Source organism: Streptomyces sp. NPDC006372 (genome assembly GCF_040612515.1).
GTDB lineage: Bacteria > Actinomycetota > Actinomycetes > Streptomycetales > Streptomycetaceae > Streptomyces.
In genome coordinates, this window is record NZ_JBEXQJ010000005.1 from 56385 (window position 1) to 169915 (window position 113531).

At 70.6% G+C, this 113531-nt stretch carries 96 protein-coding genes, 2 tRNA genes, 1 pseudogene and 1 riboswitch (2 of these 100 cut by a window edge); of the genes and pseudogenes, 42 read left to right on the plus strand and 57 right to left on the minus strand.

From position 1 onward, the window contains the following. The 6 genes from ABZ016_RS11700 to hutU form a co-directional block, all read right to left on the minus strand. On the minus strand, positions 1-292 hold the 5' portion of the coding sequence (locus tag ABZ016_RS11700) for a hypothetical protein (RefSeq protein WP_356916386.1). It extends 62 nt beyond the left edge of the window; 292 of the gene's 354 nt are visible here — the first part of the coding sequence; the start codon lies at positions 290-292; its stop codon lies off the left edge, out of view. Positions 293-301: 9 nt separating this feature from the next. After that, positions 302-2500: a glycoside hydrolase domain-containing protein gene (locus ABZ016_RS11705; RefSeq protein WP_356916387.1), complete on the minus strand. Its 2199-nt coding sequence runs from the start codon at positions 2498-2500 to the stop codon at positions 302-304. A 333-nt stretch (positions 2501-2833) separates the two neighbouring features. Beyond that, a complete protein-coding gene (gene hutI / locus ABZ016_RS11710) occupies positions 2834-4129 on the minus strand; it encodes an imidazolonepropionase (protein WP_356916388.1) in 1296 nt (431 codons plus the stop codon). After that, positions 4126-5487 (minus strand): formimidoylglutamate deiminase, encoded by a 1362-nt coding sequence (locus ABZ016_RS11715; RefSeq protein ID WP_356916389.1) that lies wholly within the window; start codon positions 5485-5487, stop codon positions 4126-4128. The genes hutI and ABZ016_RS11715 overlap by 4 nt, the downstream gene beginning before the upstream one ends. Continuing rightward, positions 5484-6701, minus strand: coding sequence for an allantoate amidohydrolase (locus ABZ016_RS11720; RefSeq protein WP_356916390.1), 1218 nt, complete (start codon positions 6699-6701; stop codon positions 5484-5486). The genes ABZ016_RS11715 and ABZ016_RS11720 overlap by 4 nt, the downstream gene beginning before the upstream one ends. Then, positions 6698-8362, minus strand: coding sequence for a urocanate hydratase (hutU, locus tag ABZ016_RS11725; RefSeq protein ID WP_356916391.1), 1665 nt, complete (start codon positions 8360-8362; stop codon positions 6698-6700). Before hutU ends, ABZ016_RS11720 begins: the two co-directional genes overlap by 4 nt. Positions 8363-8489: 127 nt before the next feature. Between hutU and ABZ016_RS11730 the strand changes: the two genes are divergently transcribed. Continuing rightward, the gene (locus tag ABZ016_RS11730; RefSeq protein WP_356916392.1) at positions 8490-9842 is read left to right on the plus strand and encodes a diaminopimelate decarboxylase; all 1353 of its coding nucleotides are present in this window, start codon (positions 8490-8492) and stop codon (positions 9840-9842) included. A gap of 191 nt (positions 9843-10033) precedes the next feature. Here ABZ016_RS11730 and ABZ016_RS11735 read toward each other — a convergent pair whose 3' ends face one another. Continuing rightward, on the minus strand, positions 10034-10876 hold the full coding sequence (locus ABZ016_RS11735; protein ID WP_356916393.1) for a MurR/RpiR family transcriptional regulator: 843 nt from the start codon (positions 10874-10876) through the stop codon (positions 10034-10036). 144 nt (positions 10877-11020) lie between these two features. Here ABZ016_RS11735 and ABZ016_RS11740 point away from each other — a divergent pair, with 144 nt between their 5' ends. Further along, positions 11021-11449: a hypothetical protein gene (locus ABZ016_RS11740; RefSeq protein WP_356916394.1), complete on the plus strand. Its 429-nt coding sequence runs from the start codon at positions 11021-11023 to the stop codon at positions 11447-11449. An 11-nt stretch (positions 11450-11460) separates the two neighbouring features. Here ABZ016_RS11740 and ABZ016_RS11745 read toward each other — a convergent pair whose 3' ends face one another. Further along, entirely contained in the window at positions 11461-12222 is a 762-nt protein-coding gene (locus ABZ016_RS11745; protein ID WP_356916395.1) for an SDR family oxidoreductase, read from the minus strand. A gap of 144 nt (positions 12223-12366) precedes the next feature. On the opposite strand from ABZ016_RS11745, the gene ABZ016_RS11750 reads away from it, so the two are divergent. Then, complete coding sequence (locus tag ABZ016_RS11750; protein ID WP_356916396.1) at positions 12367-13197, plus strand: helix-turn-helix transcriptional regulator; 831 nt, start codon at positions 12367-12369, stop codon at positions 13195-13197. A gap of 345 nt (positions 13198-13542) precedes the next feature. Here ABZ016_RS11750 and ABZ016_RS11755 read toward each other — a convergent pair whose 3' ends face one another. Next, positions 13543-14931: a cystathionine beta-synthase gene (locus ABZ016_RS11755; protein ID WP_356916397.1), complete on the minus strand. Its 1389-nt coding sequence runs from the start codon at positions 14929-14931 to the stop codon at positions 13543-13545. Positions 14932-15094: 163 nt separating this feature from the next. Between ABZ016_RS11755 and ABZ016_RS11760 the strand changes: the two genes are divergently transcribed. The 3 genes from ABZ016_RS11760 to ABZ016_RS11770 all read left to right on the plus strand — a co-directional run bounded on the left by ABZ016_RS11760 (position 15095) and on the right by ABZ016_RS11770 (position 18534). Further along, complete coding sequence (locus ABZ016_RS11760; RefSeq protein WP_356916398.1) at positions 15095-16120, plus strand: SGNH/GDSL hydrolase family protein; 1026 nt, start codon at positions 15095-15097, stop codon at positions 16118-16120. A 143-nt stretch (positions 16121-16263) separates the two neighbouring features. Continuing rightward, positions 16264-17481 carry an acetyl-CoA C-acetyltransferase gene (locus tag ABZ016_RS11765; protein WP_356916399.1) on the plus strand — a complete coding sequence of 406 codons (1218 nt, stop codon included), beginning with the start codon at positions 16264-16266 and terminating at the stop codon, positions 17479-17481. Positions 17482-17754: 273 nt separating this feature from the next. Next, positions 17755-18534: a hypothetical protein gene (locus ABZ016_RS11770; RefSeq protein WP_356916400.1), complete on the plus strand. Its 780-nt coding sequence runs from the start codon at positions 17755-17757 to the stop codon at positions 18532-18534. A gap of 78 nt (positions 18535-18612) precedes the next feature. Here ABZ016_RS11770 and ABZ016_RS11775 read toward each other — a convergent pair whose 3' ends face one another. Beyond that, positions 18613-18924 carry a hypothetical protein gene (locus ABZ016_RS11775; protein WP_356916401.1) on the minus strand — a complete coding sequence of 104 codons (312 nt, stop codon included), beginning with the start codon at positions 18922-18924 and terminating at the stop codon, positions 18613-18615. Positions 18925-19025: 101 nt separating this feature from the next. Here ABZ016_RS11775 and ABZ016_RS11780 point away from each other — a divergent pair, with 101 nt between their 5' ends. Further along, on the plus strand, positions 19026-19256 hold the full coding sequence (locus ABZ016_RS11780) for a DUF4287 domain-containing protein (protein WP_104780228.1): 231 nt from the start codon (positions 19026-19028) through the stop codon (positions 19254-19256). Positions 19257-19316: 60 nt separating this feature from the next. Here the strand turns inward: ABZ016_RS11780 and ABZ016_RS11785 are convergent, their stop codons facing one another. The 3 genes from ABZ016_RS11785 to ABZ016_RS11795 form a co-directional block, all read right to left on the minus strand. Next, on the minus strand, positions 19317-20225 hold the full coding sequence (locus ABZ016_RS11785; protein ID WP_356916402.1) for a Bax inhibitor-1/YccA family protein: 909 nt from the start codon (positions 20223-20225) through the stop codon (positions 19317-19319). A gap of 154 nt (positions 20226-20379) precedes the next feature. Then, positions 20380-21558 (minus strand): 4-hydroxybenzoate 3-monooxygenase, encoded by a 1179-nt coding sequence (locus tag ABZ016_RS11790; RefSeq protein ID WP_356916403.1) that lies wholly within the window; start codon positions 21556-21558, stop codon positions 20380-20382. A 142-nt stretch (positions 21559-21700) separates the two neighbouring features. Then, positions 21701-21784 (minus strand) — tRNA-Leu (locus ABZ016_RS11795). 429 nt (positions 21785-22213) lie between these two features. On the opposite strand from ABZ016_RS11795, the gene ABZ016_RS11800 reads away from it, so the two are divergent. Beyond that, positions 22214-22984 (plus strand): ABC transporter ATP-binding protein, encoded by a 771-nt coding sequence (locus ABZ016_RS11800; protein ID WP_356916404.1) that lies wholly within the window; start codon positions 22214-22216, stop codon positions 22982-22984. Between the two features lie 39 nt (positions 22985-23023). Then, a complete protein-coding gene (locus ABZ016_RS11805) occupies positions 23024-25555 on the plus strand; it encodes an FtsX-like permease family protein (RefSeq protein WP_356916405.1) in 2532 nt (843 codons plus the stop codon). A gap of 53 nt (positions 25556-25608) precedes the next feature. Here the strand turns inward: ABZ016_RS11805 and ABZ016_RS11810 are convergent, their stop codons facing one another. Together ABZ016_RS11810 and ABZ016_RS11815 are read right to left on the minus strand one after the other, a co-directional pair. After that, the gene (locus ABZ016_RS11810; RefSeq protein ID WP_356916406.1) at positions 25609-26901 is read right to left on the minus strand and encodes a cyclopropane-fatty-acyl-phospholipid synthase family protein; all 1293 of its coding nucleotides are present in this window, start codon (positions 26899-26901) and stop codon (positions 25609-25611) included. Positions 26902-27110: 209 nt separating this feature from the next. Next, complete coding sequence (locus ABZ016_RS11815) at positions 27111-28523, minus strand: NAD(P)/FAD-dependent oxidoreductase (protein WP_356916407.1); 1413 nt, start codon at positions 28521-28523, stop codon at positions 27111-27113. A 517-nt stretch (positions 28524-29040) separates the two neighbouring features. Here ABZ016_RS11815 and ABZ016_RS11820 point away from each other — a divergent pair. Then, a complete protein-coding gene (locus tag ABZ016_RS11820) occupies positions 29041-29313 on the plus strand; it encodes a type II toxin-antitoxin system Phd/YefM family antitoxin (protein WP_356916408.1) in 273 nt (90 codons plus the stop codon). Next, positions 29310-29441, plus strand: a pseudogene (locus tag ABZ016_RS11825) (type II toxin-antitoxin system RelE/ParE family toxin); the annotation flags it as partial. The gene ABZ016_RS11820 and the pseudogene ABZ016_RS11825, both read left to right, overlap by 4 nt. 33 nt (positions 29442-29474) lie before the next feature. Here ABZ016_RS11825 and ABZ016_RS11830 read toward each other — a convergent pair. From ABZ016_RS11830 to ABZ016_RS11890, 13 genes are all read right to left on the minus strand, one after another. Beyond that, positions 29475-30416: a Ppx/GppA phosphatase family protein gene (locus ABZ016_RS11830; protein ID WP_356916409.1), complete on the minus strand. Its 942-nt coding sequence runs from the start codon at positions 30414-30416 to the stop codon at positions 29475-29477. Next, on the minus strand, positions 30413-30952 hold the full coding sequence (locus ABZ016_RS11835) for a DUF501 domain-containing protein (RefSeq protein ID WP_356916410.1): 540 nt from the start codon (positions 30950-30952) through the stop codon (positions 30413-30415). Before ABZ016_RS11835 ends, ABZ016_RS11830 begins: the two co-directional genes overlap by 4 nt. Before the next feature lie 45 nt (positions 30953-30997). Beyond that, positions 30998-31474, minus strand: a complete 477-nt coding sequence (locus ABZ016_RS11840) for a septum formation initiator family protein (protein WP_356916411.1) — start codon at positions 31472-31474, stop codon at positions 30998-31000. A 125-nt stretch (positions 31475-31599) separates the two neighbouring features. Continuing rightward, positions 31600-32889 carry a phosphopyruvate hydratase gene (eno, locus tag ABZ016_RS11845; RefSeq protein ID WP_356916580.1) on the minus strand — a complete coding sequence of 430 codons (1290 nt, stop codon included), beginning with the start codon at positions 32887-32889 and terminating at the stop codon, positions 31600-31602. A gap of 293 nt (positions 32890-33182) precedes the next feature. Next, entirely contained in the window at positions 33183-33887 is a 705-nt protein-coding gene (locus tag ABZ016_RS11850) for a transglycosylase family protein (RefSeq protein ID WP_356916412.1), read from the minus strand. A 4-nt stretch (positions 33888-33891) separates the two neighbouring features. Beyond that, positions 33892-34058, minus strand: a riboswitch (cyclic di-AMP (ydaO/yuaA leader). 228 nt (positions 34059-34286) lie between these two features. Beyond that, positions 34287-35234: a transglycosylase family protein gene (locus tag ABZ016_RS11855; RefSeq protein WP_356916413.1), complete on the minus strand. Its 948-nt coding sequence runs from the start codon at positions 35232-35234 to the stop codon at positions 34287-34289. 122 nt (positions 35235-35356) lie between these two features. Further along, positions 35357-36652 carry a cytochrome P450 gene (locus ABZ016_RS11860; RefSeq protein WP_356916414.1) on the minus strand — a complete coding sequence of 432 codons (1296 nt, stop codon included), beginning with the start codon at positions 36650-36652 and terminating at the stop codon, positions 35357-35359. A gap of 52 nt (positions 36653-36704) precedes the next feature. After that, positions 36705-37733: a nucleoside triphosphate pyrophosphohydrolase gene (locus ABZ016_RS11865; RefSeq protein ID WP_356916415.1), complete on the minus strand. Its 1029-nt coding sequence runs from the start codon at positions 37731-37733 to the stop codon at positions 36705-36707. Positions 37734-37803: 70 nt separating this feature from the next. Then, complete coding sequence (locus ABZ016_RS11870; RefSeq protein WP_356916416.1) at positions 37804-38454, minus strand: SurA N-terminal domain-containing protein; 651 nt, start codon at positions 38452-38454, stop codon at positions 37804-37806. A gap of 142 nt (positions 38455-38596) precedes the next feature. Beyond that, a complete protein-coding gene (locus ABZ016_RS11875; RefSeq protein ID WP_356916581.1) occupies positions 38597-40093 on the minus strand; it encodes a protein kinase in 1497 nt (498 codons plus the stop codon). A 38-nt stretch (positions 40094-40131) separates the two neighbouring features. Continuing rightward, entirely contained in the window at positions 40132-40761 is a 630-nt protein-coding gene (locus tag ABZ016_RS11880) for a hypothetical protein (RefSeq protein WP_356916417.1), read from the minus strand. A 186-nt stretch (positions 40762-40947) separates the two neighbouring features. After that, a complete protein-coding gene (locus tag ABZ016_RS11885; protein ID WP_356916418.1) occupies positions 40948-41691 on the minus strand; it encodes an N-acetyltransferase in 744 nt (247 codons plus the stop codon). A gap of 73 nt (positions 41692-41764) precedes the next feature. Then, positions 41765-42541 (minus strand): HNH endonuclease family protein, encoded by a 777-nt coding sequence (locus ABZ016_RS11890; RefSeq protein WP_356916419.1) that lies wholly within the window; start codon positions 42539-42541, stop codon positions 41765-41767. A 162-nt stretch (positions 42542-42703) separates the two neighbouring features. On the opposite strand from ABZ016_RS11890, the gene ABZ016_RS11895 reads away from it, so the two are divergent. From ABZ016_RS11895 to ABZ016_RS11905, 3 genes are all read left to right on the plus strand, one after another. Then, a complete protein-coding gene (locus ABZ016_RS11895; protein ID WP_356916420.1) occupies positions 42704-42889 on the plus strand; it encodes an antitoxin in 186 nt (61 codons plus the stop codon). Positions 42890-43032: 143 nt separating this feature from the next. Next, the gene (locus tag ABZ016_RS11900) at positions 43033-43794 is read left to right on the plus strand and encodes an SDR family oxidoreductase (protein ID WP_356916421.1); all 762 of its coding nucleotides are present in this window, start codon (positions 43033-43035) and stop codon (positions 43792-43794) included. Positions 43795-43865: 71 nt separating this feature from the next. Continuing rightward, the gene (locus tag ABZ016_RS11905) at positions 43866-44237 is read left to right on the plus strand and encodes a MerR family transcriptional regulator (RefSeq protein ID WP_356916582.1); all 372 of its coding nucleotides are present in this window, start codon (positions 43866-43868) and stop codon (positions 44235-44237) included. A gap of 83 nt (positions 44238-44320) precedes the next feature. On the opposite strand, the gene mfd is transcribed toward ABZ016_RS11905, so the two are convergent. Further along, a complete protein-coding gene (gene mfd, locus ABZ016_RS11910; RefSeq protein ID WP_356916422.1) occupies positions 44321-47854 on the minus strand; it encodes a transcription-repair coupling factor in 3534 nt (1177 codons plus the stop codon). 257 nt (positions 47855-48111) lie between these two features. Between mfd and ABZ016_RS11915 the strand changes: the two genes are divergently transcribed. Then, positions 48112-49545 (plus strand): DUF2079 domain-containing protein, encoded by a 1434-nt coding sequence (locus tag ABZ016_RS11915; protein WP_356916423.1) that lies wholly within the window; start codon positions 48112-48114, stop codon positions 49543-49545. A gap of 117 nt (positions 49546-49662) precedes the next feature. Here ABZ016_RS11915 and ABZ016_RS11920 read toward each other — a convergent pair whose 3' ends face one another. Beyond that, a complete protein-coding gene (locus ABZ016_RS11920) occupies positions 49663-52242 on the minus strand; it encodes an FtsX-like permease family protein (protein ID WP_356916424.1) in 2580 nt (859 codons plus the stop codon). Next, the gene (locus tag ABZ016_RS11925) at positions 52239-53027 is read right to left on the minus strand and encodes an ABC transporter ATP-binding protein (protein WP_356916425.1); all 789 of its coding nucleotides are present in this window, start codon (positions 53025-53027) and stop codon (positions 52239-52241) included. Before ABZ016_RS11925 ends, ABZ016_RS11920 begins: the two co-directional genes overlap by 4 nt. Positions 53028-53411: 384 nt before the next feature. On the opposite strand from ABZ016_RS11925, the gene ABZ016_RS11930 reads away from it, so the two are divergent. Together ABZ016_RS11930 and ABZ016_RS11935 are read left to right on the plus strand one after the other, a co-directional pair. After that, complete coding sequence (locus ABZ016_RS11930) at positions 53412-54905, plus strand: MFS transporter (RefSeq protein WP_356916426.1); 1494 nt, start codon at positions 53412-53414, stop codon at positions 54903-54905. Positions 54906-54925: 20 nt separating this feature from the next. Then, entirely contained in the window at positions 54926-55417 is a 492-nt protein-coding gene (locus tag ABZ016_RS11935) for a GNAT family N-acetyltransferase (RefSeq protein WP_356916427.1), read from the plus strand. Positions 55418-55436: 19 nt separating this feature from the next. Here the strand turns inward: ABZ016_RS11935 and ABZ016_RS11940 are convergent, their stop codons facing one another. From ABZ016_RS11940 to ABZ016_RS11955, 4 genes are read right to left on the minus strand one after another with little or no spacing between them, the layout of a single operon-like run. Continuing rightward, a complete protein-coding gene (locus ABZ016_RS11940; protein WP_356916428.1) occupies positions 55437-59105 on the minus strand; it encodes a toll/interleukin-1 receptor domain-containing protein in 3669 nt (1222 codons plus the stop codon). Positions 59106-59111: 6 nt separating this feature from the next. Further along, positions 59112-60170, minus strand: a complete 1059-nt coding sequence (locus ABZ016_RS11945) for a MoxR family ATPase (protein WP_356916429.1) — start codon at positions 60168-60170, stop codon at positions 59112-59114. Continuing rightward, a complete protein-coding gene (locus ABZ016_RS11950) occupies positions 60167-61777 on the minus strand; it encodes a hypothetical protein (RefSeq protein ID WP_356916430.1) in 1611 nt (536 codons plus the stop codon). Before ABZ016_RS11950 ends, ABZ016_RS11945 begins: the two co-directional genes overlap by 4 nt. Further along, on the minus strand, positions 61778-62674 hold the full coding sequence (locus ABZ016_RS11955; RefSeq protein ID WP_356916431.1) for an SEFIR domain-containing protein: 897 nt from the start codon (positions 62672-62674) through the stop codon (positions 61778-61780). Between the two features lie 336 nt (positions 62675-63010). On the opposite strand from ABZ016_RS11955, the gene ABZ016_RS11960 reads away from it, so the two are divergent. Together ABZ016_RS11960 and ABZ016_RS11965 are read left to right on the plus strand one after the other, a co-directional pair. Further along, on the plus strand, positions 63011-63451 hold the full coding sequence (locus ABZ016_RS11960; RefSeq protein ID WP_356916432.1) for a DUF485 domain-containing protein: 441 nt from the start codon (positions 63011-63013) through the stop codon (positions 63449-63451). After that, positions 63448-65061 (plus strand): cation acetate symporter, encoded by a 1614-nt coding sequence (locus ABZ016_RS11965; RefSeq protein ID WP_356916433.1) that lies wholly within the window; start codon positions 63448-63450, stop codon positions 65059-65061. Before ABZ016_RS11960 ends, ABZ016_RS11965 begins: the two co-directional genes overlap by 4 nt. 110 nt (positions 65062-65171) lie before the next feature. Here the strand turns inward: ABZ016_RS11965 and ABZ016_RS11970 are convergent, their stop codons facing one another. From ABZ016_RS11970 to ABZ016_RS11985, 4 genes are all read right to left on the minus strand, one after another. Then, positions 65172-66056: a cellulose-binding protein gene (locus ABZ016_RS11970; protein WP_356916434.1), complete on the minus strand. Its 885-nt coding sequence runs from the start codon at positions 66054-66056 to the stop codon at positions 65172-65174. A 142-nt stretch (positions 66057-66198) separates the two neighbouring features. Beyond that, on the minus strand, positions 66199-66660 hold the full coding sequence (locus ABZ016_RS11975) for a carboxymuconolactone decarboxylase family protein (RefSeq protein WP_356916435.1): 462 nt from the start codon (positions 66658-66660) through the stop codon (positions 66199-66201). Positions 66661-66809: 149 nt separating this feature from the next. Beyond that, positions 66810-69599 carry an SUKH-4 family immunity protein gene (locus ABZ016_RS11980; RefSeq protein WP_356916436.1) on the minus strand — a complete coding sequence of 930 codons (2790 nt, stop codon included), beginning with the start codon at positions 69597-69599 and terminating at the stop codon, positions 66810-66812. An 8-nt stretch (positions 69600-69607) separates the two neighbouring features. Then, a complete protein-coding gene (locus ABZ016_RS11985) occupies positions 69608-70612 on the minus strand; it encodes an SMI1/KNR4 family protein (RefSeq protein ID WP_356916437.1) in 1005 nt (334 codons plus the stop codon). Positions 70613-70958: 346 nt separating this feature from the next. On the opposite strand from ABZ016_RS11985, the gene ABZ016_RS11990 reads away from it, so the two are divergent. Next, positions 70959-71564 (plus strand): YwqJ-related putative deaminase, encoded by a 606-nt coding sequence (locus ABZ016_RS11990; RefSeq protein ID WP_356916438.1) that lies wholly within the window; start codon positions 70959-70961, stop codon positions 71562-71564. Positions 71565-71630: 66 nt separating this feature from the next. Continuing rightward, positions 71631-72125: an SUKH-3 domain-containing protein gene (locus ABZ016_RS11995; RefSeq protein ID WP_356916439.1), complete on the plus strand. Its 495-nt coding sequence runs from the start codon at positions 71631-71633 to the stop codon at positions 72123-72125. A gap of 38 nt (positions 72126-72163) precedes the next feature. Here ABZ016_RS11995 and ABZ016_RS12000 read toward each other — a convergent pair whose 3' ends face one another. Next, positions 72164-73462, minus strand: a complete 1299-nt coding sequence (locus ABZ016_RS12000; RefSeq protein ID WP_356916440.1) for a histidine kinase — start codon at positions 73460-73462, stop codon at positions 72164-72166. 167 nt (positions 73463-73629) lie between these two features. On the opposite strand from ABZ016_RS12000, the gene ABZ016_RS12005 reads away from it, so the two are divergent. The 8 genes from ABZ016_RS12005 (at position 73630) to ABZ016_RS12040 (ending at position 80118) form a co-directional block, all read left to right on the plus strand. After that, positions 73630-74496 (plus strand): hypothetical protein, encoded by an 867-nt coding sequence (locus ABZ016_RS12005; RefSeq protein ID WP_356916441.1) that lies wholly within the window; start codon positions 73630-73632, stop codon positions 74494-74496. A gap of 23 nt (positions 74497-74519) precedes the next feature. Next, positions 74520-74592: transfer RNA gene (locus ABZ016_RS12010), tRNA-Gln, on the plus strand. Positions 74593-74712: 120 nt separating this feature from the next. Beyond that, positions 74713-76161 (plus strand): bifunctional UDP-N-acetylglucosamine diphosphorylase/glucosamine-1-phosphate N-acetyltransferase GlmU, encoded by a 1449-nt coding sequence (gene glmU / locus ABZ016_RS12015; protein WP_356916442.1) that lies wholly within the window; start codon positions 74713-74715, stop codon positions 76159-76161. A gap of 129 nt (positions 76162-76290) precedes the next feature. Beyond that, a complete protein-coding gene (locus ABZ016_RS12020) occupies positions 76291-77271 on the plus strand; it encodes a ribose-phosphate diphosphokinase (protein WP_356916443.1) in 981 nt (326 codons plus the stop codon). Between the two features lie 191 nt (positions 77272-77462). Next, entirely contained in the window at positions 77463-78059 is a 597-nt protein-coding gene (locus tag ABZ016_RS12025) for a 50S ribosomal protein L25/general stress protein Ctc (protein ID WP_356916444.1), read from the plus strand. A gap of 69 nt (positions 78060-78128) precedes the next feature. Further along, positions 78129-78731 (plus strand): aminoacyl-tRNA hydrolase, encoded by a 603-nt coding sequence (gene pth, locus ABZ016_RS12030; RefSeq protein ID WP_356916445.1) that lies wholly within the window; start codon positions 78129-78131, stop codon positions 78729-78731. A gap of 54 nt (positions 78732-78785) precedes the next feature. Continuing rightward, positions 78786-79277: a hypothetical protein gene (locus tag ABZ016_RS12035; protein WP_356916446.1), complete on the plus strand. Its 492-nt coding sequence runs from the start codon at positions 78786-78788 to the stop codon at positions 79275-79277. Between the two features lie 139 nt (positions 79278-79416). Further along, a complete protein-coding gene (locus ABZ016_RS12040; RefSeq protein WP_356916447.1) occupies positions 79417-80118 on the plus strand; it encodes a hypothetical protein in 702 nt (233 codons plus the stop codon). Positions 80119-80184: 66 nt separating this feature from the next. On the opposite strand, the gene ppc is transcribed toward ABZ016_RS12040, so the two are convergent. Continuing rightward, positions 80185-82917, minus strand: coding sequence for a phosphoenolpyruvate carboxylase (ppc, locus tag ABZ016_RS12045; RefSeq protein ID WP_356916448.1), 2733 nt, complete (start codon positions 82915-82917; stop codon positions 80185-80187). A 297-nt stretch (positions 82918-83214) separates the two neighbouring features. Here ppc and ABZ016_RS12050 point away from each other — a divergent pair, with 297 nt between their 5' ends. From ABZ016_RS12050 to ABZ016_RS12065, 4 genes are read left to right on the plus strand one after another with little or no spacing between them, the layout of a single operon-like run. Then, entirely contained in the window at positions 83215-84234 is a 1020-nt protein-coding gene (locus tag ABZ016_RS12050) for a fatty acid desaturase (RefSeq protein WP_356916449.1), read from the plus strand. Then, a complete protein-coding gene (locus ABZ016_RS12055; protein ID WP_356916450.1) occupies positions 84231-84908 on the plus strand; it encodes a TetR/AcrR family transcriptional regulator in 678 nt (225 codons plus the stop codon). The genes ABZ016_RS12050 and ABZ016_RS12055 overlap by 4 nt, the downstream gene beginning before the upstream one ends. Positions 84909-84949: 41 nt before the next feature. Beyond that, positions 84950-85204, plus strand: a complete 255-nt coding sequence (locus ABZ016_RS12060) for a type II toxin-antitoxin system Phd/YefM family antitoxin (RefSeq protein ID WP_356916451.1) — start codon at positions 84950-84952, stop codon at positions 85202-85204. Continuing rightward, positions 85201-85449 (plus strand): type II toxin-antitoxin system RelE/ParE family toxin, encoded by a 249-nt coding sequence (locus tag ABZ016_RS12065; protein ID WP_356916452.1) that lies wholly within the window; start codon positions 85201-85203, stop codon positions 85447-85449. Before ABZ016_RS12060 ends, ABZ016_RS12065 begins: the two co-directional genes overlap by 4 nt. Positions 85450-85456: 7 nt before the next feature. Here ABZ016_RS12065 and ABZ016_RS12070 read toward each other — a convergent pair whose 3' ends face one another. Next, positions 85457-86275 (minus strand): trans-aconitate 2-methyltransferase, encoded by an 819-nt coding sequence (locus tag ABZ016_RS12070; RefSeq protein WP_356916453.1) that lies wholly within the window; start codon positions 86273-86275, stop codon positions 85457-85459. 124 nt (positions 86276-86399) lie between these two features. Here ABZ016_RS12070 and tamR point away from each other — a divergent pair, with 124 nt between their 5' ends. Then, the gene (gene tamR, locus ABZ016_RS12075; RefSeq protein ID WP_356916454.1) at positions 86400-86897 is read left to right on the plus strand and encodes a MarR family transcriptional regulator TamR; all 498 of its coding nucleotides are present in this window, start codon (positions 86400-86402) and stop codon (positions 86895-86897) included. Here the strand turns inward: tamR and ABZ016_RS12080 are convergent. Continuing rightward, positions 86856-87623 (minus strand): response regulator transcription factor, encoded by a 768-nt coding sequence (locus ABZ016_RS12080; protein WP_031117914.1) that lies wholly within the window; start codon positions 87621-87623, stop codon positions 86856-86858. The two genes, tamR and ABZ016_RS12080, sit on opposite strands and share 42 nt — an antisense overlap. A gap of 304 nt (positions 87624-87927) precedes the next feature. Here ABZ016_RS12080 and ABZ016_RS12085 point away from each other — a divergent pair, with 304 nt between their 5' ends. The 4 genes from ABZ016_RS12085 to ABZ016_RS12100 all read left to right on the plus strand — a co-directional run bounded on the left by ABZ016_RS12085 (position 87928) and on the right by ABZ016_RS12100 (position 90941). Further along, positions 87928-88383: a GNAT family N-acetyltransferase gene (locus tag ABZ016_RS12085; RefSeq protein ID WP_356916455.1), complete on the plus strand. Its 456-nt coding sequence runs from the start codon at positions 87928-87930 to the stop codon at positions 88381-88383. Positions 88384-88465: 82 nt separating this feature from the next. Further along, positions 88466-89122, plus strand: coding sequence for a hypothetical protein (locus ABZ016_RS12090; RefSeq protein WP_356916456.1), 657 nt, complete (start codon positions 88466-88468; stop codon positions 89120-89122). Positions 89123-89214: 92 nt separating this feature from the next. After that, positions 89215-89868: a hypothetical protein gene (locus tag ABZ016_RS12095; RefSeq protein WP_356916457.1), complete on the plus strand. Its 654-nt coding sequence runs from the start codon at positions 89215-89217 to the stop codon at positions 89866-89868. Continuing rightward, positions 89865-90941: a hypothetical protein gene (locus tag ABZ016_RS12100; RefSeq protein ID WP_356916458.1), complete on the plus strand. Its 1077-nt coding sequence runs from the start codon at positions 89865-89867 to the stop codon at positions 90939-90941. Before ABZ016_RS12095 ends, ABZ016_RS12100 begins: the two co-directional genes overlap by 4 nt. Positions 90942-90998: 57 nt before the next feature. Here the strand turns inward: ABZ016_RS12100 and galK are convergent, their stop codons facing one another. Genes galK through galT form a run of 3 tightly spaced genes read right to left on the minus strand, consistent with a single transcriptional unit; the run spans position 90999 to position 94234 of the window. After that, positions 90999-92186 (minus strand): galactokinase, encoded by a 1188-nt coding sequence (gene galK, locus ABZ016_RS12105; RefSeq protein WP_356916459.1) that lies wholly within the window; start codon positions 92184-92186, stop codon positions 90999-91001. 27 nt (positions 92187-92213) lie between these two features. Then, entirely contained in the window at positions 92214-93176 is a 963-nt protein-coding gene (galE, locus tag ABZ016_RS12110) for a UDP-glucose 4-epimerase GalE (protein ID WP_356916460.1), read from the minus strand. After that, positions 93173-94234, minus strand: coding sequence for a galactose-1-phosphate uridylyltransferase (galT, locus tag ABZ016_RS12115; protein ID WP_356916461.1), 1062 nt, complete (start codon positions 94232-94234; stop codon positions 93173-93175). The genes galE and galT overlap by 4 nt, the downstream gene beginning before the upstream one ends. 164 nt (positions 94235-94398) lie before the next feature. On the opposite strand from galT, the gene ABZ016_RS12120 reads away from it, so the two are divergent. Together ABZ016_RS12120 and ABZ016_RS12125 are read left to right on the plus strand one after the other, a co-directional pair. After that, complete coding sequence (locus ABZ016_RS12120; protein ID WP_356916462.1) at positions 94399-96078, plus strand: sodium:solute symporter family protein; 1680 nt, start codon at positions 94399-94401, stop codon at positions 96076-96078. Positions 96079-96098: 20 nt separating this feature from the next. Next, positions 96099-96413, plus strand: coding sequence for a hypothetical protein (locus ABZ016_RS12125; RefSeq protein ID WP_356916463.1), 315 nt, complete (start codon positions 96099-96101; stop codon positions 96411-96413). A gap of 66 nt (positions 96414-96479) precedes the next feature. Here ABZ016_RS12125 and ABZ016_RS12130 read toward each other — a convergent pair whose 3' ends face one another. Then, positions 96480-97253: an ATP-binding protein gene (locus ABZ016_RS12130; protein ID WP_356916464.1), complete on the minus strand. Its 774-nt coding sequence runs from the start codon at positions 97251-97253 to the stop codon at positions 96480-96482. Further along, positions 97250-97438 carry a hypothetical protein gene (locus ABZ016_RS12135; protein ID WP_356916465.1) on the minus strand — a complete coding sequence of 63 codons (189 nt, stop codon included), beginning with the start codon at positions 97436-97438 and terminating at the stop codon, positions 97250-97252. The genes ABZ016_RS12130 and ABZ016_RS12135 overlap by 4 nt, the downstream gene beginning before the upstream one ends. A 289-nt stretch (positions 97439-97727) precedes the next feature. Here ABZ016_RS12135 and ABZ016_RS12140 point away from each other — a divergent pair, with 289 nt between their 5' ends. Further along, positions 97728-98600 carry a helix-turn-helix transcriptional regulator gene (locus tag ABZ016_RS12140; protein WP_356916466.1) on the plus strand — a complete coding sequence of 291 codons (873 nt, stop codon included), beginning with the start codon at positions 97728-97730 and terminating at the stop codon, positions 98598-98600. Further along, the gene (locus ABZ016_RS12145) at positions 98597-98827 is read left to right on the plus strand and encodes a DUF397 domain-containing protein (protein ID WP_356916467.1); all 231 of its coding nucleotides are present in this window, start codon (positions 98597-98599) and stop codon (positions 98825-98827) included. Before ABZ016_RS12140 ends, ABZ016_RS12145 begins: the two co-directional genes overlap by 4 nt. Before the next feature lie 118 nt (positions 98828-98945). Here the strand turns inward: ABZ016_RS12145 and ABZ016_RS12150 are convergent, their stop codons facing one another. From ABZ016_RS12150 to rsmA, 9 genes are all read right to left on the minus strand, one after another. Further along, positions 98946-99665 (minus strand): hypothetical protein, encoded by a 720-nt coding sequence (locus ABZ016_RS12150; RefSeq protein ID WP_356916468.1) that lies wholly within the window; start codon positions 99663-99665, stop codon positions 98946-98948. Then, positions 99662-104098, minus strand: coding sequence for an RICIN domain-containing protein (locus tag ABZ016_RS12155; protein WP_356916469.1), 4437 nt, complete (start codon positions 104096-104098; stop codon positions 99662-99664). Before ABZ016_RS12155 ends, ABZ016_RS12150 begins: the two co-directional genes overlap by 4 nt. A 510-nt stretch (positions 104099-104608) precedes the next feature. Further along, complete coding sequence (locus ABZ016_RS12160) at positions 104609-105304, minus strand: response regulator transcription factor (protein WP_356916470.1); 696 nt, start codon at positions 105302-105304, stop codon at positions 104609-104611. Positions 105305-105541: 237 nt separating this feature from the next. After that, positions 105542-107422, minus strand: a complete 1881-nt coding sequence (locus ABZ016_RS12165; protein WP_356916471.1) for a PQQ-binding-like beta-propeller repeat protein — start codon at positions 107420-107422, stop codon at positions 105542-105544. 61 nt (positions 107423-107483) lie between these two features. Continuing rightward, positions 107484-109244, minus strand: coding sequence for a PQQ-binding-like beta-propeller repeat protein (locus ABZ016_RS12170; RefSeq protein ID WP_356916472.1), 1761 nt, complete (start codon positions 109242-109244; stop codon positions 107484-107486). A 192-nt stretch (positions 109245-109436) separates the two neighbouring features. Further along, positions 109437-111248 (minus strand): ABC-F family ATP-binding cassette domain-containing protein, encoded by a 1812-nt coding sequence (locus tag ABZ016_RS12175; protein WP_356916473.1) that lies wholly within the window; start codon positions 111246-111248, stop codon positions 109437-109439. A gap of 70 nt (positions 111249-111318) precedes the next feature. After that, on the minus strand, positions 111319-112578 hold the full coding sequence (locus ABZ016_RS12180) for a hypothetical protein (protein WP_356916474.1): 1260 nt from the start codon (positions 112576-112578) through the stop codon (positions 111319-111321). Positions 112579-112627: 49 nt separating this feature from the next. Then, positions 112628-113530, minus strand: coding sequence for a 4-(cytidine 5'-diphospho)-2-C-methyl-D-erythritol kinase (locus tag ABZ016_RS12185; RefSeq protein ID WP_356916475.1), 903 nt, complete (start codon positions 113528-113530; stop codon positions 112628-112630). Next, positions 113527-113531 carry the final stretch of a 16S rRNA (adenine(1518)-N(6)/adenine(1519)-N(6))-dimethyltransferase RsmA gene (rsmA, locus tag ABZ016_RS12190; RefSeq protein ID WP_356916476.1) on the minus strand. 883 nt of this gene lie beyond the right edge of the window, so only the last 5 of its 888 coding nucleotides appear in the window; the start codon falls outside the window, past its right edge; it ends in the stop codon at positions 113527-113529. The genes ABZ016_RS12185 and rsmA overlap by 4 nt, the downstream gene beginning before the upstream one ends.

Genomic DNA, 113531 nt, shown 5'->3' on the forward strand with positions numbered 1-113531 from the left:
TCAGCAGCCAGTACCTGCCGGGTGACAGCGCCGTCCTGCGGCGGAACGGGCGGTTGGCCAGCCACCAGATGAGGCCGAACAGGACGAAGATCGGTGTGGCGACCATCACCCAGGGGAGCACCCCGTCGTTCTCGGTGGGCTCGCGGTCGGTCCAGCCCAGCGAGGCAAGGGGCCAGTTCGCCGCGAAGTACCACAGCACGAACGCGGGCACCACAGCCGGAATCCCCAGCAGGACGTTGACGACCAGGGGGAAGCCCAGCCGGAGCCACCGGTGTGTGGTGTTCGTCTGCATCGGGTCTCACTAACCGCGCGACAGCTTGTTGTAGTTCTCCAGTTGGTCGTACAGACCGATCAGCTCACGGCCGTACTTCTCGGCGTCGCCGCCGGTGCCGTTGTACCGCGCCAGCAGGGCCTGGGTCTGGGCCGGGGTGGTGGTCAGGCTCGGCCGGGGCGCGCCGATCTGGTGGGCGTTGTAGATCGTCAGATACGCCACCGACCGGATGTTGTACGTCGGGTCCTCGTTGAGCTGCTTCCACACGATGGGGATGTCGTCGTTCGTGAGCGGCGAGCCGTTGATGATGCCCTGCTCACGGCAGTAGTTGCGGGCATCGATCGTCACCCAGGCGAAGATCTGGCCCCAGCCGGTGCTGCAGTCGTCGTCCAGCCCCTTCTTCACGGCCTCGTCGGCGGCGACGTCGAAGGGGTTCAGCTTGCGCAGCTCCCACAGCACCGGCGCCTGGATGAGCGCCTTGCGGAGCCTGAGCTGCCGTGCGAGCGAGGTGAACAGCCAGTCCGCGCTCAGCACCAGGTCGACGGCCTTGGTGGTGGAGATGCCGCCGAGCGTGGCCCAGTCGTCATCGGGCTCCCAGTTCTCGCCACCGGTCTCCGGCACACCGATCGAGACCAGGTACGCCTGGACGTCCTTGAGCAGGGCGTCCCGGTAGGCGTCCTTGTCCAGGTCCGTGTCCAGCCCCCCGAAGTCGGCGCCCGGGTTGAAGCTGCTCTGGCCGAAGTCCCGGCCGGAGACGATGTTGTTGTCGATCTCGATCTGGCCCGCACCCGAACCGACCTTGATGGTGGAGATCTGGTCGAACGCCCAGTTCGTGGGCAGCGGGTAGCCGAGGTTTCCGGAGAAGCCGCTGGACATGTCGGAGACGAAGCTCGCCGCCGCGTAGCCGGCATCGGCGACGCGCTGGCAGACGTTGCGCGGGCCGTAGACGCCCACGCCGTAGCCGGAGTTCTCTCCGATCGTGCGCATCACACTGCGGAAGTGCGGGATGACGAATTCGGTCACCTCGCCGTCCATCGCGTCGTAGTCGACGGCGAAGTAGATGATGGTGCCGGGCTTGAAGCCGTGGTACTGGGCCCACTCGATCGCGCGGAACGCGTCGGCGGTGCCCTGGTTGGGGCTGAAGTAGTCCGCGGACCGGCTCCACGTCTGGAAGATCGGGAAGCAGCTCAGCCCGTATTCCTTGATGGTGGCCAGCTCGCCCGGCTGGATCTGCTTCTCCGGCAGGCTCGTGGTGGACGGGTTGAAGAGGTACCGGCCGATGTACTTGTAGCCGGCGTCCTTCAGCGCCTGCGCCCGTGCGGGCGTGATCATCGTGACGCCGTCGCAGGCCGTGCCCTTGCGGGACTGGTCGCCGTAGGAGACGAGCAGCGAGGCCCAGGTCTGGAAGTCGCCCTTGCCGGTGACCGGGAGCTTGCTGAAGGACTGGAAGGTCTCCACGCCGGACTGCACCGCGGAGGTGAAGTTACCGAAGGGGACGTTCCGCTTGTTCAGGATCATGGCCGCGGTGAACAGCTGTGCCCACACGCCGGTGGTGCCGTTGGACACCGTGTGGCTCTTCAGACCGGACTGCGTGCCGGGCCCGAACACGCCGTTGGCCACGCCGTCCGCCATGCCCAGCTCGTACTGGATCGCGAACAGCATCGACTTGGCGACGTCGCGGGAGTGGTAGCCGTCGCAGGGGATGACGTAGAAGTCCTTGCGCAGGATGTAACGGCCGTTCAGCCACTGCTGGATGGTCCGGATGGTGTCCGAGCCGTTGCCGACGGTGACGTAGGCGTCCATGTTGAACAGGCCCTTGACCACCTTCGGCCACAGGGAGCTGCCGGGGTAGGTGCCCGAGACGCCCATGTTCTGGTTGAGCTTCACGACCGCGTCCTTGACCCGGTCGTTGTACTTGCCGTCGATCTCGCCGCCGTCGTAGCCCTTGCAGTACAGGGCGGACTGGATGATGCGGCAGAAGTTGGCCGAGGGAATGGTCGTCTCGTCCAGCTTGCCGTACTTCTCGCCGATCTTCGCCAGGGTGGTCGGGCCGAAGGAGTCGGACAGGGCGGTGATGCCCATCTCGTACTGGAGCGCCCGGGTCAGGGCGTACATCACGGGCCAGCCGGTCTGGCCGTTCTCCGCGAGCTTGGATATGCCCAGTGTCGCGCCGTTGTTGTACGTGGTGTTGATGAATCTCTGGGCGCGCTGCACCATCTCGTCTGCCATGGGCTTCCTCCTGTCGTCCGAATGGTGAGGCGGGGAGGAAAAGCGCTGTCACCTCGGCGCGGCCACGGTGTCGAACCCACGTGTGCGCGCTGGAACTGAACTGCACCCCCCGTCGGGGGGCATGGCGATGAGACCCCCCTCGTCGCGTACGGCCGGCGCGTGGGTCATGGTGCGCGGTGCGACTGGCGGGATCTTCCGTCGCGCCATGAGGGGGGGGTCAAGTCCGTTATGTGCGGGAGGTGTTGATCTGGCGGATCGTCAACTCCGATTTGTCATGCACTTGTTATGCATATGGTAGGGAAATCGTGCACAACCTTCTGGCGGGTTCGGCAGTCAGAGCACCCGCTCGCCGCGCCGCCACACTCCGGTGACCAGCGGGACGCCGGGACGGTAGGCCAGGTGCACATGGCTCGGGGCGTCGAGGAGCGTCAGGTCGGCGTAGGCGCCCGGGGTGAGGCGGCCGACGTCGTCGCGCCGGAGGGCGGCGGCCCCGCCCGCCGTGGCCGACCACACCGCCTCGTCTGGGGTCATGCCCATGTCCCGTACGGCGAGCGCGATGCAGAAGGGGACGGAGGAGGTGAAGGACGACCCGGGGTTGCAGTCGGTGGAGAGGGCCACGGTGACGCCCGCGTCCAGGAGGCGGCGGGCGTCCGGCCACTCGGCGCGGGTGGAGAACTCGGCGCCAGGGAGCAGCGTGGCGACCGTACGGCTGTTGGCCAGGGCGTCCAGGTCCGCTTCGGTCAGATGGGTGCAGTGGTCGGCGCTCGCCGCGTCGAGTTCGACGGCGAGCTGTACGCCCGGGCCGTAGGAGAGCTGGTTGGCGTGGACCCGGGGGTGCAGTCCCGCGGCCTTGCCGGCGGTGAGGATCGCGCGGGCCTGGTCGCCGTCGAAGGCGCCCTGCTCGCAGAAGACGTCGATCCAGCGGGCGTGGGGCGCGCAGGCGTCGAGCATCTCGCCGGTGACGAGGGCGACGTAGGCGGCCGGGTCGTCGGCGTGGTCGGGCGGGACGATGTGGGCGCCGAGGAAGGTGACCTCGTCGGTGTGGGCGGCGGCGACGCGCAGGGCCCGGGCCTCGTCCTCGACGGTCAGGCCGTAGCCGGACTTGGTCTCGAAGGTCGTGGTGCCCTGGAGCAGCGCCTCGCGGAGGTAACGGGTCAGGTTGGCCTCGAGTTCCGCGTCGCTCGCGGCGCGGGTGGCGGCGACGGTCGTGCGGATGCCGCCCGCGCTGTACGGCCGGCCCGACATCCGGGCGTTGAACTCCTGTGTCCGGTCGCCGGCGAAGACGAGGTGGGAGTGGGAGTCGACGAAGCCCGGGAGGACCGCCCGGCCGCCGGCGTCGACCCGATTGTCAGTGGCGGGTGCTTTGCTTTGATCACCGGTCCACGCGATGCGGTCGCCTTCGATGACGACGGCGGCGTCCTGGATCAGTCCGAGGGGGGAACCGTCACCGGAGGAGGGGTCGTTGGTGACCAGGGCGGCGATGTTGGTGATGAGCGTGCTTGCGGTGCTCGCGGAGTGGGCGGGGCTGACGGTCGTCGCGTTGCTCATGGCGTCCTTGGTGGCCTGGTCGGCGGTGGGGTCGGGTTCGGGGGCGGAGGCGGGCCGCGCGGGTGGGCGGCCCGAGGTCATCCGCGCAGGGCTGCGACGGCGTCCGCGAGGGCCCGCGGCACATCAGGTACGAGGCAGTGCACCCCGTCCCGTACGACGTGCCGGCCTCCCACGACCGTGTGCGACACGTCTGCTGCCGACGCGGCGAATACGGCCGTCTCGGCACCGAGCCGTGGAAGCGGCCCAGCCGTTCTGACCGAGTCGAGCGCGATCGTCGTGAAGTCGGCGAGCGCGCCGGGCTCCAGGGAGCCGGCCTCCGCCCAGCCGAGGGCGGCGTGCCCGTCGGCCGAGGCCGCCCGCAGCAGGGCCGCCGCCGTCCAGTGACCCCGGGCGCGGGTGCGCAGCCGCTCGTTCAGCTCCATGGCCCGCGCCTCCTCCAGCAGGTCGATCACGGCGTGGCTGTCGGAGCCGAGGGAGAGCGGTGAGCCCTCGTTCTGGAGGGCGGCGGCCGGGCCGATGCCGTCCGCGAGGTCCCGCTCGGTGGTCGGGCACATGCAGGTGCCGGTGCCGCTGCCGCCGATCAGGGAGATGTCCTCGGCGGTGAGGTGGGTGTTGTGGACTCCGGTGGTGCGCGGCCCGAGGACCCCGTGCAGGGCCAGGAGCTGGGTCGGGGTGCAGCCGTGGACCTCCAGGCAGGCGTCGTTCTCGGCGGTCTGCTCGGACAGGTGCACATGGAGCGGGGCCCGCCGCTCCTCGGCCCACCGCGCGACGGTCGCCAGCTGGTCGGCGGGCACGGCCCGTACGGAGTGGATCGCAGCCCCGATCCGTGCGTGATCCCGTTCCTTGAGAAGTGAAGAGCGTTCGGCCCAGGCCTCGGCGTTCCCGTCGGAGAAGCGGAGCTGGTGGGTGGTGGGCGGCCGGCCGAAGCCGGAGGAGAGGTAGGCGGTGTCGAGGAGGGTGATGCGGATCCCGGCTTCGGCGGCGGCCGCGATCAGGGCTTCGCCCATCGCGTTGGGGTCGGCGTAGGGGGTGCCGCCGGGGGCGTGGTGGACGTAGTGGAACTCGCCGACCGAGGTGACGCCCGCCAGCGCCATCTCGGCGTACACAGCCCGGGCGAGGGCGTGGTAGGTCTCCGGGGTCAGCCGGTCGGCGACGGAGTACATGACCTCGCGCCAGGTCCAGAAGGTCCCGGAGCCGACCTGGGCGGTGCCGCGCAGGGCGCGGTGGAAGGCGTGGCTGTGGGCGTTGGCCAGGCCGGGGAGGGTCAGCCCGCGGAGGATCTCGGCGCCGGGGGGCGGGGTGTCGGTGCCCCGGGTGACGGCGGCGATGCGGCCGTCCCGGCCCGTGGCGGAGCCGCTTGTGGACACAGTGAGGGCCACACCGGGCTCGACGTGCGGGTCGAGCCAGGCGTGCTCCAGCCAGTAGGTCTTCGATGTCACCTGCGGGCCAGCCCTTCCAGTACGTCGGCGAGTGCGAGGACTCCGGCCGCGCAGTCGTCCTCGGCGGCGAACTCGGCCGGGGAGTGCGAGACGCCGGTGGGGTTGCGTACGAACAGCATGGCGGTCGGGACGCGCCCGGAGAGGATCCCGGCGTCGTGTCCGGCACCCGTACCCAGGACGGGCGCGGTGATGTCGGTGTCCTTGCCGAGGATGCGGGCGAGTTCGTCGCGCAGGGCGTGGTCGAACTCCACGACGGGGGTGAACGACTCGCGGACGACGTCGAGGGCGATGCCGTGGGCGGCGGCGTACTCCCCGGCCGCCTTCTCGACTCCGGCGACCACGGCGTCCAGCCGGTCCTGGTCCTCGGCACGGGAGTCGAGCCAGCCGTGCACCAGTGAGGGGATGGCGTTGACGCCGTTGGGCTCGACGGCGATCTTGCCGAAGGTGGCGACGGCACCGGCGAGTTCGGCCTCGCGGCGGGCGGCGAGCACGGTTTCGGCGTAGGGGAGCATGGGGTCGCGCCGGTCGGCGAGCCGGGTGGTGCCGGCGTGGTTGGCCTCGCCCCGGAAGTCGAACCGCCATCGGCCGTGCGGCCAGATCGCGCTGGCGATGCCGATCCGGTCGCCGGACAGGTCCAGGGCCCGGCCCTGCTCGACGTGCAGCTCCACGAAGGCGCCGATGCGGGCGAGCCGCTCCGGGTCGGGTCCGACGGCGTCGGGGTCGTATCCGGCGGCCTCCATGGCGCGGGGCAGTGTGACGCCGTCGCCGTCGGTGAGCCGGTGCGCCTGCTCGCGGGTGAGCTGCCCGGCGGTGAGCCGGGAGCCGACACAGGCGAGTCCGAACCGGGCGCCCTCCTCGTCGCCGAAGTTGACGACGGCGAGGGGCTTGGTGAGGGTCGTGCCCCTTGCGCGCAGTTCGTCGAGCGCGGCGAAGGAGGACACGACCCCGAGGGGCCCGTCGAAGGCGCCCCCGTCGGGCACGGAGTCGAGGTGGGACCCGGTGACGACGGCGTCCCCGGCGTCGGGATCGCCGAGCCAGGCCCACTGGTTGCCGTTGCGGTCGACCTCGTAGGCCAGTCCGCGGGACTCCGCCTGCTCCTTGAACCAGGCCCGGCAGTCGAGGTCGGCCGGGGTCCAGGCGAAGCGGCGGTAGCCGCCGGAGGCGGAGCTGCGGCCGATCGGCAGCAGCTCCGCCCACATGCTGTGGAAGGTCACGCGTCGTCACCTTCACGCATCGGGACCCGGACACCGCGCTCGTCGGCGACCGACTCCGCGATGTCGTAGCCCGCGTCCACGTGCCGGATGACGCCCATGCCGGGGTCGTTGGTGAGGACCCGGCGGATCTTCTCCCCGCCGAGCTTCGTGCCGTCGGCCACCGTCACCTGGCCGGCGTGGAGGGACCGGCCCATCCCCACGCCGCCGCCGTGGTGGACCGACACCCAGGAGGCGCCCGACGCCACGTTCACCATGGCGTTCAGCAGCGGCCAGTCGGCGATCGCGTCGGACCCGTCGAGCATGGCCTCGGTCTCGCGGTAGGGCGAGGCCACGGAACCGCAGTCGAGGTGGTCGCGCCCGATGGCCAGTGGCGCGGCCAGCTCACCGCTCGCCACCATGTCGTTGAACCGCTCACCGGCCTTGTCCCGCTCGCCGTAGCCGAGCCAGCAGATGCGGGCGGGCAGCCCCTGGAAGCGCACGCACTCGCCGGCCATCTTGATCCACCGGGCGAGGGACTCGTTCTGCGGGAAGAGGTCGAGGATCGCCTTGTCGGTCTTGGCGATGTCGGCCGGGTCGCCCGAGAGGGCCGCCCAGCGGAAGGGGCCCTTGCCCTCGCAGAAGAGCGGGCGGATGTAGGCGGGGACGAAGCCGGGGAAGGCGAAGGCCCGGTCGTATCCGGCGAGTCGGGCCTCGCCGCGGATGGAGTTGCCGTAGTCGAAGACCTCCGCGCCGGCGTCCATGAAGCCGACCATGGCCTCGACGTGCCGGGCCATGGACTCGCGGGCCCGGGTGGTGAAGCCGGCCGGGTCCTTGGCGGCGGCGTCGGCCATGTCCTCGAAGGCGGTGCCGAGGGGCAGGTAGGCCAGCGGGTCGTGGGCGGAGGTCTGGTCGGTGACGATGTCGATCGGGGCGCCCATGGCGAGCAGCTGCGGCAGCAGTTCGGCGGCGTTGCCGAGGACACCGATGGACAGCGGGCGGCGGGCGTCCCGGGCCTCCACGGCCAGGCGCAGGGCGTGGTCGAGGGAGTCGGCCTTCACATCCAGGTACCGGTGCTCGATGCGCCGCTCGATGGCCCGCGGGTCGCAGTCGACGCAGATCGCCACTCCGTCGTTCATCGTCACGGCGAGCGGCTGGGCGCCGCCCATGCCGCCGAGGCCCGCGGTCAGCGTGATGGTGCCCGCCAGCGAGCCGCCGAACTTCTTCGCGGCGACGGCGGCGAAGGTCTCGTAGGTGCCCTGGAGGATGCCCTGGGTGCCGATGTAGATCCAGGAGCCCGCGGTCATCTGCCCGTACATGGTCAGGCCGAGGGCCTCCAGGCGGCGGAACTCCTCCCAGGTCGCCCAGTCGCCGACGAGGTTGGAGTTGGCGATGAGGACGCGCGGGGCCCACTCGTGGGTCTGCATGACACCGACGGGCCGGCCGGACTGGACGAGCATCGTCTCGTCCTGCTTGAGGGTCCTCAGCGTGCGGACCATGGCGTCGAAGGAACGCCAGTCGCGGGCCGCCTTGCCGGTGCCGCCGTAGACGACGAGCTTGTCGGGGTGCTCGGCGACCTCCGGGTCGAGGTTGTTCTGCAGCATCCGCAGGGCGGCTTCCTGCTGCCATCCCAGGGCGCTCAGTTCCGTGCCGCGCGGTGCTCGGACGGGGCGGGGTCCTGACATGGTCTGCCTCCTGGTGGGTGCTCCCGACGGATGTTGCTGGGGTTATTCACATCCTTACCCTCTGAATAGAGCTAGTCAATACGTCGGGGGGTCGGCGCGGCGGTGGCGTGGATGTTTGGCTGGATGCATGGGCGCACACAACGAGGGATTCGAGGCGGACGACGACGGCGCCGGGCGGGCGGCCCGGCGGGACGAGGCGGTGCGGGCCGCCGTGGAACAGGGCCTGCTCGGGCCCGAGAGCCCCATCGCCGGGCTGCTGGACGTCACCGGCATCCGGGAGTCGGCGGCCGAGCTGCGGGCGGCGTTCGACGCGGTGGTGGCACCGGGCACCCCCGTGCTGCACGCCTTCGCGGTGAAGGCGACCCCGCTGGTGCCGGTGCTGCGGCTGCTGCGCGAGGAGGGCGTGGGCGCGGAGGTGGCGAGCCCGGGTGAGCTGGCGCTGGCGCGGGCCGCGGGGGTGGAGCCGGCCATGACGGTGCTCGACTCGCCCGCGAAGACCCCGGCCGAGCTGCGCGAGGCGCTGGCGCTGGGCATCGCCGTCAACGCGGACAACCCGCAGGAGCTGGAGCGCATCGACGGGCTGATGGCATCCGCCGACAGCCGCTCGCCGCTCGGCATTCGGGTGAACCCGCAGGTCGGCGGGGGTTCCATCGAGGCGACGTCCACCGCCACGGCCACATCGAAGTTCGGGGTGGCGCTGCGGGACGAGGGGGCGCGCGAGTGGGTCGTACAGGCATGCCTGGACCGGCCATGGCTGACCCGGTTGCACGCGCACACCGGGTCCCAGGGGATCCCGCTGTCCCTGATGGCCCGGGGCGTGGCGGAGACGTACACGCTGGCGGAGGAGATCAACCGGCGGGCCGGGCGGCGGCAGATCGACACGCTCGACATCGGCGGCGGGCTGCCCGTGAACTTCGCGTCGGACGCCACCACACCGACGTACGCGCAGTACGCGCGCGTGCTGGCCGAGGAGGTGCCGGGACTGTTCGACGGACGGTACGGCCTGGTCACGGAGTTCGGGCGGTCACTTCTCGCCAAGCACGGGACGGTCGTGGCGCGGGTCGAGTACGCGAAGTCCTCCGGCGGACGGGCGGTGGCGGTGACCCATGCCGGTGTGCAGGTGGCCGCGCGGACGGTGTACGCGCCGGGGAGCTGGCCGTTGCGGATCGCGGCGTACGACGCGAAGGGGCGGGTGAAGGACGGGCCCGTCGTCGTGCAGGACGTCGCCGGGCCGGCCTGTTTCTCGGGGGACCTGCTGGCGGAGGGGCGGTCCATGCCGTTGCTCGAGCAGGGGGACTACGCGGCGGCGCTGGACACGGGGGCGTACTACTTCGCGCATCACTACGCGTACAACTCGCTGGTGCGGCCGGGGGTTTACGGGTTCTGGCCGGACGGGCGGTTCGCGGTGGTGCGGGAGGCGCAGACGGTGGGGGAGGTTGTCGCCGAGTCCGGTGGGGCGTGGGTGGATGGGTTGACGTGAGCGCCGTCGAGGTTCCGTGGCGCGCGGGCTGCCGGGTCCGTCGTGGCCGGTCGCGCAGTTCCCCGCGCCCCTGGCGGGGCGCTCACACGTCCACCCGCACCCACGTCACGTCCGGCCTCCGTCCGACTCGGCAGGAGACGCACCTCAGCGACGCAACGTGAGACGAGCGTGAGAAGGCGCCGCGCGTGCCGTCAGTCGACGAACAGGCCGCGCGCCGCCGCCTTCGCGTCGAACTCCTCCAGGCGGGCCTGGGCCTGAGGCAGGTCGTCGCACATCGCCTCCAGCAGGACCCGGCCGAGCAGCATCGGCGCGCAGGCCGTGTCGAAGGCGAGGCCGGTGCCGACGGCGGCGGGCAGCAGCAGATCGGACACCTTGGCGACCGGCGCGAAGGCGGAGTCGGCGACGGTGACGACGGTCAGCCCGGCCTGCCGGGCGTAGTCGAGGGTGTCGACGACCTCGCGGGGATGCCGGGGCAGCGCGAAGCACAGCAGTGCGGTCGCACCGGCCCGGACTGCGGCGTCGATGCGGTCCTGGAGCATCGTGCCGCCCTCGCCGAGGAGCCGTACGTCGGAGTGGACCTTGGCGGCGAAGTAGGCGAAGCCGTGCGCCTGGGCCGCCGCCGCCCGCAGTCCGAGGACGGGCAGCGGCCGGGAGGCGGCCAGCAGGCGCCCCGCCCGCCGCACCGGCCCGGGGTCGGCCAGGGCCTCCGCCAGGTGCCGCAGGTTCTCGATCTCCGCCTCGACGGCCTGCTGGTACTCGTTGGACGACCCGGCGTCGGCCGCGGGCTCCGCGGGGGCGACCTCGCGCAGATGGCGGCGCAGCGCGGGGTAGCCGTCGAAGCCGAGGGCGACGGCGAACCGGGTCACCGACGGCTGGCTGACCCCGGCCAGCTCGGCGAGCTCCACGCTCGACAGGAACGGCACGTCGGCGGCGCGCCGCACCATGCTGTGCGCGATGCGCCGCTGGGTCGGCGTCAGCCGGTGGCCCTCGAAGAGCGCCTGGAGCCGCGCGGCAGGGCTGTCGGTCACGCTCATGACGTGCTCCCCCTCGCCTATTCAGTAGCTGAGGATTCTGCATGAGCATATGCAGACCGGCAACCGGGACCGAAGGGCTGCCCCCGTCCCGACAGGGGGGCTAACCCCAGTGCGGCCGACGGTACCGCTTCCTACTGTGGGGACATGAGCGGATTGGACGCGCGGGACACCGACCTGAAGAAGGAACTCGACGCCACCCTGCAGACGCGCAGGGAACTGGGCGAGGAGTACGAGTCCGCGCTGGTCGACTCGTTCCTGGAGAAGGTCGACCAGCGGATCGACGGCGCGGTGGAGCGCCGGGTGCGCCGGCAGCTCGCCGAGCAGCAGATGCAGACCGCCCGGGACTCGCGCTCCCCGAAGGCCACCGATTCCTGGGGCGAGAAGTTCGGCTTCGGGATCGTCTCCCTGGTCCTCGCGGTGCCGCTGTCGGCGATCGGCGGCGGCGTGGGTCATCTGCCCGGTCTGATCGTCACCTGGGCCGGCATCGTCGGCGTCAACGCCTTCCAGGCCGTCCGCACCAACCCGGGGCTGTTCGGCCGCAAGTCCTCCCGGGACGGCGACTGGGAGGACTGAGCGCCCCTTCGTCAGGCCTGCCGGGTGGGCAGCGCGACGATCTGCCGCAGGTTGACCCGGCGCGGCCGGCTGGTCGCGTAGGCCACCAGGTCGGCGAGTTCCTCGGCGGACAGCGCGCCCACCGCGTCCAGCATGCCCTCCACCTCCTGGGACAGTTCCGCGTCGGTGATGTGCGTGCGCAGCTCGCTCTCGACGAACCCGGGCTCGATGTTGGTGACCCGCACGTCCCGCGGCCCGAACTCGCCGCGCAGGGACTCCGACAGGTAGGTGACGGCCGCCTTGGTCGCGCCGTACACCGCGTAGTTCGGGAAGCTGACGTGCGCGGCGATGGACGAGATGTTCACGAGGTCGGCCGTACGGCCGTCCGCGGCGGCGTTCACCAGGTCCTCGGTGAAGGCGCCGATGATCCGCAGCACTCCGGCGACGTTGGTGTCGAGCATCCGCCGCCACTCGTCGGCGCGCCGGTCCTCGACGGGGTGGGGCAGCATGACCCCGGCCGCGTTGACGACCAGGTCGACGGGCCCGTACTCCGCATGGATCCGGTCGGCGGCGTCCGCCACGGACGCCTCGTCGGTGACGTCCGCGACGACGGCCAGGGCCTGCCCGCCGTTCGCGCGGATCTTCCCGGCGACGGCCTCCAGCCGTTCCCCGCGCCGGGCCAGCAGCGCCACCCGTGCGCCCCGGTCGGCCAGCAGCACGGCGACGGCCTCGCCGATCCCGCTCGCGGCTCCGGTGACGACGGCGGTACGGCCGGCCAGGTTGTCGTACGACATGGGAGATCCCCTCGGTGGTGCCGGGGCGTCTCCCCGGCCTCGCCCACCACCTTCGGCGGCATCGGCCGCCGTACCCAGGGCGACGGTTTTCCTGGGTCTGTCAGTACCAGGCTCGCCGGCCCCGGGCCGCCTAGGCTCACGGGCATGGACGGAGACATCGGAGACTTTCTGCGCTCGCGCCGCGCGCGTATCCAGCCGGAGGAGGTGGGGCTGCCCTCCTACGGCCGCCGCCGCGTCCCGGGCCTGCGCCGCGAGGAGGTGGCGCAACTGGCCGGGGTGAGCGTCGACTACTACGTCCGTCTGGAACAGGGCAGGGGGCCGAGCGTGTCCGACGCCGTGCTGGACGCGGTGGCGCGGGTGCTGCGGCTGGACGGGGCGGAGCACGACTACCTGCGGGCGGTGGCCCGGCCCCGCCGGCGGGACGACGACCGCCCGGCCGCGTCCCGGGTGCGCCCGGGCGTCCAGCTCCTCCTGGACGGCATGGACCGCAACCCGGCGTACGTCCTGGACCATCGCATGGACGTCCTCGGCTGGAACGCCCTCGCCGACGCGTTGCTCGACTTCGGCGGCACCGGTGCCGCCGAGCGCAACATCCCGCGCCGCGTCTTCCTCGACCCCGCCGCCCGCGACCTGTATCCGCACTGGGCGGAGATCGCCGCCCAGACGGTCGCCCATCTGCGCCTGCAGGCGGGCCACCATCCCGGGGACGCCGCCACAGCCGAACTCGTCGCCGAACTGTCGCGGGCGAGCGAGGACTTCCGCCGCCTGTGGGCCGACCACCTGGTGAACCCCTGCGACCACGGGGTGAAACACCTCCACCACCCGGTCGCGGGCCTGCTGACCCTCCCCTACGAGACCCTCACCATCCCCGGGGCACCGGACCAGACGATCGTGGCCTACGCGCCGGAAGCGGGATCGGAGACGGCCGAGCGGCTCGCGCTGCTGGGAAGTTGGGCCACGAGCCACGCCGACTGACACCCGCCGAGGCCGGGAAAGCTTGCGCGGGGACCGCCGCACCCCCGTGAACGGGGGGCGGGACGACGGCGGTCCCCGCGAAGGACGCGGGCCTGGTCAGGGCCGGGCTTACGCGTCCGTGGCGTCCGTGGAGGTCCGGGAGCCGCTCCGGAGGTCCGTGACGCCTACGGCGCCGGCCGGGGCGGGGAGCCGCTCCCGCCCTGCCGACACCCCCTAATGTGCAGGACCCGTGTTAAGCGGGTGCTGCGCGGACGTGACACCCTCGTACCACTTCCGCGAAGTCCACGAAGATCACGGATGCCGCAAGTTCACCCGGTTCACGGGTGGTTCACCGCACGTTCGCCGTCACTTCCCGGCCCTGGCGAGGAAGGACAGCAGGTCCTGCCGACTGACCACACCGGTCGGCTTGCCCTCGACGAGGACGATCGCCGCGTCCGCCCTGCCCAGGACGGCCATCAGGTCCGCGACCGGTTCGCCGGAGCCGACCTGGGGCAGCGGCGCGGACATGTGCTTCTCCAGCGGGTCCTCCAGCGAGGCGCTCTTGCTGAACAGCGCGTCCAGCAGCTCGCGTTCCACGACCGAGCCGACGACCTCGGCGGCCATCACGTCGGGGTGCCCGGCGCCGGGCTTGACGACCGGCATCTGCGAGACGCCGTACTCGCGCAGCACGTCGATGGCCTGGCCGACCGTCTCCTCGGGGTGCATGTGGACGAGGGAGGGCATGCGGTCGCCCTCCTTGTCGGCGAGGACGTCGCCGACGCGGGCGCTGGGGCCGGAGTCCTCGAGGAAGCCGTAGTCGGCCATCCACTCGTCATTGAAGATCTTGGACAGGTAGCCGCGGCCGCTGTCCGGCAGCAGCACCACCACCACGTCGTCCTCGCCGAGCCGCGCGGCGACCTCCAGCGCGGCCACGACCGCCATGCCGCAGGAGCCGCCGACCAGGAGGCCCTCCTCCTTGGCGAGACGGCGGGTCATCTGGAAGGAGTCCTTGTCGGACACGGCGACGATCTCGTCCGCGACGGTCCGGTCGTAGGCGGTCGGCCAGAAGTCCTCACCGACGCCCTCGACGAGGTACGGCCGCCCGGAGCCGCCCGAGTAGACGGAGCCCTCGGGGTCGGCGCCGACGACCTTGACCTTGCCGTCGCTGATCTCCTTCAGGTAGCGGCCGGTCCCGGAGATCGTGCCGCCGGTGCCCACGCCCGCCACGAAGTGGGTGATCCTCCCCTCCGTCTGCTCCCACAGCTCGGGGCCGGTGGAGTGGTAGTGGGAGAGCGGGTTGTTGGGGTTGGAGTACTGGTCGGGCTTCCAGGCCCCCGGCGTCTCGCGGACCAGCCGGTCGGAGACGTTGTAGTAGGAGTCCGGGTGTTCGGGGTCCACGGCGGTCGGGCACACGACGACCTCGGCGCCGTAGGCGCGCAGCACGTTGATCTTGTCGGTGCTCACCTTGTCGGGGCACACGAAGATGCACTTGTACCCCTTCTGCTGCGCGACGATGGCGAGCCCGACCCCGGTGTTGCCGCTGGTCGGCTCGACGATCGTGCCGCCGGGCTTGAGCGCGCCGCTCTCCTCGGCCGCCTCGATCATGCGCAGGGCGATGCGGTCCTTCACGGAACCGCCGGGGTTGAAGTACTCCACCTTGGCCAGGACGGTCGCCCTGATGCCCTTGGTCACGCTGTTGAGCCTCACCAGCGGGGTGTTGCCGACGAGACTGATCATCGAGTCGTGGAACTGCACCGTTGTCTCCGGATGCCGCAGAAGTGGTCTGAGTGGTGCCGCCAGCCTATGGCCTCGGGCCCCGTCGTGGTCCGTGACGGTCGTTCACTCCCCGTTGAGATTGGAGCACGGGCTGTACGGGGCAAGCACAGGGTGTACGGGTTCGAGGAGGTGGCGGCGACGCATGACGAGCATGTCGAGGGCGCGGGTGGCCCGGCGGATCGCGGCCGGCGCGGCGTACGGCGGTGGCGGGATCGGCCTGGCCGGGGCGGCCGCCATGGGGCTGCTGCTGGCGGAGGTGCAGCTGGCGCGGCGCCGGGTGGGCAACGGCACGTCCCCTCATGTGCCGCACGCGGACGGGCGGTACGGCGGTACGTACGCCGGTCCCGGGCAGACGCCGCTGCGGCTGACGATGCTGGGTGACTCCACGGCCGCGGGCCAGGGCGTGCACCGCTCGGGGCAGACCCCGGGAGCGCTGCTGGCCTCGGGCGTCGCGGCACTGGCGGAACGCCCGGTCGAGTTGCGCACGGTGGCGACGCCCGGGGCCCGCTCGGACGACCTGGACCGCCAGGTGGCCCTGGTCCTGGCCGACCCCGGCCCGGTGCCCGACATCTGCGTGATCATGGTCGGTGCGAACGACGTCACCCACCGCATGCCCGCGACCCGCTCGGTGCGCTGTCTGGCCTCGGCGGTACGAAGGCTGCGCACGGCGGGTGCCGAGGTCGTGGTCGGCACCTGCCCCGACCTCGGCACCATCGAGCCGGTCCGGCAGCCCTTGCGCTGGCTGGCCCGACGGGCGTCCCGGCAGCTGGCGGCCGCCCAGACGATCGGAGTCGTCGAACAGGGCGGCCGCACCGTGTCCCTGGGCGACCTGCTGGGCCCCGAGTTCGCCGCGAACCCGCGTGAGCTGTTCGGCCCGGACAACTACCACCCCTCCGCCGAGGGATACGCCACGGCGGCGATGGCGGTCCTGCCGACCGTCTGCGCCGCGCTCGGCCTGTGGCCGGCCGAGGAGGAGCGCCCGGACGCCTCCCGCCGCGAGGGCTTCCTGCCGGTGGCACGGGCGGCCGCGGAGGCCGCCTCGGAGGCGGGTACGGAGGTCGCGGCCGCCATGCCGACCGGGCCGCGGGGCCCGTGGGCCCTGCTGAAACGCCGGCGGCGCCGGCGGGTACCCGAGCAGGAACCGGCTCCCGTCACTCCGTCGAGCTGAGGCGGAGGGAGCCGGGACGAGAAAAGCAAGCGCTTAGAAAACTGCGGCCAGGGTCACACCGCCACACCCGTGACCCAGCCCATACGTACGGGTAACTTCCCAGACAGCCCAGCCAGACCACCCGGTACGTCAATGGAGCCGTGATGCCCGAAGCCGTGATCGTCTCAGCCGCCCGCTCCCCCATCGGCCGCGCCGTCAAGGGCTCCCTCAAGGACATGCGCCCGGACGACCTCGCCGCCACCATCGTGCAGGCCGCCCTCGCCAAGGTCCCCGAGCTGGACCCGAAGGACATCGACGACCTGATGCTCGGCTGCGGCCTGCCCGGCGGCGAGCAGGGCCACAACCTCGGCCGCATCGTGGCCGTACAGATGGGCATGGACCACCTGCCGGGCTGCACCGTCACCCGGTACTGCTCCTCGTCCCTGCAGACCTCCCGCATGGCCCTGCACGCCATCAAGGCCGGCGAGGGTGACGTCTTCATCTCGGCCGGTGTCGAGACGGTCTCCCGGTACGCGTTCGGCAGCTCCGACATGCCCGGCACGCACAACCCGCTCTTCGCCGACGCCGAGGCCCGCACCGCCGAGACCGCCCAGTCCGAGGGCACCGGCTGGCACGACCCGCGCGAGGACGGCCTGCTGCCCGACCCGTACATCACGATGGGCCAGACCGCCGAGAACCTGGCCCGCGCCAAGGGCGTCACCCGTCAGGACATGGACGAGTTCGGCGTCCGCTCGCAGAACCTCGCCGAAGAGGCCATCAAGAACGGCTTCTGGGAGCGCGAGATCACCCCGGTGACCCTGCCCGACGGCACGGTCGTCGCCAAGGACGACGGCCCCCGCGCCGGCGTCACCCTGGAGGCGGTCCAGGGCCTCAAGCCGGTCTTCCGCCCCGACGGCCTGGTCACGGCCGGCAACTGCTGCCCGCTGAACGACGGCGCCGCCGCGCTCGTCATCATGTCCGACACCAAGGCCCGCGAGCTCGGCCTCACCCCGCTCGCCCGGATCGTGTCGACCGGCGTCTCCGGCCTCTCTCCCGAGATCATGGGCCTCGGCCCGGTCGAGGCGAGCAAGCAGGCCCTGAAGCGGGCGGGGCTCTCCATCGACGACATCGACCTGGTGGAGATCAACGAGGCGTTCGCCGCCCAGGTGATCCCCTCCTACCGCGACCTCGGCATCCCGCTGGAGAAGCTGAACGTCAACGGCGGTGCCATCGCCGTCGGCCACCCCTTCGGCATGACCGGCGCCCGCATCACCACCACGCTCATCAACTCCCTCCAGTTCCACGACAAGCAGTTCGGCCTGGAGACGATGTGCGTGGGCGGCGGCCAGGGCATGGCCATGGTCATCGAGCGCCTCAGCTGAGCACCGCACCGTAGCCGCAGCGGCACCGCCCGTGAGGCAATGGCCCAGAACCCGGAAAGCACCAGGGTTCTGGGCCGTTTTGTGATCCAATCTCACCCAGGATGTGACCTATCTCCCTCCATTCGGGGAGATCCCCAGGTCACAGTGGTCACACCCCCTCCCCCGGGACCGAAGCCCTGTCCGTTTCGTGACGCTACGCACTGACAGCTGCTTAGTCCGCCCTTCAAGCTGATGTAGGAAGTCGGGGGTCGACTTTGAACCGGGAGTACGTCAGTGAGCGCCATGCCGATCGCGTTGCTGGTCACCACGGCCGCCACGGGCGCCGTGGGTGTCGCCGTCCTGCGCACCGTCCTGCAGCTGCGCCGACAGGTCGCCGCCCTGCACACCGCGCTGGCCGAGAACCGCGCCGCCATGACCCGCGCCCTGCTGCCCGCCGCCCGTAGCGCCGACGCCGACGAGATACGGGCCGCCGTGGCCGCGGCGCTCGCCGAGGAACGGGAGCGCGAACTCGCCGAGGCGCGGGCGTTCTGGGCCGCCCAGGAGACCCGTGACGCCTCCGACGCGCCGCCCCTGCTGGGCCTGCCCGACACCGATCTGTTCCTGCCCCGGCAGGCCGATTTCGCGGGTCTGGAGCCGGTGTCCGAGCCCGGTGCGGACAGCGAGGAGCCGGCCGGCGAGTCCGCCGAGCTGGCCGCGGCCCGCCGCCGCCACCCCTCCCACCCGGACTTCGTGCCGAACTCCTCGCCGGTGGTGAACGACCACGAGCGCACCGTCGCCACCCTGGAGGAGCTGGCCGCCTCTCGCGTCGAACTGACGGACGTCCGCCCGGGCCCTCTGGGCACCCTCGACGTCTACGTCTTCGCCGACGGCACGACCCTGTGCATGACCCCCGGCCACCGCGAGACGGCAGAACGCCTCGGCAGCGCCCTCCGCGCAGGGCAGACCCCGACCCTCCTGGGCGGCTCGGGCGTCTCCGGCGCCTACACCCTGACGTTCGAGTGCGGCGAGGAGAACGTCTACATCCTGGCGGACCGGGTCATCGCGTCCCTTTAGGGGCTCGGGGCGGTATCGATGTGCGGCTCCGCCGCGTGGGCGCGACCAGCCACACACGACCGGCACCCGCGAACGGCGCTAAACCCCCGCCCGCTTCTGCGCCTCCTCCACCACCCTCACGGCTTCGTCGACGTCCGACTCACTGGGAATCACCACCGCCAGATCATGCCCCGCAACGGTGATCTGATCTGCGGCAGCAAACATCCCCGCATCCGGCATCTCCCGAGGCTCCACATCAGGAGCCTCCAGACGCTGCGCCCTCCGGGCCAACTCCCTGGCGAGCTCCAGAGCCTCAGCGGCAGCGCCCCGCTGCAAGCGGCTCTGGGGCGCAGCCCTCAAACGATCGGCGAAGTGATCCACCGCACGGGTCAGAGGCGTCGTATCAACCACGTCGCGAGCGTACGCGTCGCACCGGGACTGTTGCCAACGGGCGAACACTCAGGCACCGTGACCTGAAGGACCGGCTTACATCCCAGCGTCCGGAGGCGCCGATGTCCCAAGTCTTCTCCGAAGAGACCCATCGCAACATGCTCGCCCGCATCCCCCACTGCACCGGCCGTCAGATCTCCGACTGGCTGCGCACCGTCGACGAAGGCCCGGCGCTCTTCCGCTTCGAGGAAAAGGTCAGCTGGCTCCGGCACGAACACAACCTCGCGTACGGCCACGCCAAGGCCATCATCCACGAGTACGACCTGAGGAGGGCCGCGCGCAAACTGCTCTGAGCGCGCAAGGACAAGGGCCCCGGCCGAAGCCGGGGCCCTTGTCCGTACGACCGTCGCGAACTAGTCGTTGCTGTTGAGGATCGAGATGAGCCTCAGGAACTCCATGTAGATCCACACCAGCGTGAGCGTCAGGCCGAAGGCCGCGAGCCACGCCTCCTCACGCGGGGCGCCGTAGGCGACGCCGTCCTCGACCTGCTTGAAGTCCAGGGCGAGGAAGCAGGCTCCGAGGATGATGCCGATGACGCCGAAGACGACGCCCAGGGCACCACTGCGGAAGCCGAGGCCGTCACCGCCGCCGAACACCGCGAACAGCAGGTTCACGGCCATCAGCAGGATGAAGCCGAGCGCGGCCGCCATCACGAAGCCGTAGAAGCGCCGGTTGACGCGGATCCAGCCGGCCTTGTAGGCGACCAGCACACCGGCGAAGACCGCCATGGTGCCGATCACCGCCTGCATGGCGGCGCCGTCGGCGATGCGGTTGTCGACGATGTTGGACACGACGCCGAGGAAGACACCCTCGAACGCGGCGTACGTCAGGATCAGCGCGGGCGAGGCCTTGCGCTTGAAGGACTGCACGAACGCCAGGACCATGCCGATCAGCGCGGCGCCGATGCCGATGCCGTAGCTACGGCTGATGTTGGCGTCGTCGACCGGCAGCAGGGCCCAGGAGAGCGCCGCGGTGAGGATGAGCACACCGAGCGTGCTCGCCGTGCGCAGGACGACGTCGTCGATGGTCATCCGGCCGGTGGTGGCCGGGGCCTGCGGCGGTGCGCCGTACTGCAGGTCCTGCTGGGCGTAGGGGTTCTGCGCGTACGGGTTCTGCGCGTACGGGTCGCCCGTCGGCTGGGCGTACGGGTTGCCCTGCGTGGCAACAGCGGGACCCCCGGCCTGCGGCGCGGTGTTGAAGCCCGCGTAGCCGTTGTCGCGGCTGAACCCCCGTCGCGAGAAGACCGGGTTTCTGCTCCTCATTTCACTCCTCCATGGCCACCGTGCGTGGCCTTGGCTCAAGAGTAATAGGTAGGCAAAGGATTGACCCTAGTGCTTGGGGAGGATCTTTCCCTCGTCGTGTCGCGCAACACGCTACGCCGCCTCGTGATTCCCCTCACTGGAGGGGGGCCGTCCCTCACCCGCCGAACGGGAAGCCCGTGTACGCCTCGGCCAGGTCGGTCTCGGCCGCCCGCGAGGAGGCGATGCGCTCCAGCCGGGCGAGCTGGAGCCGGTCCTCGAAGCCGGTCGCGTCCGGGGCCCGGTGCAGGAGGGTGGTCATGTCGTAGGAGAACCGCTCGGCCTGCCAGATCCTGCGCAGGCACGTCTCCGAGTAGGCGTGGAGCAGGTCCGGCGAGCCGGTCTCCTGCCGGTGGGTCAGGGCCCGGGCGAACGTCACGACGTCACCGACGGCGAGGTTCAGCCCCTTGGCTCCGGTCGGCGGGACGATGTGGGCCGCGTCACCGGCGAGGAAGAGGCGGCCGTGGCGCATGGGCTCGTGGACGTAGGAGCGCATGGGCGTCACCGACTTCTGGGTGATCGGGCCCCGCTCCAGGCGCCAGTCGTCGTCCGTCTCGAAACGGCGCTCCAGCTCGTCCCAGATCTCCTCGTCGCCCCAGTCCCCGGCGTCCGTGCCGTCGGGCACCTGGAGGTAGAGGCGGGAGACGGAGGAGGACCGCATGGAGAGCAGGGCGAAGCCGCGGTCGTGGCGGGCGTAGACCAGCTCGTCGTGCGAGGGCGGCACGTCGGCGAGGATGCCGAGCCAGCCGAAGGGGTACGTCCGTTCGAAGACCCGGACCAGTTCGGCGGGGACGGCCTTGCGGGCCACGCCCCAGAAGCCGTCACAGCCGACGACGTACGCGCACTCCAGGACGTCCTCCCGGCCCTGGTGCCGGAAGCGGACGCGCGGGGCGTCCGTGTCCGCGCCCTCGACGGCCAGCGCCTCCGCCTCGAACAGCAGCGGGCCGCCGTCCCGCAACTGGAGGGCGATGAGGTCCTTGCAGACCTCGGTCTGGGCGTAGACCATCACGGACCGGCCGCCGGTGAGGGCGGGGAAGTCGACGCGGTGGCGCCTGCGGTCGAAGCGGAGTTCGATGCCGTCGTGGCGCAGCCCCTCACGGTCCATGCGCGCACCGGCACCGGCCGCGCGCAGCACGTCCACGGTCCCCTGCTCCAGGATCCCGGCCCGCTGCCGCCGTTCGACATAGGTGCGGTCGCGGCTCTCCAGGACGACCGAGTCGATGCCGGCGTTGTGGAGCAGCCGGGCGAGGAGGAGACCGGCCGGGCCCGCTCCGATGATGCCGACGGTGGCGCGCATCGGACACCTCTTCTCTCACGGTTCGTTTGTTCGTGTAGTGAAAAATATTTCACTACTTTCGGATGTGAGTTTCCGACGGCATGGGCCCGCTGTCAACGGGCATGCCGTGAACTCTTCAATGAACCATGCAGGGGTCGGAAGGTGCCCGGAGCCGGACTTGAACCGGCACGCCCGCGAAGGGGCAGCGAGGTTTAAGCTCGCCGTGTCTGCATTCCACCATCCGGGCAGGCCATGGGCTCCGCATCGAGGTTCCGAGACTATCGGGACGGGTCCCTCGAACAGCGGAAGGGTGGGCCGATGTTGTCTTATTTTATTGACGTCTGAGGGTGCATCAGCACCTGGAACACGCCATCCGCACTTGCCAATAGCGTTGCGTGCGGCGCTCGGCCATGTATGCGGAATGACGGAATTTCACCGTCTGAACGAGGGCACTCCACCTGTTCTTGACACCTGTCCTCGACACCTGTCCGCCCGGGCTCCCGACATCGGGCTCCCTCAGGGACGCCCGTCATCCCCAGGTATGACGCCGCCTCTCGCGGTCAGACCGAAGTCGCCCTTCGGAACCGGAACAACGGGTGACTACACGGCGCCGTGGGACCCGGACGATGGATTCACATCCGTCCCGAACACCGTCGTCCCGACAGGAGAGTCATCCGTGACCACCGCATCCCTCGCCGACCGGGCCACCACCGTGGCCGCGCGCGCCACGGATCTGTCCAAGATCTACGGGCAGGGTGAGACCCAGGTGGTCGCCCTGGACCGGGTCTCCGTCGACTTCCGGCAGGCCGAGTTCACCGCGATCATGGGCCCGTCCGGCTCGGGCAAGTCCACCCTGATGCACTGCGTGGCCGGCCTGGACACCTTCTCCTCCGGCTCGGTGCGCATCGGCGACACCGAGCTCGGTTCGCTGAAGGACAAGCACCTGACCAAGCTCCGCCGGGACAAGATCGGTTTCATCTTCCAGGCGTTCAACCTGCTGCCGACCCTGACGGCCCTGGAGAACATCACCCTCCCGATGGACATCGCGGGCCGTAAGCCGGACAAGCAGTGGCTTGACTCCGTCATCAAGATGGTCGGTCTGGCGGACCGGCTGGGGCACCGGCCCTCGCAGCTGTCGGGCGGTCAGCAGCAGCGCGTGGCCGTGGCGCGGGCGCTGGCCTCCAAGCCCGAGATCATCTTCGGCGACGAGCCCACCGGAAACCTCGACTCGCGCTCCGGCGCCGAGGTGCTGGGCTTCCTGCGCAACTCCGTCCGTGAGCTGGGCCAGACGGTGGTGATGGTGACGCACGACCCGGTCGCCGCGGCCTACGCGGACCGGGTCGTCTTCCTCGCGGACGGCCGGATCGTCGACGAGCTGTACCGCCCGACGGCGGAGACGGTCCTGGACCGTATGAAGGCCTTCGACGCCAAGGGCCGCACCAGCTGATCCCCCGTCAGGACCGACAGGACTGAGAAGAAAGAACCCATGTTCCGAACCGCCTTGCGCAACGTGCTCGCGCACAAGGCCCGGCTCCTGATGACCGTCCTCGCCGTGATGCTCGGCGTGGCCTTCGTGTCGGGGACCCTGGTCTTCACCAACACCATCTCCGACGCCTTCCAGAAGAGCTCCGCCAAGGGCTTCGACCAGGTCGACGTCGCCATGACCGCGGACTACCAGGAGGCCGAGGGCGACAAGGTCGGCAAGCTCCACGACCTGACCCGGGCCGTGCTCGACAAGAGCGAGCGGGTGCCCGGGGCCGAGTCCGCCATCGGCGTCGTGCAGGGCTTCACCGCCATCGCCGACAAGGACGGCAAGCTGATCGGCCAGGGCTTCCAGTCGCAGGGCGGCAACTACTGGGGCGCCGAGGACCCCCGCTACCCGCTGGTCAGCGGCCACGCGCCCAAGGGCCCGGGCGAGATCCTCATCGACTCCGAGACGGCGAAGCGCGCCGGCTACGAGGTCGGCGACACCGTGCGGATGTCCGTCGACGGCCCGGTCCTGACCCCGAAGGTCACCGGCATCTTCACCACCGACGACGGCAATGTCGCGGCCGGCGGCAGCCTCACCCTGTTCGACACGGCGACCGCCCAGAAGCTGCTGGGCAAGCCGGGCGTGTACGACCAGATCGACGTCAAGGCGAAGCCGGGCGTCTCCCAGACCGCGCTGAAGACCGAACTGGACAAGGCCCTGCCCGAGGGCACCGTCTCGACCACCACCGGCAAGCAGCTCGCCGACGACCAGGCGGAGTCGATCTCCCGGTCGATGAGCGGCATGCAGACGGCCCTGCTGGTCTTCGCCGGCATCGCCCTGTTCGTCGGCACGTTCATCATCGCCAACACCTTCACCATGCTGGTGGCCCAGCGCACCAAGGAACTGGCGCTGATGCGGGCGGTCGGCGCCTCCCGCCGGCAGGTGACCCGGTCGGTGCTCCTGGAGGCCTTCGTGGTCGGCGCGATCGCCGCCGTGGCCGGGCTCGTCGCGGGCATCGGCATCGGGGCCGGACTGCGCTCGCTGATGGGCTCGTTCGGGGGCGGGACCGTGCCCGACGGGCCGCTGGTCATCAAGCCCACCACGATCGTCGCCGCGCTCGCGGTCGGCATCCTGGTGACCATGCTGGCGGCGTGGCTGCCGGGCCGCCGGGCCGCGAAGATCCCGCCGGTGGCGGCCATGAACAGCGTGCACGCCAAGGCCACGACCAAGTCGCTGGTGCTGCGCAACACGCTGGGCGCCCTGGTCTCGGCCGCGGGCATCGCGGTGGTCCTGGCGGCCTCGACGATGGACGGCTCGGACGGCCAGATGCCCATGGGCCTCGGCGCGGTGCTGCTCATCGTCGGCGTGTTCATCCTGACCCCGCTGCTGTCCCGCCCGCTCATCGCTGCCGCCGCGCCGGTGCTGCGCGTCTTCGGGGTCTCCGGCAAGCTCGCGCGGCAGAACTCGGTGCGCAACCCGCGCCGTACGGCCGCCACCGCCTCCGCGCTGATGATCGGCCTGACCCTGATCACCGGCATGACGGTGATGGCGGGCAGCCTCCAGCAGGCCATCGAGAAGATGGCGTCGTCGTCGGTCAAGTCCGACTACGTGGTGTCCATGGCGAACGGCAACCCGCTGTCGCCGGACGTCGAGAAGAAGCTGGAGCAGGCCGAGGGCGTCAGCGCCACCAGCCCGATGGTCAACGCCGAGTCCCGGATCGACGGCCGGTCCGAGTACCTCACCGGCGTCAACGGCGCCGCGATCGGCGAGTTGGCCGACCCGAAGCTCGACTCCGGTTCCTTCGAGGTCGGCGGCGGCCGGATCGTCGTGGACAGCGAGACCGCCAAGTCCAACGGCTGGAAGGCCGGCTCCGCCTTCACCGCCTCCTTCGAGGACGGCGAGAAGCAGAAGCTGACGGTCGCCGGGACCTACGAGGGCAACGAGTTCCTGAGCGGCATCCTGATCGACCAGAAGACCCTCGTCCCGCACGCGTCGGACCCGTACAACATGAGGGTCCTGGTGAAGACCGCCGACGGCGTGTCCGGTGCGACCCAGGACAAGCTGGAGAAGGCCCTCGGCACCAACCCGGCCATCAAGGTCCAGGACAAGCAGGACATCTCCAACGAGATCGCGCAGATGTTCACGCTGATGCTGAACATGGTCTACGGACTGCTCGCCATGGCGGTGATCGTGGCCGTCCTCGGCGTCATCAACACCCTGGCCATGTCGGTCTTCGAACGCTCCCAGGAGATCGGCATGCTGCGGGCGATCGGCCTGGACCGCAAGGGCATCAAGCGGATGGTCCGTCTGGAGTCCCTGGTGATCTCCCTGTTCGGCGCGGTGCTGGGCATCGGCCTGGGCGTGTTCTTCGGCTGGGCGGCCGGTGAGCTGCTGGCCACGAAGATGGCGACGTACGAACTGGTCCTGCCCTGGGCGCGGATGGGCCTCTTCCTGCTGCTGGCCGCGACGGTGGGTGTCCTCGCGGCACTGTGGCCGGCCCGGCGGGCGGCCCGGCTGAACATGCTGGAAGCCATCAAGGCGGAGTAGCGGACACGCGAGGGCCCCTCTTCCACCGGTGGGAGAGGGGCCCTTCGCCGTTCTCAGTTCCAGGTGCGGGCGCGCAGCGGCATGCCCGACGCACCCGATTCGGGGGTCCGTACGGCCAGGACCTGGTTGACGCCGATGCGGTTGCGTTCGAAGGCGAGCGCGGAGGCGGCCATGTAGAGGCGCCAGACGCGGGCACGGCCGGGGCTGGTGAGCCGCACGGCTCGCGCCCAGTCGGCCTCCAGGCGGGCCACCCACCGGCGCAGGGTGAGGGCGTAGTGCTCGCGGATCGACTCGACGTCCCGCACCTCGAAGCCGGCCCGCTCCAACTGGGTGACGGTGCTGCCGACGGGCTGGAGTTCGCCGTCGGGGAAGACGTAGGAGTCGATGAACGCGTCGACGCTGTACGCCGTCTCGTCCCGCTGCGGGCGGCGGGCGATCTGGTGGTTGAGCAGCCGCCCGCCGGGCGCCAGCAGGGCGTGCAGATCGGTGGCGTAGTCCAGGTACCGCTCGGCGCCGACGTGTTCGGCCATGCCGATGGAGGAGATGGCGTCGTGCGGCCCGTCGCGGACGTCGCGGTAGTCCTGGACGCGGATCTCGACCTTGTCGGTGAGGCCCTCGTCGGCGACGCGCTTGCGGGCGTAGGCGGCCTGCTCCTGGGAGAGCGTGACGCCGACGACTCGCACCCCGTGCTCGCGGGCGGCGTGGATGGCCATCGAGCCCCAGCCGCAGCCGACGTCGAGGAGCCGCTGACCGGGCCTCAGGCCGAGCTTGCGGCAGACCAGTTCGAGCTTGTCGTGCTGGGCCTGTTCGAGGGTGCTGTCCGGGGTGGGCCAGTAGGCGCAGGAGTACACCATGGACGGGCCGAGGACGATCTCGTAGAAGTCGTTGCCGACGTCGTAGTGGTGGCTGATCGCGCGCCGGTCGCTGTGCTTGGTGTGCAGGTGGCGGCGAGGGCTGCGGACCTCCTCGGGAGGCGGGGCGGGCGGCAGCGGGCTCCCGGCGAGCTTGACGAGGCCGCGTACGGCGGAGCGCGCCTCGGGGTCGCGCAGGGCCTGGGCGAGGGTGCGGGCGTCCTCGCCGCGCTCCCAGACGAGACCGGCCATCAGGTCGAGGGCGGCGTACAGATCGCCCTCGATGTCGAGGTCGCCCGCCACCCAGGCGCGGGCCAGGCCGAGTTCGCCGGGCTTCCACAGCAGGCGGCGCAGGGCGCGACGGTTGCGTACGACCAGGGTCGGCGCACCCGGCGGGCCCGCCTGCGAACCGTCCCAGGCGCGGATGCGCACCGGGAGCGGAACTCCCAGCAACTGTGTGAAGAGGCCCTGCAGCCGCGGCGCGGCGTCTGCCATGGTGTACACCTCCGTGACGAGCAATCCCGGAATGTCCGACACCACGTAAACACCCGCGGGGCCCTGCCGCAGTCCCCGGCGCGCGTCATGTCTGGGCAAAACCGCTACTTCGGCCGCGCCGGTGTGCCACGGCCGGCGCACACGCCGAAGGACCTCCCGCACCACGGATGGCGGGAGGTCCTTCGGTCAGGACGGTGCGGAACCGGGCGTCAGGAGGCCTTGGCCTTCTCCTCGGTCTTCTGCTCGGTCTTCTGCTCGGCCTTCTCCTTCGGCGGGGCGGCCACCGGGGCCGGCTTGGCGGCCTCGTAGAACTCCTCGCGCGGGGTCTCCATCGCGCCGAGGGAGACGACCTCGCGCTTGAGGAACATGCCGAGCGTCCAGTCGGCGAAGACGCGGATCTTGCGGTTCCAGGTCGGCATCGCCAGCCCGTGGTAGCCACGGTGCATGTACCAGGCGAGACGGCCCTTGAGCTTGATCTTCATCTTGCCCATGACGATCATCGCGACGCCCTTGTGGAGGCCGAGGCCGGCCACCGCGCCCTTGTTGGCGTGCGAGTAGTCCTTCTGCGGGAAGCCCCGCATGCCTGACAGGACGTTGTCGCCGAGGACGCGGGCCTGGCGCAGCGCGTGCTGCGCGTTCGGCGGGCACCAGGCGTTCTCGTTGCCCGCCTTGCGGCCGACCAGGTCCGGCACCTGGGCGTTGTCGCCCGCGGCCCAGATGTAGTCGGTGCCCTGGACCTGGAGCGTCGTCGCGCAGTCGACGTGGCCGCGGGGCCCGAGGGGCAGGCCGTAGCGGGACAGGACCGGGTTGGGCTTGACGCCGGCGGTCCAGACGATCGTGTTGGAGTCGACCTCGAGGCCGTTCTTCAGCACCACGTGGCCGTCGACGCAGGAGTCCATGGAGGTGGACAGGTAGACCTCGACACCGCGGCCCTCGAGGTGCTCCTTGCCGTACTTGCCGAGCTTGGGACCCACCTCGGGGAGGATCTTGTCGGCGGCGTCGACGAGGATGAAGCGCATGTCCTCACGGGACACGTTCTTGTAGTACTTCGCGGCGTCGCGGGCCATGTCCTCGACCTCGCCGATGGTCTCCGCGCCGGCGAAACCGCCACCCACGAAGACGAACGTGAGGGCCTTGCGGCGGATCTCCTCGTCGGTCGTGGAGTCGGCCTTGTCGAGCTGCTCGAGGACGTGGTTGCGCAGGCCGATGGCCTCCTCGACGCCCTTCATGCCGATGCCCTGCTCGGCGAGGCCGGGGATCGGGAAGGTGCGGGAGACCGCGCCGAGCGCGACGACGAGGTAGTCGAAGGGCAGCTCGTACGCCTCGCCGACCAGCGGGGCGACGGTGGCGACCTTGCGGTCCTGGTCGATGGTGGTGACCCGGCCGGTGAGAACCTCCGCCTTGGGCAGCACGCGTCGCAGCGGGACGACGACGTGACGCGGGGAGATGTTGCCGGCGGCGGCTTCCGGGAGGAAGGGCTGGTAGGTCATGTACGACCGGGGGTCGACGACCGTGACGGTCGCCTCGCCGTAACGCATCTTCTTGAGGATGCGCCGAGCTGCGTACAGGCCTACGTACCCACCGCCTACTACGAGGATCCTGGGACGCTCCGTGGTGCTCATGCCATCGAGTATCCACCCGCCTCAGGGGGGTACCTCGTGCGCCCCTTCACAAGCTCCGACAGGGGGCGTGTTATCCTCCGCGACTCGCGTGATCCATGTCATGGTGACAACCGGGATCCTTTGTGCGTCCTGAGCCGTTGTCAATGCCGCGTGAGCTGCCTCTCTGACCCGAAGAGGCCTCCGTGAGGCGCCATCGGAACCGGGTTCCGGACCCTGCCCGAAGCGCCCCCATATCACGCTTCTGAACGTGTTCAAGGGCCGGTTGGGCCCCCAGATGGGTCAACCGGACCCTTGTTGTCGCTCTGGAGGGCCGAATTCCTTGTGAAGAACTTCACGAACTTTTCCGACGAGCCGTCGCCGAGGCACCCGATCAAGCCCTCCGGAGGCGCTCAAACGTGATCCATGCCTGCTCAGAAGCAGGTCGGGCCGACGGTCGGCCGATGCCGTCGAGGTCCGCTCACGCACGCGATTCGCCGATCCGCAGGGTGGAGTACACGCAGATGCGGACACTGACCTCATGACTGAGAACACCGTGACCGTACGGGAAGCACGCGCGCGCCTCGCCGACCACATCAACCGGTCCGAAGAAGGCGTTCCGACCGTCATCACGCGCAACGGCGCTCCGGTGGCCGCCGTAGTCCCGATCGCGGACTTCGAAGCCCTGGAGGAGGCCGCCGATGTCATGCTGGCGCGCGAAGCCGCAGCGGTCCTGGCCGAGGGCGGCGCCACCGTGACGATGGCGGAGCTGCTGGCGGACCTGTTCACCGAGCGGGACGGCGAGACGGCGTGAGGTACGCCTTCAGGTTCACCACGGCGGCTCAGCGGCAGCTGCGGGCCCTCAGCCGGCCCGACGCCATGCGCATCCTGGCCGCACTGACCGCGCTCGGCGAGGACCCGTACCGCGAAGACGCCGACGTCACCGGCGGGGCGTCCACCGCAACCCGTAGGCGGTCAGGCCAAGGACCAGCCGATGCCGTCGAGGATGTCGTGCTCGCTCACCACGACCTCCTCCGCGCCGATCCGCTCCATGATCGACAGGAGCACGAGGGCCCCCGCGCCGATCACGTCGACCCGGCCCGGGTGCATGGAGGGCACGGCCGCGCGCTCGGCGTGCGTGGAGCGCAGCAGCCACTCGGTGATCTCGCGGACCCTCTCGCGGGAGACCCGGGAGTGGTGGATGGCCGCCGAGTCGTACTCGGGCAGTTCCTGGACGATCGCCGACACGGTCGTCACGGAACCGGCCAGGCCGACCAGCGTGCGGGCCTCGCGCAGCGGGACCGTCTCCTCGGCGAGGTCGAGGGCCGCCTCGATGTCGGCCCGCATCGCCGCGATCTGCTCCGGCGAGGGCGGGTCGCTCACCACGCCGTCCCGGACCAGGTGCCGCTCGGTCATGCGGACGCAGCCGACGTCCACCGAGCGCGCCGCGCGCACCCCGTCGTCGCCGACCACGAACTCGGTGGAGCCGCCGCCGATGTCCACGACGAGGTAGGGCTTCGCGAGGTGGTCGTGCCCGGTGAGCTCCTTGGTGGCGCCGGTGAAGGAGAACTCGGCCTCCTGGTCCCCGGAGATCACCTCGGGCTCGACGCCCAGGATGTCCAGCACACCGCTCACGAACTCGTCCCGGTTCTCGGCGTCCCGGGAGGCGGAGGTCGCCACGAACCGCAGCCGCTCCGCCCCGTGCTCCTTGATGATCCCGGCGTACTCGCGGCACGCCGCGAAGGTCCGCTGCAGCGCCTCGGGGGCGAGCCGGCCGGTGCGGTCGACGCCCTGCCCGAGCCGCACGATCGTCATCCTGCGGTCCAGGTCGACCAGCTCACCGGTGGCCGGGTCCGCGTCCGCGACCAGCAGGCGGATGGAGTTCGTACCGCAGTCCACGGCGGCGACACGGGTCACTGGGCGGCCTCCTCGGCGGTCGTCGCGCCCGTCACGCACGGGCCCTTGCGCCACCACTCCGGCAGCATCGCGATCGCCTCGTCCCCGAGCGGGTTCACGCCGGGCCCGGCGGCCAGCGAGTGGCCCACGAGCACGTGCAGGCACTTCACCCGGTCCGGCATGCCGCCCGCGCTCGGGAAGTTCTTCAGCTCCTCGATCTCGTCGCGCCGCCTGATGTAGTCCTCGTGCGCCGCCCGGTAGGCCGCCGCCAGCTCCGGGTCCGAGGCGAGCCGCTCGGTCATCTCCTTCATCACGCCGTTCGCCTCCAGCGTGCCGATCGCCGAGGCGGCGCGCGGGCACGTCAGGTAGTACAGCGTGGGGAACGGCGTGCCGTCCGGCAGCCGCGGTGCCGTCTCGACGACGTCCGGCTGCCCGCACGGGCACCGGTGCGCGATCGCGCGCAGACCGCGCGGGGGCCGGCCGAGCTGCTGCTTGAAGGCCTCGACGTCCGCGTCGGTGGGCTCGGTGCGCGGGGTGGTCGGCGGGGGCGTTTCCATGACTGTGTTCAGGCTGTCTTTCTCTGATCGCCGCTGGGGGTCAGGTCACTGACCGGAGGCGTCGGACTTGTCGACGCCGTCCCAGACGTTGGAGTACCAGGGGCGGTCGGCCGCCCCGAGGTCGTTGCGCGACTGCTTCGCCGCGTGCGGGTCGACGACGATGAATCCCGTCTCCCCCGGCATGACGTAGTGCAACCGCTGCCGGATCTGCTGCTCGGCGTACGCGTCGTCCTGCCAGCGCGCCTTCTGGTCGCGCAGCCGTTCGACACGTTGCCGGGCCTGCTGCTGTTCCTTCTGGAGGTCGTCGATCTCGGCGCCCTGCGAGACGTACTCGCGCATCGGGTAGGCGAGCGCCACGATCAGCGAGCACATCACCAGGGCGAGCAGCGCGGCCCGGCCGGTCAGCCGGGAGCGGCGGGCCTGGCGCCGGGTCTGGGACCGGTAGACCCGGGCAGCGGTCTGCTCGCCGAGCAGCCGGATCCTGGTCGCGGTGGAGAACCGGTCCCGGTCCTTCACGGCCATGTCTCCCCGCCTCCCGCTCCACCGTCCGATGCGCGTACGTCCCCGCACACGGTACGGGACCGAGTACGGGGACGTACGTACGACTGGCTCAGGCTTGACCCCGTAAGGGTCAGCCCTTGCTGTGCTTAATAGTTCGCAGAGCGAAACCGGGGGAACGCGCTGCGGCCGGCGTACACCGCCGCGTCGTCGAGGATCTCCTCGATGCGCAGCAGCTGGTTGTACTTGGCGACGCGCTCGGAGCGGGCCGGGGCGCCGGTCTTGATCTGGCCGCAGTTGGTGGCGACGGCCAGGTCGGCGATGGTGACGTCCTCGGTCTCGCCGGAGCGGTGGGACATCATGCACTTGAAGCCGTTGCGCTGGGCCAGCTCGACGGCGTCCAGGGTCTCGGTGAGCGAACCGATCTGGTTGACCTTGACCAGGAGCGCGTTGGCCGCGCCCTCCTCGATGCCGCGGGCGAGGCGCTCGGGGTTGGTGACGAACAGGTCGTCGCCGACGAGCTGGACCTTGTCACCGAGCTTGTCGGTGATGGTCTTCCAGCCCTCCCAGTCGTCCTCGAACAGCGGGTCCTCGATGGAGACCAGCGGGTACGCGTCGACGAGCTCCGCGTAGTACTCGGTCATCTCGGCCGCCGAGCGGTCCTTGCCTTCGAAGGTGTAGACGCCGTCCTTGTAGAACTCGGACGCGGCGACGTCGAGGGCGAGGGCGATCTGCTCGCCGGGGGTGTAGCCGGCTTCCTTGATCGCCTCGAGGATGAGGTCGAGGGCCTCGCGGTTGGAGCCGAGGTTCGGGGCGAAGCCGCCCTCGTCGCCGAGGCCGGTGGCCAGGCCCTTGCTCTTCAGGACCTTCTTCAGCGTGTGGTAGACCTCGGCGCCCCAGCGCAGGGCCTCGGAGAAGGACTCCGCGCCGATCGGGGCGATCATGAACTCCTGGATGTCCACGTTGGAGTCGGCGTGCGAGCCGCCGTTCAGGATGTTCATCATCGGCACCGGCAGCAGGTGCGCGTTCGGGCCGCCCAGGTAGCGGAACAGCGGCAGGTCGCTGGCCTCGGAGGCGGCGTGGGCGACGGCGAGGGAGACGCCGAGGATGGCGTTGGCGCCGAGGGAGCCCTTGTTGTCGGTGGCGTCCAGGTCGAACATCGCCTGGTCGATCAGGCGCTGCTCGGTGGCGTCGTAACCGACGAGCTCCGGGCCGATCTGCTCGATGACCGCGAGAACGGCCTTCTCCACACCCTTGCCGAGGTAGCGGTTCGAGTCGCCGTCGCGGAGCTCGATGGCCTCGAAGGCGCCCGTGGAGGCGCCGGACGGGACGGCGGCACGACCGGTGCTGCCGTCGTCGAGGCCGACCTCGACCTCGACCGTGGGGTTGCCTCGGGAGTCCAGGATTTCCCGGGCTACGACGACGTCGATGGACGGCACGAGCATCTCCTTCTTGATGTGACGCGGGTACGCGGGCCGCTCGGGCCCTGCGAGGTGCGGGCCGGTGGCTCGCGACATGAGCCTAACCGGCTCGGGCCGATCGGCCACCGGGTCGCCCACCCCATGGACAGAACCGAGAGTAAATTGTTTCCGAACGGAACAAAGCCGGTGCGCAAAGACCGCCGGAAGAAACCCGGCAGAAGAAACCCCGCCCCGGTGCGTACGGGGGGAGACGCACCGGGGCGGGGAGCCCGTGGGGACGGGGGCCGCCCGGGACGGGCGGGGGCCGCTGCTTACTTCAGGTGCAGCTGCTGGCCCGGGTAGATGAGGTTGGCGTCCGTGACGATGTCCTCGTTCAGCTGGAAGAGCTTCTCCCAGCCGCCCTCGACCTTCTTCTCCGTGGCGATGGAGCTGAGGGTGTCGCCCTTGACGACCTTGTACTCGCCGTCGCCCTTCTTGACCTTCTTGCCGGTCGGGGTGGTGACGGTCTTCTTGGCGGCCGGACGCTCGTCGGAGCGGGAGGCCGGCTGCTGCTGGGTCTCGCGGGACTCGGTGCTCTGCTGCTGGCTCTGCTGCGAGGAGCTGCCGGAGTCGGCGGAGTCACCGGAGGAGCCGCTGCCGGTGGAGGCGCCCGACAGGCCCTTGCCGCACACCGGCCAGGCGCCCTTGCCCTGGCTCGCCAGGACCTTCTCGGCGACCTGGATCTGCTGGTCCTTGCTGGCCTTGTCGGCGGTCGAGGCGTACTGGGTGCCGCCGTACGCGGACCAGGTGGAGGCCGAGAACTGCAGACCGCCGTAGTAGCCGTTGCCGGTGTTGATGGACCAGTTGCCGCCGGACTCGCACTGGGCGACGGTGTCCCACTCGGAGGTGGTGGCGGCGGAGGCGGTGCCGGTCGCCATCAGCGGGGCGGCGACGGCGGCGCCGGTGACACCGGCGACGGCGATGGCACGGCTGGCCTTGGACGGACGGCGGTGCTTGCCATTGCTGGAAAACAGCATGGAGAGATCCCCTCACCGACGCCTGCGAGGTGAGCTGTCGGGTTCGGGCCGGTTGAGTTGCCCGGCCGCGTCCCTCCCGGGACACGGCTTCACCCCTAGCCCTTCCGGCACAAGTGGCCGGTCGGGCACCTACCTTGGGTCCCCCGCTCCTGCCTACGGCGCTTGACGCGACGACTGTTCCCGTACGGCCGCTGGCAGGATTCGGCGTTGCGGCAGCCGGGGCTCGTGGTGACGAGCGATCACGACGGTAGACACGCGATCCGCCGAATTTCAAAGACGATCAAGGCTTCTGAGATCTATCTCTCACGGGCCTCAAACGGGACATTCACCGCGAAACAGGACGTGAACTCGCGCGGTTTCGGGGCGACTTCCGCCCCGGTTTCCGCAGTGTCCGAACGGCTACTTCTCGTCCGCTTCGCCCTCCACCGCGAGCTTCTCACCGGGACGGATGAGGTTCGGGTCGGCACCGACGGCCTTCTTGTTGCCGTCGTAGAGCTCGTGCCATCCGCCGCTGAGGTCAAGGGAGTCGGCGATGGACCAGAGGCTGTCGCCGACACCCACGATGTAGGAGCCTTCGGAGGCGTCACGGGAGTCCCCGTCGCCGCGCGAGGCGTGACGGCCCGTGGACTCGTCCGTACGGCTGTCCCCGGACGCGCCGGTCTCGTCGGCACTGGGGCCGCGGTGCCGGCCGGAGCCGGTGTCGGTCAGCGCCGAGGACTCGTCGTCCCGCTGCGCGTCGTCGGACTTGTCGCTCTCGGAGGTGGCCGAGGGGGAGGCGTCGGGCTGCCGATCCTTCGACGAGTCTCTGTCGTCGGACGTGGAGTCTTCACCCTTCGAGGCCGACGGCGTGTCAGGCGACGACGACGGAGAAGAGGAGGGGCTTTCGGAAGGAGACGAGCCGAGCGAATCGAGCAAACCGGGCGAGTCCGTGGAACCGGACGCGTCGGAGGAGCCCGAGGAGTCCGACCCCTTGCCCTGCTCCAGACCCGAGAGCAGTCCGCAGGTGCGCCAGGCGCCGACACCCTGGTCGGCGAGGATCTTCTCGGCCACGGCTATCTGCTGGGAGCGGCTGGCCAGATCGGCGCTCGCGGCGTAGTCGAGTCCGCCGTACTTCTCCCAGTCGTCCTGGGAGAGCGCGAGGCCGCCGTAGTAGCCGTTGCCGCTGTTCTGGCTCCAGGCGCCGCCGGTCTCACAGTCCGCGACCCGGTCCCAGGTCGTGCCGTCGGCCGCACTGGCACCGGAGGCCCCGAGGAGCGGGATCGCGATGGCGGAGCCGGTCACTCCGGCCGCGACGAGGAGAGCCGGAGCCTGGCGGGGGCGACGGTGCCGACCGTTCCCGGAGAGCATACGGAGACCTTTCGCGAGACAGCAGTGACCGGCACGAGGCAACCCCCGAGCCGTATTGATGGGTGAACGTATCGGCAGACGATCACTTGTCACAAGTTCATGCCGCGCAGATCACGTGAAGATCACAGCTCTGATGTTTCGTCACTCTTGGCCGGTGCGAACTCCACCGGCAGCGTGCGCAGCCCGCGCATGATGAGTCCGCCACGCCATCTCAGCTCGGCCGGGTCCGCCGCGAGCCGCAGGTCGGGCAGGCGGGTGAGGAGGGTGGCGAGCGCCGTCTGGCCCTCCAGGCGGGCGAGCGGGGCGCCCAGGCAGTAGTGGATGCCGTGACCGTAACCGAGGTGCTGGTTGTCGCGGCGGGAGAGGTCGAGCACATCCGGGTCCGCGAACCGCTCCGGGTCCCGGTCGGCGGCGGCCAGGACCACGAGGACCGGGTCGCCGGGTGCGATCCGCTGCCCGCCGATGGTGAGCGGCTCGGTGGCGAAACGCCAGGTGGCGAGCTCGACGGGACCGTCGTAGCGCAGGAGTTCCTCGACGCCGGTCTCGAGGAGCGCGGTGTCGTGGGCGGCCAGGGACCGCTGGAGCCGCTCGCGCTGCCCGGGGTGGGTGAGCAGGGCGTAGGTGCCGTTGCCGATGAGGTTCACGGTTGTCTCGAAACCGGCGAACAGCAGGATGAAGGCCATGGCCGCGGCCTCGTTCTCGGTGAGGTGCTCACCGTGGTCGGAGGCGCGGATGAGCCCGGAGATGAGGTCCTCGCCCGGGGCGGGTTCGGCGGGCAGCGCCTCCCGCTTGCGGTGGATCAGATCGGCGAGGTAGCCGCGCATCTTCTTCACGGACCGCGCCACCCCGCCCCGGGGCCCGCCCTGGTGACGGATCATCATGCCCGCCCAGTCCCGGAAGTCGTCCTGGTCCTCGCGCGGGACGCCGAGCAGGTCGCAGATGGCGTAGATGGGGAGCGGGAAGGCGAACTCGTGGATGAGGTCGGCGGACCCCTTCTCCGCGAACCCGTCGATGAGACGGTCGGTGAGCTCCTGCACCCGTGGCGCGAACTCGGCGACACGGCGGGGTGTGAACGCCTTGGACACCAGCCGCCGCAGCCGGGTGTGGTCCGGCGGGTCGATGTTCAGCAGATGCGTCATCAGCTCGGCCTTGCGCTCGCCGGGGATACCGGTCTTGCCCTTGGCATGCGCGGGCTCGGCGTGATGCGCCGGGTTCTTGGAGAGACGGTTGTCGGCGAGGGTCTGCTTGGCGTCGGCGTACCGCGTGACCAGCCAGGCCTCCACACCGCTGGGAAGCCGCGTCCTGTGGACGGGGCTGTGCTCGCGCAGCCAGGCGTAGGCGGGGTAGGGGTCGCTCGCGAACTCCCAGGTGAAGAGGTCGGGAGCGGCGGGCGGGCTGGGCTGGGGCTGGTCGGTCACTCCTCGACCGTATCCGGCTCACCGCGGGCCCCCTGCCCGCCCGGGGGCCTGCTCAGCCCTCGGCCTCCCTGATCGCGTCCCGGTACGCCCGGGCCGCCGCCCTCAGGGCCGCCTCCGGGTCCACGCCCTCCGACTCCGCGCGGACCGCCAGGGCCAGCAGCTCGTAGCCGACGCCCTCGACGGGCGGGAGGGGTATGTCCAGGCCCGCGGTGCGGGCGCGGGACGCCAGCTTGGCGGCGAGGGCCAGGCCGGGCTGGCCCAGGGGGATGCCCTCGGTGATCGAGGCGCGCTGCTTCTCGACCGCCTTGGTGCGCAGCCAGTGCTCCTTGACCTCCTCGGGCGTGGTGGCCGTCGCGTCGCCGAAGACATGCGGGTGGCGGTGGATCAGCTTGGCGACGATGCCGGCGGCCACGTCGTCGATGGAGAAGGCCTCCGCCCCGTCCTCCGGGCGGCCCTCCTCGGCGATCCGGGCGTGGAAGACGACCTGGAGGAGGACGTCACCGAGCTCCTCGCGCAGTTCGTCACGGTCGCCCTCCTCGATCGCCTCGACGAGTTCGTACGCCTCCTCGATGCCGTACTTGGCCAGGCCCTCGTGGGTCTGCCGGGACGACCACGGGCACTCGGCGCGGATGCGGTCCATGACCTGGACGAGGTCGAGGAGACGGGCGCCCGGCAGGTCGTAGGAGGCGGGGAGCAGCTCCAGCTCCGGCATGGCGACGCGTCCGCCGCCGGCGAGGCGGGCCAGGCCGTCCGTCAGGGCCGGCTCGCCCTCGCCCGTCGCCACCACGACCACCGTGCGGCCGCCGGCGCAGGCGCCGACCAGTTCCTCGGCGGTCGGGGACGCCTCGTCCACCGATATGCCGGCCTCGCGCAGGTAGGGCAGCTGCGGGTGCGCGCCGTCCGCGCACAGCACCCGGTCGGCCGCGTGCAGGGCCTGCCAGGCGGGCCAGGACAGCAGGCCGGGGGCGACGCGGTGGCTGGTGGTGAGCAGGACGATGCGACCGGGGGCGGGGTCGGTGGCCTGGTCACGGCCGGTGGCCCCGGCGGGGCCCGGGGTGGCTTCGGGGCTGTTGGCGTTCACGGTTCGAAACTAACCCACGCCGCCGACAGCGCCGGAAGTTGTCCACAGGCCCCCGCGGGCGGACGTACCGCTACATGTTCTGCTGCGTCTGGGCCGCCGTCACGTCCCGGACCCACGGTGTCTTGGCGTCGGCGCGGCTGCTCTTCTGGACGTCCCAGGTGCCGTAGCGCGGGTTGAGGTCGACGTTCAGGTCCTCGGAGGCCTCGGACAGGGCTTTCCAGAACTCGGGCCGGCTCGTGTCGGTGCCGAGTTTCTGAGCGAGCTTCTGGGCCTCCAGCTGGAGGCGGAGGTTCTCCTCGAGGCGCTCCGGCGGGATGCCGTACTGCTGGAGCCAGGTCGTCTCCAGCGCCTTCGCGCCGCCCGCCTGCTCCTCCAGGCCGGAGCGCATCTCCTGGATCTCCTTGCGGGTGACCGTCACACCGGCGTTCTCGGCGGCGCGGTGCAGCACCCGGTCGAGGACCATGGTGTGCAGGGTGTCGCGGGTGAGGGTGCCGGTTCTGGCGATGGCCTGCTGGTACTGGGCCTCGTTCTGCACGGCCGCGCGCTGGGCCGCGCGTACCTCGCCGACCCTCTCGTCCAGCTGCGCGACGGTGATCCGCTGACCGCCGACCACGGCCGCGGCGCCGGGATGGGCCTCGTTTCCGCAGGCGGTGAGCAAGGGCGCCGCGGCGGCGATCGCGGCGGTGAGGACGAGCGCGGTGCGACGGCGGCGGCGGTGCAAGGGAACCTCCCGAGGAGATTGTGCGACGGTGCACAAAGTCTTGCGATGATCGATGGTAGGCAGTGGGCAGGCTCTGGCCAACCCATTCGACCAACGATTCACCGGGACTTCCGGCACCGCCGCGCCCCTGCCGGGACAGCGGTCAGCCGCGGACCTGCCCCAGCCACTGCAGCGTCCGGCGGATCTCCCCGCCCAGCGGGTGCCCGGGGCCGTGGGTGCGCTCCACGTCGTGCAGCAGCCGGGCCAGGGTGTCGTGGGCGGCGGCGCGGTCGCCGAGGGCGAGCAGGAGATGCCCGATCCGGCGGCGGACGTCGTGGGCGAGCTCGGGTCCGCCGGCGGCGACGTACTGGTTCTCGTAGTACGGCAGCACCGCCCGGTACTCGGCGAGCGCCGCGGCCGGTTCGCCCAGCTGTTCGAGGCACTGGGCGACCTCGTAGCGGAACCGCAGGGCCTGCGGGTCGGCCTGGCCGGCCTCGGCCGCGCGTTCGTCGGCGAGGCGGCGCAGCTCGGGCAGGGCGCGCCGGTACTGGCCGTCGTCCAGGAGCGTGGCCGCGTACTGCTTGCGCAGGGTGCGCACGACCGGGGAGTGCTCCCCGTGCTGGTCGGCCGCGGCGGGCAGGATCGCGCCGAGGATGTCGACGGCCTGGGTGATGCGGCCCTCGCCGAGGAGCCGTTTGACCTCGTCGACGGAGCGGGCGATGTCCGTGTTCCCCGCTGTCTCGGTGACGGGTGTGGCGGGCGCGGGCTGGGGCGCGGGGGTGCGCGCACGGTCGGGCCAGGGGGCGTGCGGGCGCAGGAACGGGCGGGTGGGATCGAGGGCCGCTCCGGTGGGGGTGCCGCGCGCGGGCAGCAGCGGCTCCAGGTGTTCGTACACCTCCTGCGCGGAGGCGGGCCGGTGCTGCGGGTCCTTGGCGAGCAGGCGCAGGACGAGGGTCTCCAGTGCCTCCGGGACCTCGGGGCGGATGCGGCGTACCGGCAGCGGCGGCTCGTACAGGTGCCGGTGCAGGACGCCGAGCGCCGTGGAGCCGGAGAACGGCACGTCGCCGCTGAGCAGTTCGTGCAGGACCACGCCGAGCGCGTACAGGTCGGTGTACGGGCCGACCGCACCGCCCATCGCCTGCTCCGGCGCCATGTAGGCGGGCGAGCCGATCGGGGTGCCGGTGTGGGTGAGGCGCGTGGTGTCCGTGTCCATGACGGAGGCGATACCGAGGTCGAGGACGGTGACCGTGCCGTCCTGCTTCACCATCACGTTGCGCGGCTTGAGATCGCGGTGGACGATCGGCACGGCGTGCACGGCGCTCAGCACAGCGCACAGTTGCGCCGCGACCGCGACCGCCCACTGCCAGGGGTACGGAGTGCGCTCGGCGAGATGACCGGAGAGGTCGGCGCCGTCGATGTACTGCATGACGAGGAACAGTTCCTCGCCCTCACTGCCCGCGTCGTGCACCGTGACCAGGCCGGGGTGGTCGACCTGCGCGGTCACCCGGCACTCACGCACGAAACGCCGGCGCAGTTCCTCCGCGTCCTGTCCGGCCACCTTGTCTGGGCGCAGCAGCTTCACCGCCACACGCCGGTCCAGCCGCTGGTCGTACGCCGCCCAGACCTGCCCCATGCCGCCCTGCCCGAGCAGCGTGGACAGCTCGTAGCGGCCGGCGACGACACGTCCTGCCGCCGCGCTCACCTGCCGCCCTCGGCATCACCCGGGGTGCCGTCCGCGCGGCCGTCCTGCCGGCGCAGATAGTCGCTGAGCTCGTCGAGTTCGGCACGTACCTGGTCGATGCGGGCGGGCGCGGGGCGCTGCGGGGACGGGGGTATGGGGTGCTGCGGCGTCTGGTGCGACGGGGGCTGCGGCGGCGCCTGCGGGATGGGCGTGGAGGCCGGGGTGTAGGGCGACGCGGGGTGCGGATAGCCGTACGGGGGCTGGGACTGCTGGGTGGGGACGGTCGGCGCGTGGGGCGGCGCGTAGCCGGCGAACTGCCGGGGCCGGGCGCCGTGGTGGCCGATGTCCACGATCAGGAACCACACGGCCGCGCCCACGCCCAGCAGCAGGATCAGGGCCAGCGCGATGTCGGTCCGGTAGTCGCTCTCCGGCAGGACGCCGATCACCGCGAAGCAGGCGATGGACGCGGGCAGGCTCACCCAGGCCGCCGCCCAGTCGAGGGCCCGTCCGCGCAGGAAGGCCACCCGGAACAGCGGTACGCAGGCCAGGAAGCCGCAGGTGAGCACGCCGGCTGCGGCGAACAGCACGCGCAGGGAGATGACCGTTGCCGCGCTGCGGGAGGGCGGCGCCGCGCCTTGGCCGTACATGACTGCTCCTGGACCGGTGTAGCCGATGGGAAGGGGACGTGCGAGTGACAGAGCACGGTGGGGAATCCGAGCGTATAGCCCGACACGGACAACTGGTCACGGGTTGTACCGAACCGTTGTCGTGCTGATCACTTCGCGAGCCAGGAGCGGGGAGAAGAGGCCCCTCACGAGGCCCCTCACCGGCGTCTACAGCGGGTGCCGCATCCACACGTTGGGCTCGACGTACACCGCGTACCCGCGCTCCGCCTCGCAGCGCACCGGCACCAGAGCGCCGGGCACCTCGATGTCACCCGAGGTGTCGAAGGGCAGCCCCGTCCAGCGGCGCCAGTCGTCCAGCGAGGCGGACACCGTCATGGACGCCGGTGCCACGGAGTCGATGGTGGCTCCGGCCCGGGCGTGGACCCTCAGCCAGGGGTCCTGGGGCAGGCCGTCGGGGCGTACGCGGTGGGCGTACTCCTCCATCGGGGTGTGCGGTTCCAGGTGCTTGGCGTTGGGGCGGACCGGGGCGACGACCTCGCGGAAGCCACGGGCCCGGGCGTTGTCGCGCATGGCCGACAGCATCAGCCCGGACAGGCCGCGGCCCTGGGCGTGCGGGGCGATGGACACCGAGATCGCGCTGACCGTGTCGGGGCGGATCCCGCGACGCAGGTCCGAGAAGGCCCACACGAGGATCTTGTCCCAGCCGTTCGCGGGCAGCCGGCCACGGCCCTCGGCGTCCAGGGCGAACGGCACGCTGTAGGCGTTCGCGACGACCTCGCCCCGCTCGTCCTCGGCGAACAGGACGTACTCCGGGAGTTCGGCGGCGATCCGCGGGAAGTGCGCGGCGCCCACGAGGTCCTGGATCACGAACTCGGGCCAGCTGTCCGCCATGGCGACGACGCGCTCCAGCATGTCCGGGCGGTCGGCGAGACTCGATATCTTGTGCTGCATACGGCCACGGTAGGCAGCGGACACCCGGACCCGGAACCGAATTACCCGGCAGCCGCCGGGACCTGGCGCCGCTTCAGCCACCGCACTGCGTCAGCATCATCCGCTTGTCGGCCGCCGTGACGGGGAGGTCGTACTTCAGGGACACCTGGGCGAAGCGCACCGCGTAGGAGCAGCGGATCCGCTTGCTGGGCGGCAGCCAGGACGCGGGGCCGGAGTCGCCCTTGGAACCGTTGGTCGGTCCGTCCACCGGGACGAGGTTGAGCGGGTCGTTCGCTATGGCCTCCCGCTTGTCCTTCGTCCAGCGCGAGGCGCCCATCTGCCAGTCGTACGACAGCGGCATGACGTGGTCTATCTGGACCTTCGTCGCCCGGGACTTGGTCCACTCGATGGCCTGCCCGGTGTACGGGTCGTGCAACGTCAGTTTCACGACGACGCAGTCGGAGCCCGACCGGAAGCGGAGATCCTCACCGTCGCGTTTCAGGAGGTCGTTGCGCGTATCGCACCCGTTGCGCGCGAAGGGCACGTCGCCCGGCGCCGAGTCCATCCAGGCGTAGCCGAACTCGTCCCGCTCGTAGCCCGTCCTCGGGCCACGCCCCTTCGTCTCCACCTTCTCGATCACGGCCCGCGCTCGCGCCCTGTCCCGGGTGGACGTGATCGCCGCCAGGCCCGGCTTGGTGCCGTCCGGGTTGTCCAGCGGGCTCACGGCTCGTCCGTCACCGGCGGCCGGGACGCCGGAGCCGGAGGGTCCGCCGCCGCCGTCGGGCGGGGCCAGGCCCTCGCAGCCGGTCAGTGCCGAACCGGCGAACACCATCGCGACAGCCAGTACCGCCCCGCCCCTCAGACGCGCCACCGTGCGCCCCTCCCCTGCTCGCCGTCCCGCCCGGTACGGGGCAGCCTGTGCCTGGGCTCCACCGTAGCGAGGAAGAGGTACAGACCACAGCGGTACTAAAGGGGCATTCTTTGCATCCCGCGCGTATCGTCGGTCGTGAATGACCTCTGGAAGGAGCTCTGCATGGGTATCTTCGACAAGTTCAAGGGCCAGGGGAGGCACAAGGCCAAGCAAGGCTCGGACACCGCGGAAAAGCGGATGAACGAGAAGACCGGCGGCAAGTACGAGGACCAGATCGACGCCGGGCAGCAGCGGGTCGAGGGGTCGCTCGGGATGGACCGCGACCGCGACCGGCCCGAGGGGCAGTAAGGCCTCCCAGGGGCAGTAACGCCTCCTGCTTCGGAGGCCGTCCGCGGCGACACGGCTCCTGCGGGCGGCTTCCCGCGCCGCGGGGAGACCCGTGCGGTGCGCTCTTGACCTTGACACTGACGTCAGGGTCCGACGATCCCCGTATGACAGCTCCGCACCACAAGACCCCGCGCACCGTGCTCGTCACCGGTGCCGGTACCGGCATAGGCCGCGCCACTGCCCGCGCGTTCGCCGACGAGGGCGCTCACATCGTCGCGGTGGGCCGCCGCGAGGCGCCCCTCGCCGAGACCGCCGCCCACGACCCGTCCCGCATCAGCCCGCTCGTCGCCGACGTCACGGCGGCCGACGGCCCCGAGGCCATCGTCCGCACGGCACTCGACCGGCACGGCCGGATCGACGTCCTCGTCAACAACGCCGGCATCGTGAGCCCGCAGTCCCTGCGCACCTACACGCGCCCCGCCGTCGAGCCCCTGCTCGCGACGAACCTCGTCGCTCCCGTGCTGCTCGTCCAGGCCGCGCTCCCCGCTCTCGAGGACAGCCGCGGCGTGATCGTGAACGTGACGACGTCCGTCGGGCAGCGCGGCTGGCCGGGCAACTCCCTCTACGCGGCCGGGAAGGCGGCCCTTGAAGTGCTCACCCGCAGTTGGGCGGTCGAGCTCGCCCCGCTGGGGATCCGGGTCGCCGCGGTGGCCCCGGGGGCGATCGACACACCGATCGGCGAGCACTCGGGCCGGACTCCCGAGCAGCAGGCCGCCGTCCGGGCGTGGCAGCTCCGGCACACGCCCCTCGGCCGGGTCGGACGCCCCGAGGAGGTCGCCTGGGCGATCACCGGACTGGCTTCTCCCCAGGCCTCGTTCGTCACCGGCGTGGTCCTGCCGGTGGACGGTGGCGCGGTGGTCACATGAGACTGACGCTCATGGCAGAACCTCTCACGCGGACCACGCGGACCACGCGGACCACGCGGACCGCGCGGACCATGCGGATCGGTGAACTCGCCGAGGCGACCGGCACGACGCCGCGCGCCCTGCGCCACTACGAGCAGGCGGGTTTCATCACCTCCGTGCGCGCCGCGAACGGCTACCGCCTGTACGACGCCGGTACGGCCGTCCGCGTCCGCAACGTCCGCCGGCTGCTGGAGGTGGGCCTCACGCTGGACGACGTACGGGTGTTCCTGCCCTGCCTGGACGGTGACGTCACGGCAGGGCCCGCCTCCGACGAGGCGCTCCGGGTCGCCGCCGGGCGCCTCGCGGTGCTGGACGCGCGCATCGCCGCGCAGGTCGCGGTCCGCGACCGGCTGGCGGCGGCTCTGCACGAGGCCACCGGCACCCGCGTACGCCCGGTGGCCTGACGGCCCCTCGCCCCAGGGCCTGCCCGACAAGCCCTGGGCCGGCTGTCAGGAACCCAGCCCGGCCCCTCGGACGAGACCGACCCTCAGGAGCCCAGCACCGACGTCAGGAACTCCCCGACCCACGCCAGCAACTCCCGCCCGACCAGCGGCTTCCCGCCCACCTTCGCGGTCTTCGGGCGCGGCACCAGCACCTGGTGCACCGCGGGCTTGATGACGACCCCGGGGTACAGCCGCTTGACCCGCAGCTCCTGCGACTCGCGCAACTCCACCGGCGCGAAGCGGATGTTGTTGCCCTGGAGCACGATCTCGCCGACGCCGCAGGCGCGCGCGAACATCCGCAGACCGGCGACGAGCAGCAGGTTCTCCACCGGCTCGGGCAACTTGCCGTAACGGTCGACCAGTTCCTCGCGGACCGCCTTGATGTCCTCCTCGGAGTTGGCGGAGGCGATGGCGCGGTACGCCTGGAGCCGGAGGCGCTCGCCGGGCGCGTAGTCGTGCGGGACGTGCGCGTCGACGGGCAGCTCGATCTTGACCTCGAGCGGCGGCTCCTCCTCGATCTCGCCGGTCTCCAGCTGGCGCCGGTAGTCGGCGACGGCCTCGCCGACCATCCGCACGTACAGGTCGAAGCCGACACCCGCGATGTGGCCGGACTGCTCGCCGCCGAGCAGGTTGCCCGCGCCGCGGATCTCCAGGTCCTTCATCGCCACGTACATGCCCGCGCCCATCTCGGTGTGCTGGGCGATGGTGGCGAGCCGTTCGTGCGCGGTCTCGGTGAGCGGCTTCTCCGGCGGGTAGAGGAAGTAGGCGTAGCCGCGCTCCCGGCCACGGCCCACCCGGCCGCGCAGCTGGTGCAGCTGGGAGAGGCCGAAGTTGTCGCCGCGCTCCACGATGAGGGTGTTCGCGTTGGAGATGTCGATGCCGGACTCCACGATCGTCGTGGAGACCAGCACGTCGAACTTCTTCTCCCAGAAGTCGACGACGACCTGCTCCAGCGCCTGTTCCGACATCTGCCCGTGCGCGGTGGCGATGCGTGCCTCGGGGACGATCTCGCGCAGCCGGGCGGCGGCCCGGTCGATCGACTCGACCCGGTTGTGGATGTAGAAGACCTGGCCCTCGCGCAGCAGTTCACGGCGGATGGCCGCGCCGATCTGCTTCTCCTCGTACGGGCCGACGAAGGTCAGCACCGGGTGCCGTTCCTCCGGCGGGGTGGTGATCGTCGACATCTCGCGGATGCCGGTCACCGCCATCTCCAGCGTCCTGGGGATCGGGGTCGCGGACATGGTCAGCACGTCGACGTTGGCCCGGAGCTTCTTCAGCTGCTCCTTGTGCTCGACGCCGAACCGCTGCTCCTCGTCGACGATGACCAGGCCCAGGTCCTTGAACTTCGTCTCGGACGAGAACAGGCGGTGGGTGCCGATGACGATGTCGACCGAGCCCTCGCGCAGGCCCTCCAGGACCGCCTTGGCCTCGGTGTCGGTCTGGAATCGGGAGAGCGCCTTCACGTTCACCGGGAACTGCGCGTACCGCTCGCTGAACGTCCCGAAGTGCTGCTGCACCAGCAGGGTCGTGGGGACGAGGACGGCCACCTGCTTGCCGTCCTGGACGGCCTTGAAGGCGGCCCGGACCGCGATCTCGGTCTTGCCGTAGCCGACGTCGCCGCAGATCAGGCGGTCCATGGGGACCGTCTTCTCCATGTCCTCCTTGACCTCGGCGATGGTGGTGAGCTGGTCGGGCGTCTCCGCGTAGGGGAAGGCGTCCTCCAGTTCGCGCTGCCAGGGGGTGTCCGCCCCGAAGGCGTGCCCGGGGGCGGCCATGCGCGCGCTGTACAGCTTGATGAGGTCGGCGGCGATCTCCTTGACCGCCTTCTTGGCGCGGGCCTTCGTCTTCGTCCAGTCGGCGCCGCCCAGGCGGTGCAGGGTGGGGGCCTCGCCGCCGACGTACTTGGTGATCTGCTCCAGCTGGTCGGTGGGGATGTAGAGCCGGTCGCCGGGCTGGCCGCGCTTGGCGGGGGCGTACTCGACGACCAGGTACTCGCGGGTGGCGCCCTGCACGACGCGCTGCACCATCTCGATGTAGCGGCCCACGCCGTGCTGCTCGTGGACGATGTAGTCGCCCGCCTCCAGGGTGAGCGGGTCGATGGTCTTGCGGCGCCGGGCCGGCATCCGGGCGCCCTCGCGGCCGGACGCCTTCTGCCCCGACAGGTCGGTCTCGGTGAGGACGGCGAGTCTGAGGGCCGTGTCGACGAAGCCGTGCTCGATCGAGCCGCACGCCACGTGCACGAGGGACGGGGAGATCTCGGCGAGGTCGGCGTCGAGGCGGGCCGCGATGCCCTCGCCGCCCAGCACCTCGACCGTGCGGGCCGCCGGGCCGTGGCCCTCGGTGACGAAGACGGCGCGCCAGCCGTCGGCGAGCCAGCCCTTGGTGTCGGCGAGGGCCTTGGCGGTGTCGCCGCGATAGGTCTCCGGGGCGTGCATGCCCAGCTTGAGCGTGTCCTGGTCGAGTTCCTCGTCCGCGGCGAACGGCGACACCGACCACCACATCATGTCCAGCTCGCGGGCCCGGTCACGGACGTCCGCGATGGACCACAGGGAGGCCGCGCCGACGTCGATGGGCGCCTCGCCGCCGCCGGCGGTCGCCGCCCAGGAGGCCTGCAGGAACTCCTGCGACGTGGCCACGAGGTCCGACGCACGGGTGCGCACCCGCTCCGGGTCGCAGACGACGGCCATGGCGCCCTTGGGCAGCACGTCGAGCAGCAGCTCCATGTCGTCGACGAGGACCGGCGCGAGGGACTCCATGCCCTCGACGGCGATGCCCTCGGCGATCTTGCCGAGCAGTTCGCCCAGCTCGGGGTGCTGTTCGGCCAGGGCACGCGCACGCGCGCGGACGTCCTCGGTGAGCAGCAGTTCGCGGCAGGGCGGCGCCCACAGGCCGTGCTCGGCGACTTCGAGGGAGCGCTGGTCGGCGACCTTGAAGTAGCGGATCTCCTCGACGTCGTCGCCCCAGAACTCGACGCGCAGGGGGTGTTCCTCGGTGGGCGGGAACACGTCGAGGATGCCGCCGCGGACGGCGAACTCGCCGCGTTTCTCGACCAGCTCCACGCGCGCGTACGCCGCGGCCGCCAGGGCGTCGACGATCTCCTCCAGGTCGGCGCTCTGCCCTGTCCTCAAGGAGACCGGTTCCAGGTCGCCGAGGCCCTTGACCTGGGGCTGGAGCACGGACCGTACGGGCGCCACGACGACGGAGACGGGGCCGGTCTCGGGGTCGTCGGGGCGGGGGTGGGCCAGGCGGCGCAGCACGGCCAGGCGGCGGCCGACGGTGTCGCTGCGGGGGCTGAGCCGCTCGTGCGGGAGCGTCTCCCAGGACGGGTACTCCACGACCTCCTCCGGCGGGAGGAGGGAGCGCAGGGCGGCGGCCAGGTCCTCCGCCTCGCGGCCCGTCGCCGTCACGGCCAGCACCGGGCGGCCCGTGTCGCGGGCCAGGCCGGCGACCGCGAAGGGGCGGGCGGCAGGGGGGCCGACCAGGTCGACGTGCATGCGGTTGCCGTCTGCGGCTGCCTTGATCGCTTCCGCGAGGGCGGCGTCCTTGACTACGGCGTCGAGCAGACCGTGCAAGCTCATGGGGGCTTTTTCCGTCCAGGGGTGGGCAACACGACGGGCCCGACGCGCGCCGCGGGCCGGGGGGTCTCCAGCGTACGACGATGCGGGGCCGTCCGGTGGGGCTGTGGACAACGCCTGTTCCCGCCTGAGGCCGGAGCGCCTGTTTCCGCCGAGGGCCGCCCAACCTTCACAACGTCACCCCCACCCGTTGTTCTCGCCACGGCATGATCGGTCCGGTCCCACCGGTCCGGCGGTACCCCTCACCCGTAAGGCACGGCATGCCCGCCCCCACCCTCCAGGTGTCACAGCCCCTCATACCGGCGCCGGTCGCCCAGCCCCCGGGCTACCGGCCTCCTCGCCCCGAACGGCGGGACCCCTGGGTCCTCGCCACCGTCCTCTTCGCCGCCTACGCGGCCGTCTCGGTCGGCCGGTACCGGCACATGGCCACGCTCTCCTGGGATCTGGGCATCTTCGAGCAGGTCGTCCGGGCGTACGCGCATCTGCGGGCGCCGGTGTCGGACCTCAAGGGGCCGGGGTTCGACATCCTGGGTGACCACTTCAGCCCGGTGACGGCCCTGCTCGCCCCGCTGTACCGGCTCTTCCCCTCGCCGGTGACGCTGCTGGTCGCGCAGGCCGCGCTCTTCGCGCTGTCCGCGGTGCCGGTCACCCGCGCCGCCGCCCGGCTCCTCGGCCGGCGCCGCGGTCTCGCGCTCGGTGTCGCGTACGGACTGTCCTGGGGAGTCCAGCGCGCCGTCGACTTCGACTTCCACGAGATCTCTTTCGCCGTCCCGCTGATCGCCTTCTCGCTGGAGGCCCTCCTCGCCGGCCGGTGGCGCGCGGCCCTGTGCTGGGCGCTCCCCCTGGTGCTGGTCAAGGAGGACCTGGGGCTGACACTGGCCGCGATCGCGCTCGTGGTCGCCTGGCGCGCGGGCGGCGCGGCACGGCGGCCGGTCGTGTACGCGCTCGCCACCGCGGTGTTCGGTGCGGCGGCGACGGTGCTCGTCCTCACCGTGGTCATCCCGTCGTTCAACACCACCGGCGGCTACGACTACTGGACCAAGGTCAGCGATTCGGGCACCCCTCTCGACGGCCTCGGCACCAAGCTGCGCACCCTCGCCTGGCTGCTGATCCCCACCACGGGGCTGCTCGCCCTGCGTTCCCCGCTGCTGCTGATCACGCTGCCGACGCTCGGCTGGCGCTTCCTGTCCGGCGACGCGCACTACTGGGGCCCCGACTGGCACTACAGCGCGGTCCTGATGCCGGTCGTCTTCCTCGCCCTCGCCGACGCCCTCCCGGCCACCCGCCGCAGCACGCGCGCGTGGCTGCGCTCGTACGCCGCCCAGGTGCCCGCCGCCGTCGCCGCGGCGGCCCTGACGCTGACCACTTCGCTGCCGCTGGCGCAGCTCACCCGGGCCGAGGTCTACCGCGAACCCGCCGCCGTGTCGGATGTCGAGGGACTGCTGGCCCGGATCCCCGACGACGCCACCGTCGAATCGAACATCGGCCCGATCAGCCGGCTGACCTCGCGCTGCCGGGTCTACTGGCTCGGCGGCTCCCAGGGTGTCGCACCGCGGTACATCGCCCTGGAGAACATCGACGAGCGCTACCGTGACCCCGTGGGCTACGCCCGGAAGCTGCACCCCGGAGCCGAGTACGCCGTCGCCGGCGAGTCCGGCGGGTACGTGGTCCTTCGGCGGCTGACCGCCGCCTAGCGGTGTCCCCCACCGAGTCGCACACACGCGGGACCCGCCCCGGAGGCGATGCCTCCGGGGCGGGTCCGTCCCCCGCAACCCCCGTGTGCGGTGGGGCTCTGCGGGCCGGCGGGGCGGCTACTCGGTCGCGATCGCGTTCAGGACGTTCATGCGGCCTGCCCGGAACGCCGGGACCAGTGCCGCGAACAGTCCCACGAACGCCGAGCCGATGAAGACGCCGATGATGGTCGGCCAGGGGATCTCCAGGATCCCCAGTCCCTCCAGGGCGAGCAGCTGCTGTGCGGTGGCGCCCCAGCCCATGCCCAGTCCGAGGCCCAGGAGGGCGCCGAAGAGGGCGATGACGACGGACTCCATGCGGATCATGCGGCGCAGCTGGCGGCGGGAGAGGCCGATCGCCCGCATCAGGCCGATCTCCCGGGTGCGCTCCACCACCGACAGGGCCAGGGTGTTCACCACGCCCAGGATGGCGACGATGATCGCCAGGGCCAGCAGGCCGTAGATCATGTTGAGGAGCTGGCCGATCTGGTCCTTCAGGGCGTCCTTGTAGTCGGTCTGGTCGCGCACGGTGTACTGCGGGTAGTCGTGCAGCGCCGACTTCAGGGACTTGTAGGCGGCGTCCTGCTGTCCCTCCTTGGCGGTGGCGAAGAGCAGCGTGTCCAGCGGCATCTTGTCGGCCGGGACGTACTTGGCCATCGTCGAGATGGACGTGTACATCGCGCCCGCGTCGATCACGACGTCACTGCTGGTGATCGCCCGGACCGTGAGGTCGGCGGTACGGCCGTCCTTGAAGGCCACCTTGATCTTGGAGCCGAGGCTGATGCGGTGGTCCTTGGCGAACTTCTCGTGCACGGACATCGAGTCGGGCTTGTAGGCGTCGGGGAGCTTGCCGGCGACCGTCTCGGTGCGCAGGTCCGTCGCGTAGGACGGGTCGGCCGCGGTGATCGCCGTGTCCTTGAGCGTCTTGCCGTCGGGGGTGGTGAAGTCGGCCTCGGTCCACTTGTACTCGGTGACCCGCTCGACGTCCGTCGCCGACTTCGCGGCCTTGACCGCCTGCGCGGTGATCAGCTGGCCGCTGTCGGACTGGATGATGAAGTCCGTGCCGACGGTCTTGTCGAGCTGGTCGGTGGCGGACGCCACCATGGAGGAGCCGACCACGGACAGGCAGGCCACCAGGGCGAGACCGATCATCAGCGCGGCGCCGGTCGCACCGGTGCGGCGCGGATTGCGCAGGGCGTTGCGCTCGGCCATGCGGCCGACAGGGCCGAACATGCGCAGCAGGACGGCGCCCAGGACACGGACCACGCCACCGGCGAGCAGCGGGCCGATGACCACGAACCCGATCAGCGTCAGCACCACGCCGAGGCCGAGCCACAGCGAGCCCTCCTTGGCCTTGTCGGCTGCGGCCGTCAGGTACAGGGCGTAGCCGCCGACGCCGGTGAGGACGGTGCCGATCACGCCGCGTATCCAGCCGGACTTGGCGTCGGCGGGGGCGCCCGCGTCGCGCAGTGCGGCCATCGGGGAGATCTTGCCGGCGCGCCGGGCGGGCAGGTAAGCGGCCAGGACGGTGACGACGACGCCGAGGACGAGTCCGACCACCGGGGTCGTCCAGGCCACGGTCAGGTCGTCGGTGGACAGTTCCATGCCCATCTGGCCCATGAGCTTCATCAGGCCGACCGCGAGGCCGACGCCGGCGCCCACGCCGAGCACCGATCCGACGAGGCCGAGCAGCAGCGCCTCGGCCAGCACCGAGCGGTTGACCTGCTTGCGGGAGGAGCCGATCGCCCGCATCAGGCCGATCTCGCGGGTGCGCTGGGCGACCAGCATGGAGAAGGTGTTGATGATCAGGAAGATGCCGACGAGGAAGGCGATCCCGGCGAAGCCGAGCATCGCGTACTTCATGACGTTCATGAAGCCCTCGACGTCCTTCTGGTTGGCGTCGGCGGTCTCCTTGGCGGTCTTCACCTGGTAGTCGCCGCCGAGTTCGGCCGCGACGTTCTTCTTCAGCTGTGCGTCGCTGACGCCGGCGGCCGCGGTGACGTTGACGTTGGTGTAGACGCCGGTCTCGCCGACCAGGGTCTGCTGGGCGGTCTTCGTGTCCAGGTAGAAGATCGCGGCGCCGGGGTTGGTGACGGTGAAGTCGGCGATGCCGGAGATCTTCGCCTCGTGGGTGCCGACCGCGCTGATCACGCCGATCTCGTCACCGAGCTTCAGGCCGTGCTTGTCGGCGGTGTCGGCGTCGACCATGATCTGGCCGGCGTTCTTCGGGGCCGCACCGGAGGTGATCTTCATGGTGCGGGCGTCGTTGCCGTTCCAGCTGCCGACGATGGTCGGGGCGCCGCTGGAGGGCGAGAGGCTGTCCTTGTCGGCGTCGACGACCGTCACCGACGTCGAGAACACCGTGCCCTCGGCGGACTTCACGCCCTGTGTCCCGCGGACCTCGCCCAGCACGGAGGCGGGCATGACCGGCGGCTTGCCGTTGTCGGAGGTCGTCTCGCCGCTGTCGGAGGCGCCCTTGCCGCTCACCGTCACGTCCGAGGACGTGGCCGCGAAGAGCTTGTCGAACGTGGTCGACATGGTGTCCGTGAAGACGAGGGTCCCGCAGACGAAGGCCACCGACAGCAGGACGGCGATCGCGGAGAGCGCCATCCGGCCCTTGTGCGCGACGAAGTTGCGCAGGGAGGTCTTCATGACGGTCATGACGTGCGCCCCCGGGCGTCGAAGTCCTTCATGCGGTCCAGGACGGCCTCCGCGGTCGGCTTGTACATCTCGTCGACGATGCGGCCGTCGGCGAGGTACAGCACACGGTCCGCGTAGGAGGCGGCGACCGGGTCGTGGGTGACCATCACGATCGTCTGGCCCAGTTCGTCGACCGAGCGGCGCAGGAAGCCGAGCACCTCGGCGCCGGCGCGCGAGTCGAGGTTGCCGGTCGGCTCGTCCCCGAAGATGATCTCGGGCCGGGCCGCCAGCGCCCGCGCCACGGCGACGCGCTGCTGCTGTCCGCCGGAGAGCTGGGTGGGCCGGTGCTTGAGCCGCTCGGCGAGCCCGACGGTCTCCACGACCCGCGCCAGCCACTCCTTGTCGGGCCCCCGGCCCGCGATGTCCATGGGCAGCGTGATGTTCTCGAGGGCGTTCAGCGTCGGCAGCAGGTTGAACGCCTGGAAGATGAACCCGATGCGGTCCCGGCGCAGTTGGGTGAGCTTCTTGTCCTTCAGGCCGGTGATCTCGGTGTCGTCGAGGTAGATCTGACCGCCGGTGACGGTGTCGAGTCCGGCGAGGCAGTGCATGAGCGTGGACTTGCCGGACCCGGAGGGGCCCATGATCGCGGTGAACTGGCCGCGTGCGATGTCCACGTCGACGTGGTCGAGGGCGACGACCCGGGTCTCACCGGACCCGTACGCCTTCACGACCTGCCGCGCCCGTGCGGCAACGGCCGTACGCCCTCCAGTACCCCCGTGCCTGGGAATGGTCACAGCCGATGTCACGGTATGTCTCCTATGTCGGTCAACAGATGGTGAAGTGCCTCAAGTCTTCCGGCGGGGAGGGGTCCTGCGCCCTGGTGCTCAGCGCAGTCTTTTCCTGTGGAAAACCCCACCCCCGCCGGTGTGTGAAACCGCCCCCCAGCGGCGTAAAGCCAGGTTAAGGACGGGCCCCTCCCCGTCTCGTCCTCCGCCGGTACGAACCCTCCCCAGGTCGTAGTACGGAGGTCCCCCTAGGGGCAGTCCACCGAAGGGTGGAGACCGTCTCAGGGTTCGCTCCACCCGACGGCCCATTCAGGCTCCACCCTCCCGCCGCGTCAGGGTCAAGTGGGAAGCTGTCCGGCGGCAGATAGGTGCAAGGGGCAGTCAGAACCGAGGGAAGGGTTCCGGGTGGGGAGCACCAGACCGGCGACACATGAGGCCGCACGACCCGCCACGACAGGCCGGCGCGGAGCCGTCGTCGCTGCCCTGATGCTCTCGATGGCGCTGGCGGCGCTCGACGCCACCGTCGTCTCCACCGCCGTCCCCCAGATCGTCGGGGATCTCGGCGGATTCTCCGTCTTCTCCTGGCTGTTCTCCGGCTACCTGCTGGCCGTGACGGTCACCCTGCCCGTCTACGGCAAGCTCTCCGACACCTTCGGCCGCAAGCCGGTCCTCGTCGCCGGTTCGGTGCTCTTCCTGCTGGGCTCGCTGCTGTGCGCGCTGGCCTGGAACATGGCGGCGCTCATCGCGTTCCGCATCGTGCAGGGCCTGGGCGGCGGCGCGCTCCAGGGGACCGTGCAGACCCTCGCCGCCGACCTGTACCCGCTGAAGGACCGCCCCAAGATCCAGTCGAAGCTGTCCACCGTCTGGGCGGTGTCCGCGGTCGCCGGCCCGGGCCTCGGCGGGATGCTCGTCGCGTACGCGGACTGGCGCTGGATCTTCCTGGTCAACCTGCCGATCGGCGCGGTCGCGCTGTGGCTGATCGTCCGTCACCTGCACGAGCCGGAGCGGGAGAGGGGCGCGCACCCGCGCGTGGACTGGGCGGGTGCGCTCGCGGTGTTCGCCTGCGGCGGCGTCCTGCTCACGGCCCTGGTGCAGGGCGGGGTGGCATGGCCGTGGCTGTCGGCGCCCTCACTCGCCCTGTTCGGCACGGGACTTGCCCTGGCCGGGGTCGTGGTCCTGGTGGAGCGCCGGGCGGCGGACCCGATCATCCCGGGCTGGGTGTGGCGGCGCCGGACGATCGCCGCGGTCAATCTGGCCCTGGGCGCGCTGGGACTGCTGATGGTGGCGCCGACGGTCTTCCTCCCCACCTACGCCCAGTCGGTGCTGGGCCTCGCGCCCGTGGCAGCCGGATTCGTGCTCTCCGTGTGGACGTTGAGCTGGCCCATATCGGCTGCGCTCAGTCAGCACGTGTACCGGCGGATCGGCTTCCGCAACACCGCGATGCTGGGCATCGGAGCGGCCGCGCTGGTCCTGTTCGCGTTCCCGTTCCTGCCCTACCCCGGGCAGGCGTGGCAGCCGACGCTGCTGATGCTGCTGCTCGGCGCCGCGCTGGGACTGTTCCAGTTGCCGCTCATCGTCGGTGTGCAGTCGACGGTGGGGTGGGCCGAGCGCGGCACGACCACCGCGTCCGTGCTGTTCTGCCGGCAGACCGGCCAGACGATCGGCGCGGCGGTCTTCGGCGCGGTCGCCAACGGGGTGCTGGCCGCCCGGCTCGGCGGGGCGAGCGACCTCGACTCGGTGACCCGGGCGCTCGACTCGGGCACCGCCCCGGAGGTGACCCGGCGGGCGATCGCCGACGCGGTGCACGCGGTCTACCTGGGCGCCTCGTGCGCGGCGACGCTGGCGTTCCTGGTGCTGCTGTTCCTCGCGCCCCGGAAATTCCCGGTCCTCAAGGACTGACGGTACGTATCCTCCCGCCCATGCTGACCTTGGAACCGCTGCGGGCGGATCACGCGGACGCGGTGCTGGCCTTCGAGCGGGAGAACCGGGCGTACTTCGCCCGGACGGTGCCGGACCGCGGGGACGCCTACTTCACGCCGGCGGGCTTCGCCGCACGTCACCGGGCGCTCCTGGCGGAGCAGGACGCGGGTGTGTGCCGCTTCCACGTCGTCCTCGGGGAGGAGGGCGAGCTGATCGGCCGCGTGAACCTGATGGACCTGGTGGACGGCAGCGCGGAACTGGGCTACCGCGTCGGCGAACGCGCGGCGGGCCGGGGCGTGGCGACGGCCGCGGTCGCGCAGGCGTGCCGACTGGCCGCCGCCGACTACGGGCTGGACTCCCTCACCGCGGTCACGACCCTGGACAACCTGGCGTCCATGGCGGTCCTGGCCCGCAACGGCTTCACCCGCGCCGGGGACACGACGGTCGGCGGCCGGCCAGGTGTCCGTCACGTCCGGCAGCTCGGACGCTGACAGGGCGGGAACCGGTCGTTCAGGTGCCGTCGAATGCCTCAGCCGCGCGTGCGATGGTCAGTGCGAGGTGCCGGACCACGCGTCGGTACTCCTTTTCGGGTCCGGCCTCCAACAGGTGCTTGAGGCCCAGTCCGGCGTGCCGGTCACCGAGCGTCACGTACTGGATGTCCGCGGCCTCCGGCGGCAGTTGTGCGGGGTCTGTGGGAGTCCACAACACGGGCACGATCGCAGCCTTCTTGTGGCCCTCACCGGAGAGCACCTGCAACCGCCAGGTGAACAGGTTCCACTCCTGCCGACTCCAGTGATCGGTGAAGTACTCGGGTGAGTGAAGCGGCACGAAGATCCTGGCCTTGGCCAGGGCTGTGTACCGGCGTTCCAGCCAGGCACCGCCCGGAGGCAGGCCGTCCTCGTCGACGAAAGCGGTGATACTCGTCCCGGCCAGTGGCATCAGCTGGTCGAGGTCGTCGGCCAGCGCGGTGATGAGTTGCCGTACCGCACCGGATTCCTCGGGGGAAGAAGGGCGGGCGCAGCTCAGATAGACGAGCAGTTCCTGCGACAGTCTCGGCCGCCGGTCACGCCCCTCTGTGTCTCGTGCTGCGGGGAGATGGGCCAGAAAGCCGTCGATGAGTGCCGGGACATAAGCCCTCACCGTGCCGCTGCCGTACGGCAACGCCATGGAGCTCAGCCTTCCCTCCGCGTCGAGCAGTGCCGCCCCCGGGGGAGGCGCAGGCGCCTCTGAGGAAGCGGGGCTCAGGGCGATGGCCGGGGGCTGCGAACCCATGGGCGGCTCGTACCACGCCGCTACGGTCGTTCTGCTCTCCAAGGAAGAGAACGTCACCGGTGGGAAAAGGGGGGCTTCGAGCCGCATGGCGATCAGCCCGGGAGTGTCGCCGCGCACGGTCGAGTCGGCCACGCGAACCGTGGAACCGCTGCGGTCATGGACCCAAAGCCCAGTGGAGCGCGTTTCGAAGCCGGTGGTGAGCACGATGTCGGGTCCCACCACGACCCCGGTACCGATGAAGCGGCCGTCGCGGCTGATCCACACCGGTGCGCGCAGGAAGCTCTCTCTTTCCGGGTGGAGCTCCAGCGCCTTGCGGAAAAAGTCGCTGAACGACTCCTCGTGCCCTGACCTGAGCCGCAGCGCGAGGTGCGCCAGAAGACTCGGACGGGTACCCATGGTGCCGATGAGATCAAGCAGCTCCGCCCGCGCGATCCGCGTCTCTCCACCGACCTCGGCGACCACCTCCCTGAGGTAAGCCAGAGCTTCGCCACGCGCCATATCGCCCAGAGTCACCGTCTCATGCCGGCTGTACGAAGGCCATCTGCCCTCGGAGAGGGTCACCAGCAACTTGCCGGAACGCGGCGGTGGCAGCCACAGTTTCGGCGAGTCCGGATCGTACGGGTCGGGCACGAACGTGTGCTGGGTGACGCCGTCGTAGACCAGCAGCCAGCCCGGATGGTCACGCAGATGGTCGTAGAGGTGGCTCAGCAGCGTGTCAGGGGACCGGCGGCCACGGTCGAGGCCGAGGTCACCGGCGAAGCGGAGAAGCTGCCCCAGCAAAAGCTCCCGGTTGTCGGCACGGATCCACCGGACCATGGTGGACCGCGAAGCCAGCAAGGCCGCGCAGTCCGCGGCCAGAACGGTCTTGCCCACCCCCCTGGCCCCCTCGATCACACACGTCGTCCCGTTGTCTCTCAACACGTGCACGACGTCCGCGACCTCGTCCCGACGGATGTAGGGCGTCGGCAGCGCGGGTACCCGGCTGGGCACCGCCGATCCGGCGAGGGGCGACTCGGTGTCGTTGTCGTCGCCGGCCCCGAGCGTGGAGCTGCCCCGCCTCTCTCCCAGGCGCCGCAAGAGAGGCCAGCCTCTCCACCCCCGCTTCTCGCCTTCCTCCCGCTCCTCCGGCAACCGATGGGGAACCGGGGCCGCCTCCGCCCGCCCCCGCGCCACCTTCGCCGCCACCCGCTCGTAGTCCCCGCCGGCTCCCCCGATCACGGCGATCGCCACCTCCGCGAACGCCCTGTCGCCCTCGGGCAGTTCGACTCCGTCCAGCCCGCCGCCCTCCCCCACGGCAGCCATCAGCGCGGCGAAGTCGGTCACCCCGCCGAACGTCTCCGTGACCCGCGCGCTCACGGCGTCGATCACCTCGTCCAGCACGCGCAGCGACTCGGTGCGGGTCAGACGGTCGAGCAACGCCTCCCGCACCCCGGGGCGGAAGTCGTACATCACGTTGTCCGGGTCCTCGTCCGCCCCGGCCGGTGTGCGGCGGACGAGCCCGCCCGACAGGAACAGTTCGGCCAGGTGCATCGGGGTGGAGGAGGGGAGCATGGTGCGCTGGATCAGGCGCATGACCGGCAGGCTCAGCGGGGCGGCTGCGAGGAGGTGCAGGAGGCGGGAGGCGTCCGGGGAGTAGCCCTCCTCGAAGCGTTCGATCCAGGCGGAGGGCGTGGTCGGCTCGGCGGCCGGGTTCACGGGGGCGGGGCGTTCCACGACGGTCAGCGGAGCGGCCCGCAGAGCCACCCAGTCCGTCGTGCGCCCGGACACGAGCCGGGCCCACGGGTGCAGCCAGTCGCCGGAGACCTCCAGCACCGGCAGCCAGCGGATGCGGGCCCGGTCGGACGTTCCGGCGCTGCCGCGGGCGATGCCCGGCAGTGGGCCCGAGGAGCGGACGTCGAGGGTGGCGTGAGCCGCCTCGGTCGCGCGTGCCCGCACGGGTGCCGTCCGCAGCGCCGTACGGTGCCACAGGCGGCTGGGCAGCACCTGGAGCACGGCGACGGGACGGTGGCGGGACCATGCGGCGAGCGCGGCGGGGAGTTCCGTGCCGTACCAGGACGGGCCCACGCCGTCCGTCAGAACCAGCACCACGCGCCGGCCCGAGGGGTCGGTCAGGGTCTGCCGCCAGCGGCGGGTGGGCGTCGCGGTCGGCGCACCCCGCCGGAAGGGGGCCAGCATCGGTTCGGGGCCGTCCGTGCGCAGCGCCCAGGCGCGGACGTCGGCGAAGGCGCCGTGGCGGGCGAGCAGGGTGCGCAGTTCGTCGGCCATGCGGTGCCAGACGGCCATCGTCGTTCCGGTGTCGATCAACAGGTCGACGGAGAAGCGGCGTTCGGTGGCGGGACGCAGGACGGGCAGGAGGAGGCCGGTGTCGCCGGACGCGGCGGCCGTGGCGTCGACGTCGAGTGTGCGGGCGCGGTTCGAGGCGACCCGTTGGCGCATCGGGCGCAGGGCTCGGGTCAGGGCCAGGGTGCCGGGGAGGGCCTTGGGCTGGGTGACGCGGATGGCGTGGGCGCCGCCGGGGCGGGCCGGGGTGCCGGTGCCCGGGCCGGGGAGGTGGAGTCGGGCGGACGATGGATCGGGGGTGGTGTTCGGGGTGGAGTGGTCATCCGGCGCCACCGGCGGCGCGGGCTCGGCGGGCGGCGGGGCCGTCGTGGGGTCCCTGCCGTCGCCGAGGAGCGACCAGTCGACCGGGTCGAGGCCGGCGAGCCGGGCGATCCACAGTACGTCGAGGGCGTCCTCGGCATCCGGCGCGTCCCCGGTGTCCAGGAGCCGGGCGAGTTCCTCGCGCAGGATGCCGACCGGCTGGTGCGCGCCGGGTTCCGGCGCGTCCGGCTCGTCGCCCCGCTCAGCCCGACTCCTCGGAAAGAAGGGAAAGAACCCTGGGGCCGCGGGCGGGTCACCGAACACCACCCCCGCTCAGCCCCGATCCAGCGGCCGCAGCAAATGATCCCGAAGCAGCGCCCGCCCCGTCTCCTCGTCCCACAGCCCCCGTTCGGCCATCAGCAACGCGTTGAGCAACTGGTCGTTGGCCAGCGCGCCCCTCTCCCGCTGCCGGTGGAGGAACTCGGCGATGAGTTTCTCCCGCGCCTCGCCCGCGTTCGCGGAGCCGGTCGCCGGGCCGAGGTGCGCCGCGATCATGCCCGCGAGCCGTTCCTCGTCCGCCGCCCCGATCTCCAGCCGGATGCAGCGACGCAGGAACGCCATCGGGAACTCCCGCTCGTCGTTGCTGGTCAGCACCACGAACGGGAACTGCGCGCAGGCCACCGCGCCCCCGGCGATCTCCACCTCCTCCCGGTCGGCGGTCATCACCTTCTGTTTCCCCTTGCCCAGCCGGGCCAGTTCGGGGATGACGAACTCGCCCTCCTCGAAGACGTTCAGCAGGTCGTTGGGGAAGTCCATGTCGCTCTTGTCGATCTCGTCGATGAGCAGGACCCGGGGTCGCCGCCAGGGCAGCAGTGCGGTGCCGAGCGGCCCGAGCCACAGGTACTTGCCGATGTCGGGCGGTTCAGGTGTCGTTCCGTCGCCGCTGGTCGAGTTGCCCGGGTTGCGCAGGCCGGCGTCGTGGAGGCGGCCCACGGCGTCGTACTCGTACAGCCCGTCCTTGAGGGTGGAGCGGCTGGTGATCGCCCAGCGAAGCACCGGGCCCAGTCTCAGTTCATGCGCCACGGCGTACGCGAGGGTGGACTTGCCCGTGCCGGGCTTGCCGGTGAGGAGCAGTGGACGGCGCAGGTGCAGGGCGAGGTTGACGAGGTGGATCTCCCGCTCGCCCGCCTGGTAAGCGGCGCCCTGGCCCTCACGGCCGAGGTGGCGCTTGACGGCGTCGTCGTCCGGGGCCTGCGGCGGTTCCGGCAGTTCCTGCCAGTCGTCGTCGCCATGCCGGAACGCCCGCCACGGGGGCGCTTCGGGCAGACGCCCGATGCCGCCGTGCGGGGTGCCCGTCCCCTCGTAGACCCACCAGTCCGGCTTCGTCGTCATGCTGCTCCCTCGCCGGCCCCGCTCGTGCCGGACATCTGTTGGTCCTGGCCGTGGAAGACGAGCGTCGGGTCGTCCCACAACAGGGTGATCTGGTTGTGCACGCTGTCCTCGTCGTCACGTCCGCGTCTGCGGGCCCTGTACACGCTGGCGGGCAGGTCGGCCAGCAGGGCGGGTGGACCGCTGCCGCGCAGCACGTCCAGCAGCGGGCCGGGGTCGTCGCCGGCGTCGCGCCGCCAGACCATGACGGGGATGCCGTCCCACAGCAGCGCGTAGTCCACGGCCTTCCGGATGAGCTGGTCGTCGTAGCTTGCGCCCAGGCCCAGGCAGCACAGATCGTCGTGCGTGCTCAGCCAGTGCGCGACGTCGGCGGCACGGGTCAGCCGCAGGGGCGGGTAGGTGCCGCTCAGGGAGCTCCACGGCGCCGCGGGCTCGTCCTTGCCCATCCATCCGATGCGTTCCAGGGCGTCGCCGGGGACGCAGTCGCGGTCCAGGGTCTTCCAGCGGCGGAACCACTCGTCGTGGGTCCAGCTGTTCTGGTACCGGGTCAGTGACCGTACGACGACCTGGCAGCTGTGGCCCACCGGCACACCGGCCGAATCGACCTGCCAGGAGTCGAGCGGAGAGCCCAGCAGAGAGTGCGGCAGCAGGAACTCCACCCGCTTGCTCGCGTCCCGGGCGGCATCGGCCGGTTCCTTCCAGGCGGCCAGGAAGCCGCAGCCGCTGCTCGCCAGTTCCTCGCCGGTGAACAGCTCGGGCACGTCGCGGCTGCCCAGGAAGACGGGCTTGGCGTCGCCGACGCGCTCGTAGTGGTAACCGCGCAGGGAGTAGCGGCGTCGACTGGCGGGCAGGTCGGGGGCGTCCTCTTCCTCGACGCGGATCTGGATGATGACCTGGCGTTTCGCGCTCGCGGGCGGAACGGCCGGCGCGGCCGGCCGGCCCTCGCGGCCGTCACCGTCCAGCACCCGGGCGAGGAGCGCGGCGAGCCGCCTGCTGCCGCCCGGTTCGTCGGCGAGCAGGTGCACGAAGCGCAGCAGATCGGCGCGCGGGGCGCCGGAGTCGGTGGCGGGCGTCCGGGCGTCGTAGAGCTTGCGCAGCACCTGGGGGAGGGTTCGGGCGTGCAGCGGGCGTCCGCCGGAGCTGCGTTCGGCGAGGTACTGGTACACCGCGGTCCGCCCGAACCCCTCCGGCTGGTGGGCACGCAGTTCCCGGACGAGGTCCAGCATGAGATCCGCCGGTACCCGCGTGACGCTGGGCGGCGAGGTCAGCACGGTGACCGCCAGGGTGAACCAGGCGGCCATGATGTCGTCCGGCACGACGACCTTCAGCGCGTCCCGCAGATTCTCGAGCGTCCCGGTGTTCTGTGCCTTTCGGACGATGGCACGCAGGTGAGCGCGGGCGTCGTCGTTCTGCGGCACGGTGAACTCCTCGCCCAGGCGCCTCCCCATCTCGAACACGAGTTCCTGCCGGGTGCCGCGGTCGTGCAGTTCGTAGACGCGGAGCAGGATCGCCACCAGTTCGCGGTCGATGTCCCCCGCCCGGCCGGCCACACGCGGGCCGGCCGGCTCCACCGCCCGGCGACCGAAAAGGGAGCGCAGCCGGCGGAACACTCAGTCCTCCTTGAGCACGACCCCGGACGCGACGAGCAGGATGCGTACCTGCTCGGTGCCGATGTCGTCCGGCGCGATCTCCTCAAGGGCCTGGTACAGCGCCGCCAGCGCCACGTCGGGAGTCAAGGTCGTTCTCGCGACACGGCGGACCAGCGCACGCAGATGCGCCCGGGCGTCCGAGGACTCCGGCACCGCGAAGGGGCGGCCCAGGCCGAGCCACTGCCCCATCTCGAAGAGGAGTTCGTGCCGGGAGTCTCGCTGGTGCAGCACGGGACAGCCCATGAGGGCCTCGATCAGCGCCTGCTGCTCGGGAAACGAGAAGGTGGGGGGAGGCGGCTGCGGAGGTGGCACCGGCGTGGGCGCGACGACCGGCGGGGGCAGCGACGGCAGCGACGGCACCGGCCCGAGCGGTGGCTCCGTCACTCTCGGTTGGCCGGTGAGAAGCCGCACGAGAGACTCCGCGCCGGACACGGTGAAGTCCTCGACCGTGAAGTACGAGCGGGAGCTGCCGAGCCACATCGGCACGTCGGCGGGAGTACCACCAGGCAGGACGACAGGCACGATGCGGTCCAGCATGCCGTCGGGATCCTCGTACACCAGCCCGCGCAGCAGCCGGGACTCCCACTGCACGCCGCGCCCCTCACCGGCCCCGGCGTCGCCCTCCGAGCGCCGCTTGTAGGCCGGCGAGGCGACGGCGAGCACATGGCGGCTGTCACGGATGCCGCGCAGCATCCAGGTCGACCAGTCCTGGGCCCGTTCACCTGCGACCAGGTCCAGGTCCGCGTCGATCCCGCACCGGCGCAGGAAGTGGTAGAAGTCCTTGACCAGTCTGACGTGCTTGTCGTCGTCGTGCGCGTACGAGATGAACACCCGCCCCGGCACCGGCACCTCACTCATGTGGCCTCCCCCTCACTGTCCCCGACCCACGACGAGTGGGTTACATGATGGAGCAACGACGGCCGCGGAGCTGAGTGTTTGACAAGGTCCCTCAGGACCCGCTCCGGCCGCGATCTCGTCTCCCGTGCCCTGCTGCCACGCCCGGAGCGGCGGAAGGCGCGACGTCGGAGTCAACGCGGGTATCACCCGAGGCCGGAAGGGCAAGCGCATACCGACCGATCAGTTTGGTGAAACCCTCGCGCAGTCCCGGTACTCCGAAGTAACGTGCGTGGCCGCCCGCCCCCCACCTCCCTGCGGTCCGCCGCACCGGACCCGACCCGCGCAAGGAGCCCCGGGATGTCCTACGACCCGCCGCCCTCCCACCCGTACCGACCACCCGGTTCGTCCCCCTCCGGCTCCTACGACGCCTACCCCTGGATGCCGCAGCAGGAGCCCGAACCGGCCGGGAGGCGTCCCCAGCGCCGGCCGGCCCTCGGGCACCACAGCGACCTGCGGGTGCTGCGCAGCGCCTACCGCTGGCAGCGGCGCGTGGCCACGCTCACGGCGCTCGGATACTTCACCCTGTTCCTGGTGCTGTCCGCGTTCGCGCCGTCCTTCATGACGAGCACCGTCACCGACGGCCTGCCCACCGGCCTGCTGCTCGCGCTCCTCCAGGTCCCCGTCACCTGGCTGGCGATCGCCCTGTACGAGCACACGGCCCGCCGCCACGTCGATCCGATCGCGGAGCGCATACGCAAGCAGGCCGAACTGGACGCCAAGCGGGAGGGAACACGGTGACCACCGAGTTCAGCGGCAACGCCCAGGCGATGTCCCTGGTCGGCTTCTCCGCCGTCGCCACGATCACGCTGCTGCTGTGCGTGATGACGGGCCCGGACCGGGACGACCTCGACGAGTTCTACACGGGCTACAGCTCCCTGTCCCCCATGCGCAACGGCCTGGCGATCGCCGGTGACTACATCTCCGCCGCGACCGTCCTCGGCACCGGCGGCGTGATCGCCCTGTTCGGCTACGACGGGACCGTGCTGGCCCTGAGTACGGCCCTGTCGCTGATGCTGCTGATGTTCCTGCTGGCCGAACCGCTGCGCAACGCGGGCCGGTTCACCATGGGCGACGCGCTGACCCGCCGTATGCCGGGACGCGCCGTCCGGATCGCGGCCTGCGCGGTGACCCTGGCGGCGCTGGTGCCGCTGATGCTGGTGCAGTTGGCGGGGACCGGGCAGCTGATGGCGTTCATCCTCGGCTTCTCCGGCGAGTCGCTGCAGACCGGCTGCATCATCGGCGTGGGCGCGCTGATGATCAGCTACGCGGCGATCGGCGGCATGAAGGGCACCGCCCTCATCCAGATCCTGAAGATCGTGATGCTGCTCGGTTCCGGCATCGTGGTCGCCGTACTGATCCTGAACCGCTTCGACTGGAACCCGGGGGCCCTGTTCGACGCGGCCGCCGACAACAGCGGCGTCGGCTCGGCGTTCCTCTCCTCGGGCCTGCAGTTCGCCGGCGGCCCGAGCCCCCGCCTGGACATGATCACCGCACAACTGACGGTGGTCCTCGGCGGTGGCGTCCTGCCGCACGTCACCATGCGCATGTACACGGCCTCCAGCGCCCGGCAGGTACGGCGTTCCATGTCCTGGGCGGTGTCGGGCGTGGCCCTGTTCGTCCTCGTCATCACGGTCGTCGGCTTCGGCGCGACGGCCCTGGTCGGGCGGGCGCTGATCGCACAGGTCGACCCGCGGGGCAACACGGCCTATCTGCTGGGGTCCCAGGCGGCGTTCGGGGCGGACGTGTCGACAGCGGAGACGTTCCTGTTCACGACCGTCACCACGGCCGTCTTCCTCACGCTGCTCGCGTCCGTCGCCGGGATGATCCTGGCCTGCGCCAACTCCCTCGCCCACGACGTGTTCGCCGCCCGGGTGCGGGAGATGTCACCGCGCCGCGAGATGACGGTGGCCCGGATCTCGGCGCTGGCGGTGGGCCTCCCGGCGATCCTCCTGGCCACCCAGGTCCAGCACCGCAGCCTCCAGCCCCTGGTGACGCTGTCGTTCTGCCTGGGCGCCTCGGCCATCGCGCCCGCCCTGGTCTACAGCCTCTTCTGGCGCCGCTACACCCGCACGGGCCTGCTCTGCACCCTTATCGGCGGTTCACTGGCCGTCCTGCTGCTGATGCCGGGCACCAACCTGGTCTCCGGCTCGCCCGTGTCGGCCTTCCCCGACGCCGACTTCAACTGGTTCCCGTTCACCACCACGGGCCTGGTCACCATTCCCCTGGGCTTCGCCTTCGGCTGGCTGGGCACGCTGGTCTCCGGCCGGCACACGGCGGAGGAACAGCGCCACCAGTACGAGGCGGTGGAGGGCTCGATCCTCGCGGGGGCGGTACGCGAGGACCGCTGACAGCGACGGCACCCCGACCGGCAACAGCCGCGAAACGGCCACCGGGACGGCACCGCAGCCGGCGACTCGCCGTGCCGTCCCGCCCGGCGGGGGAACGCCCGCACCGCAGGTCAGTCCGCCGACTGCCCCGCCCACGCCGCCAGGTTCGCGTGCACCCGGTCGATGTGCGCCCGCACCACCTCCGCGTGCCGGGTGTGCTCACGCAGCACCCGGTCCGTCTCCTGGTCGACGGACTCCGCGCGCTCGCGGGCCTCGGCGACCAGGACCGCGGCCCGCGCCTGCGCCTCCTCCTGGCGGACCCGGGCCGAGACCTGGGCGTCGGCGAGAGCCTGCTCCGCCTCCGCCAGCGCCTCCTCGGCGCGCTCCACCGCCTCCGCGTGCCGCGCGTCCAGTTCCGCCGCCCGGGCCTCCTCCTCCCGCTCCACCTCGGCCCACCGCTCGGCGCGTTCCCTGTCCTGCTCGGCCAGCCGCCCGGAGGTCCGCAGCCGCACCTCCCGCAAGGCGGCAAGCGCCTCGCCCTGCTGCTCCTTCGCCTCGCCACGGGCCGAGGCGAGGATCTCGTCCGCCTCGGCCCGCGCCGCGAGGAGCCGGTGCCGGGCCCGGTCGTCGGCCTCGGCGCGTACGGCGTCGGCCTGCGCCTGCGCGGACTCCCGCACGTCGGCCGCGGACGTCCGCGCCTCGTTCACGAGCTGCCACGCCTCCTGCCGCGCCCGCTCCCGTACAGCGGCGGCCTCCTCCTCGGCGAGTTCGAAGAGCCGCCGGGCCTGCTCGCCGAGCGACTCGTACGTCTGCGGCGCCAGTCCCGCCACGACCTCCCGCAGTTGCCCCAGCTCGGCGTCCATCTGCCGGGCGAGCACCGTGAGCCGGGCGGCCCGCTCCCAGGCCGCGTCGCGACCCGCCGAGAGCGCCCCGACGTACTCGTCGACCTGCTGGGGACGGTAGCCGCGCCCTCGCACGGCCACGAAGCCGTGCGGGGACGCCGATGCGCTGCTCATCCAGGGGCCCCTCTCCACCACACCGACGCGAAGTCGAGTACGAAACGGGATGATTTCGCACATCTTGGTGGATCAGGGGGAAGTGTTCATAACGCGACACTCCGCACCGGGGTAACGGCGCCACCACCGGGCCGCACGACCGTCACCCCCAGGTGGTGCCCGCGGGCTCCTGGACGGTCGTGTTGATGCGGTTGAACATGTTGGTGACCGCGACGGTCAGGATCAGCGCGGAGAGCTCCTTCTCGTCGAAGTGGTCGGCCACCTCGTCCCACAGCGCGTCCGGCACCGACTCCTCCGACACATCCGACAGCCGCGTCATCGCCTCCGCGAGCTTCAGCGCGGCCCGCTCGGCGTCCGAGAAGAACGGCGCGTGCCGCCAGGCCGCGACCGCGGCGATGCGCTCCTCGCTCACCCCCGCCTTGCGGAGATTGGCCACGTGCCCGTGCACACAGGCGCCACAGCCGTTGATCTGACTGGCCCGCAGCCCGACGATCTCCGCCACCTCCTGCCGGAGGCCGCCCTCCCCGATCGCCTGGAAGAGGGTGCCGATGCCCTTCATCGCGCCGGAAAGGACGTACGCCGGGTTGGTCATCCGTGCCTGCATGATCTCTGCCTCCTGCGTCTGCGGTGATCTGCTGTCACCGCACTGACGAAGCGACGGGGCGAGATGTGACAGCCCGGCACGAAAAAGCCGGGCCCGGCCGCCCACGAGCGACCGGACCCGGCTCCCCGGAACACCTCAGCGAAGGCGCCTCACAGCAGTCCGTCCCACATCTGCTCCAGCAGCACCGACCACCAGCTCTCCGGCGACCCGAGCGCCGCCGGGTCCAGCGCCGCCAGCTGCGCCTGGAAGTCGACGGTCCAACGGCCCGCCTGCTCCTGGTTCAGCCCGAACCGCAGCCGCCACATCCGCCCGAGCAGCGCCAGGCACCGCGCGAACTCCGGCAGCCCCGTGTTCACGAACTGCGGCGGCACGGGCGCCCCACCGGGCCCCGCCTCCACCGGCACCGCGACGATGTTCGCCGTGCCGTACTGCACGCAGATCGCCTTGCCGAAGTCACTGCCCATCACCAGGTACGAGCCCGCGTCCGGGGCCGGCTGCACACCACGCTCGGCCGCCAGCTCCGCCAGCGTCGGAACAGGCCGCCCCGGCTGGGCCTGCGCCCAGAAGAACGGGCCCATGTCCATCGGCAGACCCGCCACCACCAGCGTGTGCGCCACGACCGGCGGCACACCCTGCCGGGACACGGCGGCCTGCTCGAACCGGAACACCCCCGGCCCGAACGCGGCCCCCAGCTCCTGCGCGACGGCCTCCGGCGGAACCGGCGGCACCGCCTGCACCGGCGGCAACGGCGCCCGCACCGGAGCCGGACGCGCCGGACCGTCCGCCACCTGGTGCAACTCGCCCTGGTGCGCCAGCAGTTGCTGCATGCCCTGCTGCCGGCTCGCATGGTCCGTGCCGTACGGCGCGATGCTCGTGATCCGCGCCTGCGGCCACTGCTCCCGGATCATCCGCGCGCAGTACGCACCCGGCAGCTCACACGACTCCAGCTCGGTGTGCAGCTCCAGCACCTGGTCCGGGGGCACGTTCATGGCCCGCAGCTCGTGGAAGATCTGCCACTCCGGGTGCGGCGTACCCGGCGCCGAACGCCGGATCAGCTGCTGCTCGGACCCGTCCTGCGCGCGGTAGCGCAGCACGGCCTGGTAGCCGGGACCGACCGTCGGCTGACCGGTGGGCTGCTGCGGATAGCCGTACGCCTGCGGCTGCCCCGGGGCGGGCTGACCCGGCGGGGGCATCGCGCCCGGCGGCACCGCACCGGGCGGCACCGCACCCGGCATCGCGCCGGGCGGCATCGGCGGGGCGGCCCCGGGCACACCGGGAGCGCCCGGGGCACCGGGAGCGGCGGGTGGGGCACCGGGCGGCGCGCCGGGGGCCTGCGGCGGCGGAGGCACGCCCGGGCCGCTCGACGGGGGCGTGGCCAGCATGGTCTCCGCGTGATGCACCGGGCCCGCACCGCCGCCGGGCGGGTTCGGAGCCCCAGGCGGCTGCGGCGCACCAGGAGGCTGGGGCATACCCGGCGCCCCGGGAGCACCCGGAGGCGGCGGAGGCGCGCCCTGGCCCGATCGACCGGGGTCGGCGAACATCGTGGCCGCGTGATGGACACCGCCGGGAGGCGTGCCACCAGGCGCACCAGGCGGGTTCGGGGCACCAGGCGGCTGCGGCGCACCAGGAGGAACGGGCGGCTGCTGAGGAGAGCCGGGCGGCTGCTGAGGAGGCAGCGGCGCACCCGCGACACCAGCGCCCGAAGAGCCCCCGGGACCACCCGGACCACCGGGACCACCCGGGCCCTCGGCGCCCGGCCCCCCGGGCCCCTCCGGCCCGAGCGCCGACACGAGCTGCGTGGGCACGTAACCACCCGCCGGAGTACCCGGCGCCCCGGGCCCGGACGGCGCAGGCGTGCTGCCCGGACGCGCACCCGGCGTCCCCGGGGCGCCCGGCGGAGGCGGCGTCGTCGGACCCGCACCCCGCCCACGACTCGGCGGCGGAGCGGCCTTGCTGGTCGCGGCATCGGCGATGTCACCGGCGTTCGGCGCGGGCGCGGGCGTACCCCCCTGCCCGCCCTGCGGATACCCGTACGGCTGCCCACCCGGTGCGGGCGGAGGCGTACTGCCCTGCGGCACCCCACCGGGCGGCGTACCCGGCACCCCGGGAGCCGCGCCCGGCCCCGGCGGATAGCCATAGCCCGGCGCACCCCCCGGCGCGCCACTCTGCGCGTTCGGATCCTCGACCGCCGGCGAGACCGCCGTCGGCGGAAGCTGACTGCCCCCCGAGATCAGCGCCGTCTTGGCGTCGGGCGTCGCCGCCGGCGGCTGCGGCACGTCACCGTCGGCCTCGCTCAGCGGCGGCGCGAAGACCGTCGCGGGCAACGGCACGGAACGGTCGTCCCCGGCATCCGCGTTGGTGTCCGTCCCCGCCCAGGGCGTCGCCCCGGCCGGCGCACCCGGCGCCTGCTCCCCGGAGTCACCGGGGTCAGCGGAGTCACTGCCTCCGGCAGCCGGCCACGCCGTGCCACTCCCGGAAGCGGAATCCCCGCCGGAACCACCACCAGCAGACTCAGCGGCAGAAGGAGAAGCAGCAGCCCCCGAACCGCCACCTCGCCGATCCGGAATCCCCATCTTGTCGGCGGCATCCTGCAACCACTCCGGCGGAGTCAGCAGGAACGACGTCTGATTCAGATCCACCCGCGCGGCAGGCGCCGGCGACGGCTCCTGCGCCGCGTCCGGACGGCCGTACTCCTCCTCGTACCGGCGGACCACCTCACCCACCGGCAGCCCGGGCCACAACGTCGCCTCACCGCTGTCCCGCGCGATCACCAGCCGCTGCGCGCCCCCGTCCGACCGCGGCCCGTCCGCACGGTCCTCGGCCCACACCACGAACCCGAGATCGAACTCCCGCACCCGCACCTCACGATGCTGGTACGACGGCACATCTCCGTTGATCCACTCTTCCGCGCGCTCCTGCGCCTGAGCGAAGGTCACCATCGCCGAAGTCACTCCCCCACAGCCGAGGACGACACCGCGCCCACCGGCGCCACACGCGCGAACCCGCCGTCCACCATCAGGTTCGCCACCGTCTCCAACTCCGGCGGATTACCCGCCAGCCGCGACAGGAAGACATCGAAGTCGTCCCCGCACGGCAGCAGCAACCGCTCCACCCGCTGAGCCGGCGGCAGCGACGGATCCACGTCCCGCGCATCGTCGTACGCGCAGAACCACACCGACCCGATCCGCTCGCCCTTCACCTTCACGGCCAGCAGCCCGCCCTGGACGAAGGCGATCCCCAGGTAGTCCTTGGTCAGATGATCACGCAGACACTTGTTGACGTACACCAGGTCATTGACGGCCGCCTCGTCGCGCACCGTGAAGAACGGCTGGTCCACCAGCAGCCCCAGCTCCGCGTCCAGCGCGGCACCCACCGGCGCACAACCCCCCGCAGCCTTCAGAAACGACCGGTACGCACCCGGCAGCCGGTAGCCGAGGTCCTCCTCGACCCCCTGCACCTGCGACTCCGTCACCGCCACACCCGACTTCGGCAACCCGAAGTGCGCCGGACGCGTCTCCTGCAACGGCCGCGTGCCGCGCTTGCCGTGGTCGACACCCGACGTGGCCACACCACCGTGATGCCGCAGCAACGCCTTCACCTCGACCGGAACCAGCTCCAGCCGCCGCGAGCCCACCGCGTGGTGCCACGTCCAGCCGTGCGGCGTCGCCACCGCCGGCACCGTGTCCCACAACTCGTGCCCGGACGCCGCCAGCGCCGAGTTCGCCGACACGTAGTCCGTCAGCCGCAACTCGTCGACACCGAAACCCTCCGGCGGCTCCGCGATCTCCGCCGCCGCACGCGCGTAGGGCGAGAAATCGGGGTAGCCACGCTCATCGACCCGTACCCCTCTCGGGTGACGGGCCGCCCGGACCGGATCCGGGAAATGCACGACCTGCCCGGCGTAGGCCGCGTTCGGCGGCGCGGCTCGCTCCCCGAGCCGACCTGTCGTCATGGCGGTTGCCCCCTGCGGCACTCTGTACGACCCGTATCGACCACCTTCGGCGTACTACGGCCCGTATCGACTGTCACTGCACCCGCCGACCGCGGATCACCCTCCGGTTCACTGCATCGATCCCCGAACGGATCACCGCACGGCCCGCGGTGCCGACAGCCTATGCGGTACCGCGACAGCGGTCACCGGCACCGGTCAGCGGCCCCCTCCCCTTCCGTGACCAGGCGTCACCCCACCGTGACACCACACCCCGGTACGGGCGTGTCACCCCGCCCCAGCTTCCGCACCAGCCACGGCATTTGGCAGTCTGTGACCCCCGGGGGGATGCACGGAGGGGAAGACGACCATGAACGCGACGCAGACGGGACCGCACACCGGCAGGTCCGCCGACCCACGAAACGGCGACCCCCGAGCCGGCACCCCGCACACCGCCGACCCACACACCGCCGACCCACACACCGGCGACCCCAGAGGCGGCGACCCCCGCATCGGCTGGAGCGCCACCGCGGCCGCCCACGCCCCCGTCCTCCACCACCGCCGCGACGGCATCCTCCCCACCGTCGCCGCCGCCCTCTCCGTCCGCGGCACCACCCTCACCGGCACCGCCGCCCGCGGCGACACACCCCCCGCCCTGCACCCCCTCGTCCAGGACTTCCTGGACACCCTCACCAGCGCCCAACGCGACCGCTTCACCGGCCGCTGCGCCGAAACCATCCTCATCTCCCGCCACATCGCCGCCGCCGACACCGCCCGCAGCAAACGCGCGGCACGCAAACCCATGACCAACGGCGAAGCCCGCAAAGCCCTCAAGCAGGCCAAACTCACCGCCCGCCGCATCCGCGAGGACGGCGACCCCCTCCACGGCAGCTTCGCCACCCCCTGCCGCGCCTGCACCGCGCTCAGCGCCCACTTCGGCGTCCGCGTGGTCGACCCGACGGCGACCACCGGCTGACACACACCGAGGCCACCCCACACGCTCGACACCACGTCGACTCACCTCGACGAGACAAAAGGGCAGATGCACACCGACCGCACCTCCACCACCCGCTTCGCCGTCCCCGTCGACGCCGCCCTGCGCGCCGCCGGCTGGCAACCCGGACGCTGGGACATCAAACAGGCCGAGATCTGGGCCGACGCCCTGCGCGACCACGCCTCACCCGCAGGCCACCGCCACAGCGTCTTCCCCGCCGCCGTCGAAGCCTGGGCCGAATTCGGCGGCCTCCACATCACCCCCACCGGCCCCGGCCGCCAGGTCGCCCCCGCCACCCTCCACCTGGACCCCCTGCACGGCCTCCACATGGCCCGCACCCTCGGCGACCTCGGCCGCGCCCTCGGCACCGAGGTCTGCCCACTCGGCGCCGACACCGACCAACAGGGCCTCCTCGCCATCGACACCGACGGCCGCGTCTACACCCTCGACCACACCGGCGACTGGTACCTCGGCCCCGACATCGACCAAGCCCTCTCCACCCTCATCGCCGGCACCGAACCCGTACGCCTGACAGCCGGCTGACCCCGAACCGCACCACAACGGCAGGGCCACGGCATCGGCTACGACGCCGGAATCACCGCAGACACCCGAAAACCCCCCGCATCCGTCGGCCCCGACACGAACACCCCACCCAGAGCCGACACCCGCTCCTTCATCCCCACCAGCCCGTTCCCCCCGGACGGCAACCGAGCCGACGACGCCGCCTCCTCCGGCGGCTCGTTCTCCACCTGCATCGCGATCTCCGACACCCGATGCGCCAACCGCACATACGTCTTCGCACCCGCCGCGTGCTTGTGGACGTTCGTCAACGCCTCCTGCACCACCCGGAACGCCGTCTGCTCCACCTCCGGCGCATACGACCGGACATCCCCCTCCACCGACAGCGCCACCACCATCCCCGCCGCAGCCGACTGCCCCACCAACTCCTCCAGCTCCGCCAGACACGGCCCCTCGTCATCCGCCGCCCGCGAAGCCGCCGCCGCCGCGGCCACCCCCACCGCCGCCAACGGCACCGACGCGGCAGACACCCGCCGCTCCTCCCCACCACTGCGCAACACCCCGAGCATCTCCCGCAACTCGGTCAACGCCTGCCGCCCCATGTCCCCCACCAGCGCCGCGTTCTTCACAGCCTTCTCGGGATCCTTCCGAGCAACAGCCTGCAACGCCGCGGCATGCACCACCATCAGACTCACCCGATGCGCGACCACATCGTGCATCTCCCGCGCGATCCGCGTCCGTTCCTCGTTCCGGGCCCACTCCGCCCGCTCCTCCGCCCGCTCCGCGAGCAACTGAAGCTCCCGCTCCAGACTGTCCGCACGCTCCCGCAAGCTCTCCATCAGACGCCGCCGCGCCCCCACGTACAGCCCCAGCAGCACCGGAGGCGCCGTGAACCCCAGCGACATCGTGATCGCCGCGAAGGGCACGAACCAGTCCCCCAGGTCCAGATCCCCCCGCACCATGTCCTGCTGCGTCTTCACGAACGTCACGATGAGCGTCCCCACCAGCGACATCCCCGCCAGCGAACCGATGATCCGCCGGGGCAGCTCGCACGCGGCGAGCGTGTACAGGCCGACCACACCCATCAGGAAACCCATCTGGGCCGGCGTGATCGCGATCGAGACCAGCACCACGGCGATCGGCCACCGCCGCCGCACCAGCAGCACGGACCCCGCGAGCAGCCCGAAAACCATCCCCGCCACGACCGGGATCCCCGCGTCCCTCGCGAACGGAATCCCCTCCAGCCCGCACTCCAGCGCGGACACCACGGCCAGACTCACATCGAACACGGCACTGCGCCGTCTGCCCCACCACCACGGCCCTCCCCGGGCCGTCACATGGTCTTCCCCCGTCGCGGTCATGGCTCCAGCCTACGGGCGCCCGCCGCCGGTTTTCCGATGAGTTTCCCGGACTGGCCTACACCACACTCCGTGACCGTTCGGACTCCATACCACCCGATATCCCTCGAACTGCTGAATCGCTCACCGTTCGACCCCGGAGGCCTCCATTCCGCCCGGACGGTATGCGTATGACACATGCCAACGGCAAATACGCCGACTTCGAGGGGCTCCGGGATCGGGCCGTGGCCCTGCGACGCGCAGGCCTCAGCCGACGCCAGATCCGCGACCGGCTGCACGTCGACAACAACGACATCCTCAACCGCCTGCTGGAGGGCGAACCGCCCCCGGCCTGGACGAAACGCCCGAACGCGAAGGACGACCTGCGCGAGAAGGCGAGGGAGCTCCGACTCCAGGGCTGGACGTACGACCAGATCCAGGTGGAGCTGGGGTGCTCGAAGAGTTCGATCTCGCTGTGGGTTCGGGATCTGCCACGGCCGGAGCGTCGCGCTCCGGCCGAGCAGGCGAAGCTGGCGGCGCAGCGGAGGTGGGAGCACGAACTGGCGGTACGCGACGAGGAACGGCAGCTGACAAAAGAGGCCGCCAGAAGGGCGATCGGTGAGCTCTCACCCCGGGAGCTGTTCCTGGCAGGCGTCGTCCTCTACTGGGCCGAGGGCGCCAAGGACAAAGCCCACGGCCGGCAACGCCGCGAGGTTCTCCAGTTCATCAACAGCGACCCGAACGTCATCCGTTTCTACCTGCGCTGGCTCGAGTCGTTGAACGTCAAGCCCGAGCGCCTCCGCTTCCGCGTCTACATTCACGAGTCGGCAGACGTAGCGGAGGCCGAGGCCTACTGGGCCGGGCTCGTCGGCGTGGATGCTTCGACCTTCCAACGCACCACGCTGAAGAGGCACAACCCGAAAACCGTGCGCAAGAACGTCGGCGATTCCTATCGAGGCTGCTTGGCCATCTACGTAACGAGGAGCGCCGACTTGTATCGTCGCATGGAGGGCGCCTGGTACGGCATAGTAGGAGGCGCCACTCGGCGACCCGACTAAATGTCCGGTTTAGCCGAGGTTATTCCCCCGTGGTGTAATTGGTAAGCACTGTGGCTTTTGGTGCCATCTGTCCGGGTTCGAGTCCTGGCGGGGGAGCCCATGCTCGGTTCGGGCCCTGACTGATCGCCCCTGTCGGGGCCCGCACCCATCCCCCCACAAAACCCCCCGGTATCCTGCGGATGAAACCCCTCCCCATCCACAGCCGAAGGGCATCCCGTGAGCGCCAACCGCCCGGCAGCCGTCGTCGTTCTCGCAGCGGGTGAGGGCACCCGTATGAAGTCGGCCACACCCAAGGTCCTGCACGAGATCTGCGGCCGCAGTCTCGTGGGGCATGTGCTCGCCGCCGCAGGTGAGCTGAACCCCGAGCACCTGGTCGTCGTGGTCGGCCACGCCCGGGAGAAGGTCACCGCGCACCTCGGTGACATCGCCCCGGACGTCCGCACCGCCGTGCAGGCCGAGCAGAACGGCACCGGGCACGCCGTACGAATGGGCCTCGAAGAGCTCGGCGGGTCCGTCGACGGGACCGTCGTGGTCGTCTGCGGGGACACTCCCCTGCTCAGCGGTGCCACCCTGCGGGCCCTCGCCGCCACCCACTCCGCCGACGGCAACGCGGTCACCGTACTGACCGCCGAGGTGCCGGACGCGACGGGGTACGGGCGGATCGTCCGTGACGACGCGACCGGCGCGGTCACCGCCATCGTCGAGCACAAGGACGCCTCCGACGCCCAGCGGTCGATCCGTGAGATCAACTCGGGTGTGTTCGCGTTCGACGGCCAGCTGCTGGCCGACGCGCTGAAGAAGGTGCGGACGGACAACAGCCAGGGCGAGGAGTACCTGACCGATGTGCTGGGGATCCTGCGCGAGGCGGGTCACCGGGTGGGCGCGTCGGTGGCCGGCGATCATCGTGAGATCGCCGGTATCAACAACCGTGTGCAGTTGTCCGAGGCCCGCCGGATCCTCAACGACCGGCTGCTGACCGAGGCGATGCTGGCCGGTGTGACGGTGGTCGACCCGGCCACGACCTGGATCGACGTCACGGTCACGTTCGAGCAGGACGCCGTCGTCCACCCGGGTACGCAGCTGCACGGTGTCACGCACCTGGCGGAGGGCGCCGAGGTGGGGCCCAACTCCCGGCTGACGGACACCCGGGTCGGGGCGGGCGCGCGTGTGGACAACACGGTGGCCGTGAGCGCCGAGGTGGGTCCGGAGGCGTCGGTGGGGCCGTACGCGTATTTGCGTCCGGGGACCCGGCTGGGTGCGAAGGGCAAGATCGGTACGTACGTGGAGACGAAGAACGCGACGATCGGGGAGGGGACGAAGGTGCCTCACCTCTCCTACGTCGGTGACGCGACGATCGGTGAGCGGACGAACATCGGTGCCGCGAGCGTCATCGTGAACTACGACGGTCAGGACAAGCACCACACGACCATCGGGTCGCATTGCCGCACGGGTGCGGACAACATGTTTGTGGCGCCTGTCACGGTGGGGGACGGTGCGTACACCGCCGCCGGGTCCGTGATCACGAAGGATGTGCCGCCCGGTTCGCTGGCTGTGGCCCGTGGTCAGCAGCGGAATATCGAGGGTTGGGTGGCTCGTAAGCGTCCGGGGAGCGCGGCGGCGAAGGCGGCCGAGGCGGCTTCCCGGGAGTCGGCTGACGAGGGCTGACCGGAAACCGGTGCTACAAACACGGCGTACGGTGATAAGTGCATACCCGCACCCCCACCAGCTGAGACAGCCTCTCGCAAGCCGGCTGAGAGGTCTTTCGAGCTGCGAAACCTCTGAGGAGAACGTGCTGTGACCGGGATCAAGACGACCGGCGAGAAGAAGTTGATGTTCTTCTCCGGCCGCGCCCACCCCGAGCTTGCCGAGGAGGTCGCCCAGCAGTTGGGTGTCGGGGTCGTCCCGACGAAGGCCTTCGACTTCGCGAACGGCGAGATCTATGTGCGCTATCAGGAGTCGGCGCGTGGCGCCGACTGCTTTCTGATCCAGAGCCACACGGCTCCGATCAACAAGTGGATCATGGAGCAGTTGATCATGATCGACGCGCTGAAGCGTGCGTCGGCGCGGTCCATCACGGTCATCGTGCCGTTCTACGGTTACGCGCGGCAGGACAAGAAGCACCGGGGACGTGAACCGATCTCGGCGCGTCTGATCGCGGACATGATGAAGACCGCGGGTGCGGACCGGATTCTGACCGTGGATCTGCACACGGACCAGATCCAGGGTTTCTTCGACGGTCCGGTGGATCACCTGTTCGCGCTGCCGTTGCTGGCGGACTACGTGGGCGCCAAGGTCGACAAGGGCAAGCTGACGGTGGTGTCTCCGGACGCGGGCCGGGTGCGCGTCGCGGACCGCTGGTGTGACCGGCTGGGTGCGCCGCTGGCGATCGTGCACAAGCGGCGGGACAAGGATGTCGCGAACCAGGTGACCGTCCACGAGGTCGTGGGTGAGGTCGAGGGCCGGGTGTGTGTCCTGGTGGACGACATGATCGACACGGGTGGGACGATCTGTGCCGCGGCGGACGCGTTGTTCGCGCATGGTGCGGAGGACGTGATCGTGACGGCGACGCACGGTGTGCTGTCGGGTCCGGCGGCGGACCGGCTGAAGAACTCGCGGGTGGGTGAGTTCGTGTTCACGAACACGCTGCCGACGCCGTCGGAGCTGAGCCGGGATCTGGACAAGATCTCGGTGCTGTCGATCGCGCCGACGATCGCGAGTGCGGTGCGTGAGGTGTTCGAGGACGGTTCGGTGACGAGCCTGTTCGACGAGCAGTAGGTCCCGGGCGGGGTCCTTCTGTAGATCCTTTTGGGTGCGGCCTCCTGGTCCGAGTAGACTGCTTCAGTTGCTCGGCGAGGGAGGCCGTTCCCGTTGTGGGATGCGGTGGTCCGTTATCGACGCGCTCTTCGTAGCAGGCCGTTCGTGGCCGGGTGACCACGTCCGTTTTTCTCCCTCTACGAGGAGTGACCATGTCCGAGGTGAAGATCTCCGCCGCGACGCGCACCGAGTTCGGCAAGGGTGCCGCGCGCCGTATCCGTCGTGAAGACAAGGTTCCGGGTGTCCTGTACGGGCACGGTTCCGACCCGCTGCACGTGACCCTGCCGGGTCACGACCTGCTGATGGCGCTGCGTACGCCGAACGTCCTGATCGCGCTGGACATCGACGGCAAGACCAAGGAGCTGGCGATCCCGAAGGCCGTGCAGCGTGACCCGCTGAAGGGCTTCCTGGAGCACGTGGACCTGCTGCTGGTGAAGCGCGGCGAGCAGGTCAACGTGGACATCTACGTCCACACGGAGGGCGAGCTGGCCCCGGGCGGCTTCCTGCTGGAGCACGTGCTCAACGCGCTGCCGGTCGAGGCCGAGGCCACTCACATCCCGGAGTCCGTGACCGTCTCGATCGAGGGTCTGTCGGCCGGCGACTCGATCCTCGCCAAGGACATCACGCTGCCCAAGGGCACGACGCTGGCCGTCGAGGAGGACACCGTCGTCCTTCAGGTCCTGGCCGCGCAGGCCGAGGAGGCCGTGGAGGGCGAGGCGACCGAGGGCGAAGAGGCCGCCGAGGCCTGATCCTCACCGTCGTCGTTTCGTCGGCCGCTGTTCCCGTGCGGAGCAGCGGCCGACGCGTATGAAGGAGACATGGACGTGACGACCGATGCCGCCGCTCCCTGGCTGATCGTGGGGCTGGGTAATCCGGGGCCGGAGTATGCGGGGAACCGGCACAACGTGGGCTTCATGGTGGCCGATCTGCTGGCGGATCGGGTCGGGGGGAGGTTCAAGCGGGCCGGGCGGGCGCAGGCGCAGGTGGTCGAGGGGCGGATCGGGCCGCCTGGGCCGTTGAATCGGCGGGTGATCGTGGCGAAGCCGATGTCGTACATGAATCTGTCGGGTGGGCCGGTGAACGCGCTGCGGGATTTCTACAAGGTGCCGGTGGCTCATGTGGTGGCGATTCATGACGAGTTGGACATCGATTACGGTGTGCTGCGGCTGAAGCTGGGTGGCGGGGACAACGGGCACAACGGGCTGAAGTCGATGACGAAGGCGTTCGGTTCGGAGTATCACCGGGTGCGGTTCGGGATCGGCCGGCCGCCGGGGCGGATGCCGGTGGCGGATTTCGTGCTGAAGGATTTCTCGTCGGTGGAGCGCAAGGAGCTGGACTACTTCGTGGACCGGGCGGCGGATGCGGTGGAGTGTCTGGTGATCGAGGGGCTGGAGCGGGCGCAGGGTACGTACAACTCCTGACTTGTCGCCCGCCGAGGTTGACGGGTGGTTCAGGCATGGCCAATGATCCCGGCCATGCCTGCCTCTGCCGCCTCCTCTCGCCAGGCCTCGGTCACCGTGCTGCGGTTCGGGCGGTTGGCGGCGATGGGTACGGTCGCGGTGCTGATCCTGATCGCGGGTGTGTGGGCGTCGTGGGGTACGGCGCAGCACGTGATGCTGACGAAGGGCCGGGAGAGCGGCACGGTCGAGGTGACGCGGTGTGGTCCGGACACGTGTACGGGCCGGTACAGGCCGTTGTCGGAGGGTTCGCAGCCGCGGGCGCGGGTGGTCCTGGAGAAGTCGGTCGCGGTGGAGAAGGGCCGGACCTACACGGTGGTCCTGAAGCCCGGCAGTGATGACGCGGTCCGTTCGGGTCCGGCCGGGGTGCTGTACGCGTGGATTCCGCTGGGTGGTGCGCTGTTGCTGGCGTCGGTGGTGGTGGCGGGTGGTCTGCGGCGGACGCGGTGGGCGTGGGTGTTGGCGTTGTCGGGTGTGGGGTTGCTGACGGCGGCTTTCGTGGTTGTTTGAGACGCCCTGGGCGTTCTCCCCTTCTGTGGTGCGACCGAGCGTTGTGTGTTCGTGATTGACCTGGCTTCGGGCGGGGCTGGAAGCTGAGCCGCCCCCTCCACATCTTCCCGGTCACTTCTCGAAGATGGACTGCCTGCCCATGCGAACCCTCCCCCGCCTCGGCGCCGTCTGCGCCGCTGCTTCCACGGTCCTGCTGCTCGCTCCGGTCGCCCAGGCCGCCCCTCCCGGCGACAACGGCACGGTCAAGATCCATGACGCGTCGACGGGTGAGGAGCTGCGTCGCAACGAGCCGCATGTGTGCGCCTTCTATCTGGACGCCTTCGGTTTCGACGGCGGTCAGCAGGTCGACTGGCACATCGATGCCATTCCTCCGAGTGAGAACAAGGGGGAGACGGTCGAGTCCGGCTCGCTGACGCTGGACGGGGAGGGTCACGGCCGTACGGAGGATCTGTCGCTGCCGGACGGGCACTACAAGCTGTTCTGGAACTTCGACGGTGAGAAGGGCGCGGCCAAGCACAAGGTGTTCTGGGCGGACTGCGAGGACGAGCAGGAGCCGGGTGGTTCGACGCCGTCCGGGTCGCCTTCCTCGTCGCCGTCGCCCGGGGCGTCCGAGTCGCCGTCGGGCGAGCCGGGAGCGTCGGGGTCGCCGAGTTCGCCGAGTTCGCCGGCCGGTGCGGGTGGGGTGGCGTCCTCGTCGCCGTCTCCGCGGGGCGGTGCCGACGGTGATCTGGCCGAGACGGGCAGCGGGGTCCCGGTGGGTGTGCTGTCGACCGTGGCTGCGGCGCTGGTCGGGGTCGGCGGGTTCCTGGTGGTCCGGCGCCGGAGGTTCGGCCGCGGCTGACGTGGAACGCGCCGTGCCCCCGGGCCCTGTACGGGCTCGGGGGCACGGTCGTGTCCGGGGGTCGGTTCAGCCGGTGTTGCGCAGGCCGGCCGCCACGCCGTTGACGGTGAGGAGCAGGGCGCGGGAGAGCAGCGGGTCGGGCTGTTCGCCGGCGCCGGCGGCGTCGCGCTGCCGCTTGAGCAGGGCGACCTGGAGGTAGGAGATCGGGTCGAGGTAGGCGTCGCGGATGGCGAAGGTCTGCTTGAGGACGGGCGCGGCGTCGAGGAGTTCCTGTTCGCCGGTGACGCGCAGTACTTCGCGCACGGTGAGTTCGTGTTCGGCCTTGATGGTGTCGAAGACGTGCTTGAGCTCGTCGGGGACGAGGGTGTCGACGTAGTGCTGGGCGATCCGCAGGTCGGTCTTGGCCAGGGTCATCTCGACGTTGGAGATGAAGTTGCGGAAGAAGTGCCACTCCTGGTGCATCTCGTCGAGGACGGTGTCGAGGCCTGCTTCGCGCAGTGCCTTGAGGCCGGAGCCGACGCCGAACCAGCCGGGGACGATCTGGCGGGACTGGGTCCAGCCGAACACCCAGGGGATGGCGCGCAGGCCGTCGAGCGAGACGCCGGAGCCGGGTCGGCGGGAGGGCCGCGAGCCCAGGTGCAGGTCAGCGAGCTGGTCCACCGGTGTCGACGCGAGGAAGTACGTCGGCAGGTCGGGGTCCTCGACGAGGCGGCGGTAGGCGGCGTGGGCGGCGTCGGAGACGACGTCCATCGCGGCGTCCCAGCGGGACAGGGCCTCGACGGACTGGCGGGGGGCGGTGTGCAGGGCGGAGGCCTGGAGGGTGGCGGCGACGGTGAGTTCGAGGTTCTCGCGGGCCAGGGACGGGATGAGGTACTTGTCGGAGATGACCTCGCCCTGCTCGGTGACCTTGATCTCGCCTTCGAGGGTGCCCCAGGGCTGGGCGAGGATGGCGTCGTGGGTGGGGCCGCCGCCGCGGCCGACGGTGCCGCCGCGGCCGTGGAAGAGGCGGAGGCGGACGCCGTAGCGGTGGGCGACGTCGCGCAGGCGGCGCTGGGCGCGGTGGATCTCCCACTGGCTGGTGGTGATGCCGCCGAACTTGGAGGAGTCGGAGTAGCCGAGCATGACCTCCTGGACGTCCCCGCGCAGGGCGACGAGGCGCCGGTAGGACGGGTCGGACAGCATGTCCTCGAGGATGGTGTCGGCGGCCTTGAGTTCGTCGGTGGTCTCCAGCAGCGGCACGATGCCGATCTTGGCCCAGCCGGCGTGGAGGTCGATGAGGCCGGCCTCGCGGGCGAGGACGGCGGCGGCGAAGACGTCGTCGGCGCCCTGGCACATGGAGATGATGTACGACTCGATGACCTCGGGTCCGAAGACTTCCAGGGCCTTCTTCACGGTCTGGAAGACGCCGAGGGTCTTTTCGCCGGGGGCGTCGACGGGTGCCGGGGTGGGGGCGAGCGGCCTGCGGGAGCGGAGTTCCTTGGCGAGGAGCTTGGCGCGGTAGTCGCGGGGCATGTCGGCGTAGCGCCAGGATTCCTCGCCGAGCCGGTCGAACAGCTGGCCGAGGGCGTGGTGGTGGGCGTCGGCGTGTTCGCGGACGTCCATGGTGGCGAGCTGGAGACCGAAGGCGGCCAGGGTGCGGATGGTGCGGGCGAGACGGCCGTCGGCGAAGAGGCTGCCGCGGTGCTCGCGCAGGGAGCTCTGGATGATCCGCAGGTCGGCGAGGAGTTCGGCGGTGCCGAGGTAGTCGCGGCCGGGCCGGTGGGCGGTGCCCTTGGCGAGGCGCTTCTTGGTGTTCTCCAGCTTCTGCCGGATGCAGGTGGCCTTGAGGCGGTAGGGCTCTTCGGCGTTGAGGCGCTTGTAGCGGGGGCTGATCTCGGGGAGGTTCTCCAGGTCGGTCTGGAGGGAGGTGAGCAGTTCCTCGGTGGCGCCGGCGTAGCGGATGGAGTTGGACAGGAAGCCGCGGAGTTCGTCGATCGTCTCCAGGGCGTCGTTGATGCCGTGCTCGTGCTGGAGGATGAGGACGTCCCAGGTCACCTGGGGGGTGACGTTGGGGTTGCCGTCGCGGTCGCCGCCGATCCAGGTGCCGAAGGTGAGGGGGCGGGTGTCGTCGGGGAGCTTGACGCCGGCGCGCTCCAGCTCGGCGGTGAGGTCCTCGAGGACGTCGCCGACGGCGCCGGCGTGGAGTTCGTCCAGGTAGTAGATGGCGTTGCGGGCCTCGTCGGCGGGCTCGGGGCGGACGACGCGCAGTTCGTCGGTCTGCCAGACGAGGTCGATGTTCTCGGCCAGCCGGATGTCGAGGCGGCGGCGGTCGGACTCGATGACGGGGGTGTCGAGGAGGGCGGCGACGCGCCGGAGCTTGTTCAGGACCGAGCGGCGTGCGGCTTCGGTGGGGTGTGCGGTGAACACGGGGCGCACGTTGAGGTGGCGCACCGTTTCGCGCAGGTGTTCGGGGTCGGCGTCCTTGAGCCGGTCGGCCGTACGGGCGAGGAGTCCGCCCTCGGCGGCGCGGCGGGCGCGCAGCTCGCGGCCGCGGTGCACCTGCTCGGTGACATTGGCCAGGTGGAAGTAGGTGGAGAAGGCGCGGACCAGCTTGGCCGCGGTGTCGAGTTCGGTGCCGCGCAGCAGCTCGGCGGCGGCCTCGCCGTCCTCACGGGTGAGGCGGCGGACCTTCTCGACCAGGTCCAGGAGCTCGGGGCCCTCCTGCCGGACGAGGGTCTCTCCGAGGAGGTCACCCAGTCGGCGGATGTCGGCACGCAGCTCACTGCTCGTCGTCGTGGTCTGGTCGTCGGCACTGCTCACAGGTGCGGCTCCTTGCAGTGTTGAAGCTCGTCTGGGAGGGGAACCCGGACGGCGTCTCGCGCGGCGGGCGCCGCATACGGGCCGGACATCCGGGAAGAAATCAGAGCGGACCGCGCTGTCCGACCGACTCCAGGATAGGTGTCGGCGGGGACGCGCAGGCTCTCGGGCTCTTGCCGCCGGGCGGCGCGCTGCCATACTTACGAAGCCGTAGGTTACGGAACCGTAGGAAGCACCGTGCGGGTCCCCGTAGCCCGGCTACCCCCACTTCTCCCTCCACATACCCCCCAGGGGACGCGTATGAGCAGTAGTTCCGACGTGATCGAGGAAGCCCCGAAGGCACCCGGTCAGGCCACCGACGCCGCAGCGTCTTCCGCCACGCTGGGCGGCGAGCAGAAGCGGTCCATCGAGCAGATCGCCCTCCTCCTCTTCATCACCGTCCCGTTCCTCGCGTTGCTGGCGGCGGTGCCGCTGGCGTGGGGCTGGGGGGTGAGCTGGCTGGACCTCGGTCTGCTGGTCTTCTTCTACTACCTGGGCTGCCACGGCATCACGATCGGTTTCCACCGTCACTTCACGCACGGTTCCTTCAAGGCCAAGCGGCCCTTGAAGATCGCGCTGGCGATCGCGGGGTCGATGGCGGTCGAGGGGCCGCTGGTGCGCTGGGTGGCCGATCACCGCAAGCACCACAAGTTCTCCGACGCGGAGGGCGACCCGCACTCGCCGTGGCGGTTCGGCGAGACCCTGCCGGCCCTGATGAAGGGCCTGTGGTGGGCGCACATCGGATGGATGTTCGACGAGGAGCAGACACCTCAGGAGAAGTACGCCCCGGACCTGATCAAGGACAGGACGCTCCGCAACATCTCCCGCCAGTTCGTCCTGTGGACGGTGGTGTCGCTGGCCCTGCCTCCGCTGATCGGCGGTCTGGTCACGATGTCCTGGTGGGGCGCGTTCACCGGGTTCTTCTGGGGCTCGCTGGTGCGGGTGGCCCTGCTGCACCACGTGACGTGGTCGATCAACTCGATCTGCCACGCGGTCGGCAAACGGCCCTTCAAGTCGCGTGACCGTTCGGGCAACGTGTGGTGGCTGGCGGTCCTGTCCTGCGGCGAGTCCTGGCACAACCTGCACCACGCCGACCCGACGTCGGCGCGGCACGGTGTGATGCGCGGCCAGCTGGACTCCTCCGCCCGGCTGATCCGCTGGTTCGAGATGCTGGGCTGGGCGTACGACGTGCGCTGGCCGTCACGCTCGCGTATCGATTCGCGCCGTAACACCGGGGAAGGCGGCTCCCGGCGCGGGAAGGAGCCCGCCGAGGCGGCATGATGGTCGCTGTGGCGACCGACTCGAACAGCACCCCCAGCAATGACAAGCCGCGGCGAGTGCGTCGCACCCGGATGACCGGTGCCGAGCGCCGCCAGCAGCTGCTGGAGATCGGTCGCACGCTCTTCGCGGCGAAGGGCTTCGAGGGCACGTCGGTGGAGGAGATCGCGGCGAAGGCCGGGGTCTCCAAGCCGGTCGTCTACGAGCACTTCGGCGGCAAGGAGGGCCTCTACGCGGTCGTGGTGGACCGCGAGATGCGCCGGCTGCTGGACATGGTCACCAGCTCGCTCACGGCCGGTCACCCCCGCGAACTGTGCGAACAGGCGGCGTTCGCCCTGCTGGACTACATCGAGGAGTACACGGACGGTTTCCGCATCCTGGTCCGCGACTCCCCCATCCCCCAGTCGACCGGCTCCTTCGCCTCGCTGATCTCGGACATCGCCACGCAGGTGGAGGACATCCTGGGCCGCGAGTTCAAGAGCCGCGGCTTCGACCCCAAGCTGGCCCCCCTGTACGCCCAGGCCCTGGTCGGCATGGTCGCCCTGACGGGCCAGTGGTGGCTGGACGTACGCAAGCCGAAGAAGGCCGAGGTGGCCGCGCACCTGGTGAATCTCGCGTGGCACGGCCTGGACGGGCTGGAGGCGAAGCCGCACCTGATAGGGCGCCGCAAGAGTTGAATCCAGAAGCTACGAGATTAACCTTGTGGCACCATGTACGCATGACTGAGATCCCGATCAGCGCCGCCCGTTCCCAGCTCGGCGACCTGGTCCGGCGCGCGGCCCACAGCCGCGAGACCATCGCCATCACCGACCACGGCCATGTGGCGGCGCTGCTCGTGTCTCCGCAGGTGATAGAGGATCTCGAGGATGCGCTGGCGGTGGCGGACTACCAGCGGCGCAAGGCGGAGGGGACGCTCGGCGAGGGCATTCCCATGGCCGAGGTGCGCAAGCGGCTGGGGCTCGACAAGAAGTGACCTACGAAATCATCTTCGAGCCGCACGCCCTCGACGCCGCGGCGCGGTTCCTGAAGGAAGATCCGAAAGGCCTCGCCGTCGTCCTGGACAGGATCGACAGACTCGCCGACGACCCTCGTCCGGCGGGCACGGTCCCATACGGAATGGACATCCGCCGCTTGCGTGTCGGCGACTACCGCGTCCTCTACGTCATCGACGACGACGTGATCCGCATCCTCGTCACCCACCTGGGCCGCACGACCTGATCACCGGTCACGCCGCTTTCCGCGCCACGGCGAAGACCCGCCGGAACGGGAACGGCGTGCCGTGCGGCCCCCCCGGGTAGGCCTCGCGCAGGGCTGCCCGGTACTCGGCGACGAAGGCCTCCCGCGCCCCGGGGTCGTCGGCGAGGGCGGTCAGTACGGGCCGCAGCCCGGTCCCCTTCACCCAGTCGAGCACGGGGTCCTCGCCCCGCAGTGGATGGATGTACGTCGTCTCCCACACGTCGGCGGTGCAGCCGAGGGAGGTGAGGTGCTCGAGGTAGGCCTCGGGTGTGAGGACGGCGTCGCCGTGGCGCAGGGTGCCGGCGAGCCGGTCGCGCCAGCGCGGTGCGTTCGTGAGCTCGCGCATGATCCGGTGGCTGGGGGCGTCGAAGTTCCCCGGCACCTGGAAGGCGAACGTCCCGGAGGGCTTCAGCGCTCCCACCCAGTCGGCGAACCGCTCGACGTGCCCCGGCACCCACTGGAGCGTGGCGTTGCTGAGGATCAGGTCGTACGGCTCGTCGGGCACCCACGTCCGGACATCGGCGTGGGCGAAGCCGAGGTGCCCGCCGCCCGGGGTGGTCCCCTCGTGGTCCACGTGGGCCTTGTCGAGCATCTCGGTCGAGTTGTCGTACCCGGTGATGCGGGCGGTGGGCCAGCGGGCGGCGAGCAGCGCGGTGACGTTGCCCGGGCCGCAGCCGAGGTCGGCGATACGGGGCCGGGGACCGGGCAGGTCGGGGACGCGCGCGAGGAGGTCGGTGAAGGGGCGGGCGCGGTGGTCGGCGTGGCGGAGGTACTGGGCGGGGTCCCAGGTGGGGGCTGCTGCGGGCATGGGTCCTCCTGGTGTTCCTGGCGGTGACGAGGCCGGGCACTCAGCGTGACAGTGCGCTTATCTTGATGTCAAGAAAATGGACGTCAAGAGACTCTACGTCGACACAACCCTTACACTGATCGCCATGGAGGACGAGGTCGACCGGCTGGTCGCGGCATGGCGTCGGGAGCGCCCTGACCTCGACGTGGAACCGCTCGAGGTGCTCAGCCGCGTGAGCAGGCTGGCCCGGCATCTGGACCGGGCACGCCGGCTGGCCTTCTCGGAGCACAATCTGGAGCCGTGGGAGTTCGACGTCCTGACGGCCCTGCGCCGCGCGGGCACGCCGTACCAGCTCTCGCCGGGGCAGCTCCTCACCCAGACCCTGGTCACGTCGGGCACGATGACGAACCGCATCGACCGTCTGGCCAAGAAGGGCCTGGTGGAACGCCTCCCCGACCCCAACGACCGCAGGGGCGTCCTGGTCCGTCTGACGGACGAGGGCAGGGACCGCGCGGACCAGGCCCTGGCGGGTCTGCTGTACCAGGAGCGTGCGATCCTCGCGGAGCTCTCCCGCGCCCAGCGCGGCGAACTGGCGGGGCTGCTACGCCAGCTGACCGCCCCGTTCGACAACATCCCCGGCTAGGTCGACGGGCCCGACCCCGGCCCGCCGGGCCAGGGCGACCGCGGCGAGCGTGGAGTGCACACCGAGCTTGCCGAGAACGTTCTGCATGTGCGTCCGCACGGTGTGCGGCGACAGATACAGGCGCTCGGCGACGGCCTTGCGCCCCAGCCCCGCGACCATGCACCGCAACACTTCCCGCTCACGCGGAGTGAGGGACTCCACCAGCCGCTCGCTCTCGGTGCGGTGCTTGCGGGCGGCGGTCAGCTCGCGCAGCACGCCGGTGAGCAGGGCAGGGGGCAGATGGGTCTCGTCCCGCAGCACCCCGCGGATGACGGTGAGCAGCCGGGACAGCGAGCAGTCCTTGGCGACCCAGCCGGAGGCTCCGGCCTGCAGGGCGAGCGCCGCCCGTCGCGGATCGTCCTTCTCCGCGAGCACGACGATCCGTACGTTCGGCTGCGCGGAGCGCACTCCCGTGACGAGGGAGATCCCGTCGACGAGCCCGTCCTCGTTGCCCTCCTGCACGGGGACGGCCGGCCGGGCGCCCGGTACCTTGCCGCCCAGGTCGGCGTCGACGAGCAGCACGTCGAACCGCCGCCCCTCGGCGACGGCGCGCTCCAGGCTGCGCAGCGCGGCCGGGCCGCTGCCGGCCGCGGAGACGTCGACATCGGGCTCGGCGGCCAGGGCCGCCGCGAGTGACTCGGCGAAGATGCGGTGGTCGTCGACGACCAGGACCCGGATGCGTACCACGAAACCCCCTCCCCCGAGCTCACGAAGAGCGGGGATACCTCATCGGCGGAAGTCGACACCCGCGCGGGTACGACGCCGGAGTGCCCAGATCCGCGGCGTCTGTCCGTCCGTCCTCGCCGCAGCCTGACCGGGTCGCGGCAGCCGCACGGCCGCCGCCGTGCAGAACCGGTACCCCCACCCCGGGCGTCGTACCCGGCTGTCTCGCCCCCTGATCGGCACCGGCCCCCACCGGTGCTGTTCATCAGGGTACGGACGGGGGCCCGGAGCGGAAGGTTATTTGCAGAACTGACTGCCCGACGCGTTTATGGTGTGCCGCATGTTCCGTCTTGAGACAGAAGTCGACAGAGCCCGACGTGATCTGCTCCGCACACGCCTGCGAGAGACGAACACAGCCGCCTCCCCGATCCTGCGCGCCCTGCGCGGAACACCCGGCGAGCGGGAGGTCCCGTTGCACGTGTGGGCTGTGAACGACACCGACGAACTCGCCGGCGGACTGGTCGGTCACACCTGGGCGACCTGGCTCCACGTGACGTACCTGTGGGTCGACGAACGCCACCGCGGCAGGGGCCTGGGCGCCGCGCTGCTCGCGAAGGCGGAACACCTCGCCACCACCACCCGCGACTGCCGCTCGGCCCGCCTGGAGACCTGGGACTTCCAGGCGCCGCGGTTCTACGTGAAGCAGGGGTACGAGATCGTGTGCGCGGTCCCGGACTATCCGCCGGGCATCACGGAGTACATGCTGACGAAGCGGCTGGTCTGAGACCTCGTAGTCGTCGCGGATCGGCCTCCCGATAGCGTGGGTTCGCTTGAGTAATCCCCCCACTTCTGCAACGGGAGACACAGTGAACCGCCCCGCTCGGCTCCTCACGGCCGCGCTCACCGCATCCGCGGCCTTGTTGCTGACTGCCTGTGGCTCGGGGGGAGGTGACGAGTCGTCATCCGACAAGATCGCCGGTGCGGACTCGGCTGAGACGCCATCGGCGTCGGCGTCGGCGTCCGCGTCGGCGGACGGGATCGATCGGCCGGAGATCAAGCTGCCGAGTGACATGAAGAACGTCTTCGAGGACCGGCAGACCGGAGACCCTCAGAAGGACGCCATCCTCGCCGACAACGAACGGGCCATCAGCACGGTGGACCAGGCCATGGCGTACGGCGACATGAAGAAGTCCGGGATGGCCTTCTACTACACGGACAGCGCGCTGACCGGCGTCTACTACTACGCGAAGGACAACATCGCCAGGAAGACCAGCTGGGCCGGCACCTTGCGCTACTTCGACCGCCAGGTAACGGTGTTCGACAAGGCGACGGCAGCCCTGACGTACTGCGTGGATGAGAGCAACGCGAACGTCAAGGACCTCAAGACCAACAAGGTGAATGTGGTCGAGACCTCGCCCGACAGCTACGTCTTCTACAACCTGGGCCTGAAGAAGAACCAGGACGGCGTCTGGCAGACCTGGGATCTCACCGAGGACCGGGGGTCACGGAAGTGCCAGCCTTGACCCGGTGCGCAAAGGCCGCGGACGCCAAGGAGCAAGGGGACTCGGATAGCGTGGCTTCACTTGAGCTAACTTCGCCTCAACGGGAGACCTGAGTGAATCGCCCCGCCCGGCTCGCAGCAGCCGTGCTCACCGCATCCATGGCCGTGTTGATGACCGCATGCGGGTCGGAAGGAGATGGTGACTCCTCCCCCGACCCGATCAAGGGCGCGGACAGTGGAGACGGAAAGACGTCGGCCAGCCCCTCCGCCTCGACTTCGCCGGGCAGTGCCAAGCGGCCGGAGATCAGGCTGTCCAAGGAGTTCCAGGCCGACTTCGAGAACTGGACGAACAGCGATCCGAAGCTCCAGGCGATCCTGAACGATGGCCGTGAGCAACTGCGGGCCAAGTACGCCGCAGTCATCAACGCGGATCTGAGCTCCGAGGCTGTGGCCTTCTACAGCTCGGAAGCCACCCAGGTATCTGCTCGCAAGTGGATCAAGCAGTTCGTCGAGGACGACGACGACATCATCGGCAAGGTCACGGCCTTCAACCCCAAGGCTCTCATCAGCGACACCGGCTCCGGTGTCCTCTTCTACTGTGTTGACGAGCGCCAGGCATCCACGAAGAACCGCAAGACTGGAAAGGTCGTAAAAACTCCGGACAAGCCCGAGTCGGTCCTCCAGTATCGAACCCGGTTGGACAAGACCTCGCAAGGCGTGTGGAAGACGACGTCCGTGACCGTCGTGGCGGGTGGATGCAACCGATGAGGTCGGCTGCGAAAGTGGGCGCTCTGGTCGCCACCTCACTCTGCGCAGTGGTTTTGTCCTCCACAGCGGCGTCTGCCCTCGGAGATGACGCCATCGAGCCGCCGTCCTCGGGGGACGCGTCTGGCGACGCATCCGGCAACACTCTGACCGCTTCGGCTACCACCACAGGTATCAAGGTCAAGCAGGTCAGCGGCGGTACCTCGGGCGGCTCCACCAAGTCGCTCGCCCCGGTGGACCCCAACTGGGAGCCGCCGGCGTGCTGGTACGAGCCGGTTGCGACGCCTCAGCAGCTCAAGAGCGCAGTGGACCGTCTGAAGAAGAACCCCAACGAGAATCTGGTGCCCGTCACCCCCACACTCAGCTGGGGGGAGGAATTGATGGTGGACCACTACGAGAAGGGGCGGGACAACACCGACAGCGGGTTCAGCTACAAGAACTACAACCTCGGCAAGAAGGGCATGTTCTGGCGCGGGGTGGTCAACAAGAACCGGGAAGACGACCCCGAGTCCGCCGCCTGTGAGCGGAACCTGTTCTGGCAGAACGCCAACACTCTCCCTGCCGACGACCACGCCCCCACCCCTGACGTCCTCGCCGGCTACGCGTACGACAAGATCGAAGTGCCGCAGACCGATGTCGAGTTGAAGCCCGCAGCCAGGTCGACCGTGAACCTGCCGACCTGGGTGTGGCTGGACAAGGCGGCCTTCAAGGAGGTCAGGGTCCGCGCCGAGCTGCCCGACGCCGGCGTCTGGGCGGAGACGACGGCCAAGCCTGTGGCCCTGCACCTGAACCCCGGCACCGAGGACGCCGAGACCTATCCGGCCTCCGGCGACTGCGCGATCAATGACGACGGGTCGATCGGCACCCCGTACACCAAGGGCGGCGGGAACCGGACTCCGCCCTGTGGCATCCGGTATCTCCGGGCCACCAACGGCACGCCGTACCAGCTCAAGGCGTCGATCACCTGGCAGATCTCCTGGCAGGGCTCCGGCGGCGCGCGGGGCGATCTGCCAGACGGGACCTTCGAGACGACTCAGACGATGACGGTTCAGGAGATCCAGTCCGTCAACCGCTGACGCATGCGGCAAAGCCGGGCGCCCTCGTGATGAGGGCGCCCGCACTGCGTGGGGAGGTCAGCGCACGCGGCGTGCGCCCGCCGACGGGACCGCCTCGAAGACCCGGGGTGTCGTGAAGCCCGCTGCCGCGAAGGCCTCGGTCACCGCCTTGGTGATCGCGTCGACGTCCGTCTCCTCCGCGAGGACGATCGCCGAGCCGCCGAAGCCGCCGCCCGTCATGCGGGCGCCGAGGGCGCCGGAGGCGAGGGCGGTGTCGACGACCAGGTCGAGCTCGGGACAGGAGATGCGGAAGTCGTCCCGGAGCGAGGTGTGGCCCTCGACCAGGACGGGCCCGATCGCGCGGGTGTCGTCGCCCGACTCCAGCAGGGACACCACGCGTTCGACGCGCTCGTCCTCCGTGACCACGTGCCGGACCAGGCGGCGGACCTCCTCGTCGTCGCCGAGGCGGGCGAGGGCCGCGTCCAGCTCGTCGTAAGGGATGTCCCGGAGCGCGTTGACGCCCAGCAGGGCCGCCCCCTTCTCGCAGCCGGCGCGGCGCTTGCCGTACTCGCCCTCGCTGTGGGAGTGCTTGACCTGGGTGTCGACCACGAGCAGGCGCATGCCCTCGGCCGCCAGGTCGAAGGGGATCTGCTTCTGGGAGAGGTCGCGGGTGTCGAGGAAGAGGGCGTGGCCCGCCTCGCAGCAGGCCGACGCCGTCTGGTCCATGATGCCGACCGGGGCGCCGACGTAGACGTTCTCCGCGCGCTGGCAGAGGCGGGCCAGTTGCCAGCCCCGCAGGCCGAGGGAGAAGAGGTCGTTCAGGGCGAGCGCGACCACGACCTCCAGGGCCGCGGAGGAGGACAGGCCCGCGCCCGACGGGACCGTGGAGGCCAGGTGGATGTCCGCGCCGGTCACCGCGTGGCCGGCCTCGCGCAGGGCCCACACCACGCCTGCCGGGTACGCCGTCCAGTTCTTGTCCGACTCGGGGGCCAGGTCGTCGAGACGGAGTTCGGTGACTCCTCCCGCGACTCCCTCGACGTCCGCCGAGTGCAGGCGCAGCACCCCGTCCTCGCGGGCCGACACCGCCGCCACCGCGGTGTGCGGCAGTGCGAACGGCATGACGAAGCCGTCGTTGTAGTCCGTGTGCTCGCCGATGAGGTTGACGCGGCCGGGCGCCGCCCACACGCCGTGCGGCTCGGCGCCGTACAGCTCCGTGAACCGTTCGGCGACCGCCTCGGCGACCGTGTCGGCAACAGCCTCGCTCATGCCTGACCCCTGACCCTTCCGTACGTTCTAGTTTGCGCGCCGCTGCGCGAAGTCCCACGCGTCGGCGACGATTCCCGCGAGGTCCGCGCGGGACGGGTTCCAGCCCAGCTTCTCGCGGGCCGTGGCGGCCGATGCCACCAGGACCGCCGGGTCGCCGCCCCGGCGCGGGGCCACGACCTCGGGGATCGGGTGGCCCGTGACCCGGCGGACCGTGTCGATGACCTCGCGGACCGAGAAGCCGTTGCCGTTGCCGAGGTTGCAGATGAGGTGCTCGCCGGGGGTGGCCGCCTTCAGGGCCAGCAGGTGGGCCTCGGCGAGGTCCGCGACGTGGATGTAGTCGCGTACGCAGGTGCCGTCCGGCGTCGCGTAGTCGTCGCCGAAGACGGAGATCGACTCCCGCCTGCCCTGCGCCACCTGCAGCACCAGCGGGATGAGGTGGGACTCGGGGTCGTGGCGCTCGCCGTGCTCGCCGTACGCGCCGGCCACGTTGAAGTAGCGCAGTGACACCGCGCCCAGGCCGTGGGCCGCCGCCTCACCGGTGATCATGTGGTCCACCGCGAGTTTGGTGGCGCCGTACGGGTTGGTCGGGGAGGTGGGCGCCGACTCGACGATCGGGACCTCGTCCGGCTCGCCGTACGTCGCGGCCGTGGAGGAGAAGACCAGGGTGCGGACGTCCGCCTCGCGCATCGCGGACAGCAGGGCCATGGTGCCGGCGACGTTGTTGTCCCAGTACTTCTCCGGCTTCGCGACCGACTCGCCGACCTGCGAGAACGCGGCGAAGTGCAGGACGCCGTCGAACGACGCGTCCAGCCACTTGGCGGCGTCGCGGATGTCGCCCTCGATGAAGGTCGCGCCCGCCGGGACGCCCTCCCGGAAGCCGGTGGTGAGGTTGTCCAGGACGACGGCCTCGTGCCCCGCTTCCAGCAGGTGCTGGGCGACCACGCTGCCGACGTATCCCGCGCCACCCGTCACCAGGTACTTCCCGCTCATGAACTCGCTACCTCTCGCAGTCGCTCGGCCGCGCGCTCCGGCGGCACGTCGTTGATGAACACGTTCATGCCGGACTCGGAACCCGCGAGAAACTTCAGCTTGCCGGAAGTGCGGCGGATGGTGAAAAGCTCGAGGTGAAGCGCGAAGTCCTCACGCACGACCCCGTCGAACTCCTCCAGCGCGCCGAACGGGGCCTGGTGCCAGGCCGCGATGTACGGCGTCGGAGGCTCACCCTCACCGAAGATCCGGTCGAAACGCCTCAAGAGTTCCAGATATACCTTGGGGAACTCTGTGCGCGCGGCTTCGTCCAGGCCGAGCAGGTCGGGCACGCGGCGCTTGGGGTACATGTGGACCTCGTACGGCCAGTGCGCCGCGTATGGCACGAATGCCACCCAGTGTTCACCCTCCAGGATGACTCGCTCGTCGGCGAGTTCACGTTCCAGGACGGCGTCGAAGAGGTTTTCCCCTCCCGTCATCTCCTTGTGGGTCGCGGCGGAGCGGAGCATCAGCGCGGTGCGCGGGGTGGTGAAGGGGTAGGCGTAGATCTGGCCGTGCGGGTGCTGGAGGGTCACGCCGATCTCGGCACCCCGGTTCTCGAAGCAGAACACCTGCTCGACGGAGGGGAGATGGGACAGCTCCGACGTACGGTCCGTCCACGCCTCCAGCACGAGGCCCGCCTGTTCCTCGGAGAGGGCGGCGAAGGACGCGTTGTGGTCGGACGTGAAGCAGACGACCTCACAGCGGCCCGAGTCGCCGGCCAGCGAGGGGAAGCGGTTCTCGAACACGACGACGTCGTACGACGAGTCCGGGATCTCGCTCAGGCGATCGCCCGCCGACGGGCACAGCGGGCACTCGTCGGCCGGCGGATGGTAGGTGCGGCCCTGGCGGTGCGAGGCGATGGCGACGGAGTCGCCGAGCAGGGGGTCGCGGCGGATCTCGGACGTGGTGACGGTGCGGTCCAGCGGGCGGCGGTCGGTGGCGTCCCGCACGCTGTCGTCACGCAGGTCGTAGTAGATGAGCTCGCGACCGTCGGCCAGCCGGGTCGAGGTCTTCTTCACGCCGGACTCCTCATCCTTCAAACATAACCCAACATATCAAAACACCAGTCCCCTCAATCGTCAACATCACGATCCAACAAAGAGCATCATCAGAGGTGTTCAGTCACTGAACGCGGAGGCGTAGATTCCGCGAGGTATCGGTTCACGCAACAAAGCGAGGGCTAGTGCATACCCCCACATATCTGGCAGCCGAGCTGCGTCTCCCCACGAACTGGCTCGACTACACGATCCTCGGCATCTACTTCGTCGTCGTCCTCGGCATCGGCTTCGCCGCCCGGCGATCGGTGAAGACCAGCCTCGACTTCTTCCTCTCCGGCCGTTCCCTGCCCGCCTGGGTCACCGGTCTCGCCTTCGTCGCCGCCAACCTGGGCGCCACCGAAATCCTGGGCATGGCGGCCAACAGCGCGCAGTACGGCGTCTACACGACGCACTGGTACTGGATCGGCGCCATCCCGGCCATGGTCTTCCTCGGCCTGGTGATGATGCCCTTCTACTACGGCTCCAAGGTGCGCTCGGTCCCCGAGTTCCTGCTCCTGCGCTTCGACCGGGCCGCGCACCTGCTCAGCTCGGTCCTCTTCGCCTTCGCCGCGATCCTCATCGCCGGCGTCAACCTCTACGCGCTGGCCATCGTCGTCGAGGCGCTGCTGGGCTGGCCGGAGTGGGTGGCGATCGTCGTCGCGGGCTTCTTCGTCCTCGCGTACATCACGCTCGGCGGCCTGTCCTCGGCGATCTACAACGAGGTCCTCCAGTTCTTCGTGATCCTGGCGGCGCTCATCCCCCTCTCCGTCCTCGGCCTGAAGAAGGTCGGCGGCTGGGACGGCCTGTCCGACTCCCTCACCAAGACCCACGGCGCCGACTTCATGACCTCCTGGGGCGGCACCGGCATCGGCAGCGCCAACCCACTGGGGGCGAACTGGCTGACGATCGTCCTGGGCCTCGGCTTCGTCCTCTCCTTCGGCTACTGGACGACGAACTTCGCCGAGGTCCAGCGCGCCCTGTCCGCGAAGAACCTGTCGGCAGCGCAGCGCACCCCGCTGATCGCCGCGTTCCCGAAGATCTTCATCGTGTTCCTGGTGATGATCCCGGGCCTGGTCGCCGCCGTGCTCGTCCCGAAGATCGGCACGTCCGGCTCCGACCTCCAGTACAACGACGCCATCCCCTACCTGATGGAGCAGTTGCTGCCGAACGGTGTGCTGGGCATCGCCGTGACGGGTCTGCTCGCGGCGTTCATGGCGGGCATGGCGGCCAACGTGTCATCGTTCAACACGGTGTTCACGACGGACATCTGGGCCAAGTACGTGGTGCGGGGCCGCGAGGACGAGTACTACGTCCGCTTCGGCCGGCTCATCACCGCGGTCGGCGTCCTGGCCTCCATCGGCACGGCGTTCCTCGCCCGCTCGTTCTCCAACATCATGGCCTACCTGCAGACCCTCTTCTCCTTCTTCAACGTGCCGATGTTCGTCGTCTTCATCATCGGCATGTTCTGGAAGCGGGCCTCCATGAAGTCGGGCTTCTGGGGGCTGATCGCGGGCACCACCGCCGCGATGGTCAACTACTTCGTCCTCTACAAGCAGGACATCGTCGACATCCCCTCCGACCAGGGCGCCAACTTCGTCTCGGCGATCGCGGGGTTCGTCGCGGGCGCGGTCGTCATGGTGGCGGTGTCGCTCTTCACCGCGCCGAAGCCGGCCGAGGAGTTGCAAGGGCTGGTCTACGGCACGACGTCACCCGGCATGGCGGAGCCACCGGCGCCCGGGGACGAGGCCTGGTACCGCAAGCCGGCGCTGCTGGGCTGGGGCGCGGTCGTGCTGGCCGCGGCCTGCTACATCCCGTTCTCGTTCTGACCGAGGAGGATTGACTGAAGATGTCCGAGTTCTACTCCGAGAAGGACGTACAGCGGGAAGTCACCGAACTGCAGGGCAAGTCGGCGACGGCCGCCCGGTTGTTCGACATCCGTCGGATCATCGGCGGACTGTTCGTGGTCTACGGGGTGATCGTCACGCTCGCCGGGCTCACGGCGTCCGACGCCGACATCGACAAGGCGGAGGGGGTCAACATCAACCTGTGGACCGGGTTGGGCATGCTGGCGCTCGGCCTGTTCTTCCTGGCGTGGCTGAAGCTGAGGCCGGTGGCGCCGGCGCCGCCCGGGGCTGCGCCGGAGGACGCACCGAGCGAGTGAGGGCGGGCGGGCGCCCGGCGGTAGTGCGGCTGGGCGCCGACGTCTGTACGGCGGTGTCGGCGACGCTCAGTCGTTACCGCTGGACGCGCTGGTGCACACCTCGGCCCAGACGGTCAGGCCTTCGCCGCTCTGCCGGGTGCCCCAGCGGGCGGCGAGAGCGTCGGTGATCAACAGGCCGCGGCCCCGTTCCTGTTCCGGGCCCGGAGAAACGGGCGGCGGCGCGGGGATGGGGCCCGCACGGAAGCCGCCCTCATCGGTCACGCTGATCGTGACCGTCTCCGCGGCGAGGGCCCAGGCAACGGTGATCGTGTGGCCGTCGCCGTGCTCCAAGGCGTTCGCGACGAGTTCGCCGGTGATCGCCTCCAGGTCGTCCGCCGCGCCCTGGGGCAAGCCCCACGCGCGCGCCGTGTCTCGCATGTGGCGCCGGGCGGCGGGCGCGGAGGCGAAGTCGTGGCCGGGGAGGGTGAGCAGGCCGTGGGCCCGGAGCCGGGGCATGCCACACGTCACTCCTGCCGGCGTGGGCACCGTCGGCACTCCCCCGGCCAGGCCCGGCTCATCCGCCCCAAGTCGAGCGCCTCTCGACCTGGCGATCAGCAGCGCGTCGGAGAGGGCATCAGCCAACTGACCGGCAAGCGTGCCGAAATCGCCCGTCTGCGCCCCTCCCTGCGCCAGCAGGTTCCGCGTCCGGCCGAGAAGCCGGTCCGCGAGCCCGAGCTGTATGTTCTCGACTCGGTCGGCAAGTCGGGAGGCGGGGCCGTCGCCGTCCGTGAAGAGGAGGCAGGGCTGCCCTTGGGCGCCGGTCCAGGGCAGGATTCGTGCGCGGTTCACGTCGTCGCTCATGACGCCTTCCCGAGACGGGCATGAGGGTCGTGGCTGTCGAGGTCGACGCCGTACGCGGGGAGGTAGGGGCGGACGAGGGGGGTGGCACTGCCGTCGATGGGCTCGTACCAAACCCTGACCGTCGAGGCGACGGCAGGAAGCGAAGGCGTGAAGACCCCGCCCGACGAGGCGGACGGACGACTCATGGCGCGCAGCTGACCAGCATGGTGACGCCCAGGGGTGCGGCTACCCCAGCGGGGCCAGCAGACGATGCGCTGTACAACTCGGCTCATGATCTCACTCTCCAGTGATCGATCGAGGATGTGGGAAGCCTTCCATGGGATTCCCATAGAGGAAGCTCTCGCCAAGGGAGTTCGTCAGTGTGGGTGACGAGCTTCGAATCCGCGTCCGAGGCTTCTCAGCAGCCCATAAGGTCAGCGCCGTTGACCGAGAAAGCCGACGGAGCCGTGTCCTCCGTGGCAGAAGGGATCTGGCATGACCGCCACGCAGACAGGCCCTGCCGGACGTATGCAGATCGCCCGAGGCCTGATCTCACTGCGGGAGCGATGCGGCCTGACACAGACTCAAGTCGCTGAACGTGCAGGGGTCAGCACCACAACTGTCAGCCGGTACGAAGCTTGGCAGGACCGAGCCCGCATTCGATGGGCCACGGTCAGGGCGCTGGCAGACGCCTGCGAAGCCACGACTCAGGAACGTGACGCCCTCGTGGCCATCGCCAAATCGCAGGCCGACGGCTGGTGGGTCGGCAACAGCGCCGTGCCGGGGTGGATGGACCCGCTCGTGTCCTTCGAGCAGGAAGCGGCATACGAGCACGTGTTCGCGAACACCGTCATCCCCGGGCTGCTCCAGACCAGGGAATACGCCCTCGCCATCCATGAGGCGCGTGAAGTGCGCAGTTCGAACGACGACATCGAGCGAATGGTCGAAGCGCGGATGAAGCGCCAGGACATCCTGCAGCGACGTCCGGCGCTGCATCTGTGGGTTGTCCTCGACGAGGCAGTGCTGCACAGGACAGTCGGGGACAACGACGTCATGATCCGGCAGCTCGAACACCTTCACAAGGCAGCCCTGAGCCCGAACATCGACGTCCAGGTCCTGCCGTTCAGCGCAGGTGCACACGCGGCTGGAGCCGGGCACTTCGTGATCCTCGGGCGGGACGACGGGCGGGAGCCGCTCAACTCCATGGCGGTCGTCTACATCGAGATGCGTCGCCGCGGGCTGTACCTCGACGACGCCGAGGACGTAAGCGCCTACAAGTTGACTTTCGACTACCTTCGCTCGCAGGCCGCGGACACGACTTCCTCGCTGCGGCTGATCGCTGGAGCGAGACAGGAGCTGTCCTCATGAACGACATAGCGACTCCCCCGAACGAGCCGCCGGCTGTTGCGTGGTTCAAGAGCAGCCACAGTGGCGGCGAAGGCAACGAATGCGTGGAGATCGCCAGTCTCCGAGCGGGAATTGCTCTACGGGACTCGAAGGACCCTGAGGGAAGCACACTCACTGTCTCGGCCGGAGCCTTCACGGCGTTCATCGCCGGTGTGGCGAAGGACGAGTTTGGCCCCTCACCGGTCTAGAAGCCGGCAACTTGAGAATGTTGGCGCGGCCTGGCCGCTGGGCCCGTGAGCTGAGGTGGGCGAAACAGCGACCGCCCGCCTCAGCTACGTTTGTCGGCACTCCGCAAGGGGCTCGCGGCTACACTCGTTCGTCTCCCCGCCAGGTGACCGACGTCATCGCGGCGAGACCGCCGTTGGCGACTCCCCGGTACGTCACCGTCCGGGCCGGGCCGATCTCCCCGGCGAGGCGCTCCGACAGATCTTGTCCGTCCTCGCACAGGTGCTGCCATTCGTCGTCGCTGCCGTCGTTCATCAGCGTCGTCTCGATCGCCCGCTTCCACTGGTAGAAGGCGGCCACGAGGTCATCTGACAGATGGAGGGCGGCCGCGGGATCGTCGGGGGCGAAGCTGCCGAACCCCTCCGCGTGCAACGGGTACAGCCCGTACTCGCCCTCGACGGTGATGTCGAGCGGGTGCGGAGGACTGTCATGGGCGTCGACGGTCCAGTGGAGCTGGTCGCACCCCCAGCACACGAACTTCTCGTCCTGGTGCCGTTCGTCCCAGAAGCGGACCACCCAGTCGGGCCCGAGGTGCTTAGCCACGAGCCGGGCGATCTCCAGGCCTTGCTTCACGTGCTTGCGCAGGGCCGGGCGGGCCTCGAAGCCGTCGGCGGGACGGGCCTGGTTCCACTCGGTGAGTATGCGCGCCAGGTCGTCGGGCAGTCCGAGTGCGTGGTCGGCGACCCGGAGAGTGCGGGTGAAGTCCTCGACGCGGGCGAACGCCCCGGCGTCCGTGGCGTACAGCGGTGAGGCGTCGCCGCGGGCCCGCACGAGGAGGTGCTCAGGGTCCCTGTGGGTCATGCCGGATTCGCTCCAATCACCCGTCCCTTGTTCTGGCCGTGCTCGCCGATGGTGATGGCCACCCGGTGAGACTTCCCGTTGTACACCGTCTCGAAGATCGGCCTGGTCGGCGTCTGGTGGCCGACGATCTTCCCCTCGCTCAGTGCCTTGCTGAGGAGCTTTGGAATCTCCTCGACCGGCACGCCACGCTGGGCGAAGTCTCCGCCGTGGCGGAAGACGACGTGGACGAGGCCCTTCTTCACGTCGCCGGCGTCGAGCCACGCGAGCGGCACGCCGGGCCGGGAGTACGGGACCACCCAGAACAGGTTCTTCTGGTCGACCTCGAACCCGGCTTCCTTGAGCTTGTTCACATACCGCATGTCCAAGCCAGGGGCAGCGGCCTTGGCGCGCTCCACCATACGGATCGACAGGCGCAGCCCCATGCCGGCCTCACTTGCGGCGTCAGCGAGCTTTTCCGCCGAGACGCTCTCACCGTAGATCTTCTTCAGCTCGGCCAGAACCTTCTCCGCGTCCCTGCCGGTCCTGATGGCGTCCTCGACTCGCTCGGCGAGCTTGATGGCCTTGGCGAACTTCGCAGCCATCGCGGGACCGCCGAACGCCGCAGCTGCCCACGCGCACCCTGATCCGGAACCTCCGTCGTCGCCGGGTGTCACCTTGTGGTAGCAGTCGGCGAAGTCCTTGACGAATATCTCGTAGCCGAGGGTGGCCGCGAGCCCGGCAAGGTTCTTGAGCCCGGCCTTCTCCACCTCCCAAAAGCTGAAGTGGTAAGTGCGCTTCTCCTCCAGCCCCTTCTTCGTGTCACTGGTCAGGAAGAAGGCGTCGGCCTTCGGGCACCCGGCCTCGGTGGCGGGCACGTCCGGGTTGGCGCAGTAGTAGTAGCTGACGTGGGCGTCGAAGTGGAACTCGAACGTCACGGTGCACCCGTCGATCGTGAGGGTGCAGTCGTTGAGCTGCTTGGGCGGCTCAACGAGCTCGACCTTGTCAAGGATGAAGAACGTGCGTGCAACGGTAGTGCCGGCCCCTGCTGAGACGTTCTTGTTGGCTTCCTTCCGTTCCGCAGACTCCGCTGCTTCCTGCGCCTCGTCCGCGTACTTCTGGGCGTCCTTGGCCGCTTCCTCCGCTTCGGTCGCTGCAGCGTCGGCTCGGTTGGCCGCTGCCCGGGCGTCCTTGGCGGCTTCTTCGGCTGCTGCGGCGGCCGTGCGGGCGGCTTCGGCGTCGAGGGCTGCCTGGTCGGCTGAGTCGCGGGCGTTCTTGGCGTGGGTTTCGGCGCGGTCGGCTGCCTGGTCGGCGGCTTGGGCGTCCTCGGTGGCCTGGCGGTTGTAGTCGACTGTGCGGGCGAGGGACGCCGCCGCCTTGGACGCGGCCTTGGCAGCGTCTGCGGCGTAGCCGAGGGCCTCCTTGGCGTAGGTACGGGCGTCGGAGGCGTGTCCGGCGGCGTTGGCGGCGTGCTCGTAGGCGGCCTTGGCGTCGCCCTTCGCCTGGTCGGCGAGGTTCTTGGCGGCTGAGGCTTCGGCCGCCGCGTTCTTGGCGTGGGCGTCGGCTACGGACTTCTGCTGGTCGGCGATCGTCTTGGACGCCTGACCGGTGAGGACCACCAGGCCGGCGGCCGAGTCGGTGTCGACGTAGGGCGAGCCGAGCTGGATGGCGTCGTTGGCGGGCTTGGCGACCTGGGCGGCGGCTTTGCCTGCGTCGACAGCGGCCTGGGCGGTGACGTGGGCGAAGCCCGCGGCCTTCGCCGAGGCGGCCAAGGCCTTGCCGGCCTCCTTGTTCGCCTCGTCAGCGTGGGTCTTTGCGGTCTTGGCCTGCTTCTCCGCCTCGTCGGCCAGTGCGACCGCCGTCTTGGCCTCGGAGGAGGCGTGCTCGGAGGCGTCGATGGCCTCTGCCGCGGCGCTGGTCGCGGTCTTAACCGCGGCGTCGGACTTCAGCTTCGCGGCCTGGGCGGCGTCCGCGTGCGCGCGGGAGCGCTTGGCCGCTGCCTCCGCGCGGGTGGCTGCCGCATCGGCGTCCGCGGCCGCCTTGGTCGCGGCGTCCGCTTCGGAACGTGCCCTGGCGGCGGCTGCCTCGGCGTCGTCAGCGTGCCCGGCCGCCGCGTCGGCCGCCGCTCTGGCCTCCTGGGCGTTGCTGTCGGACTCGTGAGCCTGGGCGTAGGCCTCCTTCGCGTCCGCCTTGGCACGGGCTGCGTCGGCCCTCTGCTCCGCGTCCCACGCGTCGTCCCGCAAGTCGCGGGCCTTGTCGCGGGCCTTGACCGCGGCGTTCTTCTTCTCGACCGCCGTGCCCTCGGCCGCTTCCGCCTTGTCCTTGGCGTCCTGGGCCTGCGACGCCTCCCCTTCGGCGTTCTTCCGATGCTGGGCGGCCTCGGCCTGCTTGGCCGCGGCGGTCTTCTTCTCCGCCTCGGCCGTCTTCTCCTCGGCCTCGGCGGCCAGGCGCTTGGCGTGGGCCTCGGCGGCGGCCGACTTGGCCTCGCCCTCGGCCTTCAGCGCCTCGGCGAGCTTGGCCTCCGCGGTCTCCTTGTCCTTCTTGGCGTTGTCGCGGTGCACCTTCGCGCCGTCGGCCGCGGCCTTCGCCTGGGCCTCGGCCACCGCCGCGGCCGCCTTGCGGAACTCCGCCTTCGACTGAGCCGCCTGGGCCAGGGCCCGCTGCGCGATGGTCGCGCTGTCACCGGCGGAGGCGCGCGTGGCCGCCTCAGCGGTCGTGCCGGCCTTCACCATCGCTTCCAGAGCGGCCACAGCACCCTTGGTGACCTGGGCCTTCTGCTGGCCGACCAGCAGGCCACGGCCGCGCGGGGCACCGGCCTCGTCGGCGATGGCGTACGCGGCACGCTGCGCGATGTCAGTAGCGGTGGCGTGCTTCTGCGCCGTGGCCAGCTGAGCCTTGAGAACGCCGAGCTGCTTCTTCGCCTGCGTCTGCGCTGCCGCGATGCCCTTCTTGGCCTGGTCGAACTGCGCCTTGTCCGGATAGAACTGAGTGCCCGCGCCCTCGTGGCCCTTGGGCACCATCCGGAACTTCTGCGGGTTCGTGCCGTTGCACGTCCACAGCCAGGAGTTCTGGCTGTTGTCGAACTTGTGCAGGTCCAGGCACTTGTCCGTCGCGACGTTGCGCAGCTCGCTGACGGCGCGGACATCGAACTGCCACTCCTGCGCCTTGCTCTCGTTGCACGTCCAGAGCTGGATCTTCGTGCCGTTGGCCGGGTTGCTGTTCTCGACGTCCAGGCACTTGTCGGACTTGAAATTGACGAGGGCGTAGCTGTCACTGGAAGCGGCGCGAAGCCGCCACTGCTGCCCCGAGGAGTTGTTGCAGGTGTAGATCTGCACCGGGGTGCCGGAGGCCGTCTTACCGCCCTCCGCGTCCAGGCACTTGCCCTCGGCCGCCTCGACCTGGATGACAGCCGGGGAATCGCCGATCCAGCCCGCACCACCGGGAGCCCAGTAGTCCTGCCAACGGACCAGACGGTCGGCGACCCACGAGTGCCCCAGCAGGTTCCCCAACGCCTTCGCACCGCCAGCCAGGGCGTTGGTGGCGCCCTTGCCGGCATTCAGGATCTGATTGCGCTGGGGGGCCTGCGAGGTGATCTCCTGCTGCCACTCCGAAGCGGCCGTGTCGGCTATGCCCCCCAGGGCCTTGTTCGGGTCGATAGGGTCCCGCCAAGCACATGACGCGTACCTGGTCTTCAGGTCCTCGATCGCGATCCGGTGCTCTGCCGTACCGGGCTCGGGAGCGGTGCGGGGGAATCCGCCGGAGGACAGGAACAGGCGGGCGTCATCGGCGCCCTTGCCGTTGAAGGTGTCGAACAGCCCTCGGAATGCCCGCTGTTCCTCGTACTGCCGCTGCCGCTCCTCACCAGGCAGGTCCGGGTCATACGGCTTCTCGCCGTAGAGCGGGGTGCCCTGATCGGTGACGGCCTTCAGAGTCTTCTCGTCGGCCTTGGGAGTGGGGTCCTCGTAGAAGTCGCCCTCTCGCTTCCAGAACCGGTCGGCAATCCACTGCGTCAGACCGGTCTGGCTGTGGAAGTCCTCCTCCTCGTCTCCCGGCCCTCCAGGAGGCCAGTGAAAGCCGGTGACGGTGAACCCACCCGGAGTCTCCAGCCCATCCAGAGGCTTCGCCCACTCGTCCCGAAGGGCGTAGGCGGCATCGAGCTCCTTCCAGGCCGCGTCCCTGTCCCGCTGGAACGCAACGGCCAGCGGGGTGTCCTCCCAGTACTTCCGGTCGGCCAGGGCGTGCAGCTTGTCCGACGGCTGGTTGAGCCCGTCCTGCGCGATCGCGGTCATGGACGACCCACCCAGGCGCAACACCTCCGCCATCAGGCACTGGTCCTGCCGCACCTGCTCGGCGGCCGTGTCGTCGGCCCAGTCGGCCGGGTCGTTCGCCGTGGCGGCCGACTCCGTGCCGGTGAACCGATCCAGCACATCGGGCTGGATCGCCAGACCTGTCAGCACCGCCACAGCCACCGCGGATGTGACGACAGAAGTCAGGAGCCGGGGTTGGCCCGGTCTGGGCAGGAAACGGGTTCTGGGCAGGAAAGGCCCGGGTCTTGGGCGCAAGAAAGCATCCCCCTCATCGCAAAGGAAGGCAGCCGGGGTGCCCGTCAGAAGGGGCGGAGGAGATGCGTGAAGAGCCGGCTTCGCGGCATGACGGTGTAGCCCTCCCCGTGGCGACGGTGTCCCCCCGGTCGCTGATCGACTCGCGCTGCGGCGGAGTGGTCAGCTCCTCGCAGCGCGACGATCACTTTAGGTACAGGGGTTCGAATCAACCAGGGTATTTCTTCGAGGCCGGAGCGGTGTGGCGCGAAGGGAGCCATGGGACTTCCCCCGCCCGACGGGCACAAAATCCCGTATCACCTGGGGATTTACTGTGTGCATCCCGTGAAAACCCCGTCGGGCGGGAGGCCACGCCTGGGTGAGATCGTCCAGAACCCACCCATGCCATGCCGTTCGGCGTACAGCCGGTCAGGCCTCCGGCTGGCCCGGGTCCCGGGGCAGCTGTCCCGCCCTGTCCAGCAACCCCGTCCGCGCCGCCAGCGCCGCCGCCTCCAGGCGGGAGCCCACGCCCAGTTTCATCAGGACCCGTTGGACATGGGTGCGCGCCGTCGACGGGGCGATGCCCATGCCTGCCGCGATGAGGCGGGTGTCCTCGCCGTCCGCGACGCGGACCAGGACCTCGACCTCGCGAGGTGTGAGCAGCTGGAGCAACCGCTGGCCCTCGTCGTCCGGTTGGGCCGCGGGGTTGAGCAGCTCGTTGAACGCCCCTTGCAGCAGCTGCGGCGCCACCGCCGCCTCACCGGCCCGGGCCTTCATGATCGCCCGCTCGACGCCCTCTATGCGCTCGTCGTGCCGGACGTAGCCGGAGGCTCCCGCCGCGAACGCCGCCGCGATGCCGCGGGGGCTCGGCACCGGCCCCAGGACCAGCACCGCCACCTGCGGGCGCTCCCGCTTGATCCGCACCACCGGATCGAAGATCCCCGGTTCCGCCGGCGTCGCCGTCCCCAGCAGGCACACCTCCGGCGCCCGCGTGATCACCAGCTCCGCCGCCCCCGCGGCCGGAGCCGCCGCGGCCAGCACCCGGTGCCCGCGCAGCTTCAGCGCGGAGGCCAACGCCTCGGCCAGCAAACGGTGGTCGTCGACCACCATGAGCCGCACTCCCATCGAGTAACCCCCCAGTCACCCCGGTCCCCCAGATGGAAGCCCCCCCGGCTCCCCGCTTCATGCCCCCGGAAGCTACACGCTTGTTCGACGTTGCGCTCCCCCTACCGGCGAGAATCGCCCCGATCACCGAAATTCCTCTCATGAGAGGTTGACGGGGACCTACGCGAACGGCCCCGCCCCTGAACAGGGACGGGGCCGTACCGGCATCCATTCGATCAACGAGCAGGCGTGTAACGGTCAGTTCGTGCCGAAGCCCACCGCGAGGTACTCCTTCTCGGTCGCGCTGCCGGACGGCTTGCTCGCGTACACCTTGGACATGAACAGGTGCCCGTCGGCGAAGAGCAACTCGGAGTAGTCCGGCGACATCCTGGTCTCCACGTTGCGCACCGCCTCCGTCGCCGGGTTCTCCAGCAGCTTCGTCTGCTTGAGGTCGCCCCCGTCGAGGCTCACGATCTGCCCGCCCTTGTCGTACGGCGGCTTCTTGTACGCGATCACGTTCCCGCCGTCCATACGCAGCGGCGTGATGGTGTAGCCGTTACCCGCGTCCGCCCGCTGCCCGGTCTGCTTGCCGGTGGCGAGGTCGAAGGAGACGATCTCGTTGGTCTGGTTGTACGCCTCGCCCTCGCCGTCGTGCTCCTCGGTCGGGATGTACAGCCGGTCGTTGCCCACGGCCAGCTGGTTGCAGGACTCGACGCGGCTGACGCCCTCGCAGCGGGCGGCGAACTGCTCGCCCGGTGCGGAGATGCGCGTGCGCAGCTTGCCGGTCTTGTTGTCGATGGAGAAGAAGTCCGAGATGCCGCTGCCGTCGCCCGCGGAGTCGCCGACGTCGGCGGCGACCACGAGCGGGTTGGTCGACACGATGCTCGCGTACTCGATGCCCTCCGCCATCTTGTACTCCGAGATCACCTTCCCCGACTTCGGGTCGATGGTCTGGATGTGCAGCTGCCGCTGCTCGTACGAACCGCACTTGCGCACCGCGACGAGCTTCTCGCCGCCGCCGTACCCGGCGTCGTAGCAGGAGTCGCTGGGCTTCGGGCTCCACAGGAGCTTGCCGGAGACGTCGAAGGCGGCGCCGCCGCTGGTGCTGCCCGCGGCGACGGTGTCACCGCTGATCGTGACGTTGTCGAAGCTGATCAGCTGGTCACCGGTCTTGGCGGTCTTGGTCCACAGCTCCTTGCCCGCGTCGAGGTCGAGCAGGGCGACCTGGCTGCAGCCGTGCGAGGGTTCGGCCTTGGTGGGCATCGCGGGCTGGTAGAGGATCGCCGTCAGGCCGTCCTCGGTGACCTGGCGGCTGGCCTGGCAGACCGGGCCGGACAGCGGGATCGTCCACAGCTTGCTGCCCTTGTCACGGTCGTAGCCGTTGATCTCGGCGATGCCGCTCTTGACGTACGCCTTGTCGGTGAGCCACGAGCCGGAGACGACGACCGAGCTGTCGTTCTTCACCTCGGGTGCCGGGATCTGGAAGAGGACCTTGGAGCTGGGGTCGGCCGGTGCCTTCTCCTTGCCGCCGGAGCTGGTACCGCCGTTGCCGTCGTCCGTGCCGCCGTCGCCGCCGCTGGAGTTCGCGGTGTCGTCCTTCTTGCCGTCGTCCTTGGACGAGGAGTACCAGACACCGCCGCCGATGATCAGGGCGATCGCCACGACCGCGGCGACGATGATGGCCAGCTGCGCGTTGAACTTCCTGCCCCCGCCGGGCTGTCCGGGCTGACCGGGCTGCGGCTGGAGCGGCATGGTCGCCTGCGGGTAGCCGTACCCCGGCTGCTGGCCGTACCCCGGCTGACCCGGCTGACCCGGCTGTCCGTAAGGCGCCTGCTGCGGCTGTCCGTACGGCCCCGGCTGCTGTCCCGGATAGCCGTAACCGGCCGGAGCCTGCGGCGGCTGGGGCGGCTGAGGGGCGGCCTGCGGATAGCCGTATCCCGGCTGCTGCGCGGGCGGGGTGGGAGGCGCCGGTGGAGTCGGCGGCGTCTGCGGGTAGCCGTACCCCGGCTGCGGTTCCGGGGCCTTCCCGAGGTTCGGCCCGCCCGCGGGCGGCGGACCCTGCGGGGGCTGGTCCTGGGGCGGCCCGAAGCCTCCCCCGGACGGGGGCTGCTGAGGCGGTGGGGGCGGCGGCTGGGTCATGACGTGAGTACCTCAGGGAAGGGGACGGACGACGAGGGGAGTTCGGCAGGAGGAAGAAGAGTCACTTGCCGTAGGCGAGCATCAACTTCTCCTTCGTGTCGTCGTTGCCGCTCAGCCGGGTGCTCGAGATGTAGAAGCGCCCGTCGACCCAGTCGATGTCCTTGGAGAAGAAGCCGTTCTCGATGTCCGCCGCGCCCTGCGGGTTCTGGAGCAGCTTGACCGGCTTGTGGCCGCTGCCGCCGGTCGGGATGGACACGACCTGGCCGCCCGCGTCGTACGACGGCTCGACATAGGCGATGAGCTTGTCGCCCTCGACCTTCATCGGCAGCATCGACTCGTCGGCCGGGGACTTCACGCGCCACTTCTCCTTGCCGTTCGCGAGGTTGACCGCGACGATCTCGTTGGCGCCGGTGGTCGCCTCGGTCGGCAGGTAGAGCGTGGTGTCGTCGGCGGCGACGCCCTGGCAGCCCTGGAGGTCACGCTCGAGGATGGCCCAGCCGCACTCGGGGGCGAAGTCCTCGTCGAAGCCGACCTGCGACTGGAACTTGCCGCCGGAGGTGAAGGTGGAGATGTTCCAGGCCTTCTTGTCCTCGTTGGTGCTGTAGACGACCAGCGGGCTCACGGAGTAGGTGCGCGCGACCCGCCAGCCCTTGTCGAACTTCTGGGTCCACTCGACCTTGCCGGTGCGCGGGTCGAGCTGCTGCACCTCGTCGTGCTCGTTGGTGCCTCCGGCGCCGCAGGAGGAGACGGCGATCAGCTTCTCGCCGCCGGCGAACGCGGAGGGGAAGCAGGACGCGCCGTAGCGCTTCTTGTCGAAGAGCTTGTCGCCGTTGGTGATGTCGTACGCCGTGCCGGACTGGGAGCGGCCCACCATCAGCGTCTTGCCGGTGACGGTCAGCTCGACGGAGAGCGTGGAGTCGAACAGGGCGCCGTCGGCGACCTCTTCCTTCCAGCCCTTCTCGCCGGTGTCGAGGTCGATCTCCTGGAGCTGGTTGCACTCGGCGCGGCTGCTGCTGCCGCTCATGTACGCAACGATGATCTTGTCGTCGGAGGTCTTCTCCGGCGTGGTCGCGCAGATCTTCTGCGGGAAAGTGATCGGGTCCCAGCTCGGCTTGCCGTCACCGACGTTGTAGGCGAGGAGCTGCTTGTACGCCGCCTTCACCGCGGTCTTGTCGGTGATCCACATGCCGGGGGCGTCGGCGCCGGAACCGGGCGCGTCGGGGCCCTCCTTGTACCAGAGGACCTTCGCCTCACCGGCCTGGCGGCCCTCGTTGAGGTTCTCCGGGTCCTCGCCGCCGTCGCCGTCGCCGTCACCGGGGTTGACCGGGGAGGCGCCCTGCTTGCCGTCGCCGCTCTGCTGGGCGACGGGCTTCTTCTTGCCCTTGCCGTCGTCGCCGCCGGTGACCGCCCACACGGTGCCGCCGACGACGAGCAGCGCGGCGACGGCCGCGCCGATGATCAGGGCGGGCTTGCCCTTGAAGGGGTTGCCCGAGCCGCCCCCGGGGGGCGGGGTGCCGGGCGCGCCCGGGTACTGCGGCTGCGGCGGGTAGCCGTACCCGGGCTGGCCGTACGGGCCCGGCTGCTGCGGCTGGCCGTAGGGGCCGGGCTGCTGCGGCTGGCCGTAGGGGCCGGAGTTGTACGGTCCGGGCTGCTGCGGGTAGCCGTATCCAGGCTGCGGCGGCCCCTGCGGGGGCGGCGGAGTCTGGGGCGGGCCCTGCGGTGGTGGCGGAGTCTGCGGTGCTCCGAAACCACCGCCCTGCGGCGGCTGGCCCTGCGGTGCGCCGAAGCCACCGTGAGGCGGCTGACCGGGCGGCTGGGTCATCAGCGGTTTCCCCCGTTCGATCACTGATTTTTAGCCACGCCCTGAGGTACGCGATGAGCTCAGAGTCGCTTCATAAAGTTCTAAGACGACTCTTTCTATCACCAGGTTCCGACAGCAGACCGGGCCGATCATCCCCTGTTCCCAAGGGAGGACCGGCCCGTGATGCCGTCGTTATGCGCCTTCACGCACCCTTCACGCGTCCTCGGCGAGTTCCAGCCACCGCATCTCCAGCTCCTCGCGCTGACCGGCCAACTCGCGCAGTTCGGCGTCCAGTTCGGCCACCTTCGCGAAGTCCGTGGCGTGGTCGGCGATCTGCGTGTGCAGTGTGGTCTCCTTCTCGGAGACCTTGTCGAGCTGCCGCTCGATCTTCTGGAGTTCCTTCTTCGCGGCGCGCTGGTCGGCGGCGCTCTTCTCCGGGGCCGCGGTCTGCGGCGCGGCGGCCGGGCCGGAGGAGGCACTCGCGGCCTCCTCCATGCGCTGCCGCCGCTCCAGGTACTCGTCGATGCCGCGCGGCAGCATCCGCAGGGTGCCGTCGCCGAGCAGGGCGAACACGCGGTCGGTGGTGCGCTCGATGAAGAACCGGTCGTGGGAGATGACGATCATCGAGCCGGGCCAGCCGTCGAGGACGTCCTCCAGCTGGGTCAGGGTCTCGATGTCGAGGTCGTTGGTGGGCTCGTCGAGGAAGAGGACGTTGGGCTCGTCCATGAGCAGGCGCAGCAGCTGGAGTCGCCGCCGCTCACCGCCGGAGAGGTCACCGACCGGCGTCCACTGCTTCTCCTTGCCGAAGCCGAACGTCTCGCACAGCTGCCCGGCGGTCATCTCGCGGCCCTTGCCGAGGTCGACCCGCTCGCGCACCTGCTGCACGGCCTCCAGCACGCGGGTGCTCGGGTCGAGTTCGGCGACCTCCTGCGAGAGGTAGGCCAGCTTCACGGTCTTGCCGACCCGGACGCGCCCGCCGGCGGGCTGTGCCTCACCGTCGGTCCGGGCGGCCTCGGACATGGCCCGCAACAGGGACGTCTTCCCGGCCCCGTTGACGCCGACGAGGCCGATCCGGTCGCCCGGACCGAGCTGCCAGGTGACGTGCTTGAGGAGGACCTTGGGGCCCGCCTGGACGGTGATGTCCTCCAGGTCGAACACGGTCTTGCCGAGCCGCGAGGACGCGAACTTCATCAGCTCGCTGCTGTCCCGGGGCGGCGGGACGTCCTTGATGAGCTCGTTGGCGGCCTCGACGCGGAAGCGCGGCTTGGAGGTCCGGGCGGGCGCCCCGCGCCGCAGCCAGGCCAGCTCCTTGCGGACGAGGTTCTGCCGCTTGACCTCCTCGGTGGCGGCGATGCGCTCGCGCTCGGCGCGCGCGAAGACGTAGTCGGAGTAGCCGCCCTCGTACTCGTAGACCGCGCCGCGCTGGACGTCCCACATGCGCGTGCACACCTGGTCGAGGAACCAGCGGTCGTGGGTGACGCACACCAGGGCCGAGCGGCGGCTCCGCAAGTGCCGGGCGAGCCAGGAGATGCCCTCGACGTCGAGGTGGTTGGTGGGCTCGTCGAGGACGAGCAGGTCCTGATCCTCGATGAGCAGCTTGGCGAGCGCGATACGGCGCCGCTCACCGCCGGACAGCGGCCCGATGACGGTGTCGAGCCCCTTGGGGAACCCCGGCAGGTCGAGCCCGCCGAACAGGCCGGTCAGGACGTCCCGGACCTTGGCGTCGCCCGCCCACTCGTGGTCGGCCATGTCGCCGATGACCTCGTGGCGGACGGTGGCCTCGGGGTCGAGGGAGTCGTGCTGGGTGAGCACACCGCTGCGCAGGCCGCCGGAGTGCGTGACGCGCCCGGTGTCGGCCTCCTCCTGCTTGGCGAGCATCCGGATCAGCGTGGTCTTGCCGTCGCCGTTGCGGCCGACGACGCCGATGCGGTCCCCTTCGGAAACTCCGAGGGAGACGCCGTCGAGCAGGGCGCGGGTGCCGTACACCTTGCTGACGTTCTCGACATTGACCAGGTTGACGGCCATTACTCTCCTGACAGGCGGGACGATCGACTCTCCAGGGTAGTCGGGCCGCGAGGTGCTCCGGCCGGGGTCCTCAGAAGCTCTCGCCGGTCTCCTGGCGGCGTTGGTACCGCCGCACGTCCAGCAGCCTCTCGTCGTACGGCAGCTCCGGGTCCACGGGGCCGATCCGGTGCTCGGCCTCCACGCAGCGCGGGTCGTCACGGACGGCCAGTCCGGACACCGCGCAGAGCCGGATCGGCTGCCGCTCGTCATGGGTGAGCGCGACCAGCGCGTCCCCCGCCTCCGGTTCGCGGCCCCGGTAGTGCGCGAGCCAGTGGCACACCGCCTCGCGCACGAAGGGGTCCTCGTCGCGGGCCAGGGTGAGTACGGCGGTGAGGCTCTCGGGGCGGACCGGGGACGAGCCGTCCTCGGGGTACTCCAGGGTCTCGGGAACCAGGGCGCGCACCCTCGGGTCCGGGTGGGTCAGGTTCGACAGTCCGACGGCCTCGATCTCCGGGGCGTTGTCGTGGGTCATCGCATGCAGGACGACCGCCAGCACCTCCGGGTCCTGCTCCTGCTCGGCCCAGGGCACGAGCTCCCTCCCCCGGGTCCAGAACGGCTGGCGCCCGGTGAGGAGGTCCCCGAAGATCAGGGACAGCAGGAGATCGGCGCCGAGCAGACGGTGCAGCCGGTCGGGGTGGTTGAGCAGGTCCCTGCTCCACTGCCAGGTCTCCTCGTCGACCCGGCGGCCGAGCGTGAAGACGACGTCGCACCACACGACGTGGCCCCGGTCGGGGTGGGCGAGGGCACGCGCGACCAGGTCGTCGAAGTGGGTGCGGATGCCGTAGCGGGCCTCCATGGAGGTGAGGACCGCCCGGTGCTCGTCGCGCACGGTCACCCCGCCCAGCGTCAGCTGCTCACACCAGTAGTCGATCTGGTCGTCCTCGATCCGGACCCGCTCGACGGGCCCGGTGAGTCCGGTGAGGCGGCGCAGCTCCGCCTCCGCACCCGTCTCGGCCCAGTGCCGGGCACGGGCCAGCAGCTCCTGGCGCACCGACGCGGGGAGGGGCGCCCGGTGCCTGGCGAGTACGTCGACCATGTGGTGCGACCCGCCGTCCACGGCCCGCAGCAGCGGGGTGGTCCCGTCGGGCAGCCGGCGCAGCGGGTCGGCGCCGGCTGCGAGCAGCGCCGCGACGACCGGTTCGTCGTACGCCGCCACGGCCCGGCACAGGACCGGGATGCCGTCGGTCCCGTCGAGGGTGTCGGGGTCGGCCCCGGCCTCCAACGACGCCCGGACCTCGTCCACGTCTCCGCCCAGCACGGCCGCGACCAGTCGCTCCACTGTGCCCCCCATGTCGACAACCGGGGGAGCCTATGCGGCTCGCGGCGGTAGGGGCACGCGATTAACCGGCGCCGGCCACCGTCGCTCCGGGCGCCGGGCCCGACGCCGTGCGCACGGTCCGGCAGGTGCCCGACGCCAACAGCTCCTGCGCCACCGCGGCCGCCGACTCCGGGCCGCGGACGAGGAACGCCGTGGTCGGTCCGGAGCCGGAGACCAGGGCGGCGAGGGCACCGGCGGCACGGCCGGTGGCCAGGGTCCCGGCGAGCTCCGGGAAGAGGGAGAGGGCGGCGGGCTGGAGGTCGTTGGAGACGGCGGCGGCGAGCGCGTCCGGGTCGCCCTTGGCGAGGGCGGCGATGAGTTCCTGGGAGGCGACCGGGTCCGGGACGTCCGTGCCCTCGCCGAGACGGTCGAACTCCCGGAACACGGCCGGGGTGGACAGGCCCCGGTCGGCCATCGCGAACACCCAGTGGAAGGTGCCGCCGGTCTCCAGGGGCGTCAGCTGCTCGCCCCGCCCGATCCCGAGGGCCGCCCCACCCACCAGGCTGAACGGCACGTCGCTGCCCAACTCGGCGCAGATGGCGAGCAGTTCCTCGCGGGAAGCACCGGTCCCCCACAGCGCGTCGCAGGCCACCAGGGCACCGGCGCCGTCCGCGCTGCCGCCCGCCATGCCGCCGGCGACGGGGATGTCCTTGGCGATGTGGATGTGGACGCCGGGATCACGGCCGTACCGCGCGGCGAGCGCTTCGGCCGCCCGTGCGGCCAGGTTCGTACGGTCCAGCGGGACCTGGCCCGCGTCCGGGCCGGCGCAGGTGATGCGGAGCTCGTCGGCGGGGGTGACGGTGACCTCGTCGTAGAGGCTGACCGCGAGGAAGACGTTGGCCAGGGGGTGGAAGCCGTCGGAGCGGGCGGGCCCCACCGCCAGCTGGACGTTGACCTTGGCGGGGACGCGGACCGTGACGCTCACG

What these genes read in the sequence shown, in the direction of transcription:
- ABZ016_RS11960 (WP_356916432.1), top strand. Translation starts at nt 63,011, where the DNA reads ATGTCCTACGACCCGCCGCCCTCCCACCCGTACCGACCACCCGGTTCG.
- ABZ016_RS11855 (WP_356916413.1), bottom strand. Translation starts at nt 35,234, where the DNA reads ATGCTCTCCGGGAACGGTCGGCACCGTCGCCCCCGCCAGGCTCCGGCT.
- ABZ016_RS11820 (WP_356916408.1), top strand. Translation starts at nt 29,041, where the DNA reads ATGACTGAGAACACCGTGACCGTACGGGAAGCACGCGCGCGCCTCGCC.
- ABZ016_RS11760 (WP_356916398.1), top strand. Translation starts at nt 15,095, where the DNA reads ATGACGAGCATGTCGAGGGCGCGGGTGGCCCGGCGGATCGCGGCCGGC.
- galK (WP_356916459.1), bottom strand. Translation starts at nt 92,186, where the DNA reads ATGAGCGAGGCTGTTGCCGACACGGTCGCCGAGGCGGTCGCCGAACGG.
- ABZ016_RS12000 (WP_356916440.1), bottom strand. Translation starts at nt 73,462, where the DNA reads ATGACCGCGACGGGGGAAGACCATGTGACGGCCCGGGGAGGGCCGTGG.
- ABZ016_RS11990 (WP_356916438.1), top strand. Translation starts at nt 70,959, where the DNA reads ATGAACGCGACGCAGACGGGACCGCACACCGGCAGGTCCGCCGACCCA.
- ABZ016_RS11750 (WP_356916396.1), top strand. Translation starts at nt 12,367, where the DNA reads ATGGACGGAGACATCGGAGACTTTCTGCGCTCGCGCCGCGCGCGTATC.
- ABZ016_RS12150 (WP_356916468.1), bottom strand. Translation starts at nt 99,665, where the DNA reads ATGACCCACAGGGACCCTGAGCACCTCCTCGTGCGGGCCCGCGGCGAC.
- ABZ016_RS11745 (WP_356916395.1), bottom strand. Translation starts at nt 12,222, where the DNA reads ATGTCGTACGACAACCTGGCCGGCCGTACCGCCGTCGTCACCGGAGCC.
- ABZ016_RS11735 (WP_356916393.1), bottom strand. Translation starts at nt 10,876, where the DNA reads ATGAGCGTGACCGACAGCCCTGCCGCGCGGCTCCAGGCGCTCTTCGAG.
- ABZ016_RS11790 (WP_356916403.1), bottom strand. Translation starts at nt 21,558, where the DNA reads ATGCGCGCCACCGTCGGCATCATCGGAGCGGGCCCGGCCGGTCTCCTC.
- ABZ016_RS12100 (WP_356916458.1), top strand. Translation starts at nt 89,865, where the DNA reads ATGAGGTCGGCTGCGAAAGTGGGCGCTCTGGTCGCCACCTCACTCTGC.
- ABZ016_RS12005 (WP_356916441.1), top strand. Translation starts at nt 73,630, where the DNA reads ATGACACATGCCAACGGCAAATACGCCGACTTCGAGGGGCTCCGGGAT.
- ABZ016_RS11885 (WP_356916418.1), bottom strand. Translation starts at nt 41,691, where the DNA reads ATGCAGCACAAGATATCGAGTCTCGCCGACCGCCCGGACATGCTGGAG.
- ABZ016_RS11805 (WP_356916405.1), top strand. Translation starts at nt 23,024, where the DNA reads ATGTTCCGAACCGCCTTGCGCAACGTGCTCGCGCACAAGGCCCGGCTC.
- ABZ016_RS12085 (WP_356916455.1), top strand. Translation starts at nt 87,928, where the DNA reads ATGGTGTGCCGCATGTTCCGTCTTGAGACAGAAGTCGACAGAGCCCGA.
- ABZ016_RS12165 (WP_356916471.1), bottom strand. Translation starts at nt 107,422, where the DNA reads ATGACCCAGCCGCCGCCCCCACCGCCTCAGCAGCCCCCGTCCGGGGGA.
- ABZ016_RS11765 (WP_356916399.1), top strand. Translation starts at nt 16,264, where the DNA reads ATGCCCGAAGCCGTGATCGTCTCAGCCGCCCGCTCCCCCATCGGCCGC.
- ABZ016_RS12135 (WP_356916465.1), bottom strand. Translation starts at nt 97,438, where the DNA reads ATGAGTCGTCCGTCCGCCTCGTCGGGCGGGGTCTTCACGCCTTCGCTT.
- ABZ016_RS11850 (WP_356916412.1), bottom strand. Translation starts at nt 33,887, where the DNA reads ATGCTGTTTTCCAGCAATGGCAAGCACCGCCGTCCGTCCAAGGCCAGC.
- ABZ016_RS12175 (WP_356916473.1), bottom strand. Translation starts at nt 111,248, where the DNA reads ATGGCCGTCAACCTGGTCAATGTCGAGAACGTCAGCAAGGTGTACGGC.
- ABZ016_RS11780 (WP_104780228.1), top strand. Translation starts at nt 19,026, where the DNA reads ATGTCCCAAGTCTTCTCCGAAGAGACCCATCGCAACATGCTCGCCCGC.
- ABZ016_RS11880 (WP_356916417.1), bottom strand. Translation starts at nt 40,761, where the DNA reads ATGTACGGCCAAGGCGCGGCGCCGCCCTCCCGCAGCGCGGCAACGGTC.
- ABZ016_RS12180 (WP_356916474.1), bottom strand. Translation starts at nt 112,578, where the DNA reads ATGGGGGGCACAGTGGAGCGACTGGTCGCGGCCGTGCTGGGCGGAGAC.
- ABZ016_RS11970 (WP_356916434.1), bottom strand. Translation starts at nt 66,056, where the DNA reads ATGAGCAGCGCATCGGCGTCCCCGCACGGCTTCGTGGCCGTGCGAGGG.
- ABZ016_RS11920 (WP_356916424.1), bottom strand. Translation starts at nt 52,242, where the DNA reads ATGACCGTCATGAAGACCTCCCTGCGCAACTTCGTCGCGCACAAGGGC.
- ABZ016_RS12040 (WP_356916447.1), top strand. Translation starts at nt 79,417, where the DNA reads ATGCGAACCCTCCCCCGCCTCGGCGCCGTCTGCGCCGCTGCTTCCACG.
- ABZ016_RS11705 (WP_356916387.1), bottom strand. Translation starts at nt 2,500, where the DNA reads ATGGCAGACGAGATGGTGCAGCGCGCCCAGAGATTCATCAACACCACG.
- ABZ016_RS11895 (WP_356916420.1), top strand. Translation starts at nt 42,704, where the DNA reads ATGGGTATCTTCGACAAGTTCAAGGGCCAGGGGAGGCACAAGGCCAAG.
- ABZ016_RS12070 (WP_356916453.1), bottom strand. Translation starts at nt 86,275, where the DNA reads ATGCCCGCAGCAGCCCCCACCTGGGACCCCGCCCAGTACCTCCGCCAC.
- ABZ016_RS11980 (WP_356916436.1), bottom strand. Translation starts at nt 69,599, where the DNA reads ATGGTGACCTTCGCTCAGGCGCAGGAGCGCGCGGAAGAGTGGATCAAC.
- ABZ016_RS11810 (WP_356916406.1), bottom strand. Translation starts at nt 26,901, where the DNA reads ATGGCAGACGCCGCGCCGCGGCTGCAGGGCCTCTTCACACAGTTGCTG.
- hutU (WP_356916391.1), bottom strand. Translation starts at nt 8,362, where the DNA reads ATGTCAGGACCCCGCCCCGTCCGAGCACCGCGCGGCACGGAACTGAGC.
- ABZ016_RS12125 (WP_356916463.1), top strand. Translation starts at nt 96,099, where the DNA reads ATGTCCGAGTTCTACTCCGAGAAGGACGTACAGCGGGAAGTCACCGAA.
- ABZ016_RS11835 (WP_356916410.1), bottom strand. Translation starts at nt 30,952, where the DNA reads ATGGAAACGCCCCCGCCGACCACCCCGCGCACCGAGCCCACCGACGCG.
- hutI (WP_356916388.1), bottom strand. Translation starts at nt 4,129, where the DNA reads ATGACCTCGGGCCGCCCACCCGCGCGGCCCGCCTCCGCCCCCGAACCC.
- ABZ016_RS11985 (WP_356916437.1), bottom strand. Translation starts at nt 70,612, where the DNA reads ATGACGACAGGTCGGCTCGGGGAGCGAGCCGCGCCGCCGAACGCGGCC.
- ABZ016_RS11945 (WP_356916429.1), bottom strand. Translation starts at nt 60,170, where the DNA reads ATGACGACGAAGCCGGACTGGTGGGTCTACGAGGGGACGGGCACCCCG.
- ABZ016_RS11915 (WP_356916423.1), top strand. Translation starts at nt 48,112, where the DNA reads ATGCCCGCCCCCACCCTCCAGGTGTCACAGCCCCTCATACCGGCGCCG.
- ABZ016_RS12140 (WP_356916466.1), top strand. Translation starts at nt 97,728, where the DNA reads ATGACCGCCACGCAGACAGGCCCTGCCGGACGTATGCAGATCGCCCGA.
- ABZ016_RS12035 (WP_356916446.1), top strand. Translation starts at nt 78,786, where the DNA reads ATGCCTGCCTCTGCCGCCTCCTCTCGCCAGGCCTCGGTCACCGTGCTG.
- ABZ016_RS11975 (WP_356916435.1), bottom strand. Translation starts at nt 66,660, where the DNA reads ATGCAGGCACGGATGACCAACCCGGCGTACGTCCTTTCCGGCGCGATG.
- ABZ016_RS11900 (WP_356916421.1), top strand. Translation starts at nt 43,033, where the DNA reads ATGACAGCTCCGCACCACAAGACCCCGCGCACCGTGCTCGTCACCGGT.
- ABZ016_RS12050 (WP_356916449.1), top strand. Translation starts at nt 83,215, where the DNA reads ATGAGCAGTAGTTCCGACGTGATCGAGGAAGCCCCGAAGGCACCCGGT.
- ABZ016_RS12160 (WP_356916470.1), bottom strand. Translation starts at nt 105,304, where the DNA reads ATGGGAGTGCGGCTCATGGTGGTCGACGACCACCGTTTGCTGGCCGAG.
- ABZ016_RS12060 (WP_356916451.1), top strand. Translation starts at nt 84,950, where the DNA reads ATGACTGAGATCCCGATCAGCGCCGCCCGTTCCCAGCTCGGCGACCTG.
- ABZ016_RS11955 (WP_356916431.1), bottom strand. Translation starts at nt 62,674, where the DNA reads ATGAGTGAGGTGCCGGTGCCGGGGCGGGTGTTCATCTCGTACGCGCAC.
- ABZ016_RS11905 (WP_356916582.1), top strand. Translation starts at nt 43,866, where the DNA reads ATGCGGATCGGTGAACTCGCCGAGGCGACCGGCACGACGCCGCGCGCC.
- ABZ016_RS12145 (WP_356916467.1), top strand. Translation starts at nt 98,597, where the DNA reads ATGAACGACATAGCGACTCCCCCGAACGAGCCGCCGGCTGTTGCGTGG.
- ABZ016_RS12025 (WP_356916444.1), top strand. Translation starts at nt 77,463, where the DNA reads ATGTCCGAGGTGAAGATCTCCGCCGCGACGCGCACCGAGTTCGGCAAG.
- ABZ016_RS12130 (WP_356916464.1), bottom strand. Translation starts at nt 97,253, where the DNA reads ATGAGCGACGACGTGAACCGCGCACGAATCCTGCCCTGGACCGGCGCC.
- ABZ016_RS11935 (WP_356916427.1), top strand. Translation starts at nt 54,926, where the DNA reads ATGCTGACCTTGGAACCGCTGCGGGCGGATCACGCGGACGCGGTGCTG.
- ABZ016_RS11815 (WP_356916407.1), bottom strand. Translation starts at nt 28,523, where the DNA reads ATGAGCACCACGGAGCGTCCCAGGATCCTCGTAGTAGGCGGTGGGTAC.
- ABZ016_RS11995 (WP_356916439.1), top strand. Translation starts at nt 71,631, where the DNA reads ATGCACACCGACCGCACCTCCACCACCCGCTTCGCCGTCCCCGTCGAC.
- ABZ016_RS12055 (WP_356916450.1), top strand. Translation starts at nt 84,231, where the DNA reads ATGATGGTCGCTGTGGCGACCGACTCGAACAGCACCCCCAGCAATGAC.
- tamR (WP_356916454.1), top strand. Translation starts at nt 86,400, where the DNA reads ATGGAGGACGAGGTCGACCGGCTGGTCGCGGCATGGCGTCGGGAGCGC.
- ABZ016_RS11740 (WP_356916394.1), top strand. Translation starts at nt 11,021, where the DNA reads ATGAGCGGATTGGACGCGCGGGACACCGACCTGAAGAAGGAACTCGAC.
- pth (WP_356916445.1), top strand. Translation starts at nt 78,129, where the DNA reads ATGGACGTGACGACCGATGCCGCCGCTCCCTGGCTGATCGTGGGGCTG.
- mfd (WP_356916422.1), bottom strand. Translation starts at nt 47,854, where the DNA reads ATGAGCTTGCACGGTCTGCTCGACGCCGTAGTCAAGGACGCCGCCCTC.
- ABZ016_RS11840 (WP_356916411.1), bottom strand. Translation starts at nt 31,474, where the DNA reads ATGGCCGTGAAGGACCGGGACCGGTTCTCCACCGCGACCAGGATCCGG.
- galE (WP_356916460.1), bottom strand. Translation starts at nt 93,176, where the DNA reads ATGAGCGGGAAGTACCTGGTGACGGGTGGCGCGGGATACGTCGGCAGC.
- ABZ016_RS11730 (WP_356916392.1), top strand. Translation starts at nt 8,490, where the DNA reads ATGGGCGCACACAACGAGGGATTCGAGGCGGACGACGACGGCGCCGGG.
- ABZ016_RS12170 (WP_356916472.1), bottom strand. Translation starts at nt 109,244, where the DNA reads ATGACCCAGCCGCCCGGTCAGCCGCCTCACGGTGGCTTCGGCGCACCG.
- ABZ016_RS11785 (WP_356916402.1), bottom strand. Translation starts at nt 20,225, where the DNA reads ATGAGGAGCAGAAACCCGGTCTTCTCGCGACGGGGGTTCAGCCGCGAC.